The sequence below is a fragment of the Bartonella sp. M0192 genome (genome assembly GCF_016102305.1).
Taxonomy (GTDB): Bacteria; Pseudomonadota; Alphaproteobacteria; order Rhizobiales; family Rhizobiaceae; genus Bartonella; species Bartonella apihabitans.
Window position 1 is genome coordinate 1,985,686 of record NZ_JACFOU010000001.1, and the last position, 115,343, is coordinate 2,101,028.

At 44.9% G+C, this 115,343-nt stretch carries 95 protein-coding genes, 1 tRNA gene, 1 other RNA gene, 1 pseudogene and 1 riboswitch (1 of these 99 running past the window's edge); of the genes and pseudogenes, 46 read left to right on the forward strand and 52 right to left on the reverse strand.

What is annotated here, in order from left to right; all coding sequences use genetic code 11:
* From H3S82_RS08695 to H3S82_RS08740, 10 genes are all read right to left on the reverse strand, one after another.
* A protein-coding gene (locus H3S82_RS08695) for a UDP-N-acetylmuramoylalanyl-D-glutamyl-2,6-diaminopimelate--D-alanyl-D-alanine ligase (RefSeq protein WP_198237136.1) crosses the window boundary here: on the reverse strand, positions 1 to 357 show its 5' portion. The gene continues 1,062 nt to the left of window position 1, outside the view; the window shows 357 of its 1,419 coding nt (coding positions 1-357); its start codon is at positions 355 to 357; its stop codon lies off the left edge, out of view.
* Positions 354 to 1,805 carry a UDP-N-acetylmuramoyl-L-alanyl-D-glutamate--2,6-diaminopimelate ligase gene (locus tag H3S82_RS08700; RefSeq protein WP_198232919.1) on the reverse strand — a complete coding sequence of 484 codons (1,452 nt, stop codon included), beginning with the start codon at positions 1,803 to 1,805 and terminating at the stop codon, positions 354 to 356. The genes H3S82_RS08695 and H3S82_RS08700 overlap by 4 nt, the downstream gene beginning before the upstream one ends.
* A gap of 18 nt (positions 1,806 to 1,823) precedes the next feature.
* Positions 1,824 to 3,575: a penicillin-binding protein 2 gene (locus H3S82_RS08705; protein ID WP_198232918.1), complete on the reverse strand. Its 1,752-nt coding sequence runs from the start codon at positions 3,573 to 3,575 to the stop codon at positions 1,824 to 1,826.
* Positions 3,572 to 3,979 carry a hypothetical protein gene (locus tag H3S82_RS08710; RefSeq protein ID WP_198232917.1) on the reverse strand — a complete coding sequence of 136 codons (408 nt, stop codon included), beginning with the start codon at positions 3,977 to 3,979 and terminating at the stop codon, positions 3,572 to 3,574. Before H3S82_RS08710 ends, H3S82_RS08705 begins: the two co-directional genes overlap by 4 nt.
* The gene (gene rsmH / locus H3S82_RS08715) at positions 3,976 to 5,001 is read right to left on the reverse strand and encodes a 16S rRNA (cytosine(1402)-N(4))-methyltransferase RsmH (protein ID WP_198232916.1); all 1,026 of its coding nucleotides are present in this window, start codon (positions 4,999 to 5,001) and stop codon (positions 3,976 to 3,978) included. Before rsmH ends, H3S82_RS08710 begins: the two co-directional genes overlap by 4 nt.
* 125 nt (positions 5,002 to 5,126) lie before the next feature.
* Positions 5,127 to 6,440: an Nramp family divalent metal transporter gene (locus H3S82_RS08720; RefSeq protein WP_075914211.1), complete on the reverse strand. Its 1,314-nt coding sequence runs from the start codon at positions 6,438 to 6,440 to the stop codon at positions 5,127 to 5,129.
* 129 nt (positions 6,441 to 6,569) lie between these two features.
* Positions 6,570 to 6,964, reverse strand: an RNA gene (rnpB, locus tag H3S82_RS08725) — RNase P RNA component class A.
* Positions 6,965 to 7,628: 664 nt separating this feature from the next.
* Positions 7,629 to 8,396, reverse strand: coding sequence for an N-acetylmuramoyl-L-alanine amidase (locus H3S82_RS08730; RefSeq protein ID WP_198232915.1), 768 nt, complete (start codon positions 8,394 to 8,396; stop codon positions 7,629 to 7,631).
* Positions 8,393 to 9,106, reverse strand: coding sequence for a DnaJ family molecular chaperone (locus H3S82_RS08735; RefSeq protein WP_198232914.1), 714 nt, complete (start codon positions 9,104 to 9,106; stop codon positions 8,393 to 8,395). Before H3S82_RS08735 ends, H3S82_RS08730 begins: the two co-directional genes overlap by 4 nt.
* Before the next feature lie 115 nt (positions 9,107 to 9,221).
* Positions 9,222 to 9,578, reverse strand: a complete 357-nt coding sequence (locus tag H3S82_RS08740; protein ID WP_198232913.1) for a hypothetical protein — start codon at positions 9,576 to 9,578, stop codon at positions 9,222 to 9,224.
* Positions 9,579 to 9,694: 116 nt separating this feature from the next.
* Between H3S82_RS08740 and H3S82_RS08745 the strand changes: the two genes are divergently transcribed.
* The 4 genes from H3S82_RS08745 to H3S82_RS08760 all read left to right on the forward strand — a co-directional run bounded on the left by H3S82_RS08745 (position 9,695) and on the right by H3S82_RS08760 (position 13,140).
* Positions 9,695 to 10,498 carry a GH25 family lysozyme gene (locus H3S82_RS08745; RefSeq protein ID WP_077973578.1) on the forward strand — a complete coding sequence of 268 codons (804 nt, stop codon included), beginning with the start codon at positions 9,695 to 9,697 and terminating at the stop codon, positions 10,496 to 10,498.
* Positions 10,499 to 10,622: 124 nt separating this feature from the next.
* Positions 10,623 to 11,867, forward strand: a complete 1,245-nt coding sequence (locus H3S82_RS08750) for a lytic murein transglycosylase (protein WP_198232912.1) — start codon at positions 10,623 to 10,625, stop codon at positions 11,865 to 11,867.
* A gap of 390 nt (positions 11,868 to 12,257) precedes the next feature.
* Complete coding sequence (locus H3S82_RS08755; RefSeq protein WP_198232911.1) at positions 12,258 to 12,713, forward strand: hypothetical protein; 456 nt, start codon at positions 12,258 to 12,260, stop codon at positions 12,711 to 12,713.
* Between the two features lie 160 nt (positions 12,714 to 12,873).
* Positions 12,874 to 13,140, forward strand: a complete 267-nt coding sequence (locus tag H3S82_RS08760) for a hypothetical protein (protein ID WP_198232910.1) — start codon at positions 12,874 to 12,876, stop codon at positions 13,138 to 13,140.
* 33 nt (positions 13,141 to 13,173) lie between these two features.
* On the opposite strand, the gene metF is transcribed toward H3S82_RS08760, so the two are convergent.
* Together metF and H3S82_RS08770 are read right to left on the reverse strand one after the other, a co-directional pair.
* A complete protein-coding gene (metF, locus tag H3S82_RS08765; RefSeq protein ID WP_198232909.1) occupies positions 13,174 to 14,094 on the reverse strand; it encodes a methylenetetrahydrofolate reductase [NAD(P)H] in 921 nt (306 codons plus the stop codon).
* Between the two features lie 28 nt (positions 14,095 to 14,122).
* Complete coding sequence (locus H3S82_RS08770; protein ID WP_198232908.1) at positions 14,123 to 15,100, reverse strand: metalloregulator ArsR/SmtB family transcription factor; 978 nt, start codon at positions 15,098 to 15,100, stop codon at positions 14,123 to 14,125.
* Positions 15,101 to 15,654: 554 nt separating this feature from the next.
* Between H3S82_RS08770 and H3S82_RS08775 the strand changes: the two genes are divergently transcribed.
* Positions 15,655 to 15,966 carry a DUF2293 domain-containing protein gene (locus tag H3S82_RS08775; protein WP_198224268.1) on the forward strand — a complete coding sequence of 104 codons (312 nt, stop codon included), beginning with the start codon at positions 15,655 to 15,657 and terminating at the stop codon, positions 15,964 to 15,966.
* 288 nt (positions 15,967 to 16,254) lie between these two features.
* Here H3S82_RS08775 and H3S82_RS08780 read toward each other — a convergent pair whose 3' ends face one another.
* The 3 genes from H3S82_RS08780 to ettA all read right to left on the reverse strand — a co-directional run bounded on the left by H3S82_RS08780 (position 16,255) and on the right by ettA (position 20,915).
* Entirely contained in the window at positions 16,255 to 16,959 is a 705-nt protein-coding gene (locus H3S82_RS08780; protein WP_198232907.1) for a L,D-transpeptidase, read from the reverse strand.
* A 938-nt stretch (positions 16,960 to 17,897) separates the two neighbouring features.
* Entirely contained in the window at positions 17,898 to 18,662 is a 765-nt protein-coding gene (gene tam, locus H3S82_RS08785; protein ID WP_077972013.1) for a trans-aconitate 2-methyltransferase, read from the reverse strand.
* A gap of 603 nt (positions 18,663 to 19,265) precedes the next feature.
* The gene (ettA, locus tag H3S82_RS08790) at positions 19,266 to 20,915 is read right to left on the reverse strand and encodes an energy-dependent translational throttle protein EttA (RefSeq protein WP_198232906.1); all 1,650 of its coding nucleotides are present in this window, start codon (positions 20,913 to 20,915) and stop codon (positions 19,266 to 19,268) included.
* Between the two features lie 714 nt (positions 20,916 to 21,629).
* Here ettA and H3S82_RS08795 point away from each other — a divergent pair.
* Positions 21,630 to 22,100, forward strand: a complete 471-nt coding sequence (locus H3S82_RS08795; RefSeq protein WP_198232905.1) for a hypothetical protein — start codon at positions 21,630 to 21,632, stop codon at positions 22,098 to 22,100.
* A 99-nt stretch (positions 22,101 to 22,199) separates the two neighbouring features.
* Positions 22,200 to 22,541: a hypothetical protein gene (locus H3S82_RS08800; RefSeq protein ID WP_077972021.1), complete on the forward strand. Its 342-nt coding sequence runs from the start codon at positions 22,200 to 22,202 to the stop codon at positions 22,539 to 22,541.
* Positions 22,542 to 22,812: 271 nt separating this feature from the next.
* Here H3S82_RS08800 and H3S82_RS08805 read toward each other — a convergent pair whose 3' ends face one another.
* The gene (locus H3S82_RS08805; RefSeq protein ID WP_198232904.1) at positions 22,813 to 23,445 is read right to left on the reverse strand and encodes a hypothetical protein; all 633 of its coding nucleotides are present in this window, start codon (positions 23,443 to 23,445) and stop codon (positions 22,813 to 22,815) included.
* 433 nt (positions 23,446 to 23,878) lie between these two features.
* Positions 23,879 to 24,490: a bifunctional nicotinamidase/pyrazinamidase gene (pncA, locus tag H3S82_RS08810; protein WP_198232903.1), complete on the reverse strand. Its 612-nt coding sequence runs from the start codon at positions 24,488 to 24,490 to the stop codon at positions 23,879 to 23,881.
* A 90-nt stretch (positions 24,491 to 24,580) separates the two neighbouring features.
* Here pncA and H3S82_RS08815 point away from each other — a divergent pair, with 90 nt between their 5' ends.
* Positions 24,581 to 25,879: a UDP-glucose/GDP-mannose dehydrogenase family protein gene (locus H3S82_RS08815; protein ID WP_198232902.1), complete on the forward strand. Its 1,299-nt coding sequence runs from the start codon at positions 24,581 to 24,583 to the stop codon at positions 25,877 to 25,879.
* 114 nt (positions 25,880 to 25,993) lie between these two features.
* Positions 25,994 to 27,466, forward strand: coding sequence for a glycosyltransferase family 39 protein (locus H3S82_RS08820; protein ID WP_198232901.1), 1,473 nt, complete (start codon positions 25,994 to 25,996; stop codon positions 27,464 to 27,466).
* 228 nt (positions 27,467 to 27,694) lie between these two features.
* Here the strand turns inward: H3S82_RS08820 and H3S82_RS08825 are convergent, their stop codons facing one another.
* The 3 genes from H3S82_RS08825 to H3S82_RS08835 form a co-directional block, all read right to left on the reverse strand.
* Positions 27,695 to 28,024: a lipid-A-disaccharide synthase N-terminal domain-containing protein gene (locus H3S82_RS08825; protein ID WP_198232900.1), complete on the reverse strand. Its 330-nt coding sequence runs from the start codon at positions 28,022 to 28,024 to the stop codon at positions 27,695 to 27,697.
* Positions 28,021 to 28,752, reverse strand: coding sequence for a glycosyltransferase family 2 protein (locus H3S82_RS08830; protein ID WP_198232899.1), 732 nt, complete (start codon positions 28,750 to 28,752; stop codon positions 28,021 to 28,023). Before H3S82_RS08830 ends, H3S82_RS08825 begins: the two co-directional genes overlap by 4 nt.
* Positions 28,753 to 29,324: 572 nt before the next feature.
* Complete coding sequence (locus tag H3S82_RS08835; RefSeq protein ID WP_198232898.1) at positions 29,325 to 29,522, reverse strand: hypothetical protein; 198 nt, start codon at positions 29,520 to 29,522, stop codon at positions 29,325 to 29,327.
* A gap of 204 nt (positions 29,523 to 29,726) precedes the next feature.
* On the opposite strand from H3S82_RS08835, the gene H3S82_RS08840 reads away from it, so the two are divergent.
* The gene (locus tag H3S82_RS08840; protein ID WP_198232897.1) at positions 29,727 to 30,206 is read left to right on the forward strand and encodes a hypothetical protein; all 480 of its coding nucleotides are present in this window, start codon (positions 29,727 to 29,729) and stop codon (positions 30,204 to 30,206) included.
* A 588-nt stretch (positions 30,207 to 30,794) separates the two neighbouring features.
* On the opposite strand, the gene H3S82_RS08845 is transcribed toward H3S82_RS08840, so the two are convergent.
* A complete protein-coding gene (locus tag H3S82_RS08845) occupies positions 30,795 to 31,076 on the reverse strand; it encodes a hypothetical protein (RefSeq protein ID WP_198232896.1) in 282 nt (93 codons plus the stop codon).
* A 64-nt stretch (positions 31,077 to 31,140) separates the two neighbouring features.
* On the opposite strand from H3S82_RS08845, the gene H3S82_RS08850 reads away from it, so the two are divergent.
* Complete coding sequence (locus tag H3S82_RS08850; protein ID WP_198232895.1) at positions 31,141 to 31,281, forward strand: hypothetical protein; 141 nt, start codon at positions 31,141 to 31,143, stop codon at positions 31,279 to 31,281.
* Between the two features lie 148 nt (positions 31,282 to 31,429).
* Here H3S82_RS08850 and H3S82_RS08855 read toward each other — a convergent pair whose 3' ends face one another.
* Entirely contained in the window at positions 31,430 to 32,488 is a 1,059-nt protein-coding gene (locus tag H3S82_RS08855; RefSeq protein ID WP_078039725.1) for a DUF475 domain-containing protein, read from the reverse strand.
* A gap of 820 nt (positions 32,489 to 33,308) precedes the next feature.
* On the opposite strand from H3S82_RS08855, the gene H3S82_RS08860 reads away from it, so the two are divergent.
* Entirely contained in the window at positions 33,309 to 33,932 is a 624-nt protein-coding gene (locus tag H3S82_RS08860) for a YceI family protein (protein ID WP_198232894.1), read from the forward strand.
* Positions 33,933 to 34,229: 297 nt separating this feature from the next.
* Positions 34,230 to 34,532: a DUF2218 domain-containing protein gene (locus tag H3S82_RS08865; protein ID WP_198232893.1), complete on the forward strand. Its 303-nt coding sequence runs from the start codon at positions 34,230 to 34,232 to the stop codon at positions 34,530 to 34,532.
* Between the two features lie 415 nt (positions 34,533 to 34,947).
* Here the strand turns inward: H3S82_RS08865 and H3S82_RS08870 are convergent, their stop codons facing one another.
* Together H3S82_RS08870 and H3S82_RS08875 are read right to left on the reverse strand one after the other, a co-directional pair.
* Entirely contained in the window at positions 34,948 to 35,910 is a 963-nt protein-coding gene (locus tag H3S82_RS08870) for a ketopantoate reductase family protein (protein WP_198232892.1), read from the reverse strand.
* A 122-nt stretch (positions 35,911 to 36,032) separates the two neighbouring features.
* A complete protein-coding gene (locus tag H3S82_RS08875) occupies positions 36,033 to 36,335 on the reverse strand; it encodes a hypothetical protein (protein WP_198232891.1) in 303 nt (100 codons plus the stop codon).
* Between the two features lie 933 nt (positions 36,336 to 37,268).
* Here H3S82_RS08875 and H3S82_RS08880 point away from each other — a divergent pair.
* Positions 37,269 to 37,826, forward strand: coding sequence for a DUF924 family protein (locus tag H3S82_RS08880; protein ID WP_198232890.1), 558 nt, complete (start codon positions 37,269 to 37,271; stop codon positions 37,824 to 37,826).
* A gap of 1,022 nt (positions 37,827 to 38,848) precedes the next feature.
* Here the strand turns inward: H3S82_RS08880 and H3S82_RS08885 are convergent.
* From H3S82_RS08885 to H3S82_RS08915, 7 genes are all read right to left on the reverse strand, one after another.
* On the reverse strand, positions 38,849 to 39,895 hold the full coding sequence (locus H3S82_RS08885; protein WP_246785257.1) for a S24 family peptidase: 1,047 nt from the start codon (positions 39,893 to 39,895) through the stop codon (positions 38,849 to 38,851).
* Between the two features lie 264 nt (positions 39,896 to 40,159).
* Positions 40,160 to 40,321 (reverse strand): hypothetical protein, encoded by a 162-nt coding sequence (locus tag H3S82_RS08890; protein WP_198232889.1) that lies wholly within the window; start codon positions 40,319 to 40,321, stop codon positions 40,160 to 40,162.
* Positions 40,322 to 40,603: 282 nt separating this feature from the next.
* Positions 40,604 to 41,179: a superoxide dismutase [Cu-Zn] SodC gene (gene sodC / locus H3S82_RS08895; protein WP_246785258.1), complete on the reverse strand. Its 576-nt coding sequence runs from the start codon at positions 41,177 to 41,179 to the stop codon at positions 40,604 to 40,606.
* 941 nt (positions 41,180 to 42,120) lie between these two features.
* Entirely contained in the window at positions 42,121 to 43,737 is a 1,617-nt protein-coding gene (locus tag H3S82_RS08900; RefSeq protein ID WP_198232888.1) for an ABC transporter ATP-binding protein, read from the reverse strand.
* Positions 43,738 to 43,739: 2 nt separating this feature from the next.
* A complete protein-coding gene (locus tag H3S82_RS08905; protein WP_198232887.1) occupies positions 43,740 to 44,597 on the reverse strand; it encodes an ABC transporter permease in 858 nt (285 codons plus the stop codon).
* Positions 44,594 to 45,538, reverse strand: a complete 945-nt coding sequence (locus H3S82_RS08910) for an ABC transporter permease (RefSeq protein WP_198232886.1) — start codon at positions 45,536 to 45,538, stop codon at positions 44,594 to 44,596. The genes H3S82_RS08905 and H3S82_RS08910 overlap by 4 nt, the downstream gene beginning before the upstream one ends.
* A 246-nt stretch (positions 45,539 to 45,784) precedes the next feature.
* Positions 45,785 to 47,413 (reverse strand): TIGR04028 family ABC transporter substrate-binding protein, encoded by a 1,629-nt coding sequence (locus tag H3S82_RS08915; protein ID WP_198232885.1) that lies wholly within the window; start codon positions 47,411 to 47,413, stop codon positions 45,785 to 45,787.
* 788 nt (positions 47,414 to 48,201) lie between these two features.
* Here H3S82_RS08915 and H3S82_RS08920 point away from each other — a divergent pair.
* From H3S82_RS08920 to H3S82_RS08930, 3 genes are all read left to right on the forward strand, one after another.
* The gene (locus H3S82_RS08920) at positions 48,202 to 49,182 is read left to right on the forward strand and encodes a VOC family protein (protein WP_198232884.1); all 981 of its coding nucleotides are present in this window, start codon (positions 48,202 to 48,204) and stop codon (positions 49,180 to 49,182) included.
* Between the two features lie 878 nt (positions 49,183 to 50,060).
* Positions 50,061 to 50,828 carry a TonB family protein gene (locus tag H3S82_RS08925; protein WP_246785259.1) on the forward strand — a complete coding sequence of 256 codons (768 nt, stop codon included), beginning with the start codon at positions 50,061 to 50,063 and terminating at the stop codon, positions 50,826 to 50,828.
* 979 nt (positions 50,829 to 51,807) lie between these two features.
* Positions 51,808 to 53,130 carry an MFS transporter gene (locus H3S82_RS08930; protein ID WP_198233549.1) on the forward strand — a complete coding sequence of 441 codons (1,323 nt, stop codon included), beginning with the start codon at positions 51,808 to 51,810 and terminating at the stop codon, positions 53,128 to 53,130.
* Between the two features lie 886 nt (positions 53,131 to 54,016).
* Here H3S82_RS08930 and H3S82_RS08935 read toward each other — a convergent pair.
* Positions 54,017 to 55,171 carry an iron-containing alcohol dehydrogenase gene (locus H3S82_RS08935; protein ID WP_198237137.1) on the reverse strand — a complete coding sequence of 385 codons (1,155 nt, stop codon included), beginning with the start codon at positions 55,169 to 55,171 and terminating at the stop codon, positions 54,017 to 54,019.
* Between the two features lie 112 nt (positions 55,172 to 55,283).
* Positions 55,284 to 56,726 (reverse strand): NAD-dependent succinate-semialdehyde dehydrogenase, encoded by a 1,443-nt coding sequence (locus H3S82_RS08940; RefSeq protein WP_198232763.1) that lies wholly within the window; start codon positions 56,724 to 56,726, stop codon positions 55,284 to 55,286.
* Between the two features lie 682 nt (positions 56,727 to 57,408).
* Here H3S82_RS08940 and H3S82_RS08945 point away from each other — a divergent pair.
* A complete protein-coding gene (locus tag H3S82_RS08945) occupies positions 57,409 to 58,041 on the forward strand; it encodes a YrbL family protein (protein ID WP_198224225.1) in 633 nt (210 codons plus the stop codon).
* Between the two features lie 431 nt (positions 58,042 to 58,472).
* Here H3S82_RS08945 and H3S82_RS08950 read toward each other — a convergent pair whose 3' ends face one another.
* Both H3S82_RS08950 and H3S82_RS08955 read right to left on the reverse strand, forming a co-directional pair.
* Positions 58,473 to 58,670 (reverse strand): hypothetical protein, encoded by a 198-nt coding sequence (locus tag H3S82_RS08950; protein WP_198232764.1) that lies wholly within the window; start codon positions 58,668 to 58,670, stop codon positions 58,473 to 58,475.
* Positions 58,671 to 59,270: 600 nt separating this feature from the next.
* A tRNA-Ile gene (locus H3S82_RS08955) sits at positions 59,271 to 59,347 on the reverse strand.
* A 152-nt stretch (positions 59,348 to 59,499) separates the two neighbouring features.
* Here H3S82_RS08955 and H3S82_RS08960 point away from each other — a divergent pair.
* Positions 59,500 to 60,234: an SIMPL domain-containing protein gene (locus tag H3S82_RS08960; protein ID WP_198232765.1), complete on the forward strand. Its 735-nt coding sequence runs from the start codon at positions 59,500 to 59,502 to the stop codon at positions 60,232 to 60,234.
* Between the two features lie 511 nt (positions 60,235 to 60,745).
* On the opposite strand, the gene H3S82_RS08965 is transcribed toward H3S82_RS08960, so the two are convergent.
* From H3S82_RS08965 to dnaG, 4 genes are all read right to left on the reverse strand, one after another.
* Positions 60,746 to 61,213 carry a YcgN family cysteine cluster protein gene (locus H3S82_RS08965; RefSeq protein ID WP_370541256.1) on the reverse strand — a complete coding sequence of 156 codons (468 nt, stop codon included), beginning with the start codon at positions 61,211 to 61,213 and terminating at the stop codon, positions 60,746 to 60,748.
* 101 nt (positions 61,214 to 61,314) lie between these two features.
* On the reverse strand, positions 61,315 to 61,605 hold the full coding sequence (locus tag H3S82_RS08970; protein WP_198232766.1) for an HlyU family transcriptional regulator: 291 nt from the start codon (positions 61,603 to 61,605) through the stop codon (positions 61,315 to 61,317).
* Between the two features lie 66 nt (positions 61,606 to 61,671).
* Positions 61,672 to 63,696, reverse strand: coding sequence for an RNA polymerase sigma factor RpoD (rpoD, locus tag H3S82_RS08975; RefSeq protein ID WP_077972073.1), 2,025 nt, complete (start codon positions 63,694 to 63,696; stop codon positions 61,672 to 61,674).
* A 411-nt stretch (positions 63,697 to 64,107) separates the two neighbouring features.
* A complete protein-coding gene (gene dnaG, locus H3S82_RS08980) occupies positions 64,108 to 66,039 on the reverse strand; it encodes a DNA primase (protein ID WP_198232767.1) in 1,932 nt (643 codons plus the stop codon).
* A 415-nt stretch (positions 66,040 to 66,454) separates the two neighbouring features.
* Between dnaG and H3S82_RS08985 the strand changes: the two genes are divergently transcribed.
* Complete coding sequence (locus H3S82_RS08985) at positions 66,455 to 66,706, forward strand: GlsB/YeaQ/YmgE family stress response membrane protein (protein ID WP_077972078.1); 252 nt, start codon at positions 66,455 to 66,457, stop codon at positions 66,704 to 66,706.
* A gap of 163 nt (positions 66,707 to 66,869) precedes the next feature.
* On the opposite strand, the gene H3S82_RS08990 is transcribed toward H3S82_RS08985, so the two are convergent.
* The gene (locus H3S82_RS08990) at positions 66,870 to 67,322 is read right to left on the reverse strand and encodes a GatB/YqeY domain-containing protein (protein WP_077972079.1); all 453 of its coding nucleotides are present in this window, start codon (positions 67,320 to 67,322) and stop codon (positions 66,870 to 66,872) included.
* Positions 67,323 to 67,581: 259 nt separating this feature from the next.
* Between H3S82_RS08990 and carA the strand changes: the two genes are divergently transcribed.
* Positions 67,582 to 68,778 carry a glutamine-hydrolyzing carbamoyl-phosphate synthase small subunit gene (gene carA / locus H3S82_RS08995; RefSeq protein WP_078039749.1) on the forward strand — a complete coding sequence of 399 codons (1,197 nt, stop codon included), beginning with the start codon at positions 67,582 to 67,584 and terminating at the stop codon, positions 68,776 to 68,778.
* A gap of 594 nt (positions 68,779 to 69,372) precedes the next feature.
* Here the strand turns inward: carA and H3S82_RS09000 are convergent.
* Together H3S82_RS09000 and H3S82_RS09005 are read right to left on the reverse strand one after the other, a co-directional pair.
* The gene (locus H3S82_RS09000) at positions 69,373 to 70,662 is read right to left on the reverse strand and encodes a TCR/Tet family MFS transporter (protein WP_198232768.1); all 1,290 of its coding nucleotides are present in this window, start codon (positions 70,660 to 70,662) and stop codon (positions 69,373 to 69,375) included.
* A 416-nt stretch (positions 70,663 to 71,078) separates the two neighbouring features.
* A complete protein-coding gene (locus H3S82_RS09005) occupies positions 71,079 to 71,978 on the reverse strand; it encodes a neutral zinc metallopeptidase (protein ID WP_198232769.1) in 900 nt (299 codons plus the stop codon).
* 219 nt (positions 71,979 to 72,197) lie between these two features.
* Between H3S82_RS09005 and carB the strand changes: the two genes are divergently transcribed.
* The 5 genes from carB to H3S82_RS09030 all read left to right on the forward strand — a co-directional run bounded on the left by carB (position 72,198) and on the right by H3S82_RS09030 (position 80,217).
* Positions 72,198 to 75,683, forward strand: coding sequence for a carbamoyl-phosphate synthase large subunit (gene carB, locus H3S82_RS09010; RefSeq protein ID WP_198232770.1), 3,486 nt, complete (start codon positions 72,198 to 72,200; stop codon positions 75,681 to 75,683).
* Between the two features lie 1,157 nt (positions 75,684 to 76,840).
* Positions 76,841 to 77,374, forward strand: a complete 534-nt coding sequence (locus H3S82_RS09015) for an iron transporter (protein WP_198232771.1) — start codon at positions 76,841 to 76,843, stop codon at positions 77,372 to 77,374.
* A gap of 257 nt (positions 77,375 to 77,631) precedes the next feature.
* Complete coding sequence (locus H3S82_RS09020; protein WP_198232772.1) at positions 77,632 to 77,955, forward strand: cupredoxin domain-containing protein; 324 nt, start codon at positions 77,632 to 77,634, stop codon at positions 77,953 to 77,955.
* Between the two features lie 12 nt (positions 77,956 to 77,967).
* Positions 77,968 to 78,819 (forward strand): FTR1 family protein, encoded by an 852-nt coding sequence (locus tag H3S82_RS09025; RefSeq protein ID WP_198232773.1) that lies wholly within the window; start codon positions 77,968 to 77,970, stop codon positions 78,817 to 78,819.
* 21 nt (positions 78,820 to 78,840) lie between these two features.
* On the forward strand, positions 78,841 to 80,217 hold the full coding sequence (locus H3S82_RS09030) for a 4Fe-4S binding protein (RefSeq protein WP_198232774.1): 1,377 nt from the start codon (positions 78,841 to 78,843) through the stop codon (positions 80,215 to 80,217).
* An 865-nt stretch (positions 80,218 to 81,082) separates the two neighbouring features.
* On the opposite strand, the gene H3S82_RS09035 is transcribed toward H3S82_RS09030, so the two are convergent.
* Positions 81,083 to 83,032, reverse strand: coding sequence for an ABC transporter ATP-binding protein/permease (locus H3S82_RS09035; protein WP_198232775.1), 1,950 nt, complete (start codon positions 83,030 to 83,032; stop codon positions 81,083 to 81,085).
* 310 nt (positions 83,033 to 83,342) lie between these two features.
* Between H3S82_RS09035 and H3S82_RS09040 the strand changes: the two genes are divergently transcribed.
* The 6 genes from H3S82_RS09040 to H3S82_RS09065 all read left to right on the forward strand — a co-directional run bounded on the left by H3S82_RS09040 (position 83,343) and on the right by H3S82_RS09065 (position 89,338).
* Positions 83,343 to 83,552, forward strand: a complete 210-nt coding sequence (locus tag H3S82_RS09040; RefSeq protein ID WP_075868855.1) for a cold-shock protein — start codon at positions 83,343 to 83,345, stop codon at positions 83,550 to 83,552.
* Positions 83,553 to 83,870: 318 nt separating this feature from the next.
* A riboswitch (cobalamin riboswitch) is annotated at positions 83,871 to 84,098 on the forward strand.
* 554 nt (positions 84,099 to 84,652) lie between these two features.
* Positions 84,653 to 85,690, forward strand: a complete 1,038-nt coding sequence (locus H3S82_RS09045; protein WP_198232776.1) for an ABC transporter substrate-binding protein — start codon at positions 84,653 to 84,655, stop codon at positions 85,688 to 85,690.
* 9 nt (positions 85,691 to 85,699) lie between these two features.
* Entirely contained in the window at positions 85,700 to 86,716 is a 1,017-nt protein-coding gene (locus H3S82_RS09050) for a FecCD family ABC transporter permease (protein WP_369458735.1), read from the forward strand.
* A gap of 1 nt (position 86,717) precedes the next feature.
* Complete coding sequence (locus H3S82_RS09055) at positions 86,718 to 87,473, forward strand: ABC transporter ATP-binding protein (RefSeq protein WP_198232777.1); 756 nt, start codon at positions 86,718 to 86,720, stop codon at positions 87,471 to 87,473.
* Between the two features lie 21 nt (positions 87,474 to 87,494).
* Positions 87,495 to 87,932 (forward strand): pseudoazurin, encoded by a 438-nt coding sequence (locus tag H3S82_RS09060; protein WP_246785260.1) that lies wholly within the window; start codon positions 87,495 to 87,497, stop codon positions 87,930 to 87,932.
* A gap of 203 nt (positions 87,933 to 88,135) precedes the next feature.
* On the forward strand, positions 88,136 to 89,338 hold the full coding sequence (locus tag H3S82_RS09065; protein WP_198232778.1) for a pyridoxal phosphate-dependent aminotransferase: 1,203 nt from the start codon (positions 88,136 to 88,138) through the stop codon (positions 89,336 to 89,338).
* Positions 89,339 to 90,660: 1,322 nt separating this feature from the next.
* Here the strand turns inward: H3S82_RS09065 and H3S82_RS09070 are convergent.
* A complete protein-coding gene (locus tag H3S82_RS09070) occupies positions 90,661 to 91,566 on the reverse strand; it encodes a LysR family transcriptional regulator (protein ID WP_198224198.1) in 906 nt (301 codons plus the stop codon).
* A 100-nt stretch (positions 91,567 to 91,666) separates the two neighbouring features.
* Positions 91,667 to 92,641 (reverse strand): thioredoxin-disulfide reductase, encoded by a 975-nt coding sequence (gene trxB, locus H3S82_RS09075; protein ID WP_198232779.1) that lies wholly within the window; start codon positions 92,639 to 92,641, stop codon positions 91,667 to 91,669.
* 307 nt (positions 92,642 to 92,948) lie between these two features.
* On the opposite strand from trxB, the gene H3S82_RS09080 reads away from it, so the two are divergent.
* Together H3S82_RS09080 and H3S82_RS09085 are read left to right on the forward strand one after the other, a co-directional pair.
* A complete protein-coding gene (locus H3S82_RS09080) occupies positions 92,949 to 94,337 on the forward strand; it encodes a TrkH family potassium uptake protein (protein ID WP_198232780.1) in 1,389 nt (462 codons plus the stop codon).
* Positions 94,338 to 94,409: 72 nt separating this feature from the next.
* Positions 94,410 to 94,880, forward strand: a complete 471-nt coding sequence (locus H3S82_RS09085) for an Lrp/AsnC family transcriptional regulator (RefSeq protein ID WP_077972104.1) — start codon at positions 94,410 to 94,412, stop codon at positions 94,878 to 94,880.
* Positions 94,881 to 94,989: 109 nt separating this feature from the next.
* On the opposite strand, the pseudogene H3S82_RS09090 reads toward H3S82_RS09085, so the two are convergent.
* A pseudogene (locus H3S82_RS09090) lies at positions 94,990 to 95,322 on the reverse strand (glycosyltransferase); the annotation flags it as partial.
* 280 nt (positions 95,323 to 95,602) lie between these two features.
* Between H3S82_RS09090 and H3S82_RS09095 the strand changes: the two are divergent.
* Positions 95,603 to 96,199 (forward strand): RDD family protein, encoded by a 597-nt coding sequence (locus H3S82_RS09095; RefSeq protein ID WP_198232782.1) that lies wholly within the window; start codon positions 95,603 to 95,605, stop codon positions 96,197 to 96,199.
* 664 nt (positions 96,200 to 96,863) lie between these two features.
* On the opposite strand, the gene H3S82_RS09100 is transcribed toward H3S82_RS09095, so the two are convergent.
* Both H3S82_RS09100 and greA read right to left on the reverse strand, forming a co-directional pair.
* On the reverse strand, positions 96,864 to 97,928 hold the full coding sequence (locus tag H3S82_RS09100; RefSeq protein ID WP_198232793.1) for a glycosyltransferase family 4 protein: 1,065 nt from the start codon (positions 97,926 to 97,928) through the stop codon (positions 96,864 to 96,866).
* Positions 97,928 to 98,401, reverse strand: a complete 474-nt coding sequence (gene greA / locus H3S82_RS09105) for a transcription elongation factor GreA (RefSeq protein WP_075868874.1) — start codon at positions 98,399 to 98,401, stop codon at positions 97,928 to 97,930. Before greA ends, H3S82_RS09100 begins: the two co-directional genes overlap by 1 nt.
* Positions 98,402 to 98,744: 343 nt before the next feature.
* Between greA and H3S82_RS11335 the strand changes: the two genes are divergently transcribed.
* From H3S82_RS11335 to H3S82_RS09130, 5 genes are all read left to right on the forward strand, one after another.
* Positions 98,745 to 99,494 (forward strand): SH3 domain-containing protein, encoded by a 750-nt coding sequence (locus tag H3S82_RS11335; protein WP_304504603.1) that lies wholly within the window; start codon positions 98,745 to 98,747, stop codon positions 99,492 to 99,494.
* Between the two features lie 668 nt (positions 99,495 to 100,162).
* A complete protein-coding gene (uvrB, locus tag H3S82_RS09115) occupies positions 100,163 to 102,910 on the forward strand; it encodes an excinuclease ABC subunit UvrB (RefSeq protein WP_198232783.1) in 2,748 nt (915 codons plus the stop codon).
* Between the two features lie 1,191 nt (positions 102,911 to 104,101).
* Positions 104,102 to 104,317: a cold-shock protein gene (locus H3S82_RS09120; protein ID WP_077972136.1), complete on the forward strand. Its 216-nt coding sequence runs from the start codon at positions 104,102 to 104,104 to the stop codon at positions 104,315 to 104,317.
* 232 nt (positions 104,318 to 104,549) lie between these two features.
* A complete protein-coding gene (locus H3S82_RS09125; protein WP_198224184.1) occupies positions 104,550 to 105,020 on the forward strand; it encodes a BA14K family protein in 471 nt (156 codons plus the stop codon).
* 613 nt (positions 105,021 to 105,633) lie between these two features.
* Positions 105,634 to 105,777, forward strand: coding sequence for a hypothetical protein (locus tag H3S82_RS09130; RefSeq protein ID WP_198232784.1), 144 nt, complete (start codon positions 105,634 to 105,636; stop codon positions 105,775 to 105,777).
* Positions 105,778 to 105,956: 179 nt separating this feature from the next.
* Here H3S82_RS09130 and H3S82_RS09135 read toward each other — a convergent pair whose 3' ends face one another.
* Positions 105,957 to 106,601, reverse strand: a complete 645-nt coding sequence (locus tag H3S82_RS09135) for an MBL fold metallo-hydrolase (protein ID WP_198232785.1) — start codon at positions 106,599 to 106,601, stop codon at positions 105,957 to 105,959.
* Between the two features lie 493 nt (positions 106,602 to 107,094).
* On the opposite strand from H3S82_RS09135, the gene H3S82_RS09140 reads away from it, so the two are divergent.
* The 3 genes from H3S82_RS09140 (at position 107,095) to H3S82_RS09150 (ending at position 109,464) form a co-directional block, all read left to right on the forward strand.
* Positions 107,095 to 107,799, forward strand: a complete 705-nt coding sequence (locus H3S82_RS09140; RefSeq protein WP_077972139.1) for a response regulator — start codon at positions 107,095 to 107,097, stop codon at positions 107,797 to 107,799.
* 9 nt (positions 107,800 to 107,808) lie between these two features.
* The gene (locus H3S82_RS09145) at positions 107,809 to 109,149 is read left to right on the forward strand and encodes an ATP-binding protein (RefSeq protein WP_198232786.1); all 1,341 of its coding nucleotides are present in this window, start codon (positions 107,809 to 107,811) and stop codon (positions 109,147 to 109,149) included.
* A 117-nt stretch (positions 109,150 to 109,266) separates the two neighbouring features.
* Positions 109,267 to 109,464 carry a DUF3008 family protein gene (locus H3S82_RS09150; protein ID WP_198224178.1) on the forward strand — a complete coding sequence of 66 codons (198 nt, stop codon included), beginning with the start codon at positions 109,267 to 109,269 and terminating at the stop codon, positions 109,462 to 109,464.
* Positions 109,465 to 110,131: 667 nt separating this feature from the next.
* Here the strand turns inward: H3S82_RS09150 and H3S82_RS09155 are convergent.
* The 3 genes from H3S82_RS09155 to H3S82_RS09165 all read right to left on the reverse strand — a co-directional run bounded on the left by H3S82_RS09155 (position 110,132) and on the right by H3S82_RS09165 (position 111,713).
* On the reverse strand, positions 110,132 to 110,470 hold the full coding sequence (locus tag H3S82_RS09155; protein ID WP_077972142.1) for a tRNA-binding protein: 339 nt from the start codon (positions 110,468 to 110,470) through the stop codon (positions 110,132 to 110,134).
* A gap of 92 nt (positions 110,471 to 110,562) precedes the next feature.
* The gene (locus H3S82_RS09160) at positions 110,563 to 111,063 is read right to left on the reverse strand and encodes a YbjN domain-containing protein (RefSeq protein ID WP_198224175.1); all 501 of its coding nucleotides are present in this window, start codon (positions 111,061 to 111,063) and stop codon (positions 110,563 to 110,565) included.
* A gap of 350 nt (positions 111,064 to 111,413) precedes the next feature.
* Complete coding sequence (locus H3S82_RS09165; protein ID WP_198232787.1) at positions 111,414 to 111,713, reverse strand: accessory factor UbiK family protein; 300 nt, start codon at positions 111,711 to 111,713, stop codon at positions 111,414 to 111,416.
* Between the two features lie 366 nt (positions 111,714 to 112,079).
* On the opposite strand from H3S82_RS09165, the gene lgt reads away from it, so the two are divergent.
* From lgt to pgeF, 3 genes are read left to right on the forward strand one after another with little or no spacing between them, the layout of a single operon-like run.
* On the forward strand, positions 112,080 to 112,970 hold the full coding sequence (gene lgt / locus H3S82_RS09170) for a prolipoprotein diacylglyceryl transferase (protein WP_198232788.1): 891 nt from the start codon (positions 112,080 to 112,082) through the stop codon (positions 112,968 to 112,970).
* Positions 112,963 to 114,066 (forward strand): class I SAM-dependent methyltransferase, encoded by a 1,104-nt coding sequence (locus tag H3S82_RS09175; protein WP_198232789.1) that lies wholly within the window; start codon positions 112,963 to 112,965, stop codon positions 114,064 to 114,066. Before lgt ends, H3S82_RS09175 begins: the two co-directional genes overlap by 8 nt.
* Positions 114,063 to 114,902, forward strand: a complete 840-nt coding sequence (gene pgeF / locus H3S82_RS09180) for a peptidoglycan editing factor PgeF (protein ID WP_370541258.1) — start codon at positions 114,063 to 114,065, stop codon at positions 114,900 to 114,902. The genes H3S82_RS09175 and pgeF overlap by 4 nt, the downstream gene beginning before the upstream one ends.
* Positions 114,903 to 115,343 lie beyond the last annotated feature (441 nt).

Consider the following 115,343-nt stretch of genomic DNA (forward strand, 5'->3'; position numbering starts at 1 on the left):
GGTTTTTCCGACAGATCCGGTCACAGCAATAATTTTTGCGCCTGATCTCGCCCTTGCTGCGATTGCAAGCTCATCAAGAGCTTTCAGCACATCATTAACTGCAATCATCGGCACACCGAGTTTTTGAAGGTCTGCTTTGTGGGCTTTTTCGATAATCAACAAGCCTGCTCCGGCCTCGGCAGCTTTCGCCGCAAAATCATGTCCATCCAGTTTTTCGCCCTTGATACAGAAAAAGATTTCGCCCCGCTTTACGGTGCGGCTATCAATCGAAACGCCCGATAATTCATCCGGCAAATTGCCGATGATCTCGCCATCAATTGCTTTTTCAAGCTCGGCTTTCGTCCATAATGGCTTCATTTATGCTGTCCTTCCAAGGCCTCCGTTATTTCCTGATGGTCAGAAAAAGGATGGACTTCGGTTCCGATAATCTGGCCCTTTTCGTGTCCTTTTCCGGCAACAACCAATGTATCGCCGCTTTGAAGCAGAGAAATGGCATAACGGATGGCTTCTCTTCTATCCCCGATTTCTTTGGCGCCGCTTGCCGCTGCCATAATTTCTTTGCGGATTTCGGCGGCATTTTCGGTGCGCGGGTTATCATCGGTCACAATAACAATGTCGGCATATTTGGTAGCGATTTTCCCCATAATCGGGCGTTTCCCCTTGTCACGGTCACCACCGCAGCCGAACACCACAACCACTCTTCCGGTGGTGAAAGCTTTGACAGCAAGTAACACCTGTTCCAGCGCTTCCGGTTTATGTGCGTAATCGACATAAATTGCCGCTTTATCTTTTGTTGTTCCGACAAGTTCAAGACGCCCCGGTGCTCCTTGCAAACGTTCAAGTGCACGGAAAACTGCCGCAGCAGAGACACCGGTTGCAAGTGTGAGACCGGCTGCAACAAGCGCATTGGAAACCTGAAAGTCGCCGGCGAGCGGTAGCGTGAACTCGAAAACCTCGTTATCGACAATGCAATCAACAAATTGGCGCGAGCGTTGGTGCTCGATATGGCGCAATTTAATAAAATCACCCTTGCGCCCGACCGTTAAAACCTGCCGTTTTGACCGTTTGACATGTTCGATTGCCGCTTCCGAAAACTTGTCATCGGCAAAAATGACGGCAGGAGCATCTTTCGGCAAAAGCGTGTCGAAGAGACGCATTTTTGCCCTGAAATAATCCTCGACAGTGGGATGATAATCCATATGGTCGCGCCCCAGATTGGTAAAAGCGGCGGCAGCAAGATGGACACCATCGAGGCGGCGCTGATCTATACCGTGAGAGGAAGCTTCCATGGCAACATGGGTCACACCTTCATCTACAAGTTCGGCCATTATCTGTTGTAACCTCACCGGATCAGGCGTGGTCAAGGAACCATATTCATTTTTCACTGGCGTAATTACGCCGATTGTTCCAATTGTCGCGGCAGCAAAACCGGCATCTTTCCATATCTGACGCGTAAATGAAGCGACAGATGTTTTGCCGCTTGTGCCGGTAACAGCCACAACAGTCTCGGGTTGTTTTCCGAAGAAACGTGCTGCAATGAGTGCCAATTGATGACGTGCATCCGCTACACGTAAAATTGGAACATTGCTGTTCGTCAATTTAAAATCATGGTCGGTGAGAATAGCAACGGCGCCCCGTTTTGCTGCGTCTTCGGCGTAAACGCCGCCATCGCCTTTATTCCCTTTGAGAGCGACAAAAAGGAAACCGGGCATAACTTTTCTGGAATCGGCGGTCACGCCCTTAATTTCAACAGACGGTACTATTGTTTTCTGGTGAACACCGCTTATCAGTTGATCAAGTGTCATGCGCTATCCCCTTTTCCACTAGTCATTAAACGACGTTTCAGGCAATTTCTGATTGCCGGAAGACGCAAGTACAGGAGCATATTCTTCTTTAAAGTCCGGTCTTACACCCAAAAACGTTGCAGACCTGCGAATAATTTCTGCGACCATCGGAGCCGCGTTGAAACCGGCTGTTGCCCCGAATTTTCCTTCTTCTGCCTTAGGTTCGTCAATAATTGTCAAAACAACATATTGCGGGTCATCAATCGGGAATGACGCAAGGAAGGCGTTGAACCTTTTGTTTTTCGAATATTTGCCGTTTTCGACTTTTTCGGCAGTACCGGTTTTTCCGCCAACGCGATAACCTTCAACCTTGGCTCTGCGCCCCGAACCGATATCTCCATTCAATTTATAAAGATAACGCATATCGCGGCTCGTTTCCGGTGCAACAACCTGTTTGGAATGTTCTTCTGCCTCTTCGGCCGTGCGTTTCAAAAATGTCGGTTCGATAAGCCTGCCGCCATTCATCAAGGCACTGGCACCAACCGCTGTTTGCAATGGCGTTGTCATCATGCCGTGGCCAAACGCAATGGTCATGGAATTGACAGTTTTCCAGCGTCTCGGCTCGACCGGACGGGCAACTTCCGGAAGTTCTGTCGTCATACGGTCAAGAAGTCCCATTCTTTTTAAAAATTCGCGGTGCCCGTCAATGCCGATTGTCAGCGCTTCTTTTGCCGAACCGATATTGGAAGAAAAGATGAAGATTTCCCAGGCTGTCAACGGGCGGTATTTACCGTGGAAGTCACGGATGAAATGTCCGCGTCCTGCGGCGAGCGGCTTTGACGCGTCAACAACACTATTCAACTGGAATTTTCCCGAATCGAGCGCCATTGCGGTGGTAAAACTTTTAATTGTCGACCCCATTTCAAATGTACCGGCTGTCATCCGGTTGAGGCGGTCTTTCTTAAGTGCATCGACCGGATTGTTGGGGTCAAAATCGGGCATGGAAGCCATAGCAAGCACTTCACCGGTGTGAATATTGATAACCACCGCACCGGCGGCAATTGCCTGATATCTTTGCATGGCGTCCGCCAATACATCACGCATAATGGCCTGAACACGGATATCGATTGAAAGTTTTACCGGTTCAAGTGACGTTTCGTCGGCAAGTCCGGCTGCACGCAAATCGCTTAAACCCGCATTGTCGATATATTTTTCCATTCCCGCCGTGCCCTGATTGTCAACATTGACCATGCCGAGAATATGGGAAGCCGTTGGTCCACCGGGATAGAAGCGGCGCACTTCCGTGCGAAACCCGACACCGGGAATACCAAGAGCCATAATTTGCTCTTTCTGGCTTGGAGTAAGCCCGCGCTGAATCCACGCAAAACCGGTTTTCTTTTTAAGTTTTTTATAGGTTTCCTGCCAATCAAGATTGGGCAGAACCGTTGAAATCAATTCGATTGTTTCATCAACATCAATGATGCGGCGCGGTTCGGCAAAAAGCGAATAAGTTTTCAAATCGGTTGCAAGAAGCCGCCCGTTACGATCAAGAATATCGGGACGGGCTGCCGATTGTTCGACTGCAGGGCCGGAGGCTTCTTCTATCTCGCCACCTTTGATACCGAAATAGATCAGGCGGGCAAAAATCACCGCATAAACGCATAAGAAACAGCTCACCACCACCATCAGGCGGCGGCGGGTTCTGCGTGAACGATATTCGGCCTTTTGCAACTCTTCATAACGGTTGAGAGGTGCCTTTGGTTTACGCTTCAAAAACGGAATAAACTTCATGGCCGGACGCTTCCTGTTGCGATATTATCGATATTCGTGTTGCCATTGCGGGCAAGCAGCGAATTCTTTTCTTCAAGCTCGTCATCCTTGATCAGATTTTCGATCTGGTCTGGCAGACGTTCCGGTATATCCTGCAATTTGATAATCTGGCGGGGTTCGGTTACCTGCAATCCGAGTTGGTCCTGATAACGGGTGGCCAATACCTGCATACGTTCTGGCTCTATCATCATTGCCCATTCGGCATGCAAAAGATTGATGGTGTTTTTTTCGGCAACAATTTGTCGTTCGATACGCTGGACTTCACCAATGCGTTTCAGTGCGTCGTATTTCACTTTGTATGTGATACCGGCTGCACAAATCATAATGGCCACCAAAATCATATCAAATGTACGAAAAACTGTCATTTTCTATTACCATCATTTCGGGCATCAGTTCGGGCATTAAATCGGGCAAGTTCAGGAAGACCGAATATTGATTTATCAAGAGGTGCTATGTCGGCATCCGTGCGAATACCAAAACGGAAACGCGCAGAGCGTGAACGGGGATTAGTCTCTAACTCCGCTTTATCTGCGGTAATTCCGCTTTTGACTTTAAGAGTGAATGTCGGCTTTTCTGTTTCTTGAACCGGCAAATAGCGCGATTGCGCGCGCGCTTTTGACCGGAGAGCGAAAAACTTTTTCACCATACGGTCTTCAAGTGAATGGAAGGTAACAACACCTAGCCGCCCGCCCGGTTTCAAAACCGCTTCGCCAGCTTCAAGCGCTTTGGCCAATTCCTGAAGCTCGTCATTGACGTAAATACGCAAAGCCTGAAAAATTCTTGTTGCCGGATGGATATGATCGCCGGGTTTGCGCCCCACCAATGTCTCGACAGCATCTGCAAGATCAGACGTCCGCAAAAACGGCTTTTTCTCACGCCTTTCGACAATCATTCTGGCAATGCGTGCCGCATGGCGCTCTTCCCCGAGAAGACCGAAAATACGTGTAAGGTCTTTCACCTTCATGGTGTTCACAACATCGGCCGCACTAAAACCTTTTTCCGACATACGCATGTCAAGCGGCCCGTCTTTCTGGAACGAGAAACCGCGCTCTGCCCCGTCAATCTGCATGGAGGAAACACCGATGTCGAGAATAACACCGTCAACTTTATCTTCTGTCACATGGCCGAGATTGGAAAATTCTGTATGAACGAGTTTCAATCGCGGGCGATATTCTTCAACCAGAGCTTCGCCGTCACGGATCGCTTCCGGATCGCGATCAAGTGCAATGACATTGGCACCTTTATCAAGGAGTGCACGCGAATAACCACCTGCACCAAAGGTACCGTCGATAATTGTTTTACCGGCGCAAGCATCCATTCCCGCAAGAACAGGTGCGAGTAAAACAGGGATATGACGTTTAAAACCGGTATCCTTAACAGTTGGCATCGTTATCTTTTAACAGCACGTTTAAAAATTGATTGGCGCATCCTGACCTTTCAATCGGTCAAAATGCGTCAATCTTCTTTATCGCACAGTTATGCTTAACGAAGTGTTAGGATTGAACCCGTCATTCACGAAATTTCCGGTATTAAACCGAATGTCATGAAGAGCAGGACAAAATTCAGTATCAAAACAACAATTGCCGAAAGAATGGCAACGATCTGGGTAACAATTCCGTTGGAAAATTGCCCCATAATGGATTTGCGACCACTAAAATAGAGAAGCGCAATCATGGGGACAGGCAGCGAGATTGAAAGAATAACCTGACTGACAACCAGTGCTTCGGTCGAGTTGACACCGAGTGCCACAACGATAAAGGCAGGAATCATCGTAACAAGACGGCGAACCCATATCGGTATATAGAAGCCGACAAATCCTTGCATAACCATTTGTCCGGCCATAGTGCCGACAACCGAACTTGAAATACCCGAAACAATCAACGAAACAAGGAAAACGCCTGCCGCACCGATACCGAGAAGCGGTGTCAATGTGTAATAGGCCTGATCGATTTCGGCAATGTCGTTATGCGCACCATGAAATGTACTTGCCGCCATAATAACCATGGCCATATTGACCATGCCGGCTATAGCAAGAGCAACTATAACTTCGCGGTTTGAGTAACGAACAAGCTGGCGGCGATCCTTGTCACTCTGGACCTTGGCACGTGCCTGTGTCAGGCCGGAGTGGAGGTAAAGCGCATGCGGCATAACGGTAGCACCGATAATACCGACGGAAATAAGCAAGGCGTTGGCATCAGGCATTTCCGGTGTAAAAAGATGCAAACCTGCAGCTTCCCAATCAACCGGTGCGATCACCATTTCAATCAGATAACAAAGGCCGATAATCGAAACCAGAATACCGATCAGAATTTCTGTCGGGCGGAAACCGCGGCTATCAATCATCAGAAGCGCATAAGTAACAATCGCGGTAATAATCATACCGACGATAAGCGGCAAATTGAACAGCAAGGCAAGACCGATAGCACCACCGAGAAATTCGGCAAGGTCGGTTGCCATTGCAGCGATTTCGCTGATAATCCACATTGCCACAACAACAGGTTTTGACAGATTGTCGCGGCAGAGTTCAGCAAGGTTGCGGCCGGTTACAATGCCGACTTTAGCCGACAGTGCCTGAAACAGCATGGCAATAAGGTTGGCGAGCAACACAACCCACAACAACGTATAGCCATAGCCCGATCCGGCCTGAATATTGGTCGCAAAATTACCGGGATCCATATAGGCGATTGAGGCGATAACGGCAGGCCCAACCATGAGAAGAAATGTACGTCCGCCCTTTCGCTTGCCGGCAAGCATTGCAGAAATGCCTTCCGACGTCCGTTCGGTGAGCGAGGACTTACGGGAGAATTTATCATCTTGAAGAGACATGCAACAAAACTTTCTAATTGCGAATGCTTTGCATTAGCTCTAACGATCTATCCCGTCAATCGGGGTCATATAAAAATATTTGTGAATTTTATATTTGTGATTTCTATAAAGGTAAAAAAGCAAAAGAAAAATGTCAGTTGGTCTATAAGCCGGGTTCTGTATGGCGAAATTCGATTAAAAATTCCGCGTGACAGCCATTCATCTGGTACGGATGTTACCACCCGTCTCGTGCAACCTACCCGAATGACAGGCCCGGAAATCGGCTGCAAGCAAAGCTTGCGTGTCATTCCTATTCGGTCTTGCTCCCGGTGGGGTTTACCTTGCCACATCCATTACTGGATGCGCGGTGGGCTCTTACCCCGCCTTTTCACCCTTACCTGCATGAACAGGCGGTATATTTCTGTGGCACTTTCCCTGAGGTTACCCTCGCCGGACGTTATCCGGCACCGTTATTCCATGGAGCCCGGACTTTCCTCACCTTTCACCTTTCGGTATTGAGAAGGCGCGGCTGCCCGACCAACTGACGGGCTGCTTATAAAACAAAAACAAACGCCTGCAAACCATTAAAAATTGCTTCATTGACGCCCCCTTCCGCGTGCCTCTCCGGAAAGAAAACCGGGCCATTTTTGAAAAAAGCCTGCAAAAACAAAAATCCCGAAAAACAGTATGCAATAACAGTCGTTCCGGTCACTCGATTGCATAACGGACAAATGCCATAACATAGGATTCCAACGCAAAATCACAATTTATGACATTACAAAAGCCAACCGTGCCGCCCCTTGAATGTCCATTACATATTTTAAAATTGGGCCTGAATATCGGTTAAGCTGTTTTTTAAATCAACCAAGAAAGATCGGCTTAAAGCCAAATAAACCATTGATCGTTTTTCGGGCAATTGCGCAACCAAGATAAAGTCCGAAAAGCCGTTGCCCGACGATTCTTGCCCATATAAAAATCTTTGAAGTACAAAACTTTAAAAATTTTCCGTAAATGGCGCCTTTCCGGAACAATCAAAACAAATCTATTTTCTATGAGAAAAAAGACCTTCGATTTGAACAGCCAAGATCAGAAACAATTTGGCAAGAAAAAGAGCAAAAAGCGCTCCATTTTTAAAAAATATAGTCAGGCTACCTCCCTTGAAGCATAGCCATTCAATTGTTTCGATTATATTTTTAAAAACTTTACGTTTCAGGTGAGGCTTTTCAACGTGCCAAGCAGGCGATGAAGTGTGTCGATGGTTGAGACATCCGCAACACCATCAACCTTTTGCGGTCTGAAATGGCGTTGAAAGGCTTTGGTCACCAGTTGCGTGCGTTCGTCAAAAGAGCCGGTGATATCAATGCCGTAACCGTAAAGAGCAAGCATTGATTGATAGGCTTCAACCGGTCTGCCGCTTTCGCCATTGGTCATGAATCGCCCACCGGAAATTGCGGCCGGACGCACGAAATGGCCAATACCGGCCTTAAAAAGTGTTTCCCAAGGAAATTTTTCACCCGGATCGGTTTTGCGATGCGGGGCAATATCGGAATGGGCCAGTACATTCCTCTGTTCAATCGAATATTTTTCAATGATCGACTTGCAAAGTTTGATGACCGACTCAATCTGCTTTTCCGGATAATCGGGAAAGTTCAACAAAGGCCCGCCATTGACAATTTCAATGCCGATTGAATGGGAATTAACATCCGTAATACCGCGCCAGAAACTTTCACCGGCATGCCACGCGCGATGAGCCTCTTGAACCAGTTGCACGACTTTCCCGTCTTCTTCCACAACATAATGGGATGAAACTTTTGCTTCCGGTGAACATAAAAGTTGTTCGGCACTTTCGGCGTTTTCCATGCCAGTATAATGGAGAATAAGAAATTGCGGTTTGGCGCCGTCTTTACGCTCTTCAAAATTAGGTGACGGGCGCACAATTGCTCCCGGATAATCCGTTTTGAAAGATTCTGCACTCATACTGTAACAAACTCCTCACGCACGATAGCCCATGCGTTATTAATAGCCGCCAGACGCTCATTGGCAATAGCCAGAAATTCCTTCGGTAATCCTCGTGCCATAACCCTGTCGGGGTGGTGTTCGCGCACAAGATCATGGTAGCGTTTACGTGCTTCCTCGAAGCTTATACCTTTTTTGAGGCCCAAAACCAGCCACGGATCACTATCACCGATAACAGCGTGGCGTGCGCTGATTACTCTGAACTGCTCTCGAGAAAAACCGAAAATATCGGAGACTTCACGCAAAAAAACGAGTTCGTCCTGATGGATTACGCCATCCGATTTGGCAATATAAAAAAGCCCTTCCAGAACATCTTCCAATAATTGTCCCTGACAATCGGATTCCTGACAAAGCCGGAACAGCCGCCGCGCATAAACATCAAAGCCGGCAATGTCCTGTTTGGCGAGATTATACAGGCGTTCGACATTATGAAACTCGTGGTCTGGAACCGAAAAAATTTCATAAAATGCTTTGACTTCGGCATCGCTTACAACGCCATCGGCTTTTGCCATTTTTGCCGATAAGGCAATCATGGCAACAGAAAAAGCAACTTGTCTGCGTGTTTCAGGATCACCTTCAAAGAAGTTACGCACACGTTCGACAATAGCATTCAACACGTCGCCAGCAACGTTGTTAATAAGCTCGCCAATGCGTGTCCATAATGAAGGCATCCGGTTTTCCTGAATTTGAATTTAATAAGCCTGTTCTATTTGATCGGTCACATTAACAGATAATTTGCCAAGGTCGATTACTGATATCGCAAAACGATAAGAATGAAATTGATCGTTACTGTGCTTTATCCCCGTCAACTGTGGAAGGACGATTCATCGCCTGACGTGCAACCTCCCCCGCTTCACGCGCAAAATTTTCTGCCTGTTCTTCACTCTGGCCACTTTTTAAGGCAGATGCTTTTGCGTCTTCCATCAATTTATTGATGACATCCTGTTTTTGTGCTTCCGTCATATCCGATGGTGTAAGCGGCACTTTTGGCAAACTTATGGCTGACCCTTCAGGGAGGCCTTTTTCCCCATTTATTTCACCGGAATTACTGAAAAAATATGAATATCCCCACCACAAACCGGCAATGACGAGAATGAGGAGAATAAAAAGACCAATGATGCGACGCCAACGAAGTTTTTTCATATTTTTTCCAAAAGTTTTTATTTATATGCCATTCTTTTACTATTTTTAGCAATGGTGAACAGTGATTTTAGAGCCCGATAGGTGTTGAATTGTTGTTCAAAGATAATTTTAAAAAAATGGCGCGCACTTTATTCACGTCAATTGCTTCGGCTCTGTTGCTTACAAGCTGCACCACCTTGTCCTATGACCTTGGCGATATTGTGCCACCATCCGGCACAGCGCCCAAGGGACCAATCAATGCCCCCCGCTTTGATGATCGCAAGCCTCATGACTGGACCGAGCTTACCCCGTGGCATTATCCGATTCACGGAACCGATGTTTCGAAATATCAACAGGCTGTTGACTGGGCAGCGGTCAAACATAGCGGCATTTCTTTTGCATTTATCAAAGCAACAGAGGGTGGCGACCGTGTAGACGACAATTTTCTCCACAACTGGGATGGGACAAAAGAAATCGGTATGCCACGCGGCGCCTATCACTTCTTCTATTATTGCCGCCCCGCTTCCGAACAAGCCAAATGGTACATCAGAAATGTACCGAAGGACCCGACTGCCCTGCCGCCCGTTCTTGATATGGAGTGGAATGATTCTTCACCAACATGCAAAATCCGGCCGCCGGCAGAGACTGTTCGTAGTGAAATGAAGGTCTTCCTATCCATTGTTGAAAAATATTATGGCAAGAAACCCATTATTTATACGACAGTTGATTTCTTTGATCGGAACGGCCTGTCGCAAATAAAAGGTTATTCATTCTGGCTCCGGTCGGTCGCCGGTCATCCGCAAGAAAAATATGGCACCCATCCGTGGACATTCTGGCAATATACCGGAACGGGGCGTGTTCCCGGTATTAAGGGGGATGCCGACATCAATGTCTTTTACGGCAGCCGCGACGAATGGCAAAAATATGTTTCCGGAAAATAAAAAAACAGTCAGACAATAGGCAATTATTGTTTTGACTTATAAATGAGATGCGCATGCCTCTTTATTTCTGTTAAAAAATGGTACAAGACATTTTAAACATCATAAAGTGCAGGAATGAGAATAAATGTTCAAGACAAGACAGGCAATTCTGGCAGCTTCGACATTCTTGTTTGCGACAGTTTTCTGCCCGCTTTCACAAGCTGAAGAACCCGATGCGGCACCCCAGACAGATGATGTCGCAACCAAAGTAGCACGCGAGGCCTGCAGCACGCCAATCGAAACATTCAGAGAGAATGTGGCCGATGAAGCCCGCAAAGCGGGTGTGAGCGAACACGCTATCGACGAACTCAAAAAAGCAACGATAGACCAAAAGGTTATTGAGCGTGATAACAAGCAGGCCATTTTCAATCTCACATTTGCGGAATTTTCAAAACGCGTCATCCCTGAAGCGCGTTTGAAAAAGGGCAAGGAAAACTTGCAGAAATATTCCGATGTTTTTGCAAAAGCGGAAGAAAAATACGGGGTTCCGGGACCGGTTATTGCAGCCTTTTGGGGGCTTGAAACCGATTATGGTGCAGTGCAAGGCAATTTCGATACGTTAAACGCCCTTTTCACCCTCTCCCATGATTGCAGGCGGCCGGAACTCTTCCGTCCGCAATTGATTGCGCTTTTGAAACTGTTCGATCAGGGCGTCGTCAATGCCGAAACAACCGGCGCATGGGCTGGCGAAATCGGTCAAATGCAACTTTTGCCGAAGGATTATCTCGAACGCGGTGTTGATGGCGATGGCGACGGTAAAATCGACCTTAAGGGGTCTGTTGCCGATGCCGTCATGACAGCTGCCCATATGTTGAGCGATCTCGGATGGCGGCGCGGTGAACCGTGGCTTGAAGAGGTGCGCCTAACGCGCGATGATCTGCCGTGGCAAGAAGCAATCAGGCAAAATCGCAAACCCCATTCACAATGGACCAGTTGGGGTGTTACCGGCATTAACGGCCCGTTAGGACCCGATAACGGGGATGCTTCGCTTATGTTGCCAATGGGCCGAAAGGGACCGGCATTTTTAGCCTATGACAATTTCGATATTTTTGTCGAATGGAATAAATCGATTGTCTATGCAACAACCGTTGCCTATTTCGCTTCACGTCTCGCCGGTGCACCCGCTTTTGATATAGGCCATCCCGAAACGGGGTTAACCACCGAACAGATGAAGCAATTGCAACAAAAGCTTGCAGACCGTGGTTATGATATGGGCAAAGTGGATGGCGTTTACGGTATATTGACACGCGACGCGGTGCGGACCGAACAGCTCCGTTTGGGACTTCCGGCCGATTCATGGCCGACAAAAGAATTGCTTGACCGGCTTTGAAGCCATATTCCACATGGCCAAACAAATAGCACATTCAACTCATAGCAAAACGGGCATTTCTGCCCGTTTTTATTATGTCGTTCGCTGTTTTAGAAATAGCATTTTCCCGATGAAATGAGATTTATCCGATCACCGGTTGAAGGCTTCATCTGTTCATTTCCGGAATTTTGAGCCTCTTCTTGCTTCATCCTGAAAGCATTTTCGCCGAGCCCCGTCATTTCTATCGTTCTTGAATAGATGCATTATGCGTTTTCGCCGGCCGCACGGTAATTTACGACAAATTCTCTTATGCCCTTTTATTTTTTAAGCTTCATTGTTTCGGTCTGACAAAAAGCATTTATCCATTGTCATAGCAAAAAGACTTTAACAAAGTCGCATTTTCAACGGGTCATGATTCCGGCACCTCGAAAAAACCTTTTAAAATCAGTTTTTGAAGTACGCATGACTGACACCCATAAACCATCCAATATTTTACTGAAAAAATGCACAAGAAAAGGAAAAACGTCGTTTCATCTCAAGAACCTTGGCGGCAATAATGGAACGCAACAAAATATTGCAAAAGCAAATTCCAAAAAGCGGGAGGAGTTTTCAAAGCGTCAAAGGATAATTCAAAAAGCCAAAAGGATAAATTTGTCCAAACAGAATTCAAAAAATAAAACCCGACCGGAGCAAGCTCCGATCGGGCCTCAACCAAGGGAAATCCGTTGCGGGGGGTCTCGGTCTCCCTGGTTGTTAACCAATTTGTTGCACCTTGATAACGATGCCTCCCTGATATTAACGATCATCACGACGATCACAAGACAAGGGCTGAAAAACCAGAATGAAAATAAGAATTTTTTGCTATAATTTTACTCAATATGATAAAAACATGTCGATTTTGTCTTATATTGGAGCATATCGTAACGAAAAATAGATATTGCATGGAAAATTAACCCTGCATTTCGGGCAATTCGAATCGCTGCTGCAGAACTTGCCTGGTCACCCGTCGGGGGATGGAGTATCGCTTGTGGGTGACCCCAACTCCACCTTTGTTCTTCTTGGTCTTTGCCCTTCCTTCGACATTGCCCTCTTTTGTCTTTACAATGACAGAAAAACACAAAATGCGAAGAATCGGCGCCCGAAGAACCTGTTGTTTTCCGCCCTGCAAGCCTTACCGGACAAGATCATGCTTGCCGCTCACGGAAATATTGTGAACATCTTCATCAAGAAAGAAGTGCTCTATGAAACAACGAGCGCTGTCAATCTTTCGCCCGTCGTGACTAATTTTCGATGAGAAAACCGAATTTTCACTTATGTCACTATCCGTTCAGTCTCCGGTCGCAAGTTCAACCGCGTCTTTTTTCGGTCTGATACCAATAAGGTAACATATGGCATAGACGAGATCGGCCCGATTAAGTGTATAGAAGTGAAAATCTTCAACGCCATGTTCGACAAGATCAAGCACCTGTTCGGCTGCAACTGCGGCCGCTACAAGATCATGCGTTTTCTGGTCTTCTTCCAATCCTTCAAAACGTTGTGCCAGCCAATCGGGAATATGAGTGCCGTTGCGTGCACAGAAGTTTTTAACCTGCCAAAAATTATGAATTGGCAAAATACCGGGCAAAATCGGAATATAAATGCCGGCTTTGCGCACCCTTTCTATATAATCTTCATAAAAATGGTTATCGAAAAAACATTGGGTAATGGCTTTTGTTGCACCATTGTCTATTTTGCGTTTCAAAAGATCAATATCGGTTGCAAAATCGGGACTCTCGGGATGTTTTTCCGGATAAGCCGAAACAGTGATTTCAAAATCCGGATTAATTGCTTTCAAGCCGGCAACGAGCTCAACCGCATTGGCATAACCTCCCGGAGTGGGATGATAACGCCCGCCCGCTCCGTTGCTTGGATCACCGCGCAACGCAACAAAATGATGAATGCCCATAGAGGCGAATTGACGTGCCACACCGTCGACTTCTTCACGTGTTGCATCAACACATGTCAAATGGGCGGCCGCATTAAGGTGTGTTTCCTTGATGATACGTTCAACCGTCCGTCCAGTTCTCTCGCGCGTCGAGCCGCCTGCCCCGTAAGTTACTGAAACAAATTCTGGCTTTAACGGTGCAAGACGCTTGACCGTTTGCCAAAGCATTTCTTCCATTTTCTCCGTTTTTGGCGGGAAAAATTCGAAAGAAACCTTCAGCTTGTCGCCCAGATCGGGGCGGCGTGATAGTGATGGGGCAGACATTAATCGGTCTCCGTTAAGCTATTGTTTTTCAGGCAATCAACAAACGCGGGTCACGGGCGAGCCAAAGCTTGATCGTGAGGCCTTTTGTATTGCCATTTTGTTGTGGTTGAAAACTCAAAGTTTTTTCCAATGTCAAACCGGCTTTATCAAGCCAATCTTCCATTTGGGAATCAGAAAATCCCATACGTATGTGGGCATATTTTTCACGTAAATATTCAAGTTCATGCGGAGCATAGTCGACAATAATGAGCCGCGCACCGGGGCGCATGACACGCGCGGCTTCAAAAATTGCACTTTCAGGGTCCGACAGGAAATGAAGTACCTGATAAATCGTGACGAGATTGAACGTTTCGTTCTCGACCGGCAAGTTAGCCACATCACCTAGTCTAACCTGCGCATTCGAGATACCGGCTTTATCCAGATTTACGCGTGCCACAGCCAACATATCACGGTTGTTATCAATTCCGATGGCGCGCGTATAAAGGGGCGCAAAAAGCTTCAACAAAGATCCGGTACCGGTGCCGATATCCAACATGGACTGGAATGGCGTTGTTCCCACCAGTTCAACCATGGTTTGTTCGACAGTGTTATCGGGTACATGAAGCAATCTGAGTTTATCCCAGTCATGCGCATTTTTGGAAAAATAGGCAGCCGCAGCGCGGCTTCTTTCTTTTTTGACTTCATCAAGTCTTGCCATATCGCCTTCAATAAAATTGTCCCGACGATCAATATGCTCAAGCACTGTGTTTAACATTTCCCGCCGTAATGAACAGGAAGACAATGAAAAATAGGCCCATGCACCTTCCTGATATCGCTCGATCAGGCGAGCCTCCGTTAACAGACGCAAATGTCGGGAAACGCGTGGCTGGGATTGCCCGAGAATTTTGGTAAGATCGGAAACTGTCAAATCGCCCTTGTCCAATAAAAACAAAATGCGCAAACGCGTTGTTTCAGCAACCGCCTTTAATACGTCTACCATTTCGTTCAATGCCAATTGGCGCACCATAACCGTGTCTCCGCTCCTATAGATATAAAGATATCTTTATATATTTTACAAATGTCAAGCAGAGAGATGACTTATGCCCACAAACACCTAAAAATTCCCCCTTCAACGCATATATTCAAGCGTTTGGACATGTCTGATGTCGAACTGGATTTTGCTCTATAACCGGAATATTTGCATGTGACATGAAATGAGCCGGATGGGCTGGAAAACTTTGACCGACAATAAAACGAAGTTTTCGAGTTTTTGCGATAATAAATTTTCTTGTCTGATTTCAAGAACCGCCCGCCGATCTAACCGGAGACTTTAATCCGGCAAATTCCGTTTAACAGCCGTTCCGGCGGTTCCCACTTCATTATTGTTTTTCCAAAAAGCGGAATATTATCTTAAAGGAAAAAAATTTGCTATTGAACCAATGTGCAGAAGCGCAAATCTCTCCATCCCATTGATGAAAAGTCGCAATTGCCTTTGATTTTTCCGCTGTTTTTACATCCAAGCTTATAACCTTAAGAACAATAAAAATCTGTTTGACAAAAAAACGGGTTTCAATTTTTTATTTGTCCATGACAACAAAGAGACAACGCGCTGTTTTAAAGGAATTGACCCTGCTGGTCCCGCAAGCTCCCTATGCTGATAGCGAACCTATCCGGTCTGCCGCTTTAAGCGCACATATGCGACATCTTCCTCCTTCCATTGCGGTGTGGCTCTCGATCGTTGCCTATATCCGCCACACTTATACCGATTATGATAAATTGCGTGATGAAGGTTACGACAAGGATTCAGCGCGTTTTTTTGTCATTGACGATATTAATGAAAAACTGACCGAATGGCGCGCAACGCGTTTTGTAGACATGGATGAAAAATTATAAAAACCACCTGAACGATTTAAGCGGTATTAGCCGCTCTCATGGGAGAAGGGTGTATCGCATGAGAATGCGGGTTCATCACTCCTTTTCCTGATCGCATCGTGATTGTTGAATATGTTATCTAAGATAATAAGCGAGGCTATTAAAGCTTAAAAATTTGTCCTCATGGTTTCACCGGTCAAAAATATCCGCTTTCAGAGCGATCGCGCGTATTTCAATAAACAACCGACGCCCGGAAAAGAAAAAGGGCGGTAAAGCCGCCCTTTCAAATAAACCACTTATGGAAAAAAATTAACGGACAATCACTTTCGAACCGACATCGACGCGCTCAAAAAGATCGACAACATCCTTATTCAGCATGCGGATACATCCTGCCGAAACATTTTTGCCAATACTTGATGGTTGCGTCGTCCCATGGATACGGAAATAGGTATCGTTGTTTCCTTGGAAGAGATAGAGCGCGCGGGCACCCAACGGGCTGTGTAATCCTCCCGGTACCCCGTCAGCAAAGCGTTTATATTGCTGCGGCTTGCGCTGCACCATATCGGCTGTAGGAATCCAGCGCGGCCATTTACGCTTGAAGCGTATTTTCGCCTCACCTTGAAAACCGAGACCGGCAGCACCGACACCAACGCCATAACGGATAGCCTGTCCGTTACCAGTAATAAGATAGAGATAATGGTTTTCCGGTTCTACAATAATCGTACCCGGTATCTCGTCAGACGGATAAGACACAACTGTGCGTTCGAATTGTTCCGGTATCTTGACCGTGACCGGCGGAATCTTGAATGGTTCGTCAGGAGTTTGCTCATACCGGTCATAAACCGATTGCGTACCAAGCAAGGTTGAGGTCACGACCGGTTTTTTAGGCGCGGCTTTGACACTGTTATCTGACGAAACCGTCGGCGGTGGCGTTGTCGCACATCCGACAAGACCTACTCCCAAAACACCCAGAATTGCTGCAAGCCCTAATTTTTGCTGCCAGAAATATTTCATTTTCAGTCTAGAAACCTCGTGATTGCGAAACGCCATAGTGCGCATATTTTTTCGTACAACGTGGTTAATAGATAGTTAACATAATAAAAAGTATTTTCAGATTATAACCACCATTTTTAAAGCTATTTAAGCTCTTTAAAGACAACTTTTCCGCGTAGAAAGACAATTATGCAACAGTAAATGAAGTGGTGCGCCGCTTTTAGTGAGCAAATTTCAACCCCGAAAACTTCAAAAACACTAACGCGGTCAAGACGAATCAATTGGTGGTTAAAAACACCGTTAAAAATCGTCTTCCCGTTTATTATGGCAATTGCCTCCACTTCCGCCCCAAATCCGATTTTTGATTTGCTATTTCATTATTTCATAGTTCTATTTATCAAATTAACTCCATTAAAATGTATAAAAAATATATTATATTAATAGATAAATTACGTTTATATAAAACTATTAATAATATACATTATAATATTAATCACATAAAATATTCTTTAATTGATATATATTTAATAATAAAATATTTTTTAGAATATAACAAACTATTAAGCTATAAAAGATAAGCGCTTTTTGTTGATAAAGCGGCTTAACGGTCGAGATTAAAAGAAATTTTCCATTGATTGCATCTTTAATCGGGCATTGTGTTCTCCTATTAGATTAAGGTGACGCAATTGGAATATGATTGAGCATAGTTGTTTTTAACTGGTTTTCGCCGACGAATAGCGAGCCTTTTCACTATCATCTATATTGATTTGAACAGATGTGGCAGACCCCCATGGGAAATCTGCGCGACAAATCTCGTGAAACGGTTTTAATCTGAAAAATTATTTAATCCCATCCCGATGTGAGCTTGTCCGGAAACCAGAAAAATAAAAAGAGCCATAACATATATGGCTCTTTCAATTGGATTCATGATAGCAACACGCAGATTTTGATCTTGACCTTTATTTCACCAAAACCAAAAACAGGCGGGGAAAGCGTAACAGCACTTTGCCGTCATATTGCGTCGGATAGAGTTTTTTGATGCGTTCCAGATAAAGTGCCAGATAATCCTGTTTTTCTTGCTCGTTAAGTGGTGCCAGAAATGGCCGTAAAGCTGCACCTTTAACCCAGTCAACAATTGCTTCGTGATTTTCCATAATCGGGTTATAGATTGTCTGCCAGAGATCGATATAATGCACGAGCGGTTTTAATGCGTCATAATAGACCGAGACATTCGGCAATTTTTCGCGTGCCACCGAACCGATGCGATCATTCCACCTTTTGTCTTCCGCCACGTGAATCATTGCACGGTGAAGCGGCTCGAACAAGTTGTCCGGCATTTGTACAGCAAGCGCCGCACCGTTTTTCATAGATGATACGAGGCGCTTCATCTGTTCGATATGATCAGGCAACCATTGGAAGACGGCATTGGAAAACAACAGGTCAACATCTGCATCCGGCGACCATTTCTCGATATCCTGAACCGTAAATTCGATCTTCGGCAAACGTTTCTTGGCATTGGCAATCATTTCCGGAGAAGAGTCAAAACCGGTTATTTTGGCCTTTGGCCAGTGTTCACACAAAACTTCGGTAGAGGTACCGGGACCACAACCGAGATCGACAATGTTTTTAACCTCTTTCAGAGGGACAGCATTAGCGAGGTCATGTACCGGCCTCAAACGTTCATCCTCGAATTTCAAATATTCTTTTGCTGACCAATCTTGCATCGGTATTCTCCATTGTCTCATCTGTGCAGTGAGATAAGTTTATCACTTTTCGGGTTCAAGACACCCATAAAGTCAAAAATTCTTTCTATCCTGCCATCCCGCTTATATGATTTCTCACATAGTCTTTTCATGTCGTCAATCTTTGTAAGGCTATAAGGCCTATCCGGTTTGAGCGCTATGCCATCGCGGCTGAATGTGCTACCCGCCTTTAAAAACACCGCCTTCCGGTCATTGCCATGGACGTTATTTGACCAATTGCCTAATTGACTTGCCACTCGAACGTTGTGCTCCGTCTGTTCTTTGAAGATTTTTGCGCCTTCTCATCCATCTGACAAAGCAAGGATATTACAATCAGACAAGCTCGCTGGTTAAGTGTGGTGCTCATTACCAATTACAATCCGTTGTTAGATCTAGCGGTTATTTCCCCTTCCCATGACCATTGTCGTGAATACGGCCTGAAGCAATGCCCCCTCTTAAGCAATCATCAGATGATATTTTATAAAAAATTTTAACTTCATAAAAAAGCGGAGGTCAGCTCCGCTTTTTAGTAATTTCAAATTGGAAAACAGGTTTCTCGCCACGGTATTGACCGGAACGATCAAGTTAACGCGTTAAACGTTTATAGGTAACCCGTTTCGGATTGACCGATTCAGGTCCAAGACGGCGTATCTTATCGGCCTCGTAATCTTCAAAATTGCCTTCAAACCATTCAACATGGCTATCTCCCTCGAAAGCCAACATATGCGTTGCCAGACGGTCAAGAAACATACGATCGTGACTGATAACAACGGCGCAACCGGCAAAATTTTCGAGTGCCTCTTCAAGTGCTGCCAGCGTTTCAGTGTCCAGATCATTGGTCGGTTCGTCAAGCAATAGCACATTGCCGCCTTCTTTGAGAAGTTTTGCAAGATGCACACGATTTCTCTGGCCGCCTGAAAGATTGCCAACCTTTTGTTGCTGGTCGCTTCCCTTGAAGTTGAACGCACCACAATAGGCACGGCTGTTCATCTCGTATTTGCCGAGTTTTATGATGTCGTTACCGCCGGAAATTTCTTCCCAGACTGTTTTATCCGGATCAAGTGCGTCACGGCTTTGGTCAACATAGCTCATTTTCACTGTGTCACCGATACGAATTGTTCCCGAATCCGGTTTTTCCTGACCGGTCAGCATTTTGAACAAAGTTGTTTTACCGGCACCGTTGGGGCCAATCACCCCGACAATACCACCAGCCGGCAATTTGAAAGAAAGATCGTCAATCAAGACATGTTCGCCGAACCCTTTGGTCAAATGTTCTACTTCAATAACAACCTGCCCCAGTCTTTCGCCAACCGGAATAATAATTTGCGCTTCACCGGGGCGACGATCATTGGCCGCCTTAACCAATTCATCATAAGCCTTGATACGCGCTTTCGACTTTGCCTGACGGGCCTTCGGGCTTGATGCAATCCATTCCTGTTCACGCGTCAAAGCTTTCTGGCGGGCAGCTTCTTCACGGCCTTCCTGTGCAAGGCGCTTGGCTTTGGCTTCCAGATAAGCCGAATAGTTGCCCTCGTAAGGTATGCCATGTCCACGATCAAGCTCCAGAATCCAACCGGTGACGTGATCTAGGAAATAACGGTCGTGGGTGATGATGAGAACAGCCCCCGGATATTCGCGCAAATGCTTTTCAAGCCATGCTGTCGTTTCGGCATCAAGATGGTTGGTCGGCTCGTCAAGCAAAAGTAGATCAGGCTGTTGCAGCAGCAATTTACATAAAGCGACACGGCGTTTTTCACCACCCGACAATTTTGAAACATCGGCATCTGCAGGCGGGCAGCGCAATGCATCCATTGCCATTTCTACCTGCGAATCGAGATCCCAAAGGTTTTGACTATCGATGATGTCCTGAAGTTTTGCGCCTTCATCAGCGGTTTCATCAGAATAATTCATCATCAATTCATTATAGCGGTCAAGAATTGCCTTTTTATCGGCAACACCTTCCATCACATTGCCGCGCACATCTTTTGACAGATCAAGCGTCGGCTCTTGCGGCAAATATCCGCAGGTTGCTCCCTCTGCGAGCCAGGCTTCACCGGTGAATTCCTTGTCAATGCCTGCCATAATCCGCAAAATTGTCGACTTGCCGGCACCATTTGGCCCCAGAATACCTATTTTTGCATCCGGATAAAAAGACAGATTGATATTGTCCAAAATCTTTTTATTGCCATAGGATTTGCTCAGACCAGCCATGTGATAGATAAATTGCCGCGCCATATATTTTCCATTCCTTGATTACTGCGCTTCATGAAACGCCTTCATCGACATTTCCTGCGGAAATGCGTTCAAAACAAATTCTTTTCTGATCTTTTAACCGAAAGAGTTGGTCTCGGCAATCTTTAGCCGCTGCAATCTTTAGCAGCAGCAATCTTTAGCCCCGGCAGAACGAAATTAAAAAAGTAAAACAAAATTAAAGAAGCAAACAATTTTAAAAGCCAAAACTTGTTTCCAAGTACTGTTTTATGATTATGCTCATCACATCATGCGCGACCTGTTCACCTGATATGCCCATGATCCACGGTTTCAAATTGGCAAACAGAGCTTCTGAACTGGCGGTGGCGATGATCTCGCATTCCGGAATGATTAAAGCCGAGTGCGAATTTTTTCGTCACTCGGCTTCCCCCTCTGGCAATAAGCAAAACGCTTTTCAAGCGTTTGCTCCCCGTATTGATTTAAAACTTGGCAAATTATACCAACTTTTTATATTTTTGATATTAACATGAAACAATATTGCTTTATTTTACTCACTGACGCAAGTAAAAACACCAAGCAACGGGAGACCCTTCCAGTTTTAAACCAATGACTGAAAAATTCTTACAAAAAAGCCAGTCACAGCCGCGAAAAAAACCGGTCATTTTTGACCGGGACGGTAACACAAATGTTTTTTTCGAAGCAAAAAACACCTTGCTTGTACCCGATTGTTTGTTTGAAATGTCCGCTTCACTCGCCACAGTAGATAAAACAGTTTATCGGATTGACCGTAAATTGAAGCTGCAAAATGCTCCGGAAGACAGAAACATAGTGATCTATGCCCCCTTTCCATTGGGCTTATGGGCAATACACACGTTCACTCGCAGTCATTCGATAAAACTCGTTCTTGATAAACAGAAGAGTTATAGTTACTGGCGTTTGTTGCTATTGCGACTAACGTTAAAAAATGAAAAGCGACGCATGGGGTCAGATGTTTTCAGCCCGCTTATGATGCGACGCTTACGTGACATTTTATCGGTTGCCGATTACTACGCTCTCACAATCGGTGATTGGCTGTCTTTTCCGGATAAGTTACCGCCGCAACTTTTCGGATTGTCGAAGAATATTTTTTGGCTCACCGACAAAACGTCCCCTCGCGACATTAGTGATTTTGTCAACTCGCCCTCCCTTTTAAACTCGGACAAGTTTTAAAATCGGGCAGCTTTTAATTGTCAACTTTGTGTTGGACGAGCGGGCTTTATTGCGGTATCGCAAATGTTAAGCTCGCTAGATATAAATGAGGAGAATTTGATGCGCTTTATTGCTGCACTCATCATAATTGTTTTTTTTCAAACAAATCTGTTCGCTCAGGAAACGAACGTAAAATGTAGCGATTTGGCGGGATTAGGTCGTACGGTCATGATGGTTCGCCAAAGCGGTGTTCCTATTGATAAAGCAACAACTCTTGTTCTTAACGGATTAAAGGAAAGATCGGCCGAAGATCAGAAGATTCTTGATCCGGTTTTCAGAAAGATCGTCGAACTTGCCTATGAGGAAAAGCAGTTTTCGACCAATCGTGAGCGGATTGATGCCGCCGGAAATTTCGAGCAAACGATCTTGAAGCGTTGCGAAAGGAGACTTCCGAGAAGTTAAGAAAACTGCATGATCATTTTCCGAATGAACGGAAATATCTAAGCTCGTCACCGTTATCTTCATTTCGCTCTTTTCCTGAGATGAAAACAAACAGACTTGAAGCCAAGGACATTTCACAGGACAAGGCAAGCGATAGAACGTACCAACCGTTGTTTTCATGAACGGTCGTTCCAGTCAGTGTTCAGGCCGCATTTCTTCCGCCGATTCTGATTGAACGGACAATTTCAGCGCAGATATGACCTACAGTTTGAATTGATAACCGGAAACGGGGTTAGACTTTAAAGGAAAACCCCGTTTTCATTTCTGACTCATACTGTTTTCTAATTGATAGATAGTCATGATCTTCAAGATAGTTCGGGAAGTCTTTGCCATTCGTGTATGCCAGTCGTGATTCCTCGTTGATCCGGTCATGGACATTTTTAAGCAAATTATAGAGTTCACTATCAATATCGAAATTCTTTGCCGCAACTCCGTTGCGTCTGGCTGAAGCTTCATAATCAGACACGATATGCGCTCGTTTATCATTCCAAAGAAATGTCTGCTTTTCCTTCACCCCTGCCTTATCCAATGACTTTATACTGGCTTCTTGTGCAGCAGCATAATCACCTGATTTATTGTATTCAGCCCAAAAAGCATCAAGCGTTTGCTTCTCAAGAAAGAAGCCAGCATTCGCTTTATCTTCCTCATTATACAATCCATCTTCATTGAGAAGAATAGAGGCTAAATCCTCTCGTGAAAGACCTTCAAACGACTTCGGATCAGAGGTCAAATTAAGTTTTACGGGGCTAGCTTCTTCTTTTTGCCCGGACGCATCAGCTTTCGTAAAAGTTGACGTTCGAGAATTTGCCTCGGTCATCTGTCGGGGTGAAATATTTGTATATTTTGTATATGAAGTATTTATCATGTTACAAACCTTGAAATGGCATGTACTGTCATCATGTCAGCCGACTACCCGATAGCATTTTTCATAAATGCATTTATTATTATATTATAAATTATGATTATTAGCAATTTTATGGCATTCGTCTTTTTATGATTTCAATAAATGTAAGAAATACATACATTTATCATAAAATTTCTTTGTTTTTTAAGACCTTTAGACCCGAATATTGCTAAAGAACTTGACCAGATGCATCAGCACCCGATTGCAATGAGGTGAATTTTTTAAACCTTATAGATGATTTGAAAATCATATGTGAAGCCACATTGTGTGGCTCACCAGTAAAATTGCGACGAAACGACAAATTGTTTCACGGCAAAAACATTTCTATTTTACCCTGACCGGAACGAACCCTAAAATGGAATAAAGGCCGGAAGAATTTATCCGGAATTTTTTCTTAAAGAGCGCCCATTAACAGTTTGACACCGGAATCATTCATGGTTTTCAGCATAAGATCAAGCGAACCGTTGAGATCAATACCGGCACAAGCAGCAAGCGCTACCGACACATCAAAGCCACAATTTTTGGCGTCCAGCGCCGAATAGGCCACACAAAAATCGGTTGCAAGGCCGCAGAATGTAAGCTTGTTAATGCCACGTTCCTTCAGATAGCCGCGCAACCCTGTCGGGGTTTTACGGTCATTTTCAAAAAAAGCCGAATAACTGTCAATTTTCGGATCCATCCCTTTGCGAATGATCATTTCAGCCTTATCCACAGGCAAAGACCCGTGAAGCGCTGCACCTTCCGACCCTTGGATACAATGATCCGGCCAAAGTGTTTGCGGGCCATAATCGACTGTTATTGTGTCATAGGCAGAAAAACCCGAATGGTTCGACGCAAAACTTTGATGGTTTTGCGGATGCCAATCCTGAGTAAGGATAACATGGTCGAAGCGCATCATAAGCGCGTAAACAGTTGGAAGAATAAGATCACCTTCGGGAACAGCAAGTGCGCCACCGGGTAAAAAATCATTTTGTACATCAACAACAATAAGTGCCTCGGTAGCCATTTTTTCTCCCCTTAATTCCCCAAGTGACAGTTGCAGTCACGGGAAAACAGTCATATCAAACAAGAACAATATTTTGCAAGGAAGACTTTGATGAAAATTACCATGATCGGTAGCGGTTATGTCGGGCTGGTTTCAGGTGTTTGTTTCGCCGAATTCGGATTTGATGTGACCTGTGTTGACGCCAATCCTGATATTATTGCCCGATTGAACAAAGGGGAAGCAACTATTTTTGAACCCGGACTGGACGAGATGATGGTCAGAAACATCAAAGAACAACGTCTGTCTTTTTCAATCGATCTTGAAAATAGCGTCAAAGAAGCTGACGTCATTTTCCTGGCTGTTGGTACGCCGTCGCGTCGCGGCGATGGGGAAGCAGATTTACACTTTATAGAACAGGCTGCCGATCAGGTAGCTCATGCTATGAAGGATGGTGCAGTTATCGTCATTAAATCGACTGTTGTTGTCGGCACCAATTCGCGCATTCGTAAACGTATAGAAAAATTGCGTCCGGATATCCATTTTTCAATGGTTTCCAACCCCGAGTTTTTACGCGAAGGTTCGGCTATTGAAGACTTTATGCGCCCTGACCGGGTTGTTGTGGGTGTCGAAGATGAACGCGGACGCGAAACAATGCGCAGGCTTTATCGGCCGCTTTACTTAAGGGAAACGCCACTGGTCATTACCTCGCTCGAAAATGCCGAACTGATAAAATATGCGGCCAATGCCTTCCTTGCAATGAAGGTCACTTTTATCAATCAGGTTGCCGATTTATGCGAAAAAACCGGCGGCAATATTCAGGAAGTCGCTCAGGCAATCGGCATGGATAAACGTATCGGTTCCAAATTTTTACATGCTGGTCCCGGTTTTGGTGGCTCGTGTTTTCCAAAAGATACGCGCGCCTTTGCAGCAACCGGCCTTCATTACAATGCCCCCCAACAATTGATTGAAACAGTTATTTCAATCAATGAAGAACGTAAGATAAAAATGGGTGAACGCATTATCAAAGCCGCGAAAGAAAAAAACACTAATACAGTCGCCGTCCTTGGTGTAACATTCAAACCCAACACCGATGACATACGGGAATCTCCTGCTTTGAGCATTATCAAAGTTTTGCAGGAGGCCGGCTTGACGGTACGTGCGCATGATCCGGAAGGGGAAGAACAGGCCAAGAAAGTTCTGGATAATATTGTTTGGTGCTCCTCTCCCTATGAAGCTGCAAAAGGCGCCGGCGTACTCACAATCATTACGGAATGGAATGCCTATCGCGCACTTAACCTGAAAAAACTCGCCGAACTTATGCCACAGGGGAAAATTGTAGATTTGCGCAATATCTATAAAAAGGAAGAATTTCAAAATATAGACCTGGACTATATATCCATTGGCCGTTGATCAGGTTTCTGGTGTTATCCATAACCGGCCCTATTGCGCGTTCGGTTAGGCAATTATATTTGAAGTTTTATAACAAAACTCACTGTTGAATTGTGAAATGTAAGGATGGGGCTAATGGCAAAATATAAACCGGATTACGGCAGCGCGGCCGTTTGCTTCATCATACTCTATTTTGCTTTCCAAACGGTCTTTGTAACTGTTTTTTCACAAGGCGCCGGCCTTGATGATGCCGAGCTTGCCTCCAATATCAGTTACTGGAATTGGGGCTATGGCGGCTCCCAACCACCACTCTATACATGGATTGCTTATGGAGTGGAGCAACTCTTCGGACTTCATTTCTACTTGTTACAAGTGATCAAGTTCGGTCTGCTTGCCACAACTTTTCTTGGTGTTTATCTTGGCCTCAGACTCCTTGATGTCCGCCCTGTTGTTGCCGGAGCATCCATGCTTGCAATGTTTCTGCTTCCGCAGATTGGATGGGAATCACAACGCGCCCTCACCCACTCCATCATGGGCACGGCAGGATCTGCTTATTCATTTGCCGCATTTTGTCTTTTTATACGTAAACCGTCTTTTTTCAGGGCAATTATTCTCGGACTTGCCTCTGCTACTGCAATTTTAGGGAAATACAATGGCACACTTTTTCTCGTAGCACTTTTCTGCGGCACGGCTCTAACGCGCGAATTTCGTTACGCTTTGAAAAATCGCTATTTCCCTTTAGCCATTGTCACCACTTGTGTGGCAATCGCGCCTGCCTTCATCTATATGTTTGCTCATCCTGCCAGTGTGGTTGCACGCGCCAATAAGCTTGCTATGGGAAAAACAGGAAACTTTTTTTCCGATCGTCTGAGCGGATTGGCCGACTTCTTTGTTGCCTCATTGGGATTTGTGTCCGTTGCCCTTATTCTTGCCCTCATCCTTGCCGGCTTACACAGCTTCTCCAATTCAAAAGTATCACAATTGACAACGAGAGAAGAAAACAGGGCCGAACATCTTATTTATCATATCCTGCTTTTCGGAATTTTGCTCGTTCTTGCACTTGTTCTCGTGCTCGGTATTACCAATGTTAAAGATCGTTGGCTGCAACCTCTGCTTTTCCTTGCGCCTGCCTATTTCACACTCGTCCTCTCGCGACTGTGTTATTCTTTAAAATATGTGCGCGCTTTCGGTCTGATAGGAGCGATCGCAGCATTGGTTGTACCTTTTATTCTCTATATCAACATAGCGACTGCCTATAATCGTTTTGACCCGCCCGAACAGCTCTTTGATTATAAAAAACTTGATCGGGCACTTCGCACGGAAGGCCCGTTCAAAATGGTCTTTGCGCGCCATCCCCAATTACCGGGAAACCTACGTTTGATTGACCCGACGCTCAAAACCGTTCACGTCGGTTCTCCATTTATTAGCGAAAAACTCGTAACGCCACTTATGGTTTTGTGGCCCGGCAATGGAAAATTGCCTGAAGATTTGCGCGACGCTCTCATTGAAGCCGGTTTACCTGTCGTCGGCAAAACCGGCGAAGTGAAAGTTGGTTTTATTGGCGGAAGCGACGTCAAACGTATCGTTTCCTACCTGTATCTCCCCTGACTTATATCTTACTTGACTTTTATCTTACTTGACTTGCGCCCGACACCACAAACAGTGTTTTCCACTCTAGAAGGGGCTGCTGTCCGCTCTTTGTAAAAAGAATAAAGGGTAAAAAGAATAAAGGGCAAAAAGAATAAAGGCCGCTCACCTGCTTATCATAAGAAGTTTTTTTACGTTTCACGGAAAAGGCGCATTAAAAACTTTCAGCTTTTGGTACTGAAGTTCAAATCATTCCGTCATATGTTTGTGTTTCTTTTCGCGATAGATCAAGGAAAGATTGCGGATGTAAACAATCAGTCCCAATCCCTGACCGGCAATAAATACCGGATCTTTCTGGCGGATTGCATAGATGAATAAAAGAACTCCTCCGCCGAGCGAGAAAAACCAGAAAGCAACCGGCATAACGCTTTTCTTTGCTTTTTCCGAGGCAAGCCACTGCACAACGAAACGCATCATAAAAAGCGCCTGCGCAACAAAACCCAGCACAATCCAGCCATCCCACTGGGCAACAAAGACATCATGGAGCCATTGGGCAAATTGTGAGAATAACTCGCTCATTTTTCGCTCCGAGCACTAATTTCTGTTACCTTGGGAACAACTTTGCGCCTGCGGCGCAGCCACCAGACACCATAAAGATCCAATATTCCCCGAAGACCACGATCAAGAATGCCGTAATTGGAATGCCCGTGCGCACGCTGGCGATCAATCACATCAATATGCGCGGTTTTGTATCCTTCCCGCAGAACCAGCGCCGGAAGATAACGGTGCCAACCATCAAAGAATGGCAATTGTCGAAATAGATCGGTGCGAATTGCTTTCAACCCGCATCCTGAATCACGCGTATTGTCTTTCAAAATTGCCTGCCGCAATTTATTGGCAAGTTTGGAAGAAAGCTGTTTCAATTTCGTATCGGTACGTTTCAAACGTTGACCTGCTGCAAGCCCATAATCAGGCCCTGCTGCAATAAGCGCATCGGCAAGCTTCGGTAAATAGACCGGATTGTTCTGTCCATCTCCATCAATTGTCAGAACAATATCGCCGGTGGCGGCAAAAACACCCGAACGCACCGCAGCACTTTGTCCGGCTGAACGGTCATGCCGGATATGGCGCAAGGGCTTACCTTCACTCATGCGTTTATATAAAACCTGAGGTGTATCATCACTCGAACCATCGTCCACAACCAGAATCTCGTAATCGCGGCCTTGCATGGAATTATCGACTTCATCAAGCAAAAAGGCCAGATTTTCAGCTTCATTACGACAGGGAATAACGACAGATAGTTTCATTTATATAACTTTGTTCCGATACTACGCGCAACTGAATAGCATTGAAAACCGCAAGTGTCCATGAAGCGCATGGTTACATGTGGCTGAAACTGTTAAAAACCTTATCGAGCTTACCTTTCGCATTTCCATAGCAATCACTGTTTTCGGGTTTTTCCAGAGGCAAACGTCTCGTTATCATTTCGGAACTGAAACAGCCTGCTTTTTTGTTTTTTTGATTTTCTTTCATGGTGAAGTTCTGAAAGCCACTTGATCAATCCTATCAATCAAAAAGTTTCATTTGGAACGCCGTACAAAAGCTGAATTCGCATAATTCGGAGAAAAATTCGAATAGAGAAATTTGAATTCGGAGAAGTTAAAAGCTTGAAAAACAAAGAGGCTCTTGCCTTTCTTTAGGCTCTCTTAGCTCTTGTTCAATTCGCCATGAATTTTGGCTAACGTCGCATGTTGGGAGTAATCTATCAGGTTATTTTTCTGCTTTTCCGTGAGCCCGGTTTTGCTCGAATATCTTGAAAAACAATTTCTGCTAAAGCCATCATGGTCTCGCCAGTGATGATATCCATTGTCCTGATGCATCATTGTAATGAAGCAACACCGGTTTTATGACTGTGATGTTGCAGCTCTTGGCAGATGGTTTTTAAGGTTACGCTAGTCGGCTTGCCAACAAAATTTTCCCTCTGTTGAAACAGAAGTTCTGTTTCCGTTATGTCCAGAGGACCAAAACCTGTTAAAAACTGTTTTCGCCAATTTCCATATTCATCAATTTTATTCATCAATATTCTATAGATAAACTGGACAAAATAAAACACTATAATATATCTTATTATATAAGTTTTCGAGAGAGAAAATCGAAGTGCTTTTAATACATTTTCAGTTTTTATTTTTTCTCACCGCGTTCGTCGGTTATCTTGTTTATTTACTTTATATGTTTTTAACTCGTTCACCTTCGAAAGAACAAAAAATGGCGTAAAGTTGAAATGTACAAACTGACAGGAACATTGATAAGACAAAGATTTACCCTTTTAGGGCGAGTAGGCGTTACAATGGTGCTTTTAGCGCCTGTCGCAGGTTCATTCGTTATTACTGGCAGTTCAGAGGCCCTTGCAGAGGCGCTGTTTTTTGATAGGCACATCCCCGATTTCACGTGGATTTATATGATTTTAGGATTTCTGCTATTTACCGGCCTGATATTCATCATTATTGGTCGTGAATTTTATTGTTTTGCGCAGGAAGAGACCATCACACCATCATCTCCGGATACGCATTTACCCGATAACAAGCCTTTGCCCACTGCCCCTCTCAATCCCGCTCCCGCTCAACATCCCGCGCCGCTACCAGAGGTTCCCCCTTCTTTCATACCGGAAAATCCCTCGCCGACGCCTGAAGCCGAGCCCGTTCCACAAAGAGAGTTTGTTACAACAATGAAGGATGATTTGCCGCCGACAAACAAGCTATGAAAGTGCAATAATTTTGAAATTAATTTTTATAGTTATGACAAGACGTTTTCTCTACTTTTAAATATAAAACGGGAAAAATGATAATTTTGCTGATTTATCAAACGTCGTTTGAATAAGCATATTCTTTCTATTTTTTGAGTAATCGAATGAAATAACCTTCAATTTATTCGATTGGCTTTATTCTTTGAATGATACTGAATTTTCTTTTTTCGAATTTTTATTCTCCCACTCTTCCGTTTTGTTATTTGAGCGTAGGAAAATGCTCATAAACAATATTGTTCTTTAAGGCGAAAATTCATTTCATGTAGTTATAGGACAAGCAAAAAATAAATTATCCGCTTTTGGGCAAAAACCGATCTAAAACGAACACCCTAATGTCGAGGTTAGAATACTCTCTCATTGAATTTATTTTATTTTTTAAATGTTCAATTGATCTTTCGCTTTAAACTTTTCGAAATATCATTTTTAAGGAAATTTAAAAATTGTCATTATTTCCTTCATTTCCATAAATATAAATATTATTTTAATATTGAATATAACTATTATTATTTTTTTAAATAATAATCAAATATAGATACAATTTTGTTATTAATTATAAATATTATATTTTACTTCATTGGCAACTATATGAGAAATGGTCCCGCCTGCTTGTTCATAAAGTTCGGGCGAAAAGCCGCAATATCCCATAATCAGGCCGTTCTCGCGACTATTCCGGCAATAGTGCGAGATTGCGCGAACGGCAAAACCGGCTTTATGCAATTTGGGCTCCAATGCTACATCGTTGATATTTTTATCAAGTATGAGAGCTAAATGAAGTCCTTGTCGTGGCGGGTTGAGATGCATGAGATTTGCCGCTTCTCCGCTTTCCACCTTTTTTTTCTGAGCATTCCTGTTCTTTTTGACGATCTTATTTGAATCGCGGAAATGCTGCCCGTTGGAACCTCACGATAACGAGGAAGATTATGCCACCCCGATTTGGGCAGGTGTTATTTCGGTCACGACAATTGTCGGCAACTTTCAGCCTGACGACCACCTTGAAAAATGGGGAACTCGGCCGGAATCATTAAATGTCTGAATGAGTGGAAAAAGACTGGATGATGTCTTGAACGAAACGCAACAGATTTATATAGACCGCTTGACACGACTGGAAGCCAAATGACCGCTTCTTGATCATCAAGAGCAGCTTGGCAATGGCACAAATGCGCACAAACTTTCCGGCGCGTCTAATCTTTCGGAATATTCAGATGCCAATCGGGATGATTACGATTGAAACGAATAGAAGAATAAAGCGCGGTCAGAATGAACACCATTCCGATAACACCGGTAACAACTTCCGGTATGTGAATAATCGTCTGCAAATACATGATAAAAGCCAGTACCAGAATGGCATAAAAAGCGCCGTGTTCCAGATAGCGATATTGTGCAAGTGTCCCTTTATCGACAAGAAGAATTGTCATTGAACGAACATAGAAGGCACCAATCCCGAGACCGATTGCAATAACAAAAAGATTGGTGGAAAGCGCAAAAGCGCCGATCACACCATCGAACGAAAAACTCGCATCCAACACTTCAAGATAGACAAAGGCGCCAACACCTCCCTTGTACACATTTTCCATTGTGTGTTTTCTGGCATCCATCAAAACGCCCAAGCCTTCAACTGCGATGAATGCAAGCAAGCCATAAATTGCCGAAACCAGAAATGTATGGTCATCTTCCGGTTTTACGAGGCTGGAAAAAATAAGCACAAGAACAAGTGTAATAGCAATCTGGATACCGTGGATTGACGCATATTTTTTGGCGCGCCCTTCAAGAAACAAAATCCAGTGCGTATCTTTTTCCGGATCAAAAAAATATTTAAGCCCCACCATAAAAAGAAAAGTACCACCAAATGCGGCTATACCAACATGCGCGTCTGTCATGATATCAGCGTAATGTTGCGGCTCCCATATGGCGAGTTTCAGTGCCTGCAAGGGGCTAATCCACGCGGCAAAAGCCACCACAGTCAATGGAAAGATCACCCGCATTCCGAAAACCGCAATGACAATGCCCCAGGTAAGAAAGCGATGTTCCCAAACCGGGCTCATATCACGCAAGATACGCGCATTGATAATGGAATTGTCGAATGAAAGCGATATTTCCAAAACGCCAAGCACACAACAAATAAACAGATATTCGAATATGCCACTTGTCGAACCTGTTTCAACATAGCCGAGCCACATGCCGAGGCTCAGACCGACAACTGTAAAAATAAAAGCGCCGGTAAAATAGCGTAAAACGCTCATCCTATTTCCTCTTTTAAGCAGCCTTGAAAAGGCTCTTGGCGTTTACCGGTTCAGGACTAATAGTCCTCAAACAAATCCTATATGGAAACATAAGAGTGAAAACGCAAGGGGCTTTTACCGACAATCGGAAAAAGGTTAACAGCTTCTCTTGAAAAGATAATTTCCTTTATCTGTTAAATTCCCTGAAGAATAAAACGATAGCCTCAATGACGCTAGCATAATTTGCTTCATCTCTGATGCGGAGCAAATAGTTTTCTAAAAAATCGCTTCCTCGAATGGTATGACCTTCTCATGCTTATAGACCCCGTCAAGCGCGGTATTTTCTTGAACACAAGATCACTGTTACAAATGATATCCGGAAGCGGATTCAAACTAAAATATAGATTGAAATTGAATTTTTCTGTTAAATGAAACCGAATTTAAAAAAAATAGTGTTCCATATTTCACGTTATAATTCTATTTTAAATAAAAAATATTTCATTTTAATTTTAACTAAATTTATTACTGTAATTTATTTTTAAAAATGATTTTCAACATTCAAAACATAAATTTATTGACATGATTATATTATTCTTAATAATATAATTTAACCGAAATATAAATTGCTACGTTATTTTTTCTTGGATCACTACGTTATTTTTCAGATGTGTGAATATAATCCGAAGCTAAAATAAATATGCTGATATGGTATTCATGTTGTCAATGATCTGTTAACATTCTGTCTTTGTTGTCGGCACTTCCCACTTATTTCAAAAACGCTAGAATATCTGAATATTTGAATATCTGGAATAAGACATTTCACATTTACGGAGACGAGACTATGTTTATCAAGAAAACAATCATTGCTGTTATGATGACAGTTCCAAGTGTTTTTTTCGGAACTTTTGGAGCTGAGGCAGTAAAGCTTGATATTCCGACGGGTGCTTATGTATCGGATGATGCCCACACAAATCTGTTGTGGAGCATCAAACATTTCGGCCTTTCCAATTATTATGGTCGTTTTGACAAAATCGAAGCAAAACTCGATCTTGATGCCAACGATGTCGAAAAATCGGTTTTGCACGTTACGATCGATCCGAAATCGGTTGATACAAATTATCCCAAAACGCCTAACGAATTTAACGAAGAGATTGCTGGCGAGATGTTTTTTGATGCAGAAAAATTCTCCACTATTACTTTCCAATCTACAGCAATCAAATTGACAGGTGAAAAAACCGGTCAGGTTACCGGCAATTTGACGTTTCATGGTGTGACCAAGCCCGTTGTACTTGATGTCACATTGAACGGTACCATCGCTTCCCATCCGATAACAAAAAAACCGGCCCTCGGCTTTTCGGCAAAAACAGTCATCAAGCGTAGCGAATTCGGCGTAAGCGAGCTTGAAGGACCGTTGAGCGACGATGTCAATCTGATTATTGAAGCAGAATTCAAGCCTGCCGAATAAACCGATTATCTGTTAACGAATAACGAAAGACCGAATAGATAATATTCGTCATTCAAAACCGGCGAGAGGTGCTATGCCTTGAAGCCGGTTTTGTTTTTCGACTTTTCTTTGTGTTATTAAGATAAGAACAAATGCCTGTGTCTATTTCTTTCCCATCAACATCAGGCAAGTCAGGCCGGACAGCAGCCAAGAGGATTGATAGTGATACGGTTGTTTTTTGAGAAAGCCTATAGCTCAATCCGGTTGGAATTCCTATCTATGCATCATTACCGACAAGCGAAATTGAAGGACCACACAATGACAATCCGCTCCCGTGCAATGATCGAAACCGAGAATGCCAGCAAATATCTCCAACAACTTGCAAAACATTGGAGTCATAAATTTCCCGATACGACATTTTCGGAAAAGGAAGCCCATATTCCTTTTTCGGATGATGTGACTGTTGATATGTTTGCTGAAAAAGCATCGCTGGTAGTGCAGATTACGACTCCTAACGAATTTGAAGCAATCAAGATCGAGGGGATTTTTGACCAACATATTTTACGTTTTGCATTCAAAGAGCAGCTTTCAATCGACTGGCATCGTGAAACCTTGCCCTGATATTTGATAGACAGATTGAATTTAAAAGGGGTAGCGATTTCTTAGCCGCTCCTTTTTTGCTGCCCTGCACGGGTTTCTGTGTCCGGATTTCCACTTTTCTTTCGCCGACATAGTGACTTTCACGTTTTTTCCGACGTCATTTTTGAGTTTCGCATAGCGGCGTTTTCGCACTTTTAAAGAGCATCCTTCCGGTCGATAATCTTGCCACCGGTTAAAACCCTACCCTATCCGATATTTTCGAATTCAAGCAATTTCGAATTGAAGCAGTCTTCGTGAACCGGAATAGAGATTTGGGTGGTCGGCAAAAAGCAATCGCCTTTGGCATTGCAAAAGTCGACAACAATTTTCGGACTTTTTGTCCTGAATAGAAACGCCACCAATCTTCAGCTTGTATTTTAGGTGACTTTCATATTTGCTATTTTTTTTGGTCACGCCCCGATAAACGCCGCTCTTCATAGGCTTTGACATTGGTATAAGCCAGAGAAAGAAGAGGATGCGGAATACCGAAACGTTTTGCGCGATTTAACAAATCGCCCAAAATGTGATCACCTTCTGTCGGGTGGCCTCCTTCAATATCGCGCAACATGGATGCGGTTGCCAAAGAATGGGTATCTTTGAAAAAAATACCAATATTGTTGCTTGCCCCCTCGTGAAGAGGAAAGCCGGCAGCCTTTGCTATCTGGCTATTTTTGTTCAGAAAATCCATCATAGCTTCTTGTCCGCCCGGAGCACGATTGATTTCACCGACATTGGCTCGCATCAAACACGTCATTCCGGCAAGCGTAGCAAGACGGACCCACTTGTCCCACATGCGCTGCATGGCGTTCGGTACCGCGCGCACGTCCACCCCTTTGGCTTTGTCGAACAGGCTTGCAAAAAGCGCGGCACGTTGATCTTCTCCACCTTGTTGGGGACCGAAAACGCCAAATGCATCGTCATTCAAGTGCAACACAACCCCATCTGCTGTGAGTGTTGATTGAATGATAACCGAACCCGCCATGACATTATTATGATCGAATTCATTATTCAGACGATCAATATGGGCCATGCCATTCAAGGCTGGTATAAGAACGGTGTTTTTGCCCATTGCAGGGCGTATCGAGTTGATTGCACTCTCAAGATCATAGGCTTTTGCCGTGAGAAAGACATAGTCATAAACTTTGCCTTGTGCAATTTGAACGGAAAGTTCTCCATCCGTAACAGTATTGACTTGCTCGGTTACGTTACCGGCCGGACTTTCAATACGCAAGCCATGCTCGGCAAGTATATGTTGCCTTTTCGGGCGAACCAGAAAAGTAACGTCTTTTCCCGCCTCTACCAGACGACCACCAAAATAGCCGCCGATACCACCTGCACCCAATATCAGAACTTTCGGCATTTTTTAGATCTCCCGTTCGTCTATCAATATTTTGGTATGTTTTAACGGCCAAATGACAAAATCGCAAACAAAAACCCGGAGGGGTTCCCTCCGGGTTTTCAAAAATCGTAACGATGATGAAATTACATATTATGATTTACTGGCGAACCATCACCAAAATTATGCATTTCCTGATCACTCACACCATGCCGGGAAACAGGAGAGTTCAGATGACGCCCCGGATAGTAGGAGTCCTCAACCGAACCATCGCCACGATAGAAGTAGGCTTTATCTTTACCATTACCTTTGAATTGGTCACTCGGAACATTGCCAGAATGACCGATGACATAGTGGTTAACCCGGCTACCATCGCCAAAACCGTTACCAGCGAAAGCACTGCTAGCACCTAATAGCAAAGCAGCAGCAACAAGCATTAATCTTTTCATAATAAACTCTCCTTCTTATTTTTTTCGGAAAACTGCCATCTGAAAACAGGTTTTCCGATTTCGGGATTGTTTCGACCATCTTTTCGAAATCCCTTTTATGAAATGGAGTTAAGAACGCTTGGACAATGATGCCAGTCACATCTCTGTGGGGTGATCACGAAACCGTGATAGAGAATTAAAAACCCTTATTTTTCAAACTGTTAAATATAAAAACATAGCATTATAATAATCGTCCGACATTTCTTTCGCTTATGTTTTTTCTCTCACGCTTTTTCCCTTTCAGGTTTTTTCCCCTGTTAAAAAAATCGGGACTCATTTCAAAACATTTTCCAATCTTTCGGTTTTTTAATCTCAAGCCGGATAACCCATAGGCGCTTCGTCACCTTCAAGCTTTAAGCGCAGTTTTCGCTTGAAAAATTCTTTTTCTAACGCAAGCCGCGTCTTTCAATTTGGTAAAACTCGTTCGACACGGATTGTATCAAGATCTCTCATGTGAAGGCGTGAATGATCATAGCATTTCATTGTAAACACATAGAAAAATAAAAGAACGAAATTAAGAAAAATATCGATTTGGTCGCATTTATTATAATCGGAAAGCAAAAGGCTTATGAAACTCATGTGCTCTGGCAGGATTTAATAGCAAAAGCTGAAATCAATAATTCAACACCTCTTTATCGATATTCAACCCATTCATGAAAAAAGGAATCTGATTTGGAGTCATAGCCTCAAATTGTTGTTTTCATAAGTCTACAAGCAAACGATAAGCTGTATGAATCCGTCTATAATTATTATAAATTGTTAATTACGAGCCATAAACAACAAATACCATAATAAAACCTGTTTTATCGTCTTTTAATTTAAGAAAATTGGATGCATAATACAGGGATTAACAATGTAGTGTTTCAGAAGACCCAACGTTCGGGGGGCGCGTCAATGGGTAAACTACAAATTACACCGGGTGAGATTATTTCCTTTTGGCTTGATGCCGGAAAAGATAAATGGTTTGGTCAGGACGAACAATTTGACGCGCTCATACGCGAGAATTTTCTGACACTTTGGCGTGCTGCTCTTTCGGGACGCCTGAAACATTGGCTGGAAAGCGATGAAGGTCTTCTGGCTCTAACGATCATATTGGATCAATTTCCCCGCTACATGTTCCGTGATGACCCCAGAGCATATTGCAGCGATAACGATGCACGCAAAATCGCACAGCTTGCTCTTGAAAAACAGACCGATCAAAGAATTGCTCCCGAATTGCGCGGCTTTCTTTACATGCCTTTTGAACATTCGGAAAAAATTGCCGATCAGGAAAAAAGTATAGAACTGTTTACCGCACTAAAAAATGAAACCTTGTTGCAGAGTGCCGAAATTCATTGCGACATCATCAGGCAATTCGGTCGCTTTCCTCAACGCAACAAAATTGTTGGCCGCAAGACCAGCCCTGACGAACAGATTTTTCTTGATAAAAACAATAATAATGACCGGAATTAGCAGCTTTCGGCCAAAACGTAAAAGACTACCAATCAGAAAATGAATGAACTATTTTCATGGCAGTCAAAGACCTTTGCCCATTGTCACACGGCGTCTCCCATCGCGCCTCTCGGTGCATCACACACTTGTCTGTTGCAGCTTTGCCGTAATAAATCCCTTGAGCCTTGAAAGACTTTGCCGACTTTTCCGATAAAAACATGACCAATCATTGCAATTGGCATTTCAAAATAAAATTTTTCGACAGAATATTTAGATGAGAATCTGCCGATATGATGCCATCGTTTTCAACATTGGCTGCCATAAATTTCGAACATGGTTGTGATGGTTCTGTTGTCTTTAAATCTACTGTCTCTAAATTTGTCAGATTTTTCATGCATTACCCCTGTTTCAAACCGGAGTTCGGCTCACTGCACAAAAATTCCAAAACTTGATTATGTATGGTGAAGACTAATGCGTAAAAATATTTACCGGCCGATTGATCGAATTCACCGGAACGATAACCGGCAAAATCCACGTCCTTTACGAAAAGTGTTCGGATATAAACCCCCTTCAATCAGAGCAGATACAAAATCCCGCCCATATCGGAAAGACAAGATCCGGCTGTTTTTCACTACCAAATGTGGTCAGCTTTTACGGGGAATATTTTCAATAGATCAGCGTTCTTTTCCGAAATTCCGTCAATCAACACTTGAGCATAAATTTACGTGTTTAAACAAAGAGAAGCGCTTTATTGTTGAATCATTTTGTCAACTCATTGTTTATTTTTTATTAACTTTAAAATACCTTTTAATTTCAATTAGTTAAAAATGATTTTTGTTTCAATACCATATCATGTGTAGAGTAATGAAAAACCTTTCACTTTAGCTATCGCTTGTTAGTGCCTTGATATCTGACGGGGAAAAAGGAATAAAAACATTGAGCAATGGCTCTTTGAAAGATTGTGGATGATAGAAAGGCTGAAGGTCTCGACTGACCTTCAGCCTTGTTTTCCGACCGTATTTCGAACCGGAAATATCAAGTTGTTAAAGTGCTTCTCCGGAAGATGAGCCGGAAAAAGTAATTTTGTGAACCGACAGCACCTTATCATGAGGGAAAACCAGTTTTTGTGGCGGATTGAACTGTTCGAGAACCAACTCTTTATCGTTGTGATGGGAAAACATTTTGACAAATGCTTTCGGCGCCTTTGAACTGTCGTCTTCAAGCACTTGTGCAACAACAAAGTCACCCTTTTTGACACGCCGCAACGGGTCACAAAAGACAATTTCTCCATCTTGATAACGTGGCCACATGGTTTCGCCTGATACTTCCAGCGCATAAGCATTGATCGATTGATTGAGTTGTGGCGGACAACCGACTTCAAACAATATGTTTCCATCAAGGTCGAATTCACCATGCTCACCGGCAACCTCTTGCCCATAAACCGGTAGCAGCCGATTTTGTTCGAAATCTACGAGACTATCTTCCACACTGGCGAAACGATTTTCCTCATATGCTTCAAATGGTTCATCTATAAGAACCGGTTGATATTGTGTTTTCATGGCATTTTCTCTTGAATGTTTTATAGAGTGTTCCTCATTTTTATCTATCGCTTCAACTTTTTCGCAACGGACCCTGTTATCAGCTTTTTTTGCAGCCTGCTCTGGCGATTGTTTCACTGGCTCGGCTTTGCTCTTTTCTGTTTTCTCATGTTCGGACATCTGCATGATATTGGCCGCCAATTGGCCTGTGACCATTTCCGGCGGTATCCGTACCGTGACGCTTTCATTATGGGCTTCCCTGCGATTGACAAGAAGTCTTGTACGCGCATCAGGCAATGCCAATGCCCAAACCTCGTCCGAGCGAATTGACGGCTTGCCCAAACCAATCAATATACGAGCTAATTTTTCTGTAAGGGCAATCGGGAAATAATCTCGTGAAAATTTTTCTTCATCTTCATAAAGTTCAATCGTAGCTTTGCCATCAACGCCCAGACTTTTTGCCATTTCTTCCATGGACAAGCCTGCACGTTCACGCAATTCACGCATTTGCGTGGACGCAGAAAATAAGTCACGTCCCATGTAAACGCCCATCGTTTTCCTTTCTTTTTTCGAAAATAAGTGTCTTCGTTGAGGCTTTGTTGTCTGCCAAAGCTTTAAGTGCCCAGTCCCGCATTATTCGAGCCGTTCCGGTTTTCTTTTCGATTGCTGTATTGAAACGGGATGAGCGCAACTATGTTCCAAAAGAGTTTATTATAAAGCTCCTCTCTCTAAGCCTTATTCGAAAGCAAATCATTTGAAAGCTTCACGGAAATTGAGCTAGAAAGCCGATACAATTCATAGCATAGGCCGGTACGTTCATGCCCCGGTACGTTCATACGTATGATTGTAAGAAACTTTGGTGACAGTAAGAAATACCGGTTCGTCAACGGCAATATCCAATCGGGCATAAAAGCTTTTTGAAGAAAACCCGCGTGGATTTAACGGAGAAATGCGGGAAAACATAATTTTAACTCCCATGCCTGTTTTCCGGAATAACAGCCAGAGAATTTCTTTCACATAGATAAAACCAACCGGCTAAAAGAGCTCATCCTGCCGATGCAAAGAGTAAAAGTGAAAAGAGTAAGAGCTCTAAAAACCACTGATTGAAAAAACTCATTATTAATAGAGCCGGATCGGTCATGTTAAGCCGGTTCGCTCAGGCAATATCCGATAGAGCCGAACTCATTATTAAGTGGTTCTATTGGAACAACCAATAAAAAAGGCTCCCTCATTTCGGAGCCTTTCTTTTAAAGAGCTAATTTAACGGATAACGCCACAACCGAAGCGTGCTCCGCCGCCGCCAAACGGTTCCGGATGATCGGAGTAATTGTCATGTCCGGCATGAACCATAATCGAATGCCCACGCACGTCGGAAAGCTTTTTCAATTTCGGTGCCAGAACCGGAAGTGTGGCATTGCCATTTTCATCTACATAAAGAGGCGGCAAGTCACCGAGATGCCCTTTGTCATCCCATGGTGTGGAATGTTGGTTTGTCTCCTTGGGGTCAAGATGTCCACCGGCACGACCGGCAATCTCGAATTTGCCATTTCTACTGATCAAGCCGCAGTCTGGATTTGTGTGAACATGAAATCCGTAAAGACCCGGCTTCAATTCTTTTAAATCCGGCGTAAAGACGAGACCGTACGGACTTTCAGTAATAGTAACATTCCCCATTTGATGTCCCAGCCCATTCTCTGTTGCCCGATATATCTCGACCGACAAAGATTGAGGAGATTGCGAAGAGGTCTTTTCACCACTTGCAGCAAACGCAGCAGGTGATAGCGCGAAGGCCGTCAGTGGCAGAGAAAGAGCCAAGACAGACATACATCTTTTCATTGAAAAACTTCCTTAGACAACTAGATACCCGAAGGTAATGAAAATTTTGCAAAATACCTTCAACGCGGCAAAGGGTGCGCGACCAAACCACCCCCGGCGCAGCAATTTTACACAGCGTTTTAGCTATATTACTTTCTATCCGCATAACGGATAACGCATTATGCCCATGCCGTTTGCAGACGATTTGTTATAGCGCCTTACCTCCCATGTTTCAAATAGGGGATCGTTCACATCTGCGAATTTTTAACAAAAATTTTAAATTTTTATTCTAAGAAGGAGAAAAATAATTATCTAAAGCACGCATTTTACGGGATTTCTTGAAATAAAAATCTTAATATTTCGGTAAAATCCTGGCAAAACGAACATTTTCCTGTTCTCCCTTTTTACAGAAAATTACATAAAAATCAGTATTTTAGGTAATTATTTTATTTGTTTTTTCGATTTTTCTTCCGGCCCATTCGGGCGACAGGCTTTCACAAAAACGTTAGAATGGCGAAAATTTCATACAAAAATATGAAATATTTATCTTGTTTTTGTAAAAAGCGTTGAAGCAAAAATGATCATGAGGACATCAGGTTCAGCTTTGGCGACTCTATAATAACTCCGACAATTCGTTATTTTCAGCAACTTTCAATAGAAATATGCTTTGTTACCTTTCGCGTTACAGGCTAACGGCTAAATTCTTATGCCGTGATTTAATTTCTTAAAGTTTCATCGATGGAAAATGCTTTTTTCGGGCAGCGAAATTTCCTGTTTCAAAAGCCCCTCAAAAAAACACATTGCAACCTGACAAGATTTGATAAGGACGGTTTTTTTGAAAAGTCCGTTTTCTATTTCCCGATCACATTTTTAATCAATTGCCGGTTTAATCAATCGCAAGTTTAATCAATGTCGAGTTTAATCTTTTACCAAAACTGAAAACATTTATTCCTTCGAAAGGGTTATAATTGTGCTCCCAAAAGCGATTGGTGAAGTGCATTTTTCTTGCCCGGAATAGCAGCAATCAGTTCTCTTGTATAAGTTTCGCGCGGATGAGTGAATATTTCTTCAACCTTGCCGCTTTCCACCTCGTGACCATGTTTGAGCACTGTTACACTATCGGATATCTGGCGAACGACAGACAAATCGTGGCTGACAAAAATATAGGTAAGATTATAGTCGTTTTGTAAACGTTCGAGCAGCGCCAATATTTGTGCCTGGACAGTAACATCGAGTGCCGAGACTGCTTCGTCCAGAACAACAATATCGGGATTGAGAACCAAAGCACGGGCAATAGCCACACGTTGGCGTTGACCACCTGAAAGCCCTCGCGGCAGCCGGTCAAATACGCTTTTTGGCAATTCCACCTGATCGAGAAGCTCCAGAACGCGGGCGCGCCTCTTCGACTTATCCTCATGGGGATAGTTCAGCAAAGGTTCTTCAATAATTTTACCAATCGTATAATGCGGATCAAGCGAGCCGAACGGGTTTTGCGAGACAAGCTGGATACGGCGGCGGAAATGGCGCAACTCTTCGCCCTTGAGATCCATCATATCGCTACCGTCTATCGTAATTGTTCCACCGCCAGGTCTGATAAAACCGCAGAGTGCGCGGATAGTGCTTGTTTTTCCGGAGCCGGATTCTCCCACAATTGCATGGGTTGTTCCACGATTGACCTTGAAGGAAAGGTTCTCAACGGCACGGAATGATTGTTTTCCTGCATAATCGATGACAAGGTTTTTCACTTCGACAATTGTTTTTCCGTCACCCGATCTCTTGGGGCGTGGCGAAACCAATGTTAACGACGGATCATTGGCGACCAGTTTTTTCGTATAGTCCTGCCTCGGAGATGAGAGAACAATCTGGCTTTCTCCCGCCTCTTCAACACGCCCCTCATTCATGACAATAATCTTGTCAGCCCTGTCGGATGCGACTCCAAGATCGTGAGTGACCATGAGGAGCGATGCACCGGAATTCACTCGGATATCGTCGATAAGATCGAGAATGCGTTTCTGCACCGTTACATCAAGTGCCGAAGTAGGCTCATCTGCGATAATGAGTTGGGGTTTTAGTGCAATTGCTATGGCAATCAGAACACGTTGGCGCATTCCTCCCGACAATTGATGCGGATATTGTTCGGCTCGCAATTCCGGTTCATCAAGCCCTACTTCGCGTAAAAGTTTGACCACTCGCGATTTGATTTGACGCGGCGGACAAGCTTTATGAATGCGAAAAATTTCGCCGATCTGGTTACCGATTTTCATAAGCGGATCAAGAGAAGAAGACGGGTCTTGCGGAATAAGGCTCATGACTTTACCGCGCAAAGCCTCAAGGCGCGATTTTGAAAAACGCCCGAGATCTTCTCCATTCAGGAAAATTTTTCCAGTCTCGATACGGGCATTTTGTTGCAAAAGTCCGAGTATTGCTTGCGCGGTTGTCGTTTTTCCGGAACCGGACTCGCCAACAAGAGCCAACGCTTCACCACTTTCGAGCTGGAAAGAGACATTATGCGTGACTTCGTTCCAGCGTCCATTATCAAAATAGGAAACAGAAAGATTTTGAACATCAAGAAGCGGCATTTTCACCACCTGCCCTTCGCACTGAACAAGCGGCTGATGCGGTTGAAACTCAAAACCAGAGCAATGGTGACAAGCCCCGGAATTGTCGTCAACCACCAACCGGTTGCAATATAATTGCGCCCTTCGGCGATAATAAGTCCCCATTCGGGAGTTGGCGGCTCGACCCCGTAGCCGAGAAATCCCAATGTAGCAATTTGTAATATGGCATGACCAAACTGTAATGCCGCGTAACTGACAACAGTATAAAAAGCATTGGGGAGAATATGCCGGCGGATAACGGCAAAAAATGTCGCCCCAGAACCATAAGCCGCCTCGATATAATCAAGGCTCTTGATGCGCGACACCTCGGCTCGCATAAGCCTTGCAAATCCTGCCACAGATGTGACACCGACAGCCACAGCAACCTGTAAACTCCCGAAACCTGTAAGGGTAATGACGCTCAACGATAAGAGCAAAGATGGTATGGATAAAAGTACGTCGACGACACGCATGATAATCGTATCGATAAATCCGCCAATGCTTCCCGAAACAAGCCCAAGAAAACCACCGATAACAAAACCGAAGAGAACTGCAGCCAGAGCCCCGCTTAATGAATGAACGGCACCATAAACCACGCGCGCATAAAGATCGCGTCCCAATTCATCCGTCCCAAAAATATGGGCAAAACTCGGGGCGCTCAGATGGTCACCCACCTCTTCGATCGGACTATAGGAGGTAAAGACCGAAGGCATGATGACAAACAGAAACGCGATAATAAGTATAGCGAAAGCGATAACAAGTCCGGGTTTTATCGATGCCATTTTAAGCCTCCCCGACTTTTCCGGAAAATGCGACACGCCAGTCAAAGTGTTATTGCTCATCTATTGCCTCCGGTTCTTTGTCTCAGTCGCGGGTCGATCAGCGGGAAAAACAGATCAATGACGAGATTTATAAATACGAAAGCGGCCGACGAGACCACAACAATGGCCTGAAGAACGCTGACATCCTGCGAACGGACAGCCTGTTCGGTTATTTTGCCGATGCCATTCAAACCGAAGACTGTTTCAGTCACCACCGCTCCGCTTATCAATTCTCCGAACAGCAATCCTGCTATTGTTAAAACCGGAAGTGCACTATTGCGCAGGCAATGACAAACCAGAATACGGAAATGCGAAGCACCTTTGGATTTCAATACCATAATAAACGGGCTCAATTCGATTTCATCAAGCGAGCGCATCAGAATTTGTGCAAGTGGCGCTGAAATCGGAATAGCTAAAGCCACAACCGGCAATATCATCGCTTCAATGGGACCAGGAACAATGACAGAGATCCACCCCAGATAAAAAGAAAATATTTGCACAAATACAATGCCAAGCCAGAACAATGGAATAGCAAGGAAAAGACCAGGAAGCGCGAAAAACAAATTTCTTAAGCCTTGGAACGGTGAGAAACTGAACAATAAAGCAATCAAAAAAGCCAGAATAAGTGCCACCAAAAATCCCAAGCCGGCTAGTTTCAGCGTGGCAGGAAGATTTGTTTTAATGAGATCGGAAACCGGAACACCCGCTTGTACAGAAAAGCCGAGATCGCCGGTTAAAAAATTGCCTATCGTTTTGAAATATTGAATAATTTTTGGTTCATCAATGCCGTAATTCGTGCGCAGATTGGCGATTTCGCTGGCATTCAACCCATATTCCGGATTGAGAAACTTGATTAGAATTGCGTCACCGGGAAGAATTTGCAACAAAATAAAAGTCGCAGTGAAAGCCGCCCAGAGCACGACAATGGCTTGTAACAGACGATAAAAACCGATTTTGAGCATTATCAAACCCTTCAGGTTTTTCTGATCCCGTGCTTTCGCCTTTTATTCTCAGCGAAAGTCTTTTGAAAAAACACACCTGACTTTTAAAAAGAACAGAATGAACAATAGATTTCCGACCAAAGATGCCGACATTGCCATTTTGCCGAAAATTTTGTTTGAAACTGCGACTTCGGCAAAATGATCAGCTAGTGCTTTGCGTTTCCATTAGAAAAACTATCCGGAAATGCCCTATTGTTCATTATTCCGCTATTTTTCTATCCAGGTGTTATAGAAGCTCGGACGACCAACAGATTCAAAACCAACACCCTTGACTTTCGACGAGCCACCATAAACTTGCGGTTCTTCAAAAATCGGAATGGCATAAGCCTGATCAAGAATATAATCGGTTGCTGCAATGAGTTCCGCATTGCGTTTGACCGGATCGGTCTCTGCCGAAATATCTTCCAGTTGCTTGTTCAGTTTATCATCAACGAAGCTAACCACTTTGTCGCTCAAGCCACCTTTTTGTAAGAGTGCATCACGATTTTTGGGGTAAAACAGGCTTTTCAACACGTCCGGATCGGCGCGTCCGACCATATGCGGTATAACCGGTGTTTTTTGCGGGTCGAGATTGTCAATCACAGCATTGGTTCCGTCATAGGCTTTGACATTCAAAATAACGCCGACGCGCTTCCATTGCTGGGCAATCAATTGCAGCATAGCTTTACTTTGTGGCTGCTGGACGGCTTCATAAGCTCCAAGAACAAGCTTTTTTCCGTCTTTTTCACGAATGCCGTCCGGCCCTGTTTTGAAACCGGCTTCGTCAAGAAGCGCCTCGGCTTTAGCCTGATTGAATTGAAGTTTTGCGCTTTGGTCAGAGTAACCAAAAGCATTATGCGCCATAATCGACGTTGCTAAAGGATAATTCGAAGAATAAAGCGTTTTGAGAATTTCCGGCCTGTTGGTGGCATAACGGAGTGCCTGTCTCACTTTCAAATCGCTGACAAGCTCGTTATCGGGGCGGAACATAATAGAATTGTTGATGCCGCGCGTGCCCACTGAATAGACGATATTTCCCGACTTTTTCACACGCTCTTCGTCATAGGCTTGCAACTGCCGGATGAAATTGGCTTGTCCGGCGATCAAAGCACCGATACGCACACTGTCTTCCGGAACAGTGAGATATTTCAATTCGTCAAGATAAGCGCGCCCCTGATGCGCCGATTTTTCCGGTGCCCAGTTATAATCCTTGCGAACCTTCAAAATAATTTCTTTGCCGAGTGTTTCACTATCGACATAGTATGGACCCGTGCCGATAATTTTGGTTGCATTTCCCATAGCATCAAAGGAAAGAGCCAATGTTTTCGGTGAGACAATTCCGGAATTGATTGTTGAAGTTGCCTGTAGAAATCCCGGTGAAGGACGCTTGAAATAGAAGCGCACAGTCAAGGGATCAACAACTTCACTATGATCGTAATTGTTGACCACTTCCGAAACCGGTTGATGCAAATCTTTATTGCCTAGGCCATAGGTATCGAAGTTTTTGGCAACAATTGCAGCATCAAGCGGAGTACCGTCAGAAAAAGTGACACCTTCGCGCAACTTGAATTCATAAACCGTTTTGTCGTCATTGAACGACCATGATTTGGCAAGCCATGGTTCGATTTCAAGCGTTTGCGGGTTCTGATAGGTCAACCGATCGGTGATCTGGTTTAAAATTCCGCCATTTGTGTAGGTACCGGCAAGAGGTGAATAAAGATTGGTATGGACCTGCTTGTCGAGATAAATCAGTGTTCCGCCTTTTACCGGTTCTTCTGCTTTAAGCGCCGACATGCCGACAGAAAGGACAGAAACAACAGATGAAGCAATAAGCAATTTTTTTATCAAATTTTTCATTTCGGTGCAGTCCTTCGGTTTGTTGCGCCTTTTATATTCGCGACTTCCGCAATCAGTAATTTTCGACTTTGCTCGTCATCACTCATTGCTGGTTTTCTTGTCGTTTGTTTTCTTCTAGCCGGTCAGCTTACCCTTTCACCTGAAAAATCGGTTTCGCATAAACCGAATTTGTCCTTTTCAGGCGCTTGTTCACGCAGCCAGATAGCGAAAATTCACTTCCCGCAAGAATAAAGCTTCAATTGATTTTTTGAACGGATGCGACTTTTGAACTTTTCAAAAACTTAAAAAATAATTCTTATTTTCAGTAACTGATTGGAAATTAATACTCGTAAAAATTCACGCTTATGAAAATTTAAAAATTCCATTTCCAATTGTTCTGTCTGAATAATTTTCCTGCCTTTTTTAAAAATCAGTCAGTACTTGCCGAATAGAAGCCGTTAACGGTGGCAAGCCGATTTTTCTCTATATTTTTTTGACGTTTATCGGACGGATAGGTCTTTATTACCGGCAATCCAAGTTTTAAAAAATTGATCGCTTGATTTGTCGCCCCTCATAATCTCGCATTCTTTTTTAAGTTCATGTGCGTTGCCGTTTTTTTGAAGCTCCGGAGCCTTACGTTGTTTTCGAAGTTTCAATCCGATAACGCCGAAAGATCAGCCAATATTTTTTTAAAAACCCTTTAAGAGTGAGGAAATTTTATCCAAAAATAACAGAATTCAGTGTAAACTTGGCTCGGCGGCTCTCATGGCAATATGCTAGTTTTTGAAAAAACAACACAGGATAAAATAATGTCTCATTCCGCCAAAGCTCAAAAACCCGGCATTGCTGAAAAAAAGGCCAAAGTTGAAAAAAACGGAAAACAGGCCAAAGCGCCATTATCTGCCGAAACAGCATCGCGGGAAAACGCTATTCACCCTGTAAAAGGGATCGACCATGTTTTTATTCTGGTAAATAATCTTGGAAAAAGCGCAGAAAGTTTCCGCCAATTGGGCTTTACGTTGTCGCCACGTGGTCTGCACAGTAAAGAGCAAGGAACAGCAAATTATACAGTTATGTTCCAAAATGATTATTTTGAACTTTTAGGGATTGTTGAAGAAACCGAGGCCAATCGGCAGAAAAAACAGGACCTCGAAAATTATGGCGAAGGCCTTTATGCGATTGCCGGACGCATCGACAATGCACTACAGGCTGCTCAAAACCTTACTGAACTGGGGTTTAGTGTCACAAAGGTTCAGAATTTTTCAAGACCGGTCGATCTTGGTGGAGGAAAACAGGGCTTGGCGGCATTTTCAACCGTCGCGTTCAAGAAAAATGAAGTTCCAAACGGTCAGGTGTTTATGTGTGAACAGAAAACCCGCGATATGGTTTGGCGCTCTGAATTGATGACCCATGAAAATGGCGCCATTGCGCTCCAATCCGTTATTCTTCTTTCATCCGAGCCGGAAAAAACTGCAAAACGCTATGCACGTCTTTTCAAAGACGGGAAAATAGCTGAAAATGACGGAGAGATCGTTGTATCGACAGGACAGAATTCGGCAATCATCCGTATCATTCCGAAAGAGGACAACAGCCGCCTCTCTTCCGGTTTCGAAATTGGAAAAATAGCAAACCATGCTTATGCAGGTCTTGGCATTTTTGTAAAAAATCTGGATGAAACAAAGACTGTTCTCAAGAAAAATGGTGTTACATTTGCAGATCGAAACGAAAAAACGATTGTCATTCCTCCCCGATTTGCTTCGGGGGCAATCAATGAATTTACTGAAAAATAATAACTTCTCAAGCTCGTCAAACACATATCGCGGTCGGAACGCCTTGCTTTATCAATAAAAATCCGTTCCGGACGATGATTTGTTTTCAATACCGAATTTTTTATCACTTTTAAACAAGCTCGAATGAATATCGCTTTTTTTCAAATCCGGTTCTCCGGTCACCGGTTGTGCTTGCTCAAATCTGCATGCGATATGTTTGACACTTGCCGGCATTACCGGAGCGTTTTTCAAGGTGTAAGCGGGAGGCTCGCACCACCACGCCACAATTTACTGGGAAAAATTGCCGGTTTTTCATATCAATGCAGGAAAAATCAAACTGGTCGCGCTTTTCCCCCCGCGCTTTTTCCCCGTATTTTTTCCCCGTGCTTTTTCCTATGAACACTCAAAGCATCGAAGACAAAGTCTCTTGACAAGGGTTACAAAATATTTAAGTTGATAAAAAATATCATGTATTTTTGCATTTTTTCCAAATGTCCGGTTTTTTGAACTATCGGCAGATGGGAAAATGGAAAAATCGGGAATGAGCATGACTTCTCTTCAACTGTCTGAAGCAAACTCGGAAAATGAAACTGCTTGAAGCAAAGCAAGATCAATGTCTGGAACCATCCGGAGCCGTTTTTTGAGTTCGTTTCAAAAGAGTAAGAGGCGAGCATGAGTGTGTTGATCAAGCCGGACTGCGGGTCATGTCGAAAACAGGTTGTTGAACTGTGGCGAGGTTATAAAAATGATGAAAAATCGGGCAACTTGGCAATTCGAGAATGACAATATTCAAATTGTCGAATAACGATTTTGTTGTTCGGGTTACATAAGATTTGGGCTGGAAGCGGTTTGACTTCGAGCTTTCGGGTAAAGCGTATAGTTTCAGGCACAGCATTTAAATGATGAATTATGATACACATGAATCGAATAACTTTCTGCTTTGGACAGGAGTTACTATTATCGTTCTCGCTATCTATGCGGGGTTGATCTCTTGGGCCATGGCCATGCGCGGTGACCCCAATGTTGTAAGAGGCGGACAGGAAGCGATTATGCTCGACTTTGCCGAAGAACCTATGGCTCCCGATGTGGAAAACATTTCCGAGGTTATCAAAGAAGAAACGGTTCGGGAAAAGGAAGAGGAAAAAGAAGAACCTAAGGAAGAAGCGGAAAAGCCTGAACCTGAACCACAAAAATCCGAAATGGTGGAAGAAGTCAAAAAGCCCGAGCCGAAAAAGGAAGTAAAAAAACCGAAGCCAGAAACGCGTAAAGCCGAACCGAAAAAAGACGTTAAAAAAGCCGATGTAACGCAAAAAGCATCCGGTCCCGAAATTGTTGCAAAGAAAGGGCCAACCTATGCGGCTCCTACGACCAATCGTGTGTTTGGTGGTGATGGACGGCTTGTTTCATCGTGGCAGAATAAAGTTCAGCGTCGCATCGCGCTCATTGCTTCACGTACGACAAAGCCAAGAGCATCGAGCCGTTCGACAACCTATGTCACTTTCAATTTTGACCAGAAAGGCAACATAACCAGCGCGCGAACCTCACGGTCATCAGGCGATGCTGCAATTGATAATCTGGCCTTGCAAATCGTTAAAAAATCAAGCCCTATTCCAACCCCTCCGGAAGGCTGGAATAGCGCGCTCACTGTACCGGTCGAGGTGCGTTAGCATTTAACCTTTCCTTGAGCTTTCTCGCCTTGCCTTTTGATTTGTTTTGGAAGCATTCTATTGAAAACGGAACGTTTCCAAAGCCGCTCTGTCATTTTTCACTATCAAAATTTGTTTCTCTATAACGGGTACCTTTTCCCCCGTCACAATTTTTCAGTGCCTGTTTTTCAGGGCTGACAAATTTTTGGTAATTTTGGTAACAAGACAAATGCCCCTAGGGACATTCTGGTTGCTTCCCCTCCACTTAGGCCCCTTCCAACTCTTCGCACATAAAACGGAAGAGTGCCGTTTTATCAGTTTCAATATATCCCTGCTGCCACTGCGCCTCACCACAAAAATTGTCGCTTGACGATATCCATTCAAAGACAAACATGCTTCTGATGCGGATCAATATCCGGCAAACATGATCATGCCATATATTTTTCGATTGGCTTAAAAGGCTTAGCTAGTTTGCCACCAAGCTTTTGTCTTTTTCTTAAGTCGTGCTCACGGCAAATTCCGGATTTGATTATTTGTTTTTTCCCAACGTTTTTAACTTTATTTTTTCTGTTGCTTCAAATCTGATATTTTTCCTCGCCCCTTTTTGCTTTTTCAGCTCTTCTTCAACAATCGTCTCATCACTAATCATCTGATTTTGACTTAATAATCCGGAGTTTTCATCGAATTTTCTTTTCGGTCTAATTATTTTCAATTATAGTACAACGTCGTTTTCCGGGGCGGGCCGGGTTAGCGTCTCCCGTTTTAACAACTGGCGATGGGGCGTTACATTTGCTTGTCTTTCAGGTAACGAAATGTGTATAGACATCAAAAAATGGAGATGTAGTAAAAATATTTTAATTTTATAATTATTATAATTTTAGATTATATAGTATTTAATATGTTTAAATATTTTTTATATTTGAAAATTATTTGATAATTATATTAAAATGTTTCTCCATTCATAAAATCACCATGAGTTTTCAATTTGGGAAGAGGTATAATGGATCTGATTTCGCGCGTACAGCGACTGCCGCTCGGAAAGTTTCACTATCGCTTATTGCTGGTAACCGGTTTAGGCTGGATGTTCGATGCTATGGACACCGGCCTTATTGCTTTTATCATGCCGCGTTTGTCAGAAAGTTGGCATTTGGTGGCATCGGAAAAGGCCTCGGTTGTCAGCATCGGATTTGTCGGGATGGCTATCGGAGCCGTATTGGCCGGCGGCATTGCCGACAGAATTGGCAGAAAGACAGTTTTTGCGGCTACACTTGTCGTTTATAGTATTGCAACCGCCTTATGTGGTATTGCACCCGATCTTAAATGGTTATTGGTGTTCCGTTTCATAGTCGGCTTCGGTCTCGGCGGACAATTACCAGTTGCTGTCAGTCTTGTCAGCGAATATGTACCGGCTCGGGTACGCGGCCGTTTCATTGTTTTGTTAGAAAGTTTCTGGGGAGTGGGCTGGCTTCTTGCTGCGCTTATCGCCTTTTTTGTCATTCCGGCTTATGGTTGGCAGATAGCCTTCATCATTTGCGGCATACCGGCACTCTATGTGTTTCATATCTGGCGTAAAATTCCTGAATCTATTCCCTATCTGATTAATCGCGGACGCATTGAAGAAGCTCATAAAATCGTTTGCCAACTTGAAAAAGAAGCTGGTGTTCCGGTTGTGGAAAAAATCGAAGTTGCCCCTGTTGCCGAAAAGCACAACGTTTCTTTCACACAATTATGGTCAAGCGGTCTTGCCAGACGCACAATCATGCTATGGCTCATATGGTTCGGCATTGTCTATTCCTATTACGGTATTTTCACTTGGCTTCCGAGCCTATTGGAGCAACACGGCTTCAGCATTGTCAAATCATCAAAATACACGTTGATCCTTATTTTGGCCCAGCTTCCCGGCTATATGGCCGCAGCCTGGTTGATTGAAATACTCGGTCGCAAGGCTACTTTGTCCGGCTTTATCGCTGCTTGTGCAATATGCGCTTATTTCTTCGGACAAGCGTCATCGGATGGCATGATCATTTTGTGGGGCTGCCTGTTGTCGTTTTTCAATCTCGGTGCATGGGGCGTTCTATATTCATATACGCCCGAACAATATCCGGCCAATATTCGCGCTTTCGGCTCCGGTTGGGCTTCCGCTATCGGCCGGGTTGGCGGTATTGTTGCCCCGATGGTCGTTACCCATATGATGGCTGTAGATAAAGAAGCGTTTTCCAGTGTATTCATAATGTTCACCGGAGTACTTCTGGCGGTTGCAATCGTCATCATTGTGTTGGGTGAAGAAACGCGAGGCCGCACACTTGAATCCATCAGCCGTTAATCCGGCTGATGCTTAAGCCGGTTGTCCGGCTTTTATCGGCTGATAATGATATTTTGTAATTCGGTTCAGGAAACGGGCAATCATATAAACGGAACAACGCCCTTCCGCTTTGTTTGCCCATTTTTTTACCCGTTTTTCTGGCCCGTTTTTCTGGCCCGCTCATTTTTCTGAAAATTCGGTTTCTTTCGTGGACAAGATTAATGACGCTTCAATATTTCTTTAGCCCCTCATCTCTGTGCGTGTTTCCCCATAAATTCTCTGCATCATTTACAAGCTCTTTATCGGTTTCTTGACGTTATTTCTGCTTGTATTTTATTCGTGGATTTACTTTTTCTGCACTCATGCATTCGTCTATTCCCACCTCATCCGTTTATTCCGGCCTCTCTTTATCGCCATTGGCTCTCTCCAAGCACGGGCTTTCCTGTTCGCATCACCTTGAAAGCTTATTTTTCATCCCCTCCCCTCTTCCTATGCCCCATCATACTTCCCTTTTCCAAAGTTCGATATTTCGCTTGTCCAAAGTCGTTATATTTTCCTTTGCCTCAGACCTTGTATTTTCTTTTTCGCCCAAGAAAATTGAATCAATAAAGGACAACAAAGAAAGCAATGAATGTTCAGGAGAAACTGCGAGCCGAGACGTAAAACCGGCGTTTCAAACAGGTCTTTTCAATCGTTAAACTTGAAATGCGTTTTAGATATTTAATGCTGGTGAAGCTAAATTCTCATGATTTTGAGTTTAATTTGGAATGCCCGCTTCAAAAAGATCAAAACGAAACGTCCATTTCCGGTTCAACGTCCACGACGATCCGAGGGTTAAAAAAAATCCCATAATCCGCCTTTGACGGATTACGAGATCATTTCAATGTAATTCATGAAAAAGCGTTCCTCAGAACGCCTGTCGATAAAGTTCAAGAGCATCCGCTTCTGTTACTTCAACCGGATTGTTGACAAGCAATCTTGTCTGCTTCATCGCGTCGCTCGCAAGCAATGCCAAACTGTTATCTGTAACACCGACTTCCTTCAAATGGCGTGGTGCGCCGGTTTCCCTCATCAATTTTTCCATAAACTCGACAAAAGCTTTTGAGCGCTCTATCTCGGTGCCTTTTGCATGCGTCCCGACAACATCACCCAGTTCGGCATAAAGATGAGCCGCTGCTTTCATATTGAACCTTAAAACCGGCCCCAGCATGAGCGCATTGGTAAGGCCATGCGGCAAATGATAATGACCACCCAAAGGATAAGCCAAAGCGTGAACCGCACCAACCGGCGAATTTGCAAAAGCTTGGCCCGCCAAATTAGCTCCCAGCAGCATTGCCTCACGAGCTTCTTTATTATGCCCGTCATTGCAAGCAGTCACAATATTTGCCGATAATAGCTTCAGTGCTTCACGAGCAAAGGCGTCCGACAGCGGGTTCTTTTTCAATTTTCCGGTATAGGCTTCAATGGCATGGACCATCGCGTCGATACCCGTTGCAGCCGTTTGCAACTTCGGCAAACCGACAGTTAATTCACCATCAAGGAGAACTTTATCCGCATAAAGTTGATCGGCAACAACGCCCATCTTTGTGGTTTCACCGGTGGTGAGAATTGTAATATTGGTAGACTCCGAACCGGTGCCGGCTGTCGTCGGTATCTGGATAAGAGGCAGACGCTTGCCCTTTACTTTTCCAATACCATAAAGATCTTGCAATTTTTGTTCCGACCGTATCAGCACTGCAGAAAGTTTGGCGACATCCATGGAGGAGCCACCGCCAAAGCCGACGACGATATTAATACCGGCCGCTTTGGCTTTTTCCACGCATTCAAGAACAATATTTTCTGGCGGGTCAGCGACAACTTTGTCGAAAACTGCAACTTTGAAGCCGGCTTGTTCCAATGACAATTTTGGCTGTTCAAGAACACCCGCCTTATGAAGACTGCCATCAGTAACAATCAGTACTTTGCGTTCTTCGTAATAGTGTTCAACAAATTCTCCGAGCTTGTTTGCACCACCCCACTTCACGGTAATTGACGGCACAGCCTCGAAACAAAATTCCTGCATATTTTCCTCCTCCATTTCCGGAATGCAAATTCAACCATTTTTTAAACGAGCCACATAAGAACAAATGCAGCCCGTTTCATATGCTTGAATTATGTTCCGGACAGAACAACTTTTACAGAGCACTGCATATATATTTGATTTCCATATATTCTTCGATTCCATATTTGGAACCTTCGCGCCCGAGGCCGGATTGCTTAACGCCTCCGAACGGCGCAACTTCATTTGAAATCAAACCGGTATTGTGGCCAACCATACCATATTCAAGCGCTTCACTCACTCTGACAGCACGGCTGAAATCGCGCGTATAGAAATAAGCTGCAAGTCCGAAAATCGTATCATTCGCCATGCGAATTGCTTCATCTTCTGTTTTGAATTTAAACAATGGTGCAACCGGTCCGAAGGTTTCTTCATGGGCAAAGCGCATATCCTGTGTGACACCCGTTACAATCGCCGGTTCAATAAAAAGCCCTCCCAATCTTTTACCGCCATAAACAAGCTTGCCACCTTTTTTAACCGCATCTGCGATATGTTCTTCCACCTTTTCCAACGCACTTTCTTCGATCATTGGCCCGATTTCTGTTTCGGGTTTCCGTCCATCGCCAATTTTCAAAGCCTTGACTGCCTGTTCGAGTTTTTTGGTAAAGGCTTCATAAACCCCTTCCTGAACGAGAAGGCGGTTGGCGCAAACGCAGGTTTGACCGGCATTACGATATTTCGATGCAATAGCACCTTTAACTGCTTCATCAAGATCTGCATCATCAAACACGATAAAAGGTGCATTCCCGCCAAGTTCGAGCGAAATACGCTTGATCGTCGGTGCACATTCGGCCATAAGCGTGCGACCAACTTCTGTTGACCCTGTGAATGACAGTTTCCGCACAATATGGCTATCAGTAAGTACTTTACCGATTGTCGATGATTTACCCGTAATAACCTGTAAAACACCAGCCGGTATTCCTGCGCGGTTGGCAAGCTCGCCCAAGGCAAGAGCGGTGAGCGGTGTTAAACTGGCTGGCCTTACAATCATCGTACAGCCTGCTGCAAGTGCAGGTGCGGCTTTGCGCGTGATCATTGCAGCAGGAAAATTCCACGGTGTAATCGCTGCCGTCACCCCGACAGGTTGTTTGATAACCGTAATACGTTGTTTTTGCTGAGGCGAAGGAATGGTATCTCCATAAGTCCTCTTGGCTTCTTCAGCAAACCATTCGACAAAGGAGGCAGCGTAAACAATTTCGCCACGTGCTTCTTTCAAAGGTTTACCTTGCTCGCTTGTCATAATCATAGCCAGATCATCGGCGTTAGCAATGATGAGGTCAAACCACTTGCGTAAGATTTTTGACCGCTCGGAAGCTGTTTTTATTCGCCATTTTTCGAGTGCTGCATTTGAAGCCTCGATGACTTTTTCAACTTCGCCAGCGGAAAGTGAAGGCACATGGCCAACCACCTCACCATCTGCCGGATTGGTAACGGCGATTGTTTCATTGCTTTTTGCAGAAAGCCATTTGCCGTCAATCAGGCACTTGTCTTTCAACAGCTCTTTATCTGAAAGTTTCATTTATCTATTCCTCCTGAACCCAACACGCTTCCGGTTTTCTCGGGCCTTAAGCTTCCACGGGAAAACAAGCTATTTCGTAATTAACGTAGGTGTATTCTTTATAAAGAGCAAGGACAGGACCGTTCAATAGATTGTTTACATATTAATAAATTACTCGTCTTGTCACCGCTCCTTCTATCAAGGAACAACCGGATTTTTCCGCCCCCTCAAGAGGAACGGAAGAACAAATTATCCGCACAACCGATATACTTAAAAAAGATTATCCGCACAACCGATATACTTAAAAAAGATTTTTTCCTTGTATTTTCGAGCTACCGGATGTCCTGTGAAAACGACACCCAACGGCTCCACTTCTGAAATAAACTCCACCACACAGAGTTTCCTCAACATTAATACCGGAACGAATATCGAATTAAAAAACAACCTTCTATTGAGAGCATAAAACTTGCCTTGACCGGTTTTTGGCTAACTACCCCTTTTTCAGGTTTTCCAGCATTTACTTTGATTTTTCAGTCGTTCATCGCCGTTTCCGGTTTTTCATAAAACTTGCCGAATAACGAAATAAATACGAAACTGCACAAGTATTTCTATTTATTAAAAATGATAAATATTATAACGTTGAGTTTGACCAACTTAATCAGCATTGAACCCCATTGGCAAATTGGCAGACAGGCGAACATAATTGAAAATATCCGGCATTGTCGAACTGAGAAATACCACGCCCTTGTTTGACAATGGTCGCCACCGGGTTATCTTTCAGCATCCGCAAAATCCCGATCTGATTATCAAAATTGTTCGACACAGATGGGCCGAAAAATACGAAAAATACAACGCATTTAAAAAACGTTTCAAACCGTTACGCGAAAACGTCTATAACATCTTCGAATTTCTCGAAACTATGCGGCTGAACTTCGATACCAATCTCAGAACTCCGCATATTTTGACAACATCGGGAATCGTGCGAACCGATCTTGGTTGGGGAATGGTTTGCGAAATCGAAAAAGACAAAGATGGTTCACCGGCAAAAACCATTCATGAAATTGGTGACAAGATCAACAATTATATAGCCGAGTTGAAAGATCTAAACCAATGGGCAGAAACTTCGCCTGTTGTTCTCACGAGCTTTCACACCGACAATCTGGTTCTATCCTGGCGTGACGACCATTATGAATTTGTCATGATTGACGGTATAGGCGAACGAAATATTTTACACTTGCGAAGCTATATCCGCTCTTTGAACCGGAGAGAGAACAGAAAACGCCTTCATAAAATGCTCAATGAGCTCAATCTTTATGATGCAGTTGTCGGAAAATAATAGCCAAACAAGCAAATTCCCGACATTTTTCATTCTGTTCGCATGTTCATTCATGGTGTTTACCAGAATTTGGTATCTGCCTATTTTCTCCGGCGGTTTTTTGAGCAACCATTTCAGGCAAATTCTGGAAATAATCCATAACTATGAGCAGCCAAGTGGGATTGTTTATCGTTAGAACCAACTTACGAAACCGACAACCAAAACGCTTTCATCAGGCAAAGATTACGCAGTCATTATTTGTAGATGTGATATGCTTTTCCAATCAAAATCACGTCGCAATGACCACATGGCCAATCACGAAAAATAGAAAAGAGCGCGCGCCCGATATTGGCGGGCACTGCGCTCTATAAAAACTGACCCCTAAATTTTAACTGGATTTTGCGGTTTTGAATAAAACACAACGCAACAAAAAAGGGGGAAATACAAAAGACTCATTTTACAGGAATTTTCGGTTTCCAACCGCGCCCGTAACCGAATGACATAGCACAGGCAGCAACTTCAACTTGGCGGATGAGCATTTGACGCTCGTCCAGAAGCCTTGAAATCAAGGTTTTTACATCACCATTATAATCAGCAATCAGATGGTCAATTTCGTCTTGTTGATAGTCTCTTTGTCTAACTTCACTCACTTCTATGACTCCTTTTGCACGCTTGTGATGTTCCCATCAAGAACGAGAGTCAAGGATTTCATAATCAAATATGAAGAGAGTCACCGGCTTTTAAAATCGGAGTTTTTAAGACCGGTTTTTTAAATAATTTGGCTTAGCATCCTATTGGTCAACGAATACAAATTCCGGTTAGTCTGCATTGAGCTACTTTTACAAAAGTTTGAAGGAAGCGGCCTGACAAACAAACATTCTTACCACGTTGTACAAATTGGCACATGGCGACAAAAGCTTTGAAATTCTCTCATGAACCATACTTATCAAGATAGCAAACATCCGGACGATGCCCCAAATAGGCAAAGGAGCGCTTTATTAGCAACTTTTTAATTATGTCGTTCGAGATGTTTTTTCCAAACAGCTCCCTAACAGCACCTTATTGGATTCTTCGTCGATTCCACCGAGCGAAACAATAGCTAAAACATGCCCAAAAGCTTCCATGGAAGTGGTGAAAAAATTTACGTGATAAATGTTTTTTATAAAACCGGTTTACTGCAAACCACGTGCTCAACTACACTCGCCTTAAAAATATAAGGACGTAAAAACAATATATTATAGAGTTAAAGGTGGTGGGCCCGGAGGGACTCGAACCCCCAACCAAGCGGTTATGAGCCGCCGGCTCTAACCAATTGAGCTACAGGCCCCACGGAAGCCCCGCAATAACCTAAAAATTTCGTCAACACAAGTGCCCCCGTGTCAACTTATTCACCTTTTTGAAAATTTTAACGCTTGAAGCTTTTATCTCGCCCGCAAAACTCTATCTAAAAGATAGAGGCTTATTAAAAATGAGGAGTAAATGACAGTGTCCCGTATTTTCCCCCGCAACGCCGAAATAATTGCTGCATGTGCCGCCTTTTTGTGTGTCACTTCGCCACTTGCTCTTCATGCGCAAAATGTGAATAAAACGGAACCTGTGATTGTTGTTCAGGCAACAGGAGACGAACAGGCGAAACCCGATATTGCCATTATCAATCTGGCTGTCGAGAACGAAGGGGAAACTGCCGATTCTGCATTGAATGCCAATAATGGAACAATGAACAAGGTTCTTGATGCCTTTAAGAAAGATGGTATCGAAAATGGCGATCTGATGACTTCGGGGCTTTCTATTTACCGTGTTGAGGAAAACGAAAAAAACAAAAAGGCAAATACGCCTCTCTATCGTGTTTCCAATAGTTTGAGCGTGCGTGTGCGCGATATAAACAAGGCCGGCAAGATTTTTGATGAAGCGATGAAGTTGGGCGTCAATTCTGTGAACGGTATTACGTTCACAAATGCCGATACTAAGCCTTACCTTATAAATGCAAGGAAAAAAGCCGTCGCAGAGGCCATAGCAAAGGCCAAAACTTTGGCTGAAAGCGCAAATGTAAAACTTGGAAATGTCATTACCATTGCTGAAGATAACTCAGGCAATATGATGATGCCTCGACTTATGAGTGCAAGTGCCACAGCATATCGGAACGAAACCAATTTTTCTTCCGGCGAACTTGATTACAAGGTCAATGTGACAATGACATTTGCGATCGAACAATAATTGGAACCGCTTCTGACGCTTTTCTTTATTGTTTATTTCTCGACATAGCATCTCATCGGGAAGCCAAAACGGCCATAGGGTCAATCTGTGGCTAGGTCTCACCGGTCAATTTGGTAGAACGTTTGCAAGCGAGAGACTATGAAGCGTGAGACTATGACATCAACCTTACCGGAAAGGGACACGCGTCACTTGTGAAGCGCACCATAAAGAGGAGTGGCATTCAAGCCGAAATAAACTTTCAAGGATTTTTTTCCCTTAAAAATTCGCAGAAGTTCTCGGATAAAAGGAATTATCATCTAATAAGCTTCAAAAAGGTAGCCCACAAAACATTTCGGTTTTTGGCACGAAAATTCCGATAGGTTTGTCACGGTCTTAACAAATGCTCACTGTAACTTCCGATTGTTGCCATTATTATCTGGAAACACGATTTTACGTCATATCTCCGGTGTTTCTTCAAAAGACCTATCCCGACAAGCAAACGGAAAAATAAGCGCCTGCGAATTCCCAAACCTCAGCCGTTAATCGGGCCGATGATGTAATCAAGATAATCTTCGTCCGAGATAAGATCGTCTTCATGAACGAGAATTTTATCGCGAACGGAAATATGGGCTTTGTGCACGCTTTCCTTGTCATGCGAAACAAGGTGATGCCAAGAAGGCAGGTTTTTTCCTTCATCAACCAACTTATAGGCACAAGTTTCCGGTAACCAGCGCACCGCGCGCACCATTTCGATATCAAGATAGAGGCAATCGGGAACAATGGACTTGCGATTCTGATAATCACTGCATTGGCAGCTTTGCGCGTCAAGCAACCGGCAGCCAACGGCCGTGACAAAAATTTCGCCGCTATCTTCATCTTCCAGCTTTTGTAAACAGCACAGCCCGCAACCATCGCAAAGACTTTCCCATTCTTCGGGAGTCATTTGCTCCAGCAGCTTTGTTTTATAGAATGGAAGCTTGTCCATGCTCATTTCTTTCATACGGCTTTCATTCAAAGTGTGTCGCCGTAACAGGCCGGAAACAGTGGGGACTTTTCGGTTCACAAAAATGCGTGTCGAAGCAGGCACCCGAAAACAGGCTATTATTCGAAAATCCGTTCACCCTGCTCGTCGATAATCTGGCGGCCTTTGATGTGAATCATGGCAACAGCATCATCGAGATTGGTAAAACGGTCCGCACGGATGAACCGGTAGCTCTTATTTTCGCCATTGACGGTTTTTGAAATAACACCGCAACTCTGGAGCTGGCCTTCATTTTTGTAAGGCGTCGCGGAAATGATAAAGCCTTTATATTCGGTCTGGCCGCCGTCGATTTCTGCGTTTTCATTTGAAGCGCGTTTAGATTTACCAAAAAGTCTCTGCAAAAATGACATGGTTTGTCCTTGCTTGAAAAACGGAAAGGCACGAAACCGCAAGATTTCGTGCCTTTTGCATAAATTTTAAGAATCCAGAAAACTTCTCAACTTGCGTGAACGGCTCGGATGTTTGAGCTTGCGCAATGCTTTTGCTTCAATCTGGCGGATACGTTCACGGGTAACCGAAAACTGTTGGCCGACCTCTTCCAAAGTATGATCTGTATTCATGCCGATACCGAAACGCATACGCAATACGCGTTCCTCACGTGGGGTGAGAGATGCAAGAACACGCGTGGTCGTATCGCGCAAATTCGCCTGAATAGCGGCATCGATTGGCAATAGCGCATTCTTGTCTTCGATAAAATCGCCCAAATGTGAATCTTCCTCATCACCAACAGGTGTTTCAAGAGAAATCGGCTCTTTGGCAATTTTCAGAACCTTGCGCACTTTTTCAAGCGGCATTGCAAGTTTTTCCGACAATTCTTCCGGTGTCGGCTCACGCCCGATTTCATGCAACATCTGGCGTGAAGTACGCACGATTTTGTTGATCGTCTCGATCATATGAACCGGAATACGGATTGTACGAGCCTGATCGGCAATCGAACGGGTAATGGCCTGACGGATCCACCATGTTGCATAAGTGGAAAATTTGTAACCACGACGATATTCGAATTTATCGACAGCCTTCATCAGGCCGATATTGCCTTCCTGAATAAGATCAAGAAATTGCAAACCGCGATTGGTATATTTCTTGGCAATCGAAATAACGAGACGGAGATTGGCTTCCACCATTTCCTTTTTGGCAATGGCTGCTTCGCGTTCGCCCTTCTGGACCTGATTGACGATACGGCGGAATTCGCCGATCGAAATCGCCGTTTCTTGCGCCAGCATCTGGATTTCACTACGCAATTCCTGAATGGTTTTGGCTTCTCTGGTGGCAAATTCCTTCCAGCCATGACCGGGCAATGTGGAAATGTAATTGACCCAATCGGAGTCCATTTCGCGACCCTGATACTGTTTCAGGAATTCCTCATGTCCAACACCATAGGAATCGGCAAGACGTTTCAACTTGCCTTCGCTTTTTACCAGACGTTTATTAATGTCATAGAGTTGTTCGACCAGCGCTTCGATACGGTTCTGGTTAAGTGACAATGATTTGACAGCTTTGACCAGATCATCCTTGAGCTGTTTGTATTTTTTCTTTTGCGCAGGAGACAGCGCGCCTTCGTCGTGGTCGGCGAGGCTGCTTTCTACATGCTGATCCTGCAATTTACGCAATTTTGCGTAAGTATCCGCGATGAAGTCCAAAGTTTCCATAACTTGCGGACGAAGCTCGTTTTCCATCGCTGCAAGCGACAGATTGTTTTCATCGTCATCTTCGTCATCTTCATCCGGCTCGATGGTTTCGCCGCCGACGTCGGTTATGTCATCATCATCGTGAACCACACGTTTGGGAGCTTCCTCCTTGGGCTTCAAATCCTCGATATGTTCGATGACCGGAGCCTGTTTGGCTTCAGGTCCTGCATAAGTGGTTTCAAGATCGATAATTTCACGTAGCAAAATGCGTTGTTCATTGAGTTCTTCACGCCAGATAATGAGCGCCTGAAATGTGAGCGGGCTTTCACACAAGCCTGCAATCATTGTCTCGCGACCGGCTTCAATACGCTTGGCAATGGCTATTTCGCCTTCGCGTGATAACAGCTCGACAGCACCCATTTCACGCAAATACATACGCACCGGATCATCTGTCCGGTCGTTCTGATCGCGCTTTGATGTGGTTGCAAGGGCACGACCGCCAGATTCTACCAGTTCGCCACCTTCGGAAGTTTCTTCTTCCTCGGTTTCAGCTTCTGCTTCAGCCTCTTCGTCATCTTCCACAACATTGATGCCCATGTCCGACAACATGGCCATTGTGTCTTCGATCTGCTCGGAAGTCACCTCTTCTGAAGGAAGAACAGCGTTCAATTCGTCCATCGTAACAAAACCGCGCTTCTTCGCAGTCTTGATCAGTTTTTTTACGACATCATCGGACAGATCCAAAAGAGGACCATCGCCGCTAACCTCGCGCTCGGTCTCTGCATTTTCTGTCTGTTTTACCTTTGTTGCCATTCCGTGTTAACTCCGCTCAGCCACATCGCACATTTATTCATTGTGTTTTGCAACTTTCTACTCATTCTGCACTTACAGCCATTCCATCTGGCTTGAATTTCCGCCAATACTTACGGCTTATTGGATTGCAAATCTTGTAAAGCCGTTAATTTTTAAAAAAGATTAATGTTGGCTATTTTCTTTGCAAGATAACGTCCTTGCTCCATATGATTGTTCTTCAACACCACTCTTTCAAAAATGTTCCATTGCGCCATAGCTCTTGCACTGCCGCCTTTTCATCGCTAAAAGAAAACCCCCGCCCGCTAAATCTCACTCTTTCTTTAACCTGATTGTTTCTTTAACCCGATTATCCAAGCCAATTCTAGCACAACTGGGCTTTCGTGGCTGATTCGCAGACAAAAAGCGAATCATTTATTGATTTTCCGACTCATTCCGGTCTGATTCGTCTTCTTTCCACCGTCCAAAACCATCGATCAAAGCCTCAACAGCCTCAGTTTTTTCAAGTTCTGCCTTGACATCGCCCAAAAGGGTAAACATCCCGCTATCCGATTTTTCCAAAAGCTCGGCTTCAATGTCACGCAACCTCTTATGTAGGTTATGTGCACGCAGATGCAAGTAGACAGCCTGTTTTAAAGCTTCTCTTGCGTCTTCAATCGGTGCTTCCGCAAAAGCACAGCGAAATCCGAGATTTTTCAGCATGCTGTGGATCCGGTTGAGGATTTGCTCCTGCCCCTTTTGTTTCAACAGCTTCATCATGGCATCGGCATCATTCGGTTGCCATTCACCCATAATTTCAAGCATAGCACGATGAAGGCCGATAAGTGCCGGATTTTGCAGCTCAAGCTTTGCCAAAGTTTCAAAATCCTCGTACCAGAGTTCGGGATGGGACGCCAAGGTCATTAATATTGCCGCTTCCCGCAAGGGAATGAAACTCGCCGAATTTTTGACCAGATTGGAATTGGCCAAACTTGGGCTGGGACCGCCGCCAATAGTGTTCGCATTCCGGTTACCACGATAATTCTTGCTGTTATTCTTGAAAAAAGCCGGACGAAACAGATTGCGCAACCGGTCGCGCAAATCCTGTAAATAATAATGCCGTAAACTTTCATCCTTGATTGTGAAAATAACCGACTTAATCTCGCGCTCGAGAGCTGCGCGCGCTTCCGGCGTTTCGAATTGCTGGCCGAATGTGTATTTGCGCCACAAAAGTTCGGCAAGGGGAATTGATTTTGATAGTTCGACTTTCAAACTATCCGATCCCCCTGTTTTCACAATATCATCGGGGTCTTTACCATCGGGCAATAGAATAAAACGGGCAGAAACCCCGGCTTTCAAAATTGGCAAAATGCGCTCTGCTGCCCGAAATGCTGCATGAACTCCCGCCTCGTCACCATCAAAACAGAAAACCGGATCAGGTGTCATGCGCCATAAAAGCCCAATCTGGTCTTCGGTCAAAGCTGTGCCAAGGGGTGCAACAGCAGTGTCGACACCGGCTTTGGCCATAGCAATCACATCCATATAACCTTCAACAACATAGATCGGCTTGGTGTCTTCTTGTGCTTTCGGCTGTGCGGCTTTTCTGGCCGTAGCGGCATTATAAAGCATTTTGCCTTTATGGAAGAGCACGGTTTCCGGACTGTTCAGATATTTTGCCCGCACATTCTTGTCCATGGCGCGCCCGCCAAAGGCAACAATGCGCCCGCGCAAATCGGCAATTGGAAACATGATGCGGTTTCTGAACCGGTCATATGGTGCCGAGCCATCTTCTGCAGCAACAACCAGCCCGCAATCTTCCATCTGTTTTAATGAAATATCCTTAGCAATCAGCGCATCCTTCAAAACATTGCGTGCATCCGGCGCAAAACCGATCTGAAAGCGGTCCATTATTGCTTTGGGCATTTGCCGTTCTTCAAGATAGCTGCGGGCGAGGTTTCCCTCCTGTGATTTCAACTTGCTTTTAAAAAAGCTCGCCGCAAGGGCCATGACATCATAAAGGTCTTTTTTGATCTTTTCCTGTCTCTCGGCATCCTTGTCACGTGCCGGCATCCGGACACCGGCCTGATTTGCCAAACGCTCGACCGCTTCGGGAAAAGGAATACCGTCAATCTCCGTCACAAAAGTGAAGATATCGCCGCTTGCCCCACAACCGAAGCAATGGTATCGGCCTTTCCGGTCTTCGCAATGGAAGCTTGGCGTTTTTTCGCCATGGAACGGGCAGCAGCCCCAGAAATCGCCACGCGAAACATTGCTTTTTTTCGGGTCGAAATTCACCCTTTGGCCTACCACAGTTGAAATTGGCAGGCGTGCACGAATTTCGTCAAGAAAATCGGGTGAAAAACGCATTACTTTTCGTCGTCTCCGGTTCCAGTCCTATTAACTTAAACATTGTTGCAATTAAATTAAACACCCCGACTTTAAAGACGGTTAAGCATTTGTTTTAAAATGAAATCAAAAGGCAGAGAATGAAAATTCGCCCGCTCTTTTAGGAAATACCCATTTCATTATAACTTTTATGCCTTTCAGCTTTCAGAAAAATGTTTGCTTTATCCTGCTGCTCCAGAAGAAAAATAAAATCAGCGTGACCGGTCAAAACTGCATCAACCTGTTTTTTTAATTCTCTTCTCTGATTTTTTCATTTGCCACTGCACTTTTGCCAAAACGGGCTTTAAGGCAAGAAGAAAGATTCAAGACACTTGAAGAAGAAAACCCCCGCCCTACCCTTTTTCATTAAATTTCATTCCGATTAAAGGAGATATTTATGCAGGACGCAAGTGTAGGTTGGATTGCCGCTATCATCATTGGCGGATTGGCTGGCTGGGCAGCAAAAACATTTATGAAAAGCAACACCGGCCTTATTGTGAATATCATTCTTGGTATTGTCGGCGCATCGCTCGCCAGTTTTATATTCAGTCTTTTCGGCGTTACTTTCGCCGGCGGTTTTGGCTATCTGATTTCCGGCTTTATCGGCGCCTGCATTCTTATCTGGCTTGGCCGGCTGATACGCTCGTAAAATTTTATTCTGTTTACCCCCGTTTGGAACGGGCTGATTGTTCCGTTCCGATCATTCGGGATTTTTAGGGAAACATGAAAAAAGGCACCTTCAAACAAGGTGCCTTTTATAAAGTGCGTTCTAAACTCCGGCTGATTTTATAACCGGCTTGAAAGCGCTCGAATTATTTCAGTTTTTCGCGAATGGTGCTGCCAACTTTTGCAAAGTCCATCTGGCCGTTATAGCGTTCTTTCAGCCATGCCATAACCTTGCCCATATCACGCAAGCTTTCTGCACCGGTTGCTTCAAGCCCCTCGGCAATTGCCTTTTGAACCTCGTTTTCATCAAGCTGACGCGGCAAAAACTCGCGGATAACCGCAATTTCGTCGCTTTCGGCTTTTGCAAGTTCGGGCCGTCCGCCCTCATTATAGAGCTTGACCGACTCCTCGCGCTGTTTGATCATTTTCGCGAGAATGGATTGTAATTCGGTGTCGTCAACGGCGGGTTTGCCTTCTCCCCGATTGGCAATATCGCGGTCTTTGACGGCTGCATTGATAAGACGAAGGGTTGAAAGCCGGGCTTTATCATGTTCCTTCATAGCAGTTTTCAACGCATTATTAATGTCATCACGCAACATGGTTCTGTTCCCTCCTGTGGAAATTTGTCTTGGTCTACAAAATCGCCGCCCCTCATGCAATGGAAAGCATTAAAAATAATGGAAAAAGCCATGAAAAAGACTTCCATTGCTCTTTACCTTGCCGATCAAAGCTCCTATATCACAAACCTTAGCCGAAGATTGGAAAACTCGAACGCCCAGCAGATGCCATTTGCTTGCGGCTTTTTAGTGCGAACAATAAACGCGCCGTTTTAAACCAACGTTTAATTGAGAGTGAGCGATGACTAATACAACAAAAACGACTTTACCTTGGGGCACCACGAAACCCACTGCGCTTTTGGTATTAGCAGACGGAACCGTCATTGAAGGTAAAGGTTTGGGGAGAACAGGTTCCATTGAAGCTGAAGTCTGCTTCAATACTGCTATGACCGGATATGAGGAAATCCTCACCGATCCTTCCTATACCGGCCAGATTGTAACATTTACTTTCCCGCATATTGGCAATGTCGGCGCCAATGCCGAAGATATAGAAGATCTGACACCGGCTCAACGCCATGGTGCTGTGGGGGCAATTTTCAAAGCAGATATTACCCACCCATCGAATTATCGTGCCGCAGAAGGTCTGGACAAATGGCTGTCCCAACGCGGCATTATTGCCCTTTGCGGCATTGATACACGTGCCTTGACCTCGCTTATTCGTGAAAAAGGCCTTTCCAATGCGGTGATTGCCCATGACAAGAACGGTGTTTTTGATGTCGAGGCTTTGAAAGAGCGCGCCCGCAAATGGAGCGGCTTGGTCGGGCTTGACCTTGCTAAAGATGTAACCGAAGGCCAGTCATCCGAATGGGATGAAACGCCATGGGTATGGAATGAAGGCTATGGCCATGAAAAGACGAAAGACATTCATATTGTTGCCGTCGATTATGGCGTAAAGCGCAATATTCTGCGGCTTCTTGCCGGACTTGAAGCCCGTGTCACCGTCGTTCCTGCAAAAACCACAGCCGAAGAAATTTTGGCTTTGAATCCCGATGGTATTTTCTTGTCAAATGGCCCTGGTGATCCTGCTGCAACAGCCGAATATGCTGTTCCGATGATTAGAAAACTCGTCGAGACAGGTATTCCAATGTTCGGCATTTGCCTAGGTCACCAATTGCTTGCTTTGGCAATGGGTGCAAAAACTGTCAAAATGCATCAGGGCCATCACGGTGCCAACCATCCGGTACAGGATAAAGAAACCGGCAAGGTGGAAATTGTATCCATGAACCACGGTTTTGCAGTTGACGCAAAAACCCTTCCCGAAGGTGTCGAAGAAACGCAAATCTCGCTGTTTGACGGTTCAAACTGTGGTATCAGGCTTGTCGGCAAGCCGGTCTTTTCAGTGCAACAACACCCCGAGGCTTCGCCAGGACCACAAGATAGCCATTATCTCTTCCAGCAATTTGCAAAGATGATCCGCGAACATAAGAAAGCGGCATAATTGGCCGCTTGCCGTTTGGCTTTCAACAGATTTAAAATGATTAAAAACCCGCTAAAAAGCGGGTTTTTTCGTATTCAATAATATTGTTTTGTCGTTTTTACCGGAAAAGTCGGAAAAACAACGTTCACTCCCTGCTCTTCGCCATTCCAATTGTCCTGTTCATTTTTTACCAGCCGTAAAAATTGCCTTTCCAATGAGGTGAAACAGCGTTTAAAACAATGCCAGCCTTGAATTCGGAGTAAACCTCGGCACATTCAAGACAGCTTCCTCTTAGAACCGAATTCAATTCCGGACAGAAATTCTCCTGAAACGTAAAGCGTTTCGATTGAACTCCAGAGCAGCACAGTGCATTTTCCGTTCCGCATTTTGCCGTGTTTTACGTGTTTAACGGGTGTTAATTTTTTAAAATCCGGCGCTCCTGCTATTTCCAACAAACGTTTCCGCCTTTAAAAAAAGTCGAGATTTGCTTCGAGTTTTTCCAGAGATAAGACTATTGCCGTTTTTCAGACATAGATAAAAGCCTTTGAAACTTCCGGAAATTGATTGCGATATGTCTAGCGGTTTCTGGAATTTTCAAGGTTGTTTTTAACCCGATTAGCTGTCTTGTGCTTTTTGGTTCTCGTGATCTCTCACAAGTTCATATGTTGTTAAACGCGGGCTTTTATCTTCGCGAACGAAAAAGCCGAAAACCAGTGTTGTTGCGAGCAACACGAAAAATGCGGTTGCACAAGGGGCACCGGCAAATTTGAACGGCGCACTATCGCTCGTGAAATAGCTGAAAATCGACGTATAGAATACCGGCCCGATCATCGACGTGATGGAGGTTATCGATGTCAAAGCGCCTTGAAGAGCACCTTGCGCGTTGGCTGGAACTTGGGAGGAAGCAATCGAGCGCATTGGCACATGGGCGATATATTCCGGCATAGTAAAAAGGTAAACGACATAAAGCATATAACCTTCAAAGGCGAAGGTATAGCCGACCATGCCAACGAGCGCGAAAATAAGCCCGATCATCGAGATTTTCCAATTGCTTAAATGCCTTGTCATATAAGGCAAGAGCAATCCCATTATGATGCACTGGCCGATGCCAAAAACGCCATAAGCAAAACCGATAGAAAATTCACTCCAGCCATAACGTTCTTTGGCCATAAAAGCCAAAGTTGAAGGCCAAACCGCCTCGGCAAGCCAATAGAGGAAGAAGGCAAGTGCCACCCAAAGCACAGTAGGGTAATGGCGCAATTCCAGCAAAGCACCGACCGGATTTGCCCGTCTGATCTCGAAGGGGCGGCGCAGTGACAAAGGCAGAGTTTCCGGCAGCATATACATGGCAAAAACAAAATTGACGAGCGAAAGTCCTGCCGAAAAATAAAACGGCATACGGGGGCCGATTTCGCCCAAAACGCCACCAATCAATGGCCCTAAAAAGAAGCCGACGCCAAAGGCAATACCGATGAGCCCGAAATTGCGTGTTCTTGTGTTATCATCCGAAATATCGGCAAGATAAGCCGAACAGGTAGAAAAACTGGCGCCGCTGACACCGGCAAGAATTCTGCCGATAAAGAGCATGGAATAGCTCCACGCAATGGCGCAGATAAAATTATCGATCGCAAAAGTGATAATGGATAACAATAAAATCGGCCGGCGTCCGAAACGGTCGGAAAGATTGCCGATAAAGGGGGCAAAAAGAAACTGCATGGTTGAATAGACCATGAGCAGAATGCCGCCATCAACCGAAGCCCTGCTGATACTGTCGCCGGTCAATTGGCTTAGATATTCCGGCATAACCGGCACGATGATCGCAATGCCGATAATATCCAGTAACAGCGTGATGAAGACCAGAACAAGTCCCTTGTGAACAAATTTTGCATCGAGACTTTGCGACATGACGAATTTCCATGCTTATACAAGAAATTGCTAATAGGACTATTGGCAAAAATAGAAAAGGGAAAAAATGCGCCTCTCTGAACTCTCTATACTATTTTGGGAGCGATCAAGACTTTTCAAATGCCAGAGCCGGAAATATTTTCCTTAATATTTTTGGTCTTGTTAAACGGTCATGTTTGCCGACGCACAAAACGAAAGCGTGCACGCCAAAATGTTTTAAAGCCCGCCTTCGGATGAAGATGGTTGCTTGCTATTTTCATCACCCCGTGATTTGTACCGATCATTTTATGAAAGACACGAGATACCCTTGAACGCGCATGCGAAAACCGGATGATGACGACCACGTCTAGGAGACAGCGCAAAAATACTGGATAGAAAGTCTTTCAACTTCACGAAATCTCTCAAACGTGGATTTTTTAAAATCCGTCACATGATTCCATTTTGCCCAGTTGATAACCGGTTTTGAAAGCATTGACGCGTTGTGCAGAAGTTCCGTGAGTGAAACTATCAGGCACAACATATCCGTGCGTCCGTTTTTGTAATGTATCATCACCGATTTTTGCCGCTGCATTCAATGCATAGCCGATATCACCCTCTTCAAGCAGTCCGTCATCCTCGGTTGAATGCGCCCACACACCGGCATAACAATCGGCCTGCAATTCGATTTTTACCGAAAGTGCATTGGCAGTCGACGTATCGGCGCTTACCCTTCTCTTATTCATCCGGTCGAGAACACCGGTCAAATTTTGCACATGATGGCCGACTTCATGGGCAATGACATAGGCTTGGGCAAATTCTCCCGGTGCTTTAAAATGGGTTGCCAATTTGTCGAAAAATTCGTCATCAAGATAAAGCTTTTGATCGGCAGGACAATAGAAAGGGCCAACGGCTGTACTTGCAAGCCCGCATGGCGAATCGATAGCGCCGGTAAAACGCACAAGGATCGGTGGCTTATATTTGGCATTGTGGTGGAAGAAAATCTCGCCCCACGTATCTTCTGTTTCGGCAAGAACCGTTGCAATAAAAAGGCTACGCCGGTCATTGGTTTGAAGCGGCGCTTTTGCTGCGCCAAATGGCGCTCTATGTTCATTCACCAGCGCTCCATCGCCGAATAGAAAACGTGTCGGGCTATAGCCGAAGAAGCTGAGCCCTAGAAAAATAACAACAAGAATGAGAATTCCCGTAAAACCGCCACGCGACAACAAGGCAAAACCGATGCCGCTTAAACCTGTTCGAAAAACCGGACTTGCACCGTTATTCTCTTCACCGCGACGATCTTCAATATTGTCGCTTTGTCTGCCACCTTCCCACCGCATAAGCCTCACTCCCAGTGCTTATTTTATTCGAGAGCATATAGCTTCTTCCTCCAAGAAGAGAAGGCTCTCATCCATAGTAAAGCAAAAAAAATTAGGAAAAGCAAAATTTAGGGGGTTACTTTCACGCTGACTTTACCTATAAGGCAGGCTTAGCCTTAAAAAAAGAAATGTTGAACCTGCCAGTTTTTCCTGCGCGGGTGTTTGCGATAGGATGCTGCCATGCCAAAACGCACAGATATAAAATCCATTCTCATCATCGGTGCGGGACCTATTGTCATCGGTCAAGCCTGCGAATTCGACTATTCGGGAACGCAAGCTTGTAAAGCCTTGAAGGAAGAAGGCTACCGGATCATTCTGGTCAATTCCAATCCGGCAACAATCATGACAGACCCTGATCTTGCCGATGCAACCTATATCGAGCCGATAACGCCGGAAGTTGTCGCCAAAATTATAGCGCGCGAAAAGCCGGATGCGCTGCTTCCCACCATGGGCGGGCAAACTGCCCTGAATACGGCTTTGTCGTTAAAACGCATGGGCGTTCTTGAACGCTATCATGTCGAGATGATCGGGGCCGATGCCAAGGCGATCGACAAAGCCGAAGACCGTGCATTGTTCCGTGAAGCCATGGCAAAAATCGGTCTTGAAACACCAAAGTCGATGCTTGCCAATGCAACCGAAATCAAGGAAGAAGACCGTAAACGCCACGATGCAATGTGCGACAAGCTCAAGGCCGAACTTGAAGGTGACGAGCTTGATAAAGCACTCGAAAAACTCGAACATGATTGGCATTTGGGCGAAGGCGACCGCAAACAGCGTTATATATCCCATGCAACCGGTAAAGCCGGTCAAGCTCTTGATGTTGTCGGACTTCCGGCAATTATCCGCCCGTCTTTTACGCTCGGTGGAACCGGTGGCGGCATTGCCTATAACCGTTCGGAATTTTACGAAATCATCGAACGCGGGCTTGAAGCTTCACCAACCACTGAAGTTCTCATTGAAGAAAGTGTTCTGGGCTGGAAAGAATTCGAGATGGAAGTTGTTCGCGATAAAAAAGACAACTGCATCATCGTCTGCTCGATTGAAAATCTTGACCCTATGGGCGTTCACACCGGTGACTCGATTACAGTTGCACCGGCTTTGACTTTGACCGACAAAGAATACCAGATGATGCGCAATGCCTCGATTGCGGTTTTGCGTGAAATCGGTGTCGAAACTGGCGGTTCCAACGTGCAATTTGCCGTCAATCCGGAAAATGGCCGTTTGATTGTCATTGAAATGAATCCGCGTGTTTCGCGTTCTTCCGCCCTCGCCTCGAAAGCAACGGGTTTCCCGATTGCCAAAGTTGCGGCAAAACTGGCTGTCGGCTACACATTGGACGAATTGGAAAACGACATTACCGGCGGAGCAACACCGGCTTCGTTTGAACCATCAATCGACTATATCGTTACCAAAATTCCGCGTTTTGCCTTTGAAAAATTCCCCGGTGCCTCGCATACTTTGACCACGGCAATGAAATCGGTCGGCGAAGTTATGGCAATCGGCCGCACTTTTCAGGAATCTTTGCAAAAAGCCTTGCGCGGGCTTGAAACCGGCTTGACCGGCCTTGACGACATTACCATTCCCGAACACGCCGAAGGCGACGAGAAAAATGCTATCCGTGCCGCTATCGGCACACCAACGCCTGATCGTTTGCGTTATGTTGCGCAGGCCATGCGCATGGGGATGCCATTAAACGAAATCCACCAGATCAGCAAAATCGACCCTTGGTTTCTTGAGCAGATTGCCTCGATTGTCGATATGGAACAACGTGTGCGCGAGCAAGGCCTACCGAAAGATGCGGAGAATTTCCGTATGCTCAAATCCATGGGCTTTTCCGACGCGCGGCTTGGCAGCCTTACCGGTCTTGAAACCGAAGAAGTTACAAAAGCGCGTCATGAACTTAATGTAAAACCGGTATTCAAGCGTGTTGATACATGCGCTGCCGAATTTGCTTCACCGACTGCTTATATGTATTCAACCTATGAAGTGCCTTTTGCCGGTAAAATGCGTTCGGAAGCCAATGTTTCCGACAGGAAAAAAGTGGTTATCCTTGGTGGCGGACCAAACCGTATAGGACAGGGTATCGAGTTCGATTATTGCTGCTGTCATGCCGCTTTTGCACTCCATGATGCAGGCTATGAAGCCATTATGGTCAATTGCAATCCGGAAACCGTTTCGACAGATTATGACACGTCCGACCGGCTTTATTTCGAGCCTTTGACTGCCGAAGATGTGCTTTCAATTCTCGAAGCGGAAAAGGAAAAAGGCGAACTTGTCGGCGTTATCGTCCAATTTGGTGGCCAGACGCCGCTGAAACTTGCCGCCTCGCTTGAAAAATCCGGCATTCCGATACTTGGAACCTCGCCGGATGCAATCGATCTAGCAGAAGACCGCGACCGCTTCCAGAAATTGCTCATCAAGCTTGATCTGACGCAGCCGAAAAACGGCATTGCCTATTCGGTTGAACAGGCGCGCCTTGTTGCCAATGATCTGGGCTTTCCGCTGGTTGTGCGCCCGTCTTATGTGCTTGGCGGCCGCGCCATGCAAATCATTCATGACGAACGCAACTTGCAATCCTATCTTCTGGACACTGTTCCCGAACTGGTGCCGGAAGAAATCAAGGCTCATTACCCGAACGACAAGACCGGACAGATCAATACACTGCTCGGCAAAAATCCTCTTCTTTTCGACACTTACCTCACCAATGCAATCGAGGTTGATGTCGACTGCCTGTGCGACGGCGAAGACACATTCGTTGCGGGTATTATGGAACATATCGAGGAAGCCGGTATCCATTCGGGTGACTCCGCCTGTTCGCTTCCCGTTCACACATTGTCACCTGAAATTGTCGAAGAATTGAAACGCCAGACGATCGAGCTTGCCAAAGCGCTTCATGTTGGCGGTTTGATGAATGTGCAATATGCCGTCAAAGAAGGTGTTATCTATATTCTCGAGGTCAACCCGCGCGCTTCCCGTACCGTTCCGTTTGTTGCCAAAACAATCGGACGGCCGATTGCCAAGATTGCCGCTCGCATTATGACGGGTGATAAACTTGAAAACGCTGTCAATCGTTATGGCGGTTACCCCAAAGTTCAGAAAAAACCGCATATTGCTGTGAAAGAGGCTGTCTTCCCGTTTGCCCGCTTTCAGGGCGTTGACACCTTGCTCGGACCAGAAATGCGTTCAACCGGTGAGGTCATGGGGCTCGATTATAGCTTTGCTCTTGCTTATGCCAAAGCGCAGCTTGGTGCGGGAAATGATCTGCCACGCGAAGGAACACTTTTTGTGTCAGTCAAGGATGATGACAAAAAACGCGTGCTCGGCGCCGTCAAGCGCATGGCAAAACTCGGTTTTTCAATCCTTGCAACCACAGGAACACAGAAATTTCTTGAAGAACACGGCGTGAAGGCCAAGAAAATCAACAAAGTTCTCGAAGGTCGCCCGCATATCGAAGATGCTATTCGCAACCGTCAGGTACAGATTGTTTTCAATACAACGGATACGGCAAGTGCAATTTCCGATTCAAAGTCGCTGCGTCGGGCTGCCTTGATGCAAAAGGTTCCCTATTACACGACAATGTCGGGAGCTATATCGGTTGTTGATGCGATAGAAGCTTTGCAGAATGACACAATTCAAGTGCGTTCCTTACAAGAATATACCGAATAATTGTCTCGCCCACGGCTAAAGCATAACTTGCCGTGGGCTTATTTTAATCTCCTGTTCCATGGCGCTTACCCTCAAGCCATTAAGTCCGAAAGCCTCACCGGTTTCACTACCACAGGGTGATAAAACTTTTGGCTTGAACTCATTTATCCATCCGCTAATTCCAAGCGCTTAGTTTTATGCCGTTAAGCCCGAAACATTTTGCAAATTTTATCGGATCGGACATTTCCTCCGACGCATTCTGCCCGATAGAATACCTTATTCTGCGATATAATCGATTTCGCGAAGTTTTATAATATTTGGCCGGATTGCCTCACTCCCACGGAATGACAAGGGCTGGCTGGGCCACGTAAACACAGAATATCCCTCCCCGCCAGTCATTATCGAAATTCCGATTCTTGCAACGAATGGCTTTTCAACCTTTTAATCGACTCATTTGTGAACGGGCCTTTTATTATCCACTCTAAATCTCATGCGCTATGAAATGCGGGAAAATGGAAATGAGGGAAAGTGCTGCTTGTCGCATTGCTCGACTTATCACTTTTGCATATCAATCACGTTTCTATGTGCCGACCGGTTGCAAGGTGTCGTTCACTTGCGACAAGTCGATCACTTGCGGAGTGGTCATAATTTTCATTCCGGTTTAAAGCGATGATAAAATCTGCTTCTTTTGAAAACCGTTTTGACTGAATCTGACCCGACTTGTCCCGTGCCTTCATAATCTTGCCTTAAACAGGCTCGCCTTGCTCAAAATAGCGTGTCTCATGACCGATATTGTCACGTTTTATGTGTCATTGATTCAATATTTTTTAAAATTTTTTACTAAAGTTAAATTTTATAAAATAAAAAAATAACAAGTCCATTTGAATACAAAATTTTATTTTATAATGAAATTAATTTTTTGCCAACATTTTTTTGAATAATAATCCCGTTATTATCATATCATGAATAGTATAATTTTTATATTTTTACTATTTTTTATCCGGCTAATATTCAATTATTTATTATAAATTCAACTGTTTTTTTTGCAATAAACAACATCATAATCCGGCCGCTTTTATAATTTTTATAAATGAACTTGATAATTTTGGTAAATTTTAAATTTGCGCTTTTGATAAAAGATGATATATATAGTCATGTTTTATTCTGAGGGAAATATCATGCGTTTAAACAAACTAATTTTGGCTGCTTCCTGCACACTATTTGCAACACCGGCTCTGGCCGTGGAATACCCGATTGGCGAACCACAGCATTGTGGCGGTTTGGAAATTGCGGCTGTCTACCTGCAACCGATTGAAATGGAACCGGAAGGCATTATGCTTGCGGCTGCTAAATCGGATATCCATCTGGAAGCTGATATTCATGCGACCGAAGACAATAAAAACGGTCTTCCGGAAGGCGAATGGGCACCTTATTTGCAAGTTTCTTACGAATTGACCAAGGAAGGTGCAAAAGAACCTTTGAGCGGTCATTTCCACCCGATGGTTGCCAATGATGGCCCGCACTATGGCGAAAACATCAAGCTTGATGGTGCTGGCAAATATCACCTGAAATACACCATTTTGCCGCCTTCAAAAGAATCCATGTTCGGCCGCCATGTCGATAAAGAAACCGGCGTTGGCCCATGGTTTGACAAATGCGTTGTCGAATATGATTTCACCTATGCCGGCACTGGCAAAAAAGGTGGCTATTGATTGTTGTGACCGGCAGTCGAATTCTGCCAGAAACATTTAAGGGATAAGTTTCCAGTCAATCTTATCCCCAAAGATCGAGACCTGTTTGTAAAGTCGGGGTTTACTTTCGATCATCCACCACTAGAAGTAAGCCCTCCGAGCAGACCGGCCGTTGTGACCTCCACAGCCGGTCTTGCTTTTTGGCGGGGATCATTTGGTTTTCTTGAACGTAAACCATTCATTCCGGAAAGCTCTCTTTGGTTAAAAAGGGTTTTATTATGCGCGCAATATTGGTTTTGCTGTTTTGTCTGTTTCCCCTCTTTGCCGGAGCCGACGAACTTTCGCTTTATAATGTAACCATCAAGGATGGTGTATTTGAACCGCAATCAATTGAAGTTCCGGCGGGGCAACGCTTCAAAATCTCGGTTAAAAATATCGGTTCGGGGCCGGCTGAATTTGAAAACCTGTCTATGCGGGTTGAAAAAGTTCTCGGCGCAGGCGTTGAATCATTTGTTGTCATTCACCCGCTCAAACCCGGCAGCTACCATTTTGTTGACGAATTTCACATGGATATGGCCGGTTTCGACATTAACGTAAAATAGGAGAGCAGACAAATGGGTGCACCTCTTTTCATCGTTTGGCGTGAAAGTATTGAAGCGCTGCTCGTTATCGGCATCCTCTATACGTGGCTGCGGCGAGAAAATCTTTTAACGCTTAAAAACCGTTTATGGGCGGGAACCGCATTAGGGCTTGTTCTCGCGGGAATTCTCGCCATCCTGTTTTATGTCGCGGGCACTTGGTTTGCAGGCCCCGGCGGGGAATGGTTCTTCACCGCTATGATGGCGGTTGCCGCCCTTCTCATTATGCAGATGATCGTCTGGATGCATCACCACGGTGCTTCAATGAAACATACTTTGGAACGTGAAGCGGCCGAAAGCCTGCAATCTTCCGGCGGTTTCGGCATTATGCTCCTTGCGATGATTGCGGTTGCCCGTGAAGGCTCCGAAACAGTGGTGTTTCTTGCCGGTGTCGGAGCGCAACAAAATGGTGCGTCGCTCGGCATGTTCATTCTGGGGGGTGTGCTCGGCTTTATTCTGGCACTTTTGACTTTCTGGTTGTTACAGAAATTTTCCAAAATCATCCCGTGGAGATGGTTTTTCCTTGGAAGCGAATTTGTCCTTCTACTCATTGGCGGGGGATTGCTGATTACTGCCTTCGACAAAGCGGCGGCCCAGATTTCGGCTTATGATTTACCCGAATGGCTATACAGCTTTATGGATGATCCGCTATGGAGTACAAGCTGGCTTATTCCCGATAACAGCACATTGACAGGCCTTACAGGTTACCATGCGGAACCGTCTTTGATGCAAGTTGTTGTGTTGGCAGTTTACTGGATTGCAGCCATTGTTCTTTGTAATAGAAAGCCTGCCAAAACGGTGGTTCGCCCGCCATTGAAAGTTACCTGAAACCCGTTTTTTAAAGAAACCATGTCACATATCATCACCACTGCGGTCTCTAATCTGGGCACTGTCATGCAACGTCATAGAACAGTGATCCAGACGATACAGTGGTGTGTTGTCGCCATTTATCTGTTTCTCCTTATCGTGCCGTCATTTTTGCCATTGCCGCCACGGCAGGAACATATTCTTGGCAATCTGGTGCTTTTTGCCCAATTCGTATTTTGGGGAATCTGGTGGCCATTCGTTATTCTTTCCATGCTGTTTATAGGACGTATCTGGTGCGGCGTTTTCTGCCCCGAAGGTGCTTTGGCCGAATATACCAGCCGCACTGTCGGGCGTAACAAAACTATTCCGCGCTGGCTCAAATGGCGGGGCTGGCCAACAGTCGCCTTTATTCTGACAACGCTTTATGGGCAGTTGATCAGCGTTTATGATTATGCAGAAGCGGCACTTCTCATTTTGGGCGGCTCGACACTGGCAGCGATGGTCATCGGCTTCTTTTTCGGTAAGGGTACGCGCGTCTGGTGTCGTTATCTTTGCCCCGTTAATGGCGTTTTCAACCTGCTTTCCCGCCTTGCCCCTATTTCCTTCAAGACTGATCAGGAAAAATGGGCGCATTATTGTGGAGCCCGTCAGGAAAACCCCAATTGCCCGCCAATGATCAATATTCATCAGCTTCATGGTGTCAATGCCTGCCATATGTGCGCGCGCTGTGCCGGATTCCGCGATGCTGTGGCTCTAAAACCACGCTCGGTTATGGAAGAAGTTGTCGTTTACGGAGAAGACAAAAACGCCAATCCGTGGGAAACAAGGCTACTCCTTTTCGGCATGATCGGCGTTGCCATCGGGGCCTTCACATGGACTGTAAGCCCGTGGTTTGTGACCTTTAAACAGAGAATTGCCGAATGGCTTGTCGATCACAATATATTCTGGCCACTCGACCCGACCGCTCCGTGGTGGATTTTGACAAACCACCCCGCCAATAATGACAGTTTCAACTGGGTAGACGGCTTTTGTGTCGCAAGTTACATTCTGGGAAGCGGTGTGCTTTTCGGCACATTTTTAACGCTCATGCTGTGGGCTATTGCCGCGCTTATGCGTTCGTCAACGCTCTATCATCATTTGGCACAAGCGTTTTTGCCATTGGCAGCAGCGGGTCTGTTTCTGGGGCTTACTGCAACGACTGTAAAACTTTTGATGTATGACGGTGTGACCTTCTGGTGGTTGCCATATGCCCGTGCCTTTATTCTTGCTTTGACGTCGCTCTGGAGCCTTTATCTTGCGGCAAGAATTTTGCAAAGAACACCTGCAAGCCTCATCCGCAAATTAGTTAGCTTCGCTCTTTTTGCTCTTTGTTGCGTTCCAATTGTCTACGCCTGGTGGCTGATGTTCTGGGGCTGGTGAGTTTTAAAACCGGAAATCACGGGCATTATCCGGCAGTTCAAAAACTCCGCTCCCCGGCTACCCCCGTCTTTTCCTGAAAAACCGACATCCGTAACGCTGCGCATGATTTATCATGCTGTTCAAGATTTATAGTAAATTCAGGAAAATGGCTGCTCATCGGGAAAATGCTGCTATTAGAGGAAGACCCTGCTTATCCAAAAATTTCCCTTTCGCTGCTTTACTTTGAAACCTGTTCCGTTTTGTGCTCTTTGGCCTTTATTCCTTTTCCGACAGCTCTCATGGAAAAACTTGGGCGATGGTGCTCATTTATAATTTTAAAAAAAACAAAACTGTTTCTGATAAAACCGATTTTTAAAAGCCTGTGGCAATTTTTAAGACGACGTTTTCAAGTGCATCCTGTTTTGATTCTATTTTTATGAACTTTAAAAATGCATCTTGCCCGAGCGGACTTTTTCATAACCCTTTTTGAGGTTGATTTGAGGTTCCTGAAAACCGACCAGCGCGGCCTTAAAACCTCGAGAATTTATGAAACGCTAAAGGCATTTTTCTTTCAAAAATATCTTTGGAGTGCGAATCTTTTTTGGAGGAAATTTCATTGAAAGCTTTTTTTCAAAAGCCGTTTTCGAACGCGAATTGCTGCAATCTTAACGCTACGTTATTTTTCTTGGAACTTGAGAGGCCGCTTTCGAACAACTAAAAGGCTTCTCTTTGCTTGAAAACATTGTCGAAAACCGCCACCCCATAAAAGCCACCATTCATGAAAAACCACCGCACATAAAAACGCCCGAAAAGAAAGAAGTCGTTTGTGCGTTTTGCTGATCACTGCAACTTGCTTCTTTTTAGCGGGGCAGCCAATTCTTCGCGCTTATTTTTTTGGCTTTCTATTCTTCTCTTTTACAGGCGAAGTTTCTGAAGCCTTTGTGGTCTCACTAGCCGCTGTTTCGGTGTCTGCCGTTTGGGCTTCCGGAATGCTATCGGCCGGCTCGTTTTTTGGTGTCGTTTTTTCTCCCTTTGACAAAGCCTGTTCGGACGGCTCGAATTTTACTTCTACAATCACGTCGTACAGATAGCTTTCGTCATTGCGACGGCTGATATAGACAAAAGTCGTATTTTTCAAATGTTGGAAAACAACCGAGGCAATGCGTTTGCGCACTGTTTCGTCAATACCGTCCATCACCTGATTGGCAACAATCCATTCCGGATTTGTAAGAAGCACACGGGCAAAAGCGATCGAACGGCGTTCGACATCGTTCAATCGTCTTTCCCAATCGACGTTTTCTTCATCAAGCGCGGAAAAATAATCACTCAAACCGGTGATTTCGAGAGCGCGTTCGATTTCATCGTCAGTCGGGTTTTTATCCGTTGCCGGATAGAGAAGAACCGTGCGCAATGTGCCTGGCGGAATATAAGGTGCGTCGGGAATGTAATTGGGCAGACCTGAATTGGGAAGCCCTACAGTGCCCTGCCCCCAAGGCCAAAGCCCTGCAAGCGCATGGTATAGAATGGTTTTATCAACATCTTGCGGTGCATAGATCAGCGTGTTGTGCCCGCGCTTGATAACTAAATCCGGCGGTGTCAAAGTCAATTTGCCATTGGCCGTGCGGATCAACAGATTGTCGAAGGTCATAATATCGGAATCATTGGTTTTGACCGTGATATGCTCGCCCTTCAGACGATCGACACCGTCCATTTGAACAACAGCTTGTCTGAATGTTGCAACACGCAGCATCGTCGCGCGCCAATCGGCCAGAGCGCCATAATTGTCAACAAACCAGCGCAACGACTGGTGCGCCTGATTGAAGGCCTGAACAGCCGCCTGTAGACCACCAAGATCAATGCCACCACCAAAATAGATCGGTGAGGCAATAATATAGGGAGCAACGTTTGACACCCAGCCATAACCGGCGGTGATACCTGTCAATTTGGTGGTTGCGACAACAATATGCCAGATGGCATTCAAAACATTTTGCACACGCCCGTCAAGATAACGCTTCTCGTCCTTTTCCGCCCCCATCAAGGTGATCGAATCAATCGAACGGTTGGTGTGCATCAAGGCGGCACGCAAATCTGCTTCGCGTGCATAACGGTTGGCGTTGATAGTCACCAGATTACGCGCAACAAACCATGTGAGAAAGGATGCCGCCCCGACATAAAGGAGCACCGCCCAGATCATGTAACCGGGAAGCGGAAAACTATAGCCGGAAAAGCTGAAAACAAAGCCCGCCGTTGTTGCCCATAATGTCGGAATGAAGATGATTAATGTTACACTGGCCTGCAACAGATTGATGCCGAGATCGGCCGTTGATTCGGCAAGATGTCGGGCATCTTCATGAAGTTTCTGGTCAGGGTTGACGCCCACCTCGCCAGCCATTGTCAGACGGAAAGCACGCTTTGGCTGCATCCATTGGCTGATAAGGTCATCGGTCAAGCCTTCGCGCAATTTCATTTTCAGATATTGGTTCAAAAAAGTCTGGACAATGTTGAAGATCAATAAAACCGAGGCAATAACAAAGAACACACCGAGCTGGAAAACAAATTCGTGCAAATCTTTGCGGCTGATCGCGTTCCAGAAATCCTTTGTCCATTCATTGATTTGCAATTGCCCGCGGCCAATCAGAATAATCAGCACAAGTATGCCAAGAAATGTCGCAATCAGCGTATTGCGCGTATGCGAATGCCAGAAAGCAATATAAAGGATCTTTGCCTGATGCGAAAAACGGGTATTTTTGACAATGCCTTCACGCAATGAACCGGGAGCTGCATCAACAGGATTATCAGGCATATTGTCGTCTATATCGCTGCCTTTTCTGGCCATTCACTCAAATCCCCTCATATAATCGCGACATTCTGACGACAATTAAAAATAATGACTGCCCCTGTATACACCAGATAGTGTAGGCAATCAAAATAGCAAAAGCACCAACGCTTTCAAATTTAATATTAATTCAACTTGCTTTCTTTTTCGAGAGGGTCTAATGAAGCGCCAATCGATTTTTCGGTTGTGCGACTTTCTTAACCGTGCAGCAAGCACTATTTAACGAAACTCCCCTTTCTAAATTTCGATCTACCAGAAGCATCAACGCATGACGTGTTGGTGCACTCATTTTTTATTACAGGAGTTTCCTATGGCTACAGGAACAGTTAAGTGGTTCAACACAACAAAAGGCTTCGGCTTCATTCAACCTGATGATGGTGGTGCAGATGTATTTGTACACATTTCAGCTGTTGAACGCTCAGGCATGAGCGGTCTTAATGAAGGCCAGAAAGTGTCTTATGAAGTTGTGCAGGACCGTCGTTCCGGCAAATCTGCTGCAGGCAATCTTTCAGCTCTTTAATATCTGGAAGTGAAATGCCCGACTAAAACGGCAAAACGTTTGATGAGCATTTCAAAACCGGATATAAAAGAAACAGATTTTTAAAAAGCTCCACCTTTTTTTCGAGTGGGGCTTTTTTATTTATCCGATAATTTTTTCAATTTTGTCTGCAAGGCCCCGTTCCTTCGTTTTCATATTTTCCCGTTGTTTCCGCAATCTTTCCCCGATCTTTCCTTGAGTAGAGTGACAATCATTAGCCCTCGAAGGCAAACTGACAGAATATCGTTTTTCTATTTCAACAATAACGTCAACAACATGCTTGCACTTATATTTAGATAAGTTATAAATTTTATTGACGGTTCCCCTTCAGGATGTCTTCAAAAGGGGAATAATAGGGAACACGGAAAAATCGACCTCACTCAAGGGATTTCAGCCGTGGCTGCCCCCGCAACTGTAAACGGCAGCACCTTTTTTAAGGGTTTTACCCGGCCACTGCGAAAGCGGGAAGGCTAAAGGTGCATAAAAATGCCGCGAGCCAGGAGACCTGCCGTCAATCATGGGCTTTTTATAAGCCCGTTATAAAATGCCCTAACGCACGGTGGGTGCAAAGGAAAGGTCATCATGGCAATCCAATCAGGCGTCATTTTTGTCGCCTCTCATACGCTTATCCGGATAATCTTTTCCGGTTTGATTGCGCGAGCAAAACATTTGTTCCGACAGAGTTTTTTCTTTTATCTCTTGCGGCTTTTTTCAAAACAAAAAAGTTCGACATTGTTTTGCTCTCATTTGTCAAAGCGGAGAGAAGATAAAAATTGCCTATTGAAACAAAAATATTCCGATTGTGAAAAGACCCGAAGTAACAAGTCAAAAACAGAAAAGACCGGAACTGGAAAAATTTGTAACTTTAAACAAATGGTTGCAAATGTGGTTTTTAACTGGACTTTCTTTAAGGCTTTTTCTTCAAGTCTTTTTCGTCCGAGAGTGCTTTTTTCGTTTTGCGGTTGCGCTTTTTCAGGTTTGAAAACTTTCCGAACCCCCGCCGTCAATCACTTCAATTCCGTGACATGGCAGAGCCCTCATAAAACGGCTTTGCACCGGCTTTAAACGAGAAGAGTAAACTCATGAAGACCATGCATTTGAAGACGATCATTCTGGCTCTGGCAATAAGCTGTTTTTCCATTGCTTTTCATAGCAATGCTTTTGCCGACGAAACGCATTATCCGTTAACGCTTAAAAATTGCGGCCGCACACTGGTTTTTAACAAAGCACCGGAACGCGTTGTTTCGGTCGGCCAAAATACAACAGAAATACTTTATGCTTTGGGGTTATCCGACAAGGTCAAAGGGACTGCGCTCTGGTATTCACCTGTTTTGCCACAATTTACCGAAGTCAACAAAAACGTTAAAATGCTTTCCCATGATGTTCCAAGTTTCGAGAGCATCATTGCCGAAAAGCCCGATCTTGTCGCAAGTCATCAGGAATGGGTTATAGGGCCTGCGGGAAGTGCGGCGACCTATGACCAGTTCAAGGATTTTGAAATTCCGGTTTATACAGCACCTGCCGATTGCGTGGGAAAAGACAATCTTGCCGGTAGCGACGGTTTGCGCACAGCCCCTTTCACAATGGACCTGATCTATCAGGAAATTTCCGAACTGGCATTGATTTTCAATGTTCAGGACAAAGGAGAGAAACTTGTTCATGAGCTGAAAGGGCGCGAACAGGCTGCAATCGACAAGGTCAAAAACTTGCCAAAGGGCAAAATCAGCGCGGTTTTCTGGTATTCCAGTGCTGATCTTGATATTGACCCCTATGTTGCCGGAGACCTTGGTGCACCCGGTTATATTATGAAAATTCTGGGCATTAAAAATGTTATAGAATCGAACTATGAATGGCCGACTGTCGGGTGGGAAACCATTGTCAAAGCAAACCCGACCATTATTGTTCTTGCCGAAATGGATCGTCGCCGTTTTCCTGCCGATGATGTTGTTGTGAAACGTGATTTTTTGAAGAAAGACCCCGTTACAAAACTGCTACCGGCTGTCGAAAATGATCGCCTTGTCAATATGGACGTGCAATCCATGAATACAACCATGCGCACCATTGATGGTATTGAAAAACTGGCAAATGCCATTGTCGAACTTGGTCTTCTAAAAGAGTGACGCAAAAGAGTGACACATTTGCCCCGCACCATTATCATCTGGCTTTTCTGCATCTTCATATTGCTATGCGCAATTGTTGCAGGTGCAGCAATTGGCGAGATTGCCATTCCGTTTTCGTCTTTTTTGAAAACCATTGCCAATCATCTGTTTGATAGCGGTTACGAGGTGGATATATTCCACAGTCGGGTGATCTGGCTGTGGCGTCTGCCGCGCGCGGTCGTGGGCGCCTGTTGCGGTGCCGGTCTTGCCATGTGCGGGGTTATTTTACAGGCCTTGTTACGAAATCCCCTTGCCGAACCCTATCTTCTGGGCATTTCTTCGGGGGCGGGAACAGGTGCGGCACTGGTTACCGCTTTCGGCATGAATTTGAGTATTCTGTCACTTTCAACCGGAGCATTGATCGGCGGTCTGTTATCGTTTTTCTTTGTTGTGTTCCTCGCCTATCATTCCGGCCGCAATGCAACCGCCATTATTCTGGCGGGTATTGCGAGCGCCATGCTGTTCAATGCTTTGACGGCGCTCATATTGATGATCTTTACACCCCTTGAAGGACGCTCGAATATTTTTGCCTGGATGATCGGCAATCTTTCCGGTGCAAGGTGGAATGACGCAGCGCTCGCTTTTCCTTTGACACTTGTCGCATTTTTAATCTTTTTTGCCTTTTGCCGTATTCTTGATGCCTTTGTTTTCGGCTCGCGTGCTGCAAAATCGCTCGGTATTTCTGTCCATTATGTGAGCATGCTGCTCATTACTGTCGTGGCTCTGGTTACGGCCGTCATGGTTTCCATTATGGGTACAATCAGCTTTGTGGGGCTCGTGGTGCCGCACGCTGCCCGTCTTATTGTCGGTGTGCGCCACCGGTTGCTGATACCGGCTTCGGCTTTTATCGGTGCGCTTTTTATGATTGCCGCCGATGTTATTTCGCGCATTATCGTGCCCGGTCTTGCTTTTCCTGTCGGTATTGTCACCGCATTGATCGGCGCACCGCTTTTTGCCCTGTTGCTTTTGCGGCAGAAAGGAAATTGATATGCTTGTCGGCGAACACATATCACTTGAAATCGACCGTCACACCATTCTTGATGATGTAACGCTCACATTGAAAGACCAGGAAATTTTAGGCATTATCGGCCCGAATGGCGCAGGCAAAAGTTCGCTTCTGTCTGTTTTTGCAGGCCTTGTTCGGCCAACAGAAGGCGAGGTAAGCCTTGACGACATTGCTTTTTCCAACTGGTCAAGACGAAAACTTGCCAAAACAATTGCCTTTGTCGAACAGCAGGCCGAACCGCATGAACGCATCGACGTGCGCCATGCGATAGAAATCGGCCGCACACCACACAAACGCCTACTTTCACCATGGCTTCCGGAAGATGAAGACGCGTTGCAGGATGCACTTTTGAAAGTCAATATGAAAGGCTTTGAAAAGCGCCTTCTGAACAGCCTTTCAGGCGGCGAAAAACAGCGCATCCATATCGCCCGTGCATTGGCGCAAAAACCGCGTATTCTCATTCTGGATGAGCCGACAAATCATCTTGATATCGGTTGCCAACTGGAAATCCTTTCCCTCATCCGGAAACTCGGCCTTTCTGTACTGATTGCCCTTCACGATCTCAATCATGCCGCCATGTTTTGCGACCGTATTGCTTTGCTTCAACACGGACGATTGATAAATTCGGGAAAGCCGGAAGAGGTTTTGACAAAGGAAACAATATTGACCAATTTCCACGCCAATGCTGAAATAGAGATGCTTGAAAACGGTAGGCCCCATATACGCTACCTGCTTTAATTTTCCTTGAAAGGATAAAAAATGAAAAAACTGTTTGCCTGTGTTGCACTGCTCGCCTTCGTCTCGACTGCCAATGCCGAAACTTATGAGGTGAAAATGCTCAATCGGGGAGCAAGTGGTGCCATGGTTTTCGAGCCGGATTATCTAAAAATCAAACCGGGTGATTCCGTAAAATTTATTGCCACCCAAAAAAGTCATAATGCTGCAACGATTGATGACATGATACCGGAAGGGGCAACACCTTTCAAAGGCAAGATCGACGAAGAACTGCAAGTCACTTTCGATAAACCCGGCTTTTATGGCATTAAATGTATTCCCCATTATGCCATGGGAATGATTATGCTCATTAAAGTGGGTGACGATCAGGCATTGCCGCAATCCTATCGCGACCATAAGCAGCCGGGCATTGCCAAAAAACGTTTTGATGACATTTTTTCCCGCGTCGATAAAGGGGAATAGCGGGGTAGCGGGGCGCACGGGGAACAATAATCACCGGTAACAATACTATGTGTTGCACTATTCCCTTTAAAGCCGCTACAATAAATTGATGAAGACAATTCTTGCACTTTTAAAGCGCTTGGGACATAAATTTATTATACTGATTTATTGCACTTCAAGGCAAGAATCAGTGCATTGCTTATTCAATCTGAGGAGATAATAGAATGGCATTCATTGGCGATACGCTATCCCGTATCAAGCCCTCTGCAACGATTGCGGTTGCACAAAAAGCCCGTGACCTCAAGGCCACCGGTCGTGATGTAATTTCACTCGGTGCGGGAGAACCCGATTTTGATACACCCGATAACATTAAAAATGCTGCTATCGAGGCAATCCGTCAGGGCAAAACAAAATATACTCCTGTTGCCGGTATACCGGAGCTTCGCCAAGCCATTGCCAAAAAACTCAAACGCGAAAACAATCTTGATTACAAGCCGCAGCAGATTATTGTCGGCACAGGTGGCAAACAGGTTCTTTTCAATGCTTTCATGGCAACACTGAACAAGGGCGACGAGGTAATTATCCCTGCCCCCTATTGGGTAAGCTATCCGGAAATGGTCGCCGTCAATAATGGCACACCGGTTTTTGTCGATGCCAAAAAAGAATTCAATTACAAACTTCAGCCGGAAGATCTCGAAGCAGCCATTACCGACAAAACAAAATGGTTTGTTTTCAATTCTCCGTGCAATCCGTCAGGTGCTGCCTATACACATGACGAGTTGAAAAAACTGACCGATGTTCTTTTGAAATATCCGCACGTCCATGTCATGAGCGATGATATGTACGAGCACCTCACTTACAACAATTTCAAATTCGCTACGCCGGCAGCCGTCGAGCCAAAGCTTTACGAGCGCACATTGACGGTAAACGGTGTTTCAAAAGCCTATGCAATGACCGGTTGGCGTATCGGCTATGCAGCAGGTCAGGTCGAGCTTATCAAGGCGATGGAAACCATCCAGAGCCAGCAGACATCCGGCACAAGTTCGATTTCGCAATGGGCTGCGGTTGAAGCTTTGAACGGACCGCAAGATTTTATTGCAAAAAACAAAGCAATCTTTCAGGCAAGACGCGATCTCGTTGTTTCCATGCTCAATCAGGCAAACGGCCTTGAATGCCCGACACCGGAAGGCGCATTCTATGTTTATCCTTCCTGCGCAAAACTGATTGGCAAGAAAACACCGGAAGGCAAAGTCATCAAGACTGATGAAGATTTTGTCACGGCTCTTCTTGAAACAGAAGCTGTAGCAGTTGTTCACGGAGCCGCTTTCGGTCTCGGACCGGCTTTCCGTATTTCCTACGCAACTTCAGAAAAACTTCTGGAAGAAGCTTGCCGGCGCATTCAGCGTTTCTGTTCAAGCCTGCGCTAATAGGTTCCGTCACTAAACCATTCAAAAACCGCCTTTTTTGAGGGCGGTTTTTTTTTGAGCTTTATGCCAGGCTTTTCCAAAAAATCGAAAAACTTTGCCGGTTCATGCATTGAAGATCGGGAACAAGACGGAATAGACAAATAAGATCGTGAAAATACTATCCTCACATAACACGCTGTCGGATTATCTCGACACAATGCCCCTTCCCGAAGGGCGTGTTGATCTCTGCCACCGGCTCAAAACAAGCAGACTAAATGCGCGAACTTCTGTTTTCGTTAGCATTGCTCTTTAATGTGCCGTCTCTTCGACGAAGTCGGTAGTGCGTCTTTCCGCTTTTTAACGGGAATGAAAAGCCGCAAAAGTTTCGTCAACACTATTGGGGCATAAAAATGGGCATACCCCTCTCATATGGCTTTCACGAAAACATCAATGCCGCTTTCATTCTTATGACGGAAAACACCAATGCTGCTTTGCCTGATTGAACCGGCACCTATTCAAGAATAATCCGAAGCAACAAAGCTTTCCGCTTTTTGTTTCCCGCAGGTGAAGGACATTCGCGTAACAAGTTTTTGCTTTGAAACTTTGACTAGAAATGTTCGCTCCCATTATCGCTCATCGGAAATCCCAAAAAACCGATTGGGACCTGTCAAAGGAATAAGCCGGAAAAAGCAAAAAAAAAGCCGGACAAATGTCCGGCCAAAGTTTTGAAGGTTTCAGAGACTAAAGTCAATCTGACAAAACCTCCAGAGGGGAACACTCAAGAAACGCAATGGGAGGAGACGTGTTCTTGAGATGTGTGCAATATGCTCTTTTTTTAGGCAATCAACAACCAGATATTAAGCACGCCAGCTATGCACTCAGTGCATAGCTCATGTAAAAAAACTGCTTCATTTCTGCACATAAACACATTTTTTTATTAAAAAACATAATGTTAGAGTAAGAGCTACGTCATAATTCCAACAATTTTCGATAAGGTACCTTTTCCGCGCAATTTATAGGCGTTTGTCAGGACGTGCCCAGAGAAAAGGCAATATGACCGGCAATCATGCCTATCCATCAGAAAACAGCAATTGAGCTTTACATCAAGCAAGCCTGTAATCAGCCAACCTAATTAATGTCGATCTGGACCAATCCAACGGAACCGGCAAAAGCTCTTGAATATCTGTCTCACCGGCGAAAAACTGGGGCTTACACAAGGCCTAACCCAAAATATGTCGTTTATCTGGTAATATGTCGTTTATCCGGTAAAAAATATGACTTTGAGAATTATCGGTCCTAACAATCAGGAATTTTTCAAAAAGACCGTCATTCTTCTTATCCGGTCAAAATGACCAATTGCGGCTTTTGGCGAAAATATAATCGCGAAAGGCATGAAGCTTGGCGGAGTTTTTCAATGCCTCCGGATAACAGAAAAAAGTGTCGAAAGAAGGGATTTCCGTGAGATCGGGGAAGAGCTTGATCAGCCCGTCATTGGGAGCGATGATGTAATCGGGCAAAACCGCGATGCCAAGATTTTTTATAGTCGCGTTTTTGATGGAAATCACATTGTTGATTTGTAAAGAGGGAATGCGCTGCGACCCGTCATTACGTCCGGCACTTTCCAGCCAGTTCAAGCCGGCAAGATAGCTCGGTGCCGATTCACCGAATGAAATAATGCGATGATTATCAAGTTCTTCCAATTGGGTCGGCTTACCATGATTGGCAAGGTAATTGGCCGAAGCATAAACATGCATATGCACGGTAAAGAGCCGCCGCTGGATGAGATCCGGCTGCTGGGGTTGACGCAAACGCAAAGCGCAATCGGCATGGCGCATTGTCAAATCGAGTTCTTCGTCATCAAGGAGAAGCTGGATTTGGATATCGGGATAAAGGTTCACAAATTCCGGTATCCGCTGCACAAGCCAACCGGAGCCAAGACCGAAGGTCGTTGTAACACACAAATGACCGGTTGGCTTTTCACGGCTCTCACTCAATTTGGAGCGGACATTTTCGAGTTTCATCAATACATCATGAGCCGTGCGATAAAGAATTTCGCCCTGCTCTGTCATGATAAGTCCGCGTGCATGGCGTTGGAAAAGTGGCACACCGACATCCTGTTCAAGAGCCGAAACCTGCCGAGAAATCGCCGATTGCGACATGTGTAACGTCTGCGCGGCATGCGTAAACGAGCCGGCTTCAGCGGCGGCGTGGAAAATTCTCAATTTGTCCCAATCCAACGGCGCAGCCACTCGTTTTCTCCTTAAATGTTAAAAACCGCTTCCTGCTTTAAAAACGGTATCCATTCTTAATATCCGGCGCAATTTTTATCTAAAAAGCACCGGATAAAATCTACTTTTCAACAGCCTTTGAATCAGCCTGACTATCCAGAAAACGTTCAACTTCAATGGCTGCCATCGAGCCACGCCCAGCGGCAGTCACAGCTTGACGGAACGTATCGTCGGCTACGTCACCTGCTGCAAAAACACCTTCGACATCGGTTGCCGTAGAATCCGGCGCTGTCCATAAATAGCCACCAGGTTTCTGGCGCAATTGCCCTTCAAACAACTCGACAGCCGGCGCATGACCAATAGCAATGAACACGCCCTGCGCTTCGACTTCGCTCAATTTTCCCGTCAAAGTGTCTTTAAGACGCACACCGGTCACCGTTGCGCCCATGGGCGGTTTTGGCGGATTACCGACAATTTCATCGACCACATGATTCCAGATCACACGGACATTATCACGTTTCAATAAACGCTCCTGCATAATTTTTTCGGCACGGAAAAAATCCCGCCTGTGCACAACAGTTACAGTTTTGGCAATATTTGCGAGATATAGCGCTTCTTCAACGGCAGTGTTGCCACCACCGACCACAACCACATCTTTACCGCGGTAGAAAAAACCGTCACAAGTCGCGCAGGCCGAAACGCCACCGCCCATAAAGGTTTTTTCGCTCTCAAGCCCCAACCAACGGGCTTGCGCACCGGTCGCAATGATCAGCGCATCACAGGTATAGACAGTGCCGGAATCACCGTGAAGCGTGAAAGGCCGTTTTGAAAGATCTGCCTTGGTGATGATGTCATAAATGAGCTCGGTTCCCATTTTCACCGCTTGATCGGCCATTCTTTGAACAAGTTCGGGTCCACCAATCGGATCGACAAAACCGGGATAGTTTTCAACCTCGTCGGTAATCGTCAACTGCCCACCCTGTTGTAACCCGGTAACAATCACAGGCTTCAACATGGCCCGCGCTGCATAGATTGCGGCTGTATAGCCGGCAGGGCCTGAACCGACGATCAAAACAGGAATATGGCGCGTTGACATGAAACTCCACTTTCATAAATCGATTTAGGAAAAAGCCAAGAGCAAGCGTTTCTCCGAGGGTTGTTCTTTGTCATTGATTTATGGTTTAAAATCATCTTTTGCAAGACAGTCGAAAAGATTGACCGATTAAATCACAACCCATGACATTTTGTGAAACTTAGCGATTGTCAGTTAGTGGAAAGTTTATATAAAATAGCAATTGATTGCCTAGCACGCGTATTTAAGTTTCTTTTCAATCCCGAGGTTCACCATTTTTCGATTTGTCAGCAATGTCTGCGCGCGTTTTTCCCTCATCATGGGAATAACCATGTTGCTTCCTGCCCTTGCAGATTTGCGGGCAGGAAATGGCGACTGGGTTGTCTTTATTCGCTCGGCGGCGACAACAATTGCCTTTGCCACACTGATACTGCTTGCAACCAATGGCGCGAATTGTCGCTTTTCAGCCCGACTCGGATTTCTATTGACTGTCTGCCTATGGGTCACCGGCTGCCTGCTCGGTGCCATGCCGCTTTATTTTTCACGCCTGCCTTTGTCACTTGCGGCTGCCATTTTTGAAGGTGTTTCCGGCATTACCACAACCGGTGCCACAGTTCTGACCGGTCTCGACCGGCTACCGCGCGGCATTCTTTTATGGCGATCGCTTTTATGCTGGATTGGCGGCATCGGGTTTATCGCCTTGGCATTATTGCTTTTGCCCTCGCTCAGAGTGGGCGGCATCCAACTTTTCAATATGGAATCATCAGATCGCGCAGAAAAAGTTCTGCCGCGTGTGAACCAGATTGCCAATGGCATTATCATCGCCTATCTGGGGCTCACACTTTTATGCATGTTGTCCTATTTTGCCGTTGGCATGACAATGTTCGATGCCGTCAATCATGCCATGACGACGATTGCTACAGCCGGTTTTTCAACCCATGATGCCTCGCTCGGCTATTTTTCAAAGACACCTTCGGTGCTGGTCATTGCAACAATTTTCATGTTGCTCGCCTCGCTCCCCTTTATTCTTTATGTCAAACTTGTTCTGCCGGAACGTTCAAGGCGCTTGGCCGACCCGCAAGTGATTGTTTTTCTGGCCATCGTTCTCATTGCAAGTTTTGCACTTGCCATATGGCTGCGCTTCCATTTCGGATTTACGTTCCATCATGCATTTCTTGACGCGATTTTCCATTTTGTATCTGTCATAACAACAACCGGTTATGCCGCCGAGGATTATTTGCTCTGGGGGCCTTTCGCACTTGGACTATTTTTCATCGCCTCTTTCATAGGCGGTTGTGCCGGATCGACTTCCGGTGGCATAAAGATCAACCGGCTTATTATCCTCTGGCGCTTCACGCGGGTAGCCCTGACGCGGCTTCTATCCCCGAACACAGTCGTCAAAGTGCGCTATGGCGGAACCGATATTTCCGGTGACCTTGCCCAGACTGTGTTGCTTTTTTTGAGTCTTTACATGACCTCGCTTGTGATTGGCGCAATGTTGCTTTCCTTCACCGGCCTTGATTTTGTTTCTGCTTTTACCGGCGCATTAACGGCTCTTTCCAATGTCGGACCCGGTTTTGGCGACCGAATTGGGCCGGATGGCAATTTTTCCACAGTCGGAGATGCCGCATTGTGGATTTTGAGCGCTCTTATGTTTGCAGGACGGCTGGAAATTGTTACCGTTATTATTCTATTTACGCCAGCATTCTGGAGAAAATGATTTTATCGCGTGACGTTTTTCCTAACCGGTGATAGACAATCACTCAATCCAACAATAGTGAAGTAAAGCCCAATGCAGATTAAAGCCGATCTTGATTCAATCGATTGGAAAATACTGAAAGAACTCCAAAGCAATGGACGCATGACAAATGTCGAACTTGCTTCGAAAGTCGGCATTTCTGCACCGCCGTGTCTGCGTCGCGTCAGGCGCCTTGAGCAGGATGGCATCATCAAAGGCTATCAGGCTATCCTGAACGGTGCCATGATTGGGCAAGATCTCGTAGCCTTCTGCTTTGTCGGTTTGCACCGCCAGTCCGATGCGGATTTGCGAGGGTTTGCAGCCATGGTCTATCAATGGCCGCTTGTCAGAAAAGCGTGGATGGTGTCAGGAGAATCCGACTTTCTGCTTCACTGCGTGGCACCCGATCTCAAAAGCTTCCAGACCTTTGTTATAGAACAACTAACCGCCGCCTCCAATGTCGGTTCCGTGCGCACTGCTCTCACCATTCGCGTCATCAAAGACGAACCACCACTTATTCTCTAAAAAACACCGATTGGAACGCGGAAAACTTCGCTTTCCTTTTATTAAGCGCTAGATGCCATTCTTCAGGATATTACCCCGTGAAACTCAGCGCAACCAAAGAAATGTCGTTTTATTTTGTGGCGAAAAGTTCCTGATAAACTTCGTCAATCGAGCTTGCTTCTTTATCAAGGGGAAAGTCTTTTTGCACATGCTCCAAGGCTTTTTCGCCCATGGCAATGGTCTTCTCAGGGTCTGCAAGATAAGGCTTTATCGCTTCTGTCAAAACTTTGCCATCGCCAGCAGGAACGACTGTTCCCGTGCCTTCTGTGACAAGCTCCTTGTAAGCACCCGCATCACTTGCCACAACAGCGGTTTTGGAAGCCTGAGCGTCAAGCGGTGTCAGCCCGAAACCTTCGTTTCTCGATGGGGCAACGTAAAGCGTTACGCGCCGGAGTGAGACGCGTTCCAAATTCCCCAAGTTTGATTATTCTTAAAGTTTTACACTTGAATGTGGTTCACGCGTTTTTCAAAATTTTACTTTTACGCCTCTCCATCAATCAAACGATTAAATGAAGAGTTGATAAATTATTTTTACTTAACACCACAAAGTTGTGACTTTCGATGGATTTAAATTGTCTACCGATCCATTGTAAATTATACTTTTTTATCAATATAAGTCTGGAAATAGTTGCAGCCCCTAAAATGTCGAATTTTCTGGTTTATTTGATATAAGTGAAATTATTATGGATCAAAAAAATTATCTATGGCCGCGTTTTTTTGCAAGAATTTTTGATGCATTATTATACATAATTATATTTTTTATGGTTGTTTTAAATATAATTTTCCATACCATAGATATAAATGTTTTTTTACAATTTCTTCCTCATAATTTACCTTTTGCGATGGGATTTTTTATTACTTTTTTTATAGTTTTATTTTATTTATATGTTTTTCTTATTGATTGTTGTATTTATTCTCTATTTGGAAACAATATCGGAAAATCGATTGTAGGATTAAAAATTGTAAATGCTGATACCGGAAATAAATTAACATTAGCTCAATATTCAATCAGGACATTGCGACAAATGTTCTCTGGATTTGGATTAGGTATTCCAATTTTAAATCTAATTACATTCTTTATACAATACAATATTGTATTCAAAAAAGGGCGTGCAAGTTATGATTCCAAATCAAAACTGCATTCTCCTACAGAAAGCGATATATTGAATAAATTTATTCAGAAACCAACTCCAATTTTTAATACTGTCGTATTAGCGATATTAGATTTTTTAGTTCTAAGTTGGTTATTGATACTATTTATATTAGCCACTTATAATTAAAAACGAATAAATTCATTTCGTTTTTCAAGCAAACGCTTCGGCTTAATGCTATCTAGAATTGTTATATTATGAGGGTTTTGAGATTCCACAAATAAAAGCGAAGCCATAAAACTTTTCTATCTTGCTGCCCAGCAAGGTCATATTGATGCTAAAAATTTCCTCAAACAGGCATATTGATAAATTTTACAACTTCATCAAACGGCTGATTTTTCCTATTCGCAAATGTTGCATTGAAGCTTTTAACTTTTTCACCCTTTAAACAATCAATCGTTTTCAGTTTTATGCTGAAAAATATCGGAACAAATACGATAATCCGTGTACCCGTTATATATTCATCAAATACCGAATATTTATCAATCTAACGCGTCAAACGTGGTGCGTTTCCTGTACCGATGCTCTTCAACAGGAATGACGTGGTCATTGCGCATGATCTGTTTGCTTTTAAAATGTCATATCTTCCAATTAAAAACCGTATCCGTCTGGCAATCGGATTTGCTGGCTTCAACCTTAAAATTTTATAAGTGAATTGCAATGGCAAGCAATTCAATCAGGCGTCTTCACTTTTTTGTTCTTTCGGGCCTCTACGAATTGAAGCTATAGAGCCTGCTCTCGTTCTATGAGGCGACAAGACCGCCAACAGACTTCACTAGAAAAAAATGGCGAGTCATTTGCTTTTAAACAGTTCCTGATAAACTTCGTCAATCGAGCTTGCTTCTTTATCGAGTGGAAAGTCTTTTTGCACATGCTCCAAGGCTTTTTCGCCCATGGCAATAGTCTTTTCAGGGTCTTCCAGATAGGGTTTTATCGCGTCTGTCAATGCTCTGCCATTGCCAGCGGGAACGACTGTTCCTGTGCCTTCTGTGACAAGTTCCTTGTAAGCACCCGCATCACTTGCCACAACAGCGGTTTTGGAAGCCATAGCTTCAAGCGGTGTAAGCCCGAAACCTTCGTTTCTCGATGGGGCAACGTAAAGCGTTACGCGACGATACCAGACGCGTATATCATCAACCTCGCCTAGAATGAGAATGCGCTTTTGAAGACCGGCAGTAGCAATTTTACGTTCCAGTTCTTTTTCAAAATCTTTGTGTTCGGCAGTGGTGCGGCCGGTAATAATGGCTGTCCAGTCAGGATAATGCGGCAATAATTCAATCATCGCATCGACAAAAAGATCGGTTCCCTTCTGGTGGCGAACCCGCCCGAAACAACCGACCGCATATTTGCCGGGAAGTTTTGTCGATTGGAATGTATCTTCAAATGTTGCAGGCGGGGTAAACCGGTCAAGGTCTATGCCATGCATGATAACCCGATAGGGCACCTCAAGAAACGAGCCGGAACGGGCACTTGTTGCAATAACCCTGTCCATTCTTCTGATAAGCCAATTGGTAAAAGGCTTATGATGGCGCTGCGCGGCAGAGGTAAAAATAAGCTTCAGCTTCATGCGCAAGAGGTCACGCAGAAGAATACCCGCCACCATTTCGACATTGCGCCGCGCATGCCAGATACGAAACGGTTTACCCTCTGGCCGTTTCCAGAGTTTCAACAAGCTTGGATAGCCGAGCGAGGGCAAATTATCCGGCAATCCCGGTCCGATGGTGGATATGCGTATGCCTTTTTTACGTTGCAACGGAATGAGTTGCACAATTGTCGATGTCACACCCGACAAACGTTTTTTGAAATTGGGCGCAATAACGTCCGTTTCATCAATCGACACACGCATAGAACAACCGATCAGATAAACTCGATGGATAAAATCTCGTAAGAGCGTGAACCGCCCGGTGCATTCACTTCGATAGAATCGCCCTTTTCCTTGCCGATCAAAGCACGGGCAATCGGCGAAGATATAGAGATTTTGCCCAATTTTACTTCGGCTTCCTGTTCACCGACAATCTGATAGGTTTTTTCCTCTTCGGTGTCTTCGTCAATCAACTTGACGGTAGCACCGAATTTGACTTTGTCTCCGGTGAGTTTGGAAACGTCGATCACTTCGGCACAGGTAACATAGTCTTCAAGTTCGGCAATACGACCTTCATTATGACTTTGGGCTTCTTTGGCAGCATGATATTCGGCGTTTTCCGAAAGATCGCCATGGCCCCTCGCTTCGGCGATTGCTTCAATGATACGGGGGCGTTCTTCGTGTTGACGCCAGTGAAGCTCTTTTTTCAACTTTTCATAGCTTCCGGTCGTCATCGGATATTTTTCCATAATCGTATCCTTTCCTTCCCGCGTTTTTGCGTCGAAAACAAAAAGAAACGGCCTCCGGAACTCCTCCCGGAACCCGTCTCTAAACTTTTAGCCTTCTATTATATAGCATAGGAAAAAGATTTTTCATCCAAAAATTTGTTTTGCTGCCACCTGTAAAAATTTGCTTTTCCTACCCAAATTAAAAACGGGTAACGAAAGTATCGGAAATATAATTTTCTTAACAAAACTTGATTGTGAATTAATTTGTAACACTTCCGCTCTGCTGCAATTTAGCTTAATTTGTCAACCAATAGTCGGTGAGGATAACTCCAAGACAAATATTCCCCCTAAACTTGAGGGCAAAATGAAGAAAACACTCGGTTCCTTGCTGTTTGGTACGTTTTTATTGACGACACAGTCAGCATTGGCATTGGACGCTCTGGTAACTGCCCCGTTGAATTTCAGAGATGGTCCAAGCACAGCCTTTGCCATTCGTGGCACTATTCCCTCCGGTTCAATAGTCGGTGTGCGAGGGTGTTCCGGCAATTGGTGCCAAATCAATTATGGCCCTCGTATCGGTTGGGCTTCGGCTACCTATCTTGCTTTTCGCGATGGTAGAGCTGTTTATGACAGCTATAATCGCCCCTCTTATCCGTCATATTCTTCTCCGACATATAATGTGATTATCGGTGACGGTTATTATTATGATGATGACTGGTATTATCGTCGTTATCATCGTCGTCGTCATTGGCATGATGGCCATCGGCCACCTCCGCCGCCGCCATTGAGGCCGGGACCGGGCTATCCTCCTCCGCCTCCTCCGCATGGAAGACCGGGGCTGCCGCCGCCATTGAGGCCGGGGCCGGGCTATCCTCCTCCTTCCCATGGAAGACCGGGGCTGCCGCCGCCATTGAGGCCCGGTCCGGGCTATCCTCCACCTTCCCATGGAAGACCGGATAGGCCACCGTCACATGCCAGTGAGGGATTGCCGCCACCATATAGACCGGAGCCGAGCGCTCCTCCGTCACCTCCTCCTGCGCCTGAAAGACCGGCTGAACCGCCGTCTCATGCGGGTGGCGGACTGCCGCCTCCTTATACCGGTCCGGATAAGTGACCGCGCGAGCGTGTTTTCCAAGAAATATCCTTCCGGTCGCGTAGCCGATACGCGGCCGGTTTTTATATGTTTTAACAATAGTTTCCGCTATTTTCAGAAATATCGGCCGCATTTTTTTGCGTTCGGGACTGCCCGCTTTTCACTCTTCGCACCGACAATTTTTTAAATCTCAATCAGCGCATGAAAAAGAAATCTGAAAGAAAACCCAATGTACAATCCCGTTTGAACCGGAACATCATTCCATGAACTGAACTCAAAAATTTTTATCATAACTGACATATCGGCTTTCATGTCTGATCAGTGGCATTTGCATAGCATTCCGTCAGTTTTAACGCTTTAATCGAGCGGGAAATTCTTGCCTTTATGAATATCGGTAGTGATTACTTTTCTCAAATTATTGGATAGTCACCCCTCGCCCGAGCCTTGGCTCAGTTCCGGACAAAAGTGAACTCCTGTCAAAAATTTTCGAAAAGCAATTTCCAAGATCATTTTCAGGCAATAATCCGGCAACGAGCCCATGAACCACACGAAAAGCCCGACCAAAAACGATAATCCCGACTAAAGACGATAATATTGTACAAATTGACAACAAACGATAGTGTATAAACTGCCAACAAACTTCGCCTCGTCTCTTTTATTTTTTTGTTGAATTACCATATTGACTTATCATGACGTCATCAGCCAAAAATCAACAGTCCACGGAAGTAAAAAAACCGGCCAGAAAAACTCGGCAAACAACAGGCAAATCTGCCGAAGCCGGGTCGATTGCCGATTGGGCTGCAGATATTGAAAAGGCAGCCGTAAAGCCTGTCAAAAAACCGGTAAAAGTCAAAAAAGCATCGACAAAGGGAACGCGCACATCGCGCGGGACATCCATTGGCGGCAAAGCAACTGCCAAACAGCGTGCTGCCGCCGGTCTTAATCCTGTAGCGGGACTTGACGTCGGGCTTGAAGACGCGTCAAAAATTTCCACCGGCGGTGCAACTGCGACTGTCGAGGCATTATCCAAGCTCATTTCTTCGGGCAATCCGCTGTTTAAAAATGGCAAATTGTGGACACCACATCGTCCTGTCCGTCCGGAAAAGTCGGAAGGCGGAATTCCGTTCAAAATGGAAACGCCATTTCTTCCCTCCGGTGACCAACCGACTGCAATCAAAGACCTTGTGGAAGGTATCAAAAATGGCGACCGCACACAGGTTCTCCTTGGCGTGACCGGCTCGGGTAAAACTTATACAATGGCGAAAGTCATCGAGGAAACCCAACGCCCTGCCCTTATTCTTGCACCGAACAAAACTTTGGCTGCACAGCTTTATGGCGAGTTCAAGAATTTCTTTCCGCATAATGCGGTCGAATATTTCGTTTCCTATTATGATTATTATCAGCCGGAAGCCTATGTGCCACGCTCCGACACCTATATAGAAAAAGAATCGTCGATCAATGAACAGATCGACCGGATGCGCCATGCTGCAACCCGTGCGGTTCTTGAGCGTGATGATGTTATTATCGTCGCTTCTGTTTCCTGCATTTACGGTATCGGTTCGGTTGAAACCTATACGGCAATGACGTTCCAGATGCAGGTAGGCGACCATCTCGATCAGCGCCAGCTTCTTGCTGATCTTGTTGCCCAGCAATATCGCCGGCAGGACATCAATTTCGTGCGCGGCTCGTTTCGCGTAAGAGGCGACACAATCGAAATATTCCCTGCCCACCTGGAAGATCGTGCATGGAGGATTTCCTTGTTCGGTGACGAGATTGACGCAATTACCGAATTCGACCCGCTGACGGGGCAAAAAACCGGTGATTTGAAATCGGTTAAAATTTACGCCAATTCCCACTATGTCACGCCGCGCCCGACACTTAATCAGGCCATCAAATCCATAAAAGTAGAGCTTCGTGACCGTTTGGCCGAATTGAACAAGGCAGGGCGGCTTCTCGAAGCCCAAAGGCTGGAGCAGCGTACCACATTCGATCTTGAAATGTTGGAAGCAACCGGAAGCTGTGCCGGCATTGAAAATTATTCGCGTTATTTGACAGGTCGCCAACCGGGTGAACCGCCGCCGACCATGTTCGAATATATTCCTGATAATGCCATTATCTTTACCGATGAAAGCCATGTCACCATTCCGCAAATCGGCGGTATGTATCGCGGTGACTTCCGTCGTAAAGCTACATTGGCAGAATATGGTTTCAGGCTTCCTTCCTGCATGGATAACCGTCCTTTGCGTTTCGAGGAATGGGACGCCATGCGCCCGCAAACCATTGCGGTATCGGCAACGCCGGGAGCTTGGGAAATGGAACAGGCCGGCGGTGTTTTTGCAGAACAGGTCATTCGCCCGACAGGCTTGATAGACCCGCCGGTTGAAGTGCGCCCTGCCCGCAATCAGGTTGACGATGTGCTTGGTGAAATCCGCAAAACCACCGAACAAGGCTATCGCAGTCTGGTGACAGTTCTCACCAAACGTATGGCGGAAGATTTGACCGAATATCTCCACGAACAGGGTATCCGCGTTCGCTATATGCATTCGGATATTGATACATTGGAAAGAATCGAGATTATCCGCGATTTGCGTTTGGGCGCATTCGATGTGCTTGTGGGCATCAACCTTCTGCGCGAAGGGCTTGATATTCCCGAATGCGGATTTGTTGCCATTCTTGACGCCGACAAGGAAGGATTTTTGCGTTCGGAAACGTCGCTTATCCAGACAATCGGTCGTGCTGCAAGAAATGTCGATGGTCGTGTTATCCTTTATGCCGATAACAAAACCGGCTCTATGGAAAGAGCATTGGCTGAAACCGAACGCCGCCGCGAAAAACAGCAGGCTTATAATATCGAGCACCACATCACACCATCAAGCGTGAAGAAGAATATTGCCGATATTCTCGATTCGGTTTACGAGCGCGACCATGTTCGCGCCGATATTTCCGAATTCGCCGAGGCTGGCAATATGGTTGGTAACAACCTTGCTGCCCATATCGAACATCTGGAAAAATTGATGCGCGACGCGGCCGCCGATCTCGATTTCGAGGAAGCGGCAAAATTGCGCGACGAGATCAAGCGCTTGCAGCAGACAGAGCTTGCCATTTCCGATGATCCGCTCACACGCAATGTCGAAAAGACCATTGAAAGTGGCGAACTGGCACGCGACAAAGCCAGCAAAAAGGGGCTCTTTGCCAAACCCGACCTTGACCATATGGGACCGAATATGGACGTAGGCATTCTCCAAACGAACCCGAAAAGCGGAAAATTCAGAAAAAATACACTTGATGAAATGACGGTGAAACGCACTGAAGTCCCACTCGGCGAAAGTGCAAAACCGATCAAACGCGAGCGTATCGGACTGGGCTCTTTTGAAGACCCTGTAGAAGTCGCGCGCAAACGCCGCCGTCCCGGAAAAACCGGAAGACCCGGTCGTTAAAGCATATCTACAGCATGTGATCGGGGCTTCATTGTGGTACGGGCAACATGTGATAAAGACGTCATATGATACGGTGGCATAAGTGCATCATGTGATACGCTGTCATAAGGGCATCATGTGAAGTCTGCTCACCGTTTCAGTCTACTATGAAACGGGGGGCCTTCTCAACCACATGCGATTTTATCGGTCCCGCTGCCGCAGGGGGGAGATTCTCCCACATTTTTAGCAATATTTATTCGGCTGCCAATCGGCATTATTGCAATCTAGCCCCATCATTCAAATGCTTCCTCAACCTTCCGATGTAGCCCGCATTATTGCGATGCAGTTCACTTTATTGCGATACGGGCCGCGCCGGATAAAATGAATAGCGAGCTATTTTCATAACAAAATTCAAAACAAACCGATAAAACGTGTTTTATAGAAAGAAAGAGAGGTTTTTTGGAATAAAAAAGTCCTTTTTATAAAATTCAAGACGAATACTTATTCCGACAAGATGATATTCAAAAAAATTGTCTCCGAAGACCAGAAAGCACATCATATTTTTTGTATCGCATTGTTTTCGTTGTGTTTTTCTTATCTATATAAAATGTCATCATTTTCCATATATTGCTGTCAATCTCCCGTTAAAGCAATCTTTGTCTGACCAAAAAAATACGATATGACATTTTTTCCATAAAAAATAACAACCCTTTATAACTTCAAAAAAACAGCAATTTTCCGGCGTAAAACTCAAGAAAAAGAGGGTGTAAAAAGGTTGTTCCTTAACCGGATCCTGCTCTTGTCGGACATGTTATTGAACTTGTTCCACAAAAAACTTTCAATCGGTTTATACAACAGTTACACTTTCAATTTTCAGCATTTAAAAGAATAAATTTATAAAAACACTTGCAAAATTCAAGAAATTAATCCAATCTATATAGGTTCGGGCATTTTACGAACATTGGAAGACTATTAACAGGCGTGCCAAGACCGCTATAAGTTTTGGGCTGGTAACAATGCGACATCCGGTTTTAACCGGTGCCGTGAACCATTGAAAAATGGAATTTATTGGCTGATGCTGTGTTGTAACCGGTAAATAGAGTGCTTTCCAGACTTCAAGAACTGCCTGCATGGTGCCGTTTGCGCATGGTGCGTGGAGCGGTGTTTATTATTAGACCTGTTGTTACAGGTAACTGAATGAGGAAACATTCTATGGCACAGACCGGGGAAGTAAAGTTTTTTAACAACGACAAAGGTTTCGGTTTTATCAAGCCGGATGATGGTGGCGCAGACATTTTCGTGCACATCTCTGCTGTTCAGGCTTCAGGCCTGACAGGGCTTACCGATGCTCAGAAAGTATCTTTTGATACCGAACCTGACCGTCGTGGCAAGGGCCCTAAGGCCGTGAATATCACAATCATCGGCTAAGTTTTATTGGTCAAGTTTTATCGGCCGGATTTAAGCCGGTTGGTTTTTTGAAGCCGGGTTTTATAACCCGGTTTTTTTTGCTCATGACTTGTAACAAAAAAATATAAATTGTGATGGAAAAAAAGAATGAATATTTTATTTACCATAAGAAAGTCATAAGCTTCGTTCAGGCTGTGTTCAGAAAATCAGCGATAGAATTGTTTTCATGAAGCGAATTCAAAGGAGTTCAACCATGAAGAATTTTGCAAAATTGGCAATGCTTTCTGCCGTTTCGGCAGTGATGGTTGTGGCCCCGCTTGCCGGTGCATCGGCTCACGATCATTATTGGCATGGTCCGGGATATTGGGATGGCCCGCGTTATTGGGATCATCACCATCATCATCACGGCCATGGAGATGCTGTCGCTGCCGGTGTCGTCGGCCTTGCAGCCGGTGCGCTAATTGGCAGCGCCTTGTCACAACCCTCACAGCCTCAGGTCATTTATCAGGCTCCGCCGCCACCGGCCTATTATCCGGCTGCTCCGAGATATTATCAGCCAGCTCGTCCTTACTATCCGCCGGCACCGACTGCCTATAAGCCGGTCTATCAGCCATGGACTCCCGGTTGGCGTAGTTATTGTGCCTCGAAATACCGGTCATTCAATCCGCGTACCGGCACCTATCGTGGCATTGATGGCCTCAACCATTTTTGCAATGCCAACTGATTTGAAGGCATTCATCATTTGAAAAATACCCGGCCGTGTGTCGGGTATTTTTTTAAGGTCAATATATTTCGAGAAAGAGCGCCACCTTGCCTCTCTTTGCACCCAGCAAAGAACAATTGATCAGGATGACGCAATCGTTTCTGAGGTTGTACCATTTGAAGCGCAGAAGATGATCTACATAGAAAATTAACCGCATCCCTCAGTCTTCCCACTGCCTGCCCATTATCCAGCTGGCCTCAAGCTTTTATTCGCCAGCTCGTCCTTACTATCCGCCCGCTCCTCTTCATTGTCCGTCGGCATGGGCTGCCTATAAGCCGGTCTATCAGCCGTGAAATGCCAGTTGGCGTCGTTACTCAGCCCCGAAATTCCGCTTATTCAATCCACATGACCGTAATTCACGGGGCGCGCGCGCACGAGAGTGCGCGTTATGACTTCAAGCGTTTTTGCAATGTCAACCGATTTGAACGCATTCGTCATTTAAATTATATCCGGCGTTGTACAGTTTATTTTGACGATTTTAAAAATCCGGAGACACTCTCGGTCTTGAAACTCTAAGGATTAACAATATTGGTATTCTGAAAGAGCCATTAAGCAAGATAGGAAGCTTTGGCCGGTGAAAGCTGCGATCGAAAATATCGTAAAAGAAATTATCGTCAATTGGACGTGGAAAAGGAATGGCCATTTGGTCTACCAAATTGACCAACCTTTTATTGGTACCGACAAAACTGCTTCTTTTGCCAATCCGGATTATCAATGAACTGGTTTCCTCTGCTTCTTAAGAGGAATAGAACTGAGGCTTTCGAATGTGCCTGTTACCGATTTGATGTGGCGCGATAGTCTTTCATGCACATGGAATTAAAAGGGCAAAAGCACTAATCGGTAGAAGCTGTTTCAAGACTTTTGGCCACCACCGCCACCCTTCCCACTTTTTCTCGCTCAAATATCTTGTAAAAACGGATTATGGCGCTTTTCTTCTCCGATTGTGCTCATTTCACCGTGCCCGCTGATGAAAGTTACGTCATCGCCCAATGGCAAAACCTTTTCTTTTAGCGAACGGATAAGATCTGGATAGGAACAGAAAGGAAAATCTGTCCTTCCGATCGAATTGTGGAAAAGCACATCGCCAACAAGCGCCAATTTTACTTCCGCATTGAAATAGATAACGTGACCGGGTGCATGACCGGGCGTGTGAAAGACTTCGAATTTATGGCCGCCACAATCAAGAATTTCGCCTTCTTCAAGCCAATGGTCGGGAGTGCAATTTCGAATGCCTGTCATCCGGTAAGAACGGGCTTTTTCAACCAGATTTTCCATCAGCGGTTTATCGGCAATATTGGAACCGATGATAGGAACATTCAAGTTTTCCTTTGCTTCCATTGCTCCACCCGCATGGTCAACATGGCCATGGGTGATCCAGATCGCGCCAACTTTCACACCGGTCTTTTTGATCGCTTCGGCAATAAGCGGCCAATCACCGCCCGGATCGACAAGCACGCCTTCTTTGGTTTCATCATCATAAAGAAGTGTGCAATTTTGCTGGAAAACCGTTACCGGTATGATTGTTGCTTTCAAGTTTCCCATCGGTTTTCCTTCGCTTTTTGTTAAAAAATTTTAGAGAATATATCGACTGTCGATTTATCAATATCAAGAGAGCCAAATCAACAAGCAAAACATCTCGGGCTTCACAAAGGCTTGCGGCTTCAAATTTTATTAAAGTCTATTCTTGTTTCGCGTTCATGCTGAAAACAACCGCTTATTTGATCTATTTTTCTAAATAAATAACCTTTGGTATAGAATGTTTGTTGATTCAGCTTTTTAAAAACAATGAACAGGTTTTTTAAAAAAACATCGCCGATATTTATAAAAAATCGCTTTTGAACAGAAAATTTGTACTCACATATCATTATACGAAATTACCGAACTGTTTTACCGCAAACTATTATTTTTCAAATATTATCCGGTAAGATTGGCAAGCTTGTCATGGTATTGCCTAAAATGAGGCGCAACAAGAAACCGGTTCTCTCGACAGAGGTGGATTCTTCCGATAAACTTGCTTCAATCCGGACATGAGAAAATGACAGAACAGAATACAAAATTATCTGATGACGCTCCCCATCTACTTGTTATAGACGATGACACGCGCATACGCAGTCTTTTGTCACAATATCTTGTCCAGAACGGCTTCCGTGTTTCTGTCGCCGCCAGTGCCGATGAAGCGCGCCGCAAATTGGCCGGACTTGATTTTGATCTCTTGATTGTCGATGTCATGATGCCGGGCGAAAACGGCATTTCGCTCACACGTTCGCTGCGCGAAACAAAAACGGTTCCGATATTGATGCTGACAGCCTTGTCAGAAACCGATAGCCGCATTGACGGGCTCGAAGCGGGAGCCGACGATTATCTGCCAAAACCATTTGATCCCCGTGAACTTCTGTTGCGGGTCAACGCTATTTTGCGCCGTGGCAGTTCCAATGGTCAGCCCAAGATCGAACAATTGGTGTTTGGCCCCTATACATTTTCGATTGCCAAGAAAGAATTGAAAAAATCCGGTGAAGTCATCAAGCTCACAGATCGCGAACAGGATATAATGGTTATCTTTGCCGAACATGCAGGTACAACCATTCCGCGCCATAAACTTGCAACAGGTGAAGGCGAAGTTGGTGAACGCACAATTGATGTCCAGATCAACCGGTTACGCCGGAAGATCGAAAATGATCCGGCCAATCCGGTTTATTTGCAAACAGTCCGTGGCATCGGCTACAAGCTTTCAATCGAATAGGATAATCGGATGGCCGGGCCTATCAACAGTTTTGGCCGTTGGCTGGCAAAAAAAATGCCAAAGCGCCTCTATGCGCGCTCGCTCATTATCATTATTGCCCCGATGGTTCTGTTACAATCGGTTATTGCCTATGTGTTTATGGAACGCCATTGGCAAATGGTGACAGAGCGTCTGTCAACCGCAGTTGTTCGTGATATTTCGGCCATTATCGACATTATCGAAACCTATCCGCAAGACGATAATTACAACAATATTACCCGTATTGCCCAGCAGCGTATGGGGCTCAATATTTCCATTCTTCCACCGGACCCTTTACCTCCTCCGGGGCCTAAGCCTTTCTTTGCCATTCTTGATTATTTCTTGAGTGAAGAAATTACCCGCCAGATCAACCGTCCGTTCTGGATTGACACAGTGGGAGATTCCGACCTTGTCGAAATCCGCATCCGGCTTGATAACCATGTCTTGCGTGTCTTTGCCATGCGCTCGCAAGCTTATGCATCGAATACCGGTATTTTTCTAAGCTGGATGATTGGCACGGCACTTGTTTTGTTGATCATTGCTATTTTCTTTTTGAGAAACCAGATCAAACCGATCCAGCAGCTCGCCACAGCAGCCGACAGTTTCGGGCGCGGCCTGCCTTTGCCGGAAGGCTTCGAGCCGAGAGGAGCTGAAGAAGTGCGCCGTGCCGGAACTGCATTTTTGCGCATGCGCAAAAGAATCGAGCGGCAGATCGAACAACGCACCATGATGCTTTCAGGCGTAAGCCATGATTTGCGCACGATTCTCACCCGCTTCAAATTACAATTGGCTTTGGCAAAAGGAAGTTTCGATACCGCACCTCTCGAACAGGATATTGCCGACATGCAGAATATGCTGGAAGGCTATCTTGCCTTTGCCCGTGGCGAGGGAACCGAAAATGTCGGCGAACTCGATTTGAGCGAATTGATGAAGACCCTTCAAAAAGATGCGGCATTACGCGAGCGCGGTTTTGTTTATCACATAGAGGGGTCTCCTCTCGTACAATTGAAACCGAAAGCCTTTTCAAGGCTTGTCAGCAATCTGGTTTCAAACAGTTTCCGCTATGCCAAAAACGTTGATGTCGCCATTGTTCATGACGACAATGACCTTGTCATCATTATAGATGATGATGGTCCGGGAATTCCTGCCAATATGCGCGAGGAAGTATTCAAACCTTTCTTCCGGCTTGACGAGGCGCGCAATCAGGATGCGAGCGGCACCGGCCTTGGCCTTTCGATTGCTCAGGATATTGCCCGAAGCCATGGCGGCAATATTGTGCTTGATGATAGCCCGACAGGTGGCTTGCGCGTCATTGTTGAAATTCCGCTCTAGCGCCCGATATGAGAAAGAACAGGCATTTCGTTTCGAAACAGTATTGAAGAAAGGCTGATCGTCTTTCGGATGCTGTTTTTACCCTGCACATCTCTTCTTTTCAGAAAGGAAATCATCATGCCAGCTCGTTCCAAAGTCCAGCAGGAAGCAGCCGGAGCAGCCCTTGCAGCCAAACGTGGCAAAAGACCGGTAAGCTCGCTACAAGGCGCTTCCAAAAAAATGGAACAATCCATGACAGAAGAACAACTTGAAGATTTTGCCTCAACCAAGCGCAAGGATTTACCCGACACTATCGGCAAAAAATCAAAAAAATAAAAAACGGTATTTCGCGGTCGCGCCCTTGATAGACGACCCGTCCTGTTTTTCATCTTGAGCGGCTCAAAAAGGCTGTTTGCCCTGTTATCATCATATTGCTTGGTAATAGTATGGCTTATGACCGGTTGTGATCGGAGCATCGGGAATAATCCGTTGCTCTTGCTTTTCTTGCCGGTCTCGCAAGTCTACGTTTTGTCAAAGCATTTATTTATTATCTCTGGTAGTCACACGGGCCGCCTGCCCCCGTCATTCAAAATGACCTGCCAATGACAAATCCCTATCGGTGTGCTGAAAAGACCGGTTTCTCACGCCATTTTTCAGTATTTCTAGAGGAACAACATTATTTTTGAGGAAACAAAGCCCGCCTTTCCTTACGCATAACGGTTATTCCCGATTGCGAAAGCCATCATTTTTCCGGCGTTGATAAAGAAAAGAGCGAGCAACCGTTTTTTTAAACCAAGTACCGACTGGCCTTTTTGGGTAACATACAGTGAATGGTTTTGAGCCATATTGCCATTCATTACCCGATCATAATCATGAAAAAGCGGGGCTCATTCGCCTTACCCGAACAAGCGTGCTGTCGATTTCATCTTCTCGCAGCCAGTCGAGCAATACCGTCGTCAAAGTTCAGTCATTTCTCCCGCGACAGCCGGAGCTTCGATATTCTTTAGAATATACGACCGCCGACAGGAACTTCTTTTGATGGCTCGAGAAGCACGACATCACCGTTTTCATCCGGCAGACCAAGAGTAAGAACTTCCGACATGAAGGGGCCGATCTGGCGCGGTGGAAAATTGACAACACAGAGAACTTCGCGGCCGACGAGCTCGTCGAGTTTATAATGCACGGTTATCTGGGCTGATGAAAGTTTGACACCGATCTCTTTGCCAAAATCGATTTTGAGCTTATAGGCGGGTTTGCGCGCTTCAGGGAAAGCTTTTGCCTCGATAATTTTACCGACACGGATATCGACTTTTAAAAAATCATCAAAATTAATTTCTGCCACCGCAAATACCCCTTTTTATTGTCGGCCCCTTTTTATCGCCGGTCTTTTTTATCGCTGGCACTTTTTGACCAACAGTCAAAAAACCTATCCGATCAGGCATTTCCCTTTGTTTCGAATAAAGCAAATTGTAGTGCATTTTCTGCCGAAAGCGAAGACCACGCCACCATCTGGAAAGCGCTATAATGCGTTTCACAAACATCAAGAGCATTGACAAGCAGGTTTTCCACTTGTGCGTTCGACGGATGCAAGCCACCCGAAAGCAACAATGCCTGCCGGAAGATAACCGAAGAAGAATCTTCCCAGAAATCGAAATGCCCCATGAGCAATTTTTCATTGATTGCCAGAACCAGTTTGCGCAGTTCTTTCTGTCTTTGTTTTGACACGGCAATATCGAATGCACAAGCAAGATGCAGTGCTTCCTGATTTTCTATCCACGAAAAAGCAATATGATAATTTGTCCAATGTCCTTCGACACTGATTGTAATTTCATCCTCGGCTGTTCTCTCGAACGACCAATCATGTCCATTGGCCACCTGTTCAACCAAATCAACAGGATGAAGATCACGTTCCAAGTTGCCTACGGCAAGCCTCATTTCATTCCTCAATTCCAATGCGTTTTCGCATAAAAAACAGCAAAAGCCGCCATCACAGTGTTACCACTGTGTTCCAGTTGCCCGCACGATCCTTTAAATCCTATAAACGCATAAAACACTGACCCATTTGCGTACATAAATCGCGAACTAATCATAACCCCCGATTTCGATCTGTTCGCGAATCATCTTTAGTTTTCAGTGTATTGATCTAAATTGAGAGTGCTAGTCCCCCTGATTCAAAAAGCTGTTCAAGAATAAAAAAACAGGTCGAAAACAAAGTTCCGACCTGTCCTAAGAGACTCTGGATTAAGCATTTTTCTGACTTATTCACAGCCAAGAAAAACTGGGGATTATTTTTTCTTTTCGCTCTCTTTTGGTGAAGACGAAGCTGTTTTTGCCTTCGAAGCGGTCTTATTTTCTTCGTTATCAAGACGTTTTTTCAATTCTTCGACTTCTTCACGTGCTTTGGCTGCCATTTCTTTGACAACTTCGAACTCGTCACGATGAACAAAATCGAATTTATTAAGGACACGTTCCAACTGGGCACGAAAAGCTGTTTCGGCTTCCTGGCGTACACCTTGTGCAGCACCGGCTGCATCGGTCATCATTTTTGCAAGATCATCAAGAACGCGATTGGGTCCATTACTCATTTAGCCTATCCTTTTTTAAAACTGTTTCGAAGCCCATTAGAAATCTAACTCAAGCTAACATATAGAACATTTTTTTAAAATGAGGATAGCCGTTTTCTGGTAGCACCACCTCAAGAGAAAAAATGCGATTAGATCAAGCTCTTTTTACAACGTGAAAACGCTCTATAAGCTTCCTCATTTTTTGCGAACAGCACAGAAACTTCAACAGCTCTCTAACCTGAAGGCGCGCCCCAAGCCGGAAAAAAAGTCCGATAGTTTAAAATTTTCAGCAAAGCTGATACACTTTCATAATCGGAATTGAGACTTGACCGGAACAGGTTCCTCGGTCATCTTCGCTTTTAAAATTTCAGGATATAGTAGTTTGCCATGAATGATCTTCCCCCTTGCCCTGCCATTGCTTTTCCCGATTTTTTGAACCCGATCATTGTTCAAATCGGACCGGTTGCACTGCATTGGTACGGGCTCGGCTATGTCATCGGTATTTTGTTCGCCTGGTGGTATGGCGGATTTCTTCTCCGGAAAAAATCACTCTGGTATAACGACACTCCTCCGATGATCCCGCAATTATTGGGTGATTTTGTAGTCTGGGCGGCTATCGGTGTTGTTGTCGGCGGGCGTCTCGGGCAAGTTTTATTTTGGGACCCGCACTATTATTTCAGCCATCCGGCCGAAATCATCGCCGTCTGGGACGGTGGCATGGCTTTCCATGGCGGGCTGATCGGTACCATTATTGCGATGATCTGGTTTGCCCTAAAACACAAGATCGGTATCTGGACCATGTTTGACACCATTGCTGCCGGCGTGCCTGTTGGTCTCGGTGTGGTGCGCATTTGTAATTTTATCAATCAGGAATTATGGGGCAATGTGACAAATGTTCAATGGGCAATCTGTTTTCCGCGCGATCCCGATTATCTTCCCCGCCACCCGAGCCAGCTTTACGAAGCGCTAATGGAAGGCCTCATATTGTTCATCGTGCTTGCCATTCTGGTTTTTGCATTTAAAGCCTTGCGGAAACCCGGAATTGTTTCAGGCACTTTTATTTTCGGTTATGGCATTGCCCGCATGATTTCCGAAATATTCCGTGTCCCCGGTGAAGATCCTGAATGGTTCAGTCATGTTTTTTCCGGTACCGGTTTCACCTATGGTATGGCCCTGTCGCTTCCCATGGTGCTCTTCGGCCTTTACGCTATTTGGCGGGCTTTCAAACACGCTCCGGAAAACAAAGCCGGACTTCATTCGATAAAAAGCAATGGGTGATCTTAAAACCAAAATTTGCGAATTGATCGCGCTTCAGGGACCAATGCGGGTGAGCACCTTCATGACATTGGCCTTGAGCGACGAACAAAACGGCTATTACAAAAATGCTACTCCCTTCGGCAAAGAAGGTGATTTCATTACCGCACCGGAAATAAGCCAGATGTTTGGCGAGCTTATCGGCATCTGGGTGATTGAAACTTTCAACACGTTGAATAAACCCTCTTCTTTCAGCCTTTGCGAGTTGGGGCCGGGACGCGGCACATTGATGCAGGATTTGTTACGCACAATCAAAAAGCTCTCGGTCGAATGTTTTCAAGCGGCAAATGTTTTGATGGTCGAAACCTCCGACAAGCTCATTCAACAACAGAAACAGGCACTTTCTGCTTATCGCGATAAAATCTATTGGCTCAAGGATGTCGACAAACTCCCCGCCGCCCCGCTTATTCTCGTTGCAAACGAATTTCTTGATGCTTTGCCGATTGACCAGTTCATCAAAATTGACGGTCAATGGCACGAACGGCTTATTGGAACAGACGACAATGATCAGCTAGGCTTTGCTGTTGGCAACAATGTGCTTGATCAAACAGGCTTGCCGAAGAAATATCAGGATTTGCCCGAAGGCTCGGTTCTGGAGCTTTCACCCGCAAGGCTGCAATTTGTGGAACAGGTTTTAAAACATCTCTCCCGCCATCACGGCTCGGCACTTTTTATCGATTACGGCAGCACCGGCCTTCCCTATGGTGACACATTGCAGGCAATTTCCCGTCACGCATTCAGCAATATTTTTGCAAATCCCGGAAAAGATGACCTGACAAGCCATGTCGACTTTTCTTCACTTGAAGTCATTGCTGAACGCCAAGGGATTTTATCAGGTGTCATCACACAAGGCGCCTTTCTAACCGGCATGGGGCTCATTGAACGAGCCGGTCAATTGGGCGCAAACAAAGGTACCGCTGTTCAGGAAAAAATACGCTCAGTAGTGGAAAGATTGGCCGCACCAAACGAAATGGGAACGCTTTTTAAAGTGCTTTGTCTGAGTGACAAAAAAACCGGCCTTCACCGGTTGTTTACTGCCGGCAATACATCCCATAATTGACAAGCCGTTTTGAAAACGCCACGATAAGACAACCAAATATAACGGTCATTCACATGTCACAATTGCCATCGCCGGTTTTTTCACCTTCCCTTAAAGTTTTGGAAAAAGCAGGCATAAACCATGCTTTTTTTACCCGTCAAGGCGGCGTGTCCCACGGGATTTACGAAAGCTTGAACCTTGGTCGCGGCTCCAATGACGACAAAGAAAATGTCGAAAAAAATCGCGCTATTGTTGCCGCCTATATGGGGATAAAACCGGAAAACCTGATTAATCTTTATCAGATCCACTCTCCCCATGCATTGATCATCAACGAGCCGATTAAAGGTGAACGACCACATGCCGATGCCTTGGTCACTAATAAAAAGGGACTCGCTTTGGGGATTTTGACAGCCGATTGCGGACCTGTCCTTTTTGCAGACCCGAAAGCCCGCGTCATTGGTGCTGCACACGCCGGTTGGAGAGGTGCTTTGGCAGGTGTTGTCGAAAATACTGTTGCAGCGATGGAAACACTGGGCGCAAAACGGGCAGATATTGTTGCAACATTGGGACCGTCAATTGGCCCCGAACATTACGAGGTTGGCAAAGAATTTTACGAAACTTTCGTCAATAGTTGTGCCTCATACAAAAAATTCTTTGTTCCGTCAGAACGCTTCGAACATTTCTTCTTCAACCTTTGGGATTTTGTGTTAGCCCGCCTTGATGAGGCCGGTGTCCATGGCGATTGCCTGAAGCTTTGTACCTATGCTGATGAAAAACGTTTTTTTTCCTATCGTCGCAAGACACATTTGAACGAACCCGATTATGGACGGCAGATTTCTGTTATTACCATTTCGTGAATATGTTCGATGTTCTGACAAGGATTTTTGTGAGTGCCAACTGATTTGGCTTTGTTTCATGCTGTTTCTTTAAAGTTGTCTTTGCCCGTTTCAATTTCATAAGGATGTTGAAACCGGCTTGTGACCAATCCGTGAACAAGCTTGATCGCGAAATGATAGGAAAGTTCCCTTTCACATTAAACCTTGAAGCGGAGTTTCATTTTTGAACCTGATAAGACAGACAAACTGCGCCCGCGATAAAACCACAAACAAGCGGGAATCACATTGAGTGAAGAAAAACCGGTACCGGTTTTCGTAAAGTCTTGTGTTTTTTGCAAAGAGAAACACACTTTTTAATCAAGCAAACGCCATGGAGTGTATTAACACACAGTGCATTAAAAAAAGCGCTCATTAAAACATGGCGCATAAAAAAGCCGGTTTGAAAGAATGAAGCAAAACCTG

Excerpts from the sequence above, each read along its gene's own strand:
- H3S82_RS08700 (WP_198232919.1), bottom strand. The coding sequence starts at position 1,805 with ATGACACTTGATCAACTGATAAGCGGTGTTCACCAGAAAACAATAGTA.
- H3S82_RS08705 (WP_198232918.1), bottom strand. The coding sequence starts at position 3,575 with ATGAAGTTTATTCCGTTTTTGAAGCGTAAACCAAAGGCACCTCTCAAC.
- H3S82_RS08710 (WP_198232917.1), bottom strand. The coding sequence starts at position 3,979 with ATGACAGTTTTTCGTACATTTGATATGATTTTGGTGGCCATTATGATT.
- rsmH (WP_198232916.1), bottom strand. The coding sequence starts at position 5,001 with ATGCCAACTGTTAAGGATACCGGTTTTAAACGTCATATCCCTGTTTTA.
- H3S82_RS08720 (WP_075914211.1), bottom strand. The coding sequence starts at position 6,440 with ATGTCTCTTCAAGATGATAAATTCTCCCGTAAGTCCTCGCTCACCGAA.
- H3S82_RS08730 (WP_198232915.1), bottom strand. The coding sequence starts at position 8,396 with ATGAGTGCAGAATCTTTCAAAACGGATTATCCGGGAGCAATTGTGCGC.
- H3S82_RS08735 (WP_198232914.1), bottom strand. The coding sequence starts at position 9,106 with ATGCCTTCATTATGGACACGCATTGGCGAGCTTATTAACAACGTTGCT.
- H3S82_RS08740 (WP_198232913.1), bottom strand. The coding sequence starts at position 9,578 with ATGAAAAAACTTCGTTGGCGTCGCATCATTGGTCTTTTTATTCTCCTC.
- H3S82_RS08745 (WP_077973578.1), top strand. The coding sequence starts at position 9,695 with ATGGCGCGCACTTTATTCACGTCAATTGCTTCGGCTCTGTTGCTTACA.
- H3S82_RS08750 (WP_198232912.1), top strand. The coding sequence starts at position 10,623 with ATGTTCAAGACAAGACAGGCAATTCTGGCAGCTTCGACATTCTTGTTT.
- H3S82_RS08755 (WP_198232911.1), top strand. The coding sequence starts at position 12,258 with ATGATTCCGGCACCTCGAAAAAACCTTTTAAAATCAGTTTTTGAAGTA.
- metF (WP_198232909.1), bottom strand. The coding sequence starts at position 14,094 with ATGTCTGCCCCATCACTATCACGCCGCCCCGATCTGGGCGACAAGCTG.
- H3S82_RS08770 (WP_198232908.1), bottom strand. The coding sequence starts at position 15,100 with ATGGTGCGCCAATTGGCATTGAACGAAATGGTAGACGTATTAAAGGCG.
- H3S82_RS08780 (WP_198232907.1), bottom strand. The coding sequence starts at position 16,959 with ATGAAATATTTCTGGCAGCAAAAATTAGGGCTTGCAGCAATTCTGGGT.
- tam (WP_077972013.1), bottom strand. The coding sequence starts at position 18,662 with ATGCAAGATTGGTCAGCAAAAGAATATTTGAAATTCGAGGATGAACGT.
- ettA (WP_198232906.1), bottom strand. The coding sequence starts at position 20,915 with ATGGCGCGGCAATTTATCTATCACATGGCTGGTCTGAGCAAATCCTAT.
- H3S82_RS08795 (WP_198232905.1), top strand. The coding sequence starts at position 21,630 with ATGTCCGCTTCACTCGCCACAGTAGATAAAACAGTTTATCGGATTGAC.
- H3S82_RS08800 (WP_077972021.1), top strand. The coding sequence starts at position 22,200 with ATGCGCTTTATTGCTGCACTCATCATAATTGTTTTTTTTCAAACAAAT.
- H3S82_RS08805 (WP_198232904.1), bottom strand. The coding sequence starts at position 23,445 with ATGATAAATACTTCATATACAAAATATACAAATATTTCACCCCGACAG.
- pncA (WP_198232903.1), bottom strand. The coding sequence starts at position 24,490 with ATGGCTACCGAGGCACTTATTGTTGTTGATGTACAAAATGATTTTTTA.
- H3S82_RS08815 (WP_198232902.1), top strand. The coding sequence starts at position 24,581 with ATGAAAATTACCATGATCGGTAGCGGTTATGTCGGGCTGGTTTCAGGT.
- H3S82_RS08820 (WP_198232901.1), top strand. The coding sequence starts at position 25,994 with ATGGCAAAATATAAACCGGATTACGGCAGCGCGGCCGTTTGCTTCATC.
- H3S82_RS08825 (WP_198232900.1), bottom strand. The coding sequence starts at position 28,024 with ATGAGCGAGTTATTCTCACAATTTGCCCAATGGCTCCATGATGTCTTT.
- H3S82_RS08830 (WP_198232899.1), bottom strand. The coding sequence starts at position 28,752 with ATGAAACTATCTGTCGTTATTCCCTGTCGTAATGAAGCTGAAAATCTG.
- H3S82_RS08835 (WP_198232898.1), bottom strand. The coding sequence starts at position 29,522 with ATGAATAAAATTGATGAATATGGAAATTGGCGAAAACAGTTTTTAACA.
- H3S82_RS08840 (WP_198232897.1), top strand. The coding sequence starts at position 29,727 with ATGTACAAACTGACAGGAACATTGATAAGACAAAGATTTACCCTTTTA.
- H3S82_RS08855 (WP_078039725.1), bottom strand. The coding sequence starts at position 32,488 with ATGAGCGTTTTACGCTATTTTACCGGCGCTTTTATTTTTACAGTTGTC.
- H3S82_RS08860 (WP_198232894.1), top strand. The coding sequence starts at position 33,309 with ATGTTTATCAAGAAAACAATCATTGCTGTTATGATGACAGTTCCAAGT.
- H3S82_RS08865 (WP_198232893.1), top strand. The coding sequence starts at position 34,230 with ATGACAATCCGCTCCCGTGCAATGATCGAAACCGAGAATGCCAGCAAA.
- H3S82_RS08870 (WP_198232892.1), bottom strand. The coding sequence starts at position 35,910 with ATGCCGAAAGTTCTGATATTGGGTGCAGGTGGTATCGGCGGCTATTTT.
- H3S82_RS08875 (WP_198232891.1), bottom strand. The coding sequence starts at position 36,335 with ATGAAAAGATTAATGCTTGTTGCTGCTGCTTTGCTATTAGGTGCTAGC.
- H3S82_RS08880 (WP_198232890.1), top strand. The coding sequence starts at position 37,269 with ATGGGTAAACTACAAATTACACCGGGTGAGATTATTTCCTTTTGGCTT.
- H3S82_RS08885 (WP_246785257.1), bottom strand. The coding sequence starts at position 39,895 with ATGGGCGTTTACATGGGACGTGACTTATTTTCTGCGTCCACGCAAATG.
- H3S82_RS08890 (WP_198232889.1), bottom strand. The coding sequence starts at position 40,321 with ATGGGAGTTAAAATTATGTTTTCCCGCATTTCTCCGTTAAATCCACGC.
- sodC (WP_246785258.1), bottom strand. The coding sequence starts at position 41,179 with ATGAAAAGATGTATGTCTGTCTTGGCTCTTTCTCTGCCACTGACGGCC.
- H3S82_RS08900 (WP_198232888.1), bottom strand. The coding sequence starts at position 43,737 with ATGCCGCTTCTTGATGTTCAAAATCTTTCTGTTTCCTATTTTGATAAT.
- H3S82_RS08905 (WP_198232887.1), bottom strand. The coding sequence starts at position 44,597 with ATGAGCAATAACACTTTGACTGGCGTGTCGCATTTTCCGGAAAAGTCG.
- H3S82_RS08910 (WP_198232886.1), bottom strand. The coding sequence starts at position 45,538 with ATGCTCAAAATCGGTTTTTATCGTCTGTTACAAGCCATTGTCGTGCTC.
- H3S82_RS08915 (WP_198232885.1), bottom strand. The coding sequence starts at position 47,413 with ATGAAAAATTTGATAAAAAAATTGCTTATTGCTTCATCTGTTGTTTCT.
- H3S82_RS08920 (WP_198232884.1), top strand. The coding sequence starts at position 48,202 with ATGTCTCATTCCGCCAAAGCTCAAAAACCCGGCATTGCTGAAAAAAAG.
- H3S82_RS08925 (WP_246785259.1), top strand. The coding sequence starts at position 50,061 with ATGATGAATTATGATACACATGAATCGAATAACTTTCTGCTTTGGACA.
- H3S82_RS08930 (WP_198233549.1), top strand. The coding sequence starts at position 51,808 with ATGGATCTGATTTCGCGCGTACAGCGACTGCCGCTCGGAAAGTTTCAC.
- H3S82_RS08935 (WP_198237137.1), bottom strand. The coding sequence starts at position 55,171 with ATGCAGGAATTTTGTTTCGAGGCTGTGCCGTCAATTACCGTGAAGTGG.
- H3S82_RS08940 (WP_198232763.1), bottom strand. The coding sequence starts at position 56,726 with ATGAAACTTTCAGATAAAGAGCTGTTGAAAGACAAGTGCCTGATTGAC.
- H3S82_RS08960 (WP_198232765.1), top strand. The coding sequence starts at position 59,500 with ATGACAGTGTCCCGTATTTTCCCCCGCAACGCCGAAATAATTGCTGCA.
- H3S82_RS08965 (WP_370541256.1), bottom strand. The coding sequence starts at position 61,213 with ATGAAAGAAATGAGCATGGACAAGCTTCCATTCTATAAAACAAAGCTG.
- H3S82_RS08970 (WP_198232766.1), bottom strand. The coding sequence starts at position 61,605 with ATGTCATTTTTGCAGAGACTTTTTGGTAAATCTAAACGCGCTTCAAAT.
- rpoD (WP_077972073.1), bottom strand. The coding sequence starts at position 63,696 with ATGGCAACAAAGGTAAAACAGACAGAAAATGCAGAGACCGAGCGCGAG.
- dnaG (WP_198232767.1), bottom strand. The coding sequence starts at position 66,039 with ATGCGTTTTTCACCCGATTTTCTTGACGAAATTCGTGCACGCCTGCCA.
- H3S82_RS08985 (WP_077972078.1), top strand. The coding sequence starts at position 66,455 with ATGCAGGACGCAAGTGTAGGTTGGATTGCCGCTATCATCATTGGCGGA.
- H3S82_RS08990 (WP_077972079.1), bottom strand. The coding sequence starts at position 67,322 with ATGTTGCGTGATGACATTAATAATGCGTTGAAAACTGCTATGAAGGAA.
- carA (WP_078039749.1), top strand. The coding sequence starts at position 67,582 with ATGACTAATACAACAAAAACGACTTTACCTTGGGGCACCACGAAACCC.
- H3S82_RS09000 (WP_198232768.1), bottom strand. The coding sequence starts at position 70,662 with ATGTCGCAAAGTCTCGATGCAAAATTTGTTCACAAGGGACTTGTTCTG.
- H3S82_RS09005 (WP_198232769.1), bottom strand. The coding sequence starts at position 71,978 with ATGCGGTGGGAAGGTGGCAGACAAAGCGACAATATTGAAGATCGTCGC.
- carB (WP_198232770.1), top strand. The coding sequence starts at position 72,198 with ATGCCAAAACGCACAGATATAAAATCCATTCTCATCATCGGTGCGGGA.
- H3S82_RS09015 (WP_198232771.1), top strand. The coding sequence starts at position 76,841 with ATGCGTTTAAACAAACTAATTTTGGCTGCTTCCTGCACACTATTTGCA.
- H3S82_RS09020 (WP_198232772.1), top strand. The coding sequence starts at position 77,632 with ATGCGCGCAATATTGGTTTTGCTGTTTTGTCTGTTTCCCCTCTTTGCC.
- H3S82_RS09025 (WP_198232773.1), top strand. The coding sequence starts at position 77,968 with ATGGGTGCACCTCTTTTCATCGTTTGGCGTGAAAGTATTGAAGCGCTG.
- H3S82_RS09030 (WP_198232774.1), top strand. The coding sequence starts at position 78,841 with ATGTCACATATCATCACCACTGCGGTCTCTAATCTGGGCACTGTCATG.
- H3S82_RS09035 (WP_198232775.1), bottom strand. The coding sequence starts at position 83,032 with ATGGCCAGAAAAGGCAGCGATATAGACGACAATATGCCTGATAATCCT.
- H3S82_RS09040 (WP_075868855.1), top strand. The coding sequence starts at position 83,343 with ATGGCTACAGGAACAGTTAAGTGGTTCAACACAACAAAAGGCTTCGGC.
- H3S82_RS09045 (WP_198232776.1), top strand. The coding sequence starts at position 84,653 with ATGAAGACCATGCATTTGAAGACGATCATTCTGGCTCTGGCAATAAGC.
- H3S82_RS09055 (WP_198232777.1), top strand. The coding sequence starts at position 86,718 with ATGCTTGTCGGCGAACACATATCACTTGAAATCGACCGTCACACCATT.
- H3S82_RS09060 (WP_246785260.1), top strand. The coding sequence starts at position 87,495 with ATGAAAAAACTGTTTGCCTGTGTTGCACTGCTCGCCTTCGTCTCGACT.
- H3S82_RS09065 (WP_198232778.1), top strand. The coding sequence starts at position 88,136 with ATGGCATTCATTGGCGATACGCTATCCCGTATCAAGCCCTCTGCAACG.
- trxB (WP_198232779.1), bottom strand. The coding sequence starts at position 92,641 with ATGTCAACGCGCCATATTCCTGTTTTGATCGTCGGTTCAGGCCCTGCC.
- H3S82_RS09080 (WP_198232780.1), top strand. The coding sequence starts at position 92,949 with ATGTTGCTTCCTGCCCTTGCAGATTTGCGGGCAGGAAATGGCGACTGG.
- H3S82_RS09085 (WP_077972104.1), top strand. The coding sequence starts at position 94,410 with ATGCAGATTAAAGCCGATCTTGATTCAATCGATTGGAAAATACTGAAA.
- H3S82_RS09095 (WP_198232782.1), top strand. The coding sequence starts at position 95,603 with ATGGATCAAAAAAATTATCTATGGCCGCGTTTTTTTGCAAGAATTTTT.
- greA (WP_075868874.1), bottom strand. The coding sequence starts at position 98,401 with ATGGAAAAATATCCGATGACGACCGGAAGCTATGAAAAGTTGAAAAAA.
- H3S82_RS11335 (WP_304504603.1), top strand. The coding sequence starts at position 98,745 with ATGAAGAAAACACTCGGTTCCTTGCTGTTTGGTACGTTTTTATTGACG.
- uvrB (WP_198232783.1), top strand. The coding sequence starts at position 100,163 with ATGACGTCATCAGCCAAAAATCAACAGTCCACGGAAGTAAAAAAACCG.
- H3S82_RS09120 (WP_077972136.1), top strand. The coding sequence starts at position 104,102 with ATGGCACAGACCGGGGAAGTAAAGTTTTTTAACAACGACAAAGGTTTC.
- H3S82_RS09125 (WP_198224184.1), top strand. The coding sequence starts at position 104,550 with ATGAAGAATTTTGCAAAATTGGCAATGCTTTCTGCCGTTTCGGCAGTG.
- H3S82_RS09135 (WP_198232785.1), bottom strand. The coding sequence starts at position 106,601 with ATGGGAAACTTGAAAGCAACAATCATACCGGTAACGGTTTTCCAGCAA.
- H3S82_RS09140 (WP_077972139.1), top strand. The coding sequence starts at position 107,095 with ATGACAGAACAGAATACAAAATTATCTGATGACGCTCCCCATCTACTT.
- H3S82_RS09145 (WP_198232786.1), top strand. The coding sequence starts at position 107,809 with ATGGCCGGGCCTATCAACAGTTTTGGCCGTTGGCTGGCAAAAAAAATG.
- H3S82_RS09150 (WP_198224178.1), top strand. The coding sequence starts at position 109,267 with ATGCCAGCTCGTTCCAAAGTCCAGCAGGAAGCAGCCGGAGCAGCCCTT.
- H3S82_RS09160 (WP_198224175.1), bottom strand. The coding sequence starts at position 111,063 with ATGAGGCTTGCCGTAGGCAACTTGGAACGTGATCTTCATCCTGTTGAT.
- H3S82_RS09165 (WP_198232787.1), bottom strand. The coding sequence starts at position 111,713 with ATGAGTAATGGACCCAATCGCGTTCTTGATGATCTTGCAAAAATGATG.
- lgt (WP_198232788.1), top strand. The coding sequence starts at position 112,080 with ATGAATGATCTTCCCCCTTGCCCTGCCATTGCTTTTCCCGATTTTTTG.
- H3S82_RS09175 (WP_198232789.1), top strand. The coding sequence starts at position 112,963 with ATGGGTGATCTTAAAACCAAAATTTGCGAATTGATCGCGCTTCAGGGA.